Here is a 112,921-nt window from a genome sequence, read left to right as displayed (position 1 = left end):
GCAGGCTGAACACCACCTCGGTGGCGTCGCCGTCGGCGATGGCGCGCAACGGCACGTACACCGTCTCGCCCGACGGCGTCCGCACCTCGTGGTCGAGCACGCCGTACTCGTTGGCAGGGGCGAACGTGAGCCGCGCCCGCCCTTCGGGTGTGTCCACGAACCAGTGGCCGTCGACGGACACGACCGAACCGCCGAGGCCCGGCGCCCAGCGGGTCAGGTTCGCCGGGTCGGCGGCGAAGGCGTAGACCTCCGCCACCGGACGATCGATGTGGACGCTGAGGTGCCGGGTGTCAGTGGCCATACGCCGATGATCACACGGCTGTCGGACGCCTGCGTTACGCTGCCGCCGATTTCCACAGACCCCCCCGGGGAGACGACCACATGGGCATGGTGTTCACCGCACGCCGGCTGTCCGGCGCGGAACTGGCGACGGTGCTGGCCGATCCGGACACGGTCGGCACGCTGTTCCAGGGCGGTCCGGACGAACTCGACCTCGACAAGGCGTGGCACGGGCTGCACTACCTGCTGACCGGCACCACGTACGAGATCCGGGGCGACGCCGGGCCGGCGATCGTCGGCGGCGACCCGATCGGGCCGGATCTCGGCATGGGCCCGGCCCGGCTGCTCATGCCGGATGCGGTCCGCACCGTGGCCGCCGGGCTCGACGCGGTGGACGACGCGACACTGCGGGCCCGCTTCGACCCGGAGGCCATGTCGGAGGCCGAGATCTACCCGCACATCTGGGACGACGGCGACGACGAGTTCGACGGCTACCTGCTGCCCTACTTCACCGCGCTGCGCGACTTCTACCGCGACGCGGCGGCGAGCGGCGACGCCGTGCTGCTCGCCGTCACCTGAGCCGCCGCGAATCGGCGCGCGGGCACCCGAGCGGTCGCGAGCCGGTGCGCGGGCACCTGAGCCGCCGAAACCGGCGCGCGGCGCCGGGGCGGGCGCCGGTAGCGTGCCGGCGTGGGACTCGACGCGTTCGTGTACTGCCGGTGCTGGCAGGACGGCCTCGCCACGCCGTGCCCGATCGGGCCGGTCGGCTACGACGAGGACGGGTGGCTCGCGCTGGTGCAGGCCGACGAGTACGACGGGGCCGCCGACAACACCTTCTACGCGTGGATGACCGGGGACGCCTGCCCGCACCGGCACATGGAACTGGTCAGCGAGCGCGTGTCCAACTGGGCCGGCGTACGCCTGTTCCAGCAGGCGTTGCGCGCGGCCGGCGAGCACCGTTTCCCGACGCTCGCCGCCGCGCTGCCGGACGCCAACGGCGGCTCGCTGCCCGCCGACCGGGCAGCGGTCGTGCTCGCCGAGCTGGACGTGATCGCAGGCACCGACCGGATCACCGACGAGGTGGAGCTGATCGACGAGGCGACCGGCGCGGTCGTGATGCAGTACGTCGAGGCCTACCGCGGGTTGTTCATGTTCGGCCCGGGCTTTCAGGCGGGCGTCGACCCGGACGGCTTCTTCGTCCTCGACCGCGCCGACCCGCCGGTGACGCTGTTCCGGGCCGTCCGGTTCGGCCAGCGGCCGCTGCCCGGCGACCGGGTGGAGTTCACCGCCGGCGGGACGCGGACGACAGTGGCGATGCGGCCGGTGGGCGAGCACGGCGAGCCGCCACCCGAACGGCTCGCGGTGCGGACCCGGAGCCGGTCGGGCGAGGACTTCGCCTACATCGTGGAGCCGCTGCGCCGGCTGTGCGCGGCGTCGGTGGCCACCGGCAACCCGGTCATGTGGTGCTGACGGGCGGCGCTCACCACGGGATCGTGCCCGCGTCCTCGACGTAGCCGCCGGTCGGCCCGTCGTCGGGCAGCGTCGCCAGCCGGATCGCGACCGCCGCGCCCTGCTGTGGGGTCCGCACGCCCCGGAAGCCGTTCAGGTCGGTCGCGGTGAAGCCGGGGCAGCCGGCGTTGACCAGGATGCCCGTGCCGGCGAGCGCCCGCGCGTACTGAATCGTCACCGCGTTGAGCATGCTCTTGGACGGCGCGTACGCGACCGACAGCGGACCGGTCTGGTCCTCGCCGCTGGAGGCGCTCTGCCTGGTCAGCGAGCCGACGCCGCTGGACATGTTGACGATCCGGGGCGAGGCCGAGCGGCGCAGCAACGGCAGCATCGCCTCGGTCACCCGGACCACCCCGATCACGTTCACCTCGACGGCGGCCCTGATGGTCGCGACGTCCACGTCACCGGGGTGCTGCGGCGTGCCACCTGTCACGCCGGCGTTGTTGACGAGCACGTCCAGGCCACCGGCCTCCGTCTCCAGCAGCCGGGCGGCGGCGGCCACGCTCGCGTCGTCGGTCACGTCCAGCGGTACGGCGAACGCGTCCACGCCGCCCGCGCGCAGCTTCGCCACCGCCTCGGCGAGCCGCTGCCCGTCCCGGGCGCCGACGCCCACCCGCCAGCCGAGCGCGCCCAGGCCGGCCGCGATCTCGTACCCGATTCCCTTGTTCGCGCCGGTCACCAGCGCGATCGTCCGTTCACTCATGGTGTCGATCCTGTCCGCGCGGCGGGCGGGCCTCCAACACCACCTCGGTAGCAGGCGATACCCGACGGGTATCAATCCGGCGGTACGGTGGCGGGATGGAGACGCGGGAGCTTCGCTACTTCGTCGCGGTCGCCGAGGAACTGCACTTCGGCCGCGCCGCGCGCCGCCTCGGCATCGCCCAGCCGCCGCTGTCGCGGGCGATCCGCCAGCTCGAACGGCGCCTCGGCGTGACGCTGCTGGAACGGGACAGCCGCCGCGTCGCGCTCACCTCGGCCGGGTCGGTGCTGCTCCGTGAGGGCCGGGCGGCCCTGGACGCCGTGGACGCCGCGGACCGCCGTACCCGCCGCGCCGGTGAGGCCGCGAACGGCGGTGCCGGACTCGTGCTGGCGACGAAGGCGGGTGCGTCGAGCGAGCTGCTGCCGAAACTGCTCGACGCGTACGCCGCCGAGCCGGACGCGGTCCGGGTGGAGGTGCTGCTGTCCGGCATCGGTGAGCAGGAACGGCTGCTGCGCGACGGGCGGGCCGACGTGGCGCTGCTGCACCTGCCGTTCGACTCGACGACCGGACTGGACACCGAGGAACTGGTGACGGAACAGCAGGTGCTGGTCCTGCCGGCGGGGCATCCGCTGGCCGGGCGGGCGCAGCTGCGGATGGCCGACGTCGAGACGCTGCCCGGCCTGCCGCTGCCGCGCTGGCCGCTGCGCGACGGCACCTACCCGGACGGGCCGGGCCCCGAGGTGCGGGACCACTCCCAGTTGCTCCAGCTGGTCGCGCTCGGGCGTACCGCGGTGCTGCTGCCGGAGTCGTGCCGGTCGCTGCTGTGGCCGGACATGGCCGCCGTGCCGGTGCCGGACGCGCCGACGGTGACCACCGTGATCGCCTGGCCGCCTCACAGCCGGTCCCGGGCGCTGGCCGGACTGGTCCGTACCGCCACCCGCCTGTGAGGGCCGGCGTTAGGACAGATCCTTGCGCATCTGCTGGGTGACCACCCGGTAGCCGGACGTCTCGTACAGCTTGCGGGCCGTCTCGTTGGCGCCGAAGACGTTCAGCTCCAGCGCCTGGGCGCCGTGCTCCCGGGCCGCCCGCTCCCCGGCCGCCAGCAGCGCCCGCCCGAGGCCCCGGCCCCGGTGCCCGGCGGCCACCTCGATGTCGTAGAGGAACGCGCAGTCGGCGAGACCGCGCGGGTGGGTCAGGCCGATCCACAGCCGGCCGACCGGTGAGCCGTCGGCCAGCTCGCCGACCAGGAACAGCATGCCGGGCGTGGCCATGCGCTGCGGCAGGAAGCCGGCGGTGGCCTCCCGGGCCCGGTCGAGCGCCTCCTCGGGCGTCCAGTTACCGGCCGTGACGTGCTCCCGCGCGTACCCGGCGGCCAGCTCGTCCTGCCATCTGTCGAACTCGTCCGGGTTCATCGCCCGGACCGTCACCTCGGTCATCGCCACTCCCCCGTCGATGTTGTGACCGCTCAGTCCTCGGCGGCGCGGCGGCGCGCCTCCCGCAGCTTCATGGCGTGCTCCAGCAGCGTGATCAGCACCTCCTTGGCCGACTCCCGCTTGCGCGCGTCGCACAGCACCACCGGCACACCCGGGTCCAGGTCGAGCGCGGCCTGCACCTCGTCCAGACGGAACGTCTTGGCGCCCTCGAAGCAGTTCACCGCCACCACGAAGGGCGTACCGCGCCCCTCGAAGTAGTCGATCGACGGGAAGCAGTCGGCCAGCCGGCGGGTGTCGGCGAGCACCACCGCGCCGAGCGCGCCGAGCGCCAGCTCGTCCCAGACGAACCAGAACCGGTCCTGCCCGGGCGTGCCGAACAGGTAGAGCACCAGGTCGTCGCTGATGGTGATGCGGCCGAAGTCCATCGCCACAGTGGTGGTCGACTTCTCCTCGATACCGGACAGGTCGTCGATGCCGATCCCGGTCTCGGTCAGCACCTCCTCGGTGCGCAGCGGGCGGGTCTCGCTGACCGCGCCGACCATTGTGGTCTTGCCGACGCCGAACCCGCCCGCGATCAGGATCTTGATCGCGGTGGGCAGCGGCGCGGCGCCCGCCGGCCGCTCAGAGCGCCCGTAGTCCATTGATAACCGCCTCGAAAACGTGCTCGTCGGGAAGGCCGGCGGTGGTCGCGCGCGGCTCGCGTACCTGTACCAGGCTGCGGGCGGCCAGGTCTCCGAGGAGGACCCGGACCGTGCCCACCGGCAGGTCGAGATGGGCGGCGATCTCGGCCACGGAGAGGATCCGCTGGCAGAGGCCGACGATCGCCACGTGCTCCGGGCCCAGCCCGGACTCCGACCCGACATCGGTGCGGGTCGAGGTGACCAGCGAGATCAGGTCGAACGTGCCGGTGACCGGGCGGGCCCGGCCTCCGGTCACCGCGTACGGGCGCACCACCGGGCCGGCGTGGTCGTCCACCCACTCCTGCTCCGCGGAGTCCCCCCGGCCGGTCATCGTGCCGCGTTCTCGCCGAGGGGCTGTTCCCGGGTCGGTGACGCGACGAACCGGCCGACCCGGGTGACGAGCATGGCCATCTCGTACGCGATCAGGCCGACGTCCGCGTCCTCCGAGGCCAGCACCGCCAGGCAGGCGTTGCGCCCGGCCGCGGTGACGAACAGGAAGGAGGACTGCATCTCGATGATGGTCTGCTGTACGTGCCCGCCACCGAACCGCTTGCCCGCGCCGCGGGCCAGGCTCTGGATGCCCGCCGCCATCGCGGCCAGGTGCTCGCCGTCGTCCCGGCTCAATCCGCGGGACGAGGCCATCAACAGTCCGTCGGTGGAGAGCGCCACGGCGTGCTCCGCCTGCTTGACCCGGCCGACCAGGTCATCCAGCAGCCACGTCAGATCCGCGCTCGAAGCCGTCTTCTGCGCCACTCGTCGTCCTCATCTTCCCGGCTGGTGTGCCGTCAGCTTCCGGTTTCCGTCGCGTCGACGTCCCGGTCAGGTAACCTGCTCGTCCGCGTCGGCCGGCCCACCGCCGGCCCCCTGCGCTCCGCCGAGCAGGCGCGCGGCATCGGTACGGCCGCGTCGGGTGCCGCTCTGGTAGGAGCTCATCATCCGGCGCACCTGCTCCGGTGCACGCGCCGTGTCGTCGTCGGCGGCGTCGTCGTCCGCCCCGGTCTGGTCGTGCCGCAGCTCCGGCACGAGGCTGGCCTGGCGTACCCGGACCGGCAGTCCCGCGTCGGTGACCGGCGCCGTCTCCGCCTCGGTCTCCGGCTCCGCCGCCGGCGACGCCTCTGCCGCGTCGGTCGTGGCGGCGGGCCGACGCTCCACCACCGCGAGCTCCGTGGTGGGCCCCGCCACCGCGGGCTGCCGCTTACGGGTACGGGCGGGCAGCCCGGAGGGGGTCAGCCGAGGTGCCTGGGTCACCGGCTCCGGCGCCTGCGGGGCGGGCTCGGCCGGCTGGTCCGGTTCGGCGCCGCCGTCCGGGCCGGACGGGATCGCCGGCCCGTCGCCGTCGCCGGCCGGCGTGCTCCGCGCCGGGTCCGGCGCGGGCGCCGCGGGCAGGGCCGTCCCGGGTGCGGGAAGGGCGTCGGCCTCGTCGGCGCCGTCGGCGGTGATCAGTTCACGCGGGATCAGCACCACTGCGGTGGTGCCGCCGTACGCGGACTCCTTGAGCTGCACCTTGACGCCGTGCCGCTCGGTGAGCCGGCTGACCACGAACAGGCCGAGCCGGGCGGCGTCGGCGAGGTTCAGCTCGGACCGGTCGACGATGCGCGCGTTGGCGGCGGCCAGCTCGTCGGCGCTCATGCCGAGGCCGCGGTCCTCGATCTCGATGGCGAAGCCGTTGACCACGAGCTGACCGCGGACCTCCACAGTGGTCTGCGGCGGCGAGAAGGAGAGTCCGTTCTCGATCAGCTCGGCCAGCAGGTGGATCACGTCACCGACGGCGCGGCCGGTGAGCGACACCTCGCCGAGCGGGAACACGGTGACCCGGGTGTAGTCCTCGACCTCGGCGACCGCGCCGCGGACCACGTCGACCATGGGGACGTTGCGCCGCCAGGCCCGGCCCGGCGTCGAGCCGGAGAGCACGATCAGGTTCTCCGCGTTGCGCCGCATCCGGGTGGCCAGGTGGTCGACCCGGAACAGGTCCTCCAGCTCCTCGGCGTCGTGTTCCCGGCGTTCCATCGCGTCCAGCAGCGTCAGCTGCCGGTGCACGAGCGCCTGGGTACGCCGGGCCAGGCTGAGAAACACGTCGCGGACGCTGCGGCGCAGTTCGGCCTGCTCGACGGCGGTCCGGACGGCGGTCTCCTGCACGACGTTGAACGCCTTGCCCACCTGGCCGATCTCGTCGTCGCCGAACTGCAGGGGTGGCGCCTCGCGGGCGACGTCCACCTCCTCGCCGCGGCCCAGTCGCTCCACGACGCTCGGCAGCCGTTCGTGCGCCAGCTTGAAGGCGGCCTCGCGGAGCCGTTCGAGCTGGCGGACGAGCGCCCGCGCCGTGGTGATCGACACGACCACGGAGGCGATGACGGCGATCAGGCCGAGACCGGCGGCGAGCACCAGCCGCACGATGACGCCCACCGCGACCGGCGTGGCCCGGGAGACGATGTCCTCACCGCCGGCGAGGATCACCTCGCGCAGGTCGGCCATCGCCTTCTCGGCGGCGGCCTGCCAGGCCGCGGCGGTCACCGGCGGGCGCACCTCGGCGCCCTTGGCCGCGAGCACCTGGTCCTGGAGCGTGCGGAGCTGCTGGAACGCGTCGCCCTCGACCATCCGCTCGAAGCGGGCACGGTCGCCGGGGGCGAGTTCGCGGGCGGTGCGGTCGGCGAGGAACCACTGCGCGCCGACCAGGCGGGCGAACGCGGTCTGCTCGCCGACGGTGATCCGGTTGGCCGCGATCGCGCCGGTGAGCAGCGCGTCCTGTTGGGACAGCAGCTCCCGGGACCGGTTGAGGTCGATCAGCGCGGCGGTGTCCTCGGCGATCTCGTCGTCGTCGAGGCCGCCGAGGGCGTCGAAGACCGCGAAGATCCCGTCGACCGCCTCGTCGTACGCGATGAGCGTGGTGGTCCGGTCGATGGTCTTGCGGCTGACGTCGGCGCGTACCTGGCCGAGCTGGTCCAGCTCGGCCTTCAGCTCGTCGAGCCGCTGCATCAGCTCCTCGCTGGCCGGGATCTCGGTGCGCCAGTCCCGCACCGAGCGCCACAGCGCGCCGGCGGTCTCGTCGGTACGCGCGCGCTGGGCCTCCAGCTCCTGCAACCGGCTCGGGTCGGACTCGCCGAGGTAGCGCAGCGACAGCCGCCGCTCGGCCTGCAGCTCCAGAAGCAGCGGGTCGCTCGGTTCGAAGACGCGCGCGTTGAGCGTCTGCACGCCGAGCAGGTTGAATCCGTCCCGTACGGTCACCCATGCGGCGAACGCCCAGAGCGCGGTCAGCGACGCCAGCAGCGCGATGATCTTCGTACGGAGATTCGTACTGCGGGAACCCATCACACCGTCCTGGCCCGGTCTTCGGTCGGTCCGAAATCCGATCGACTCCGGCGCACGCTAGCAGCCGTCGGGAACCTCATTCAAGCGATCCTGATCATGGTAGGTGCGGCCCCGGTCCGGGCCGCCCCGGCACGGCCGGAGGCCGCCAGCACCGCGGCGCGCACGATCCGCGTCGGGCGGTAGAGGTCCTTGTCGTGCCATAGTGCCGGTTCACCGTCGCATCCGTCCAGCTCGGACAGTCGGCGACGCCCCCGCGCCAGCGCCGACGTGATCCGGGAGTCGCCGGACCGGCCCGCGTCGGCCAGGGCGAGCACCGCGTACGCGGTCTCCTCGGCGGTGCCGTCCCACCGTCCCCAGGAGCCGTCCGGGCGCTGCGTGTCCAGCAGCCAGGCCACCCCCCGCTCGACCGCGGCGCGCGCCGCGCCGTCCGGCGCGTGGTCGGCGAGCGCCAGCAGCACCCCGTAGGTGGCGTAGTACGGCGAGGCGTGCCAGCGGTCCTCCCACCGCCCGTCCGGCTCCTGCCGGTCCAGCAGCCACTCGGTGACCCGGCGCCGGGCGCCGGTGACGCCGGGTGCGCTCGGTTGCTCGCCGAGCGCGTCGAGCACGTGCGCGTTCGTGGTCAGCGACGCCCCGTCCTCCCCCGGCCAGGTGCAGAAGTGCCGTCCGGTGTCGAACCCGGCCAGCGGCGCGACGCCGGGCGCGCGGCCCAGCCGGGCCAGCGCGTAGAGCGTGACCGCCGTGGTGTCGGCGTCGGCGGGCAGGCCGGGCGCGGTGGCCGCACCGGCCGGTCCGACAGCGGCGCGCAGCTCGGTCAGCACCGGGTCGGGCGCGCCGACCGGCACGCCGGCCCGGACCAGGATGCCGAGCACCCAGGCCCGTTCGAAGACGGTGATCGGGCTCGCGCAGGGCACCGGACCGGGCCGGGCGACAGCGTTCAGGTAGTCCAGTGCCGGCCCGGGCTCCGGACCGCCCAGCCAGGCGGCGGTCGCTGCGGGTGAGGCGCCGACCGCGCCGCTGGCCGAGGGACGCACCCCGGGCGCGCGGTACGCCAGCTCGCCCGCCACCTCCAGCGCGTGCGCCAGCTTCTCCGGTACCGGCCTCCCGGTGGCGAGCAGTCCGCGTACCCGGGTCAGCCGGGCCGGGTCGAGACCGGCCGGCAGCGGCAGACGGGGCCGGCCGGCCCACTCGGCCAGCCCGGGTGGCGGACCGGCCGGCCCGTCGAGATGCCGGTCCACAGCGGTCAGCAGCGCCGGCACGATCAGGTCGGTGGCCGGCAGGTCCGGCGGGGCGCCGGCGCGCAGCGCGCCGGTCAGGTACGCCAGCCCTCGGTGCGCGGCGGCGGCGGGCGCGGCGGCCGGGCCGTCGCGGTGCAGCACGGTCAGCAGCGCCTCGATCGCGCTCAGCGTCGGCACCAGCGCGTACCCGCCGGCACCGCCCCAGCCGCCGTCCGGACGCTGCCGGTCCAGCAGCCAGGCCACGCGCCGGTCGTGGCCGTCGAGCCAGGGCGCGAGCGCGACCAGCCGTCCGGTCTCGTAGACCGACGGCGACGTCTGCCCCTCCGGTTCACCGCCGAGCGCCGTGATCAGGTCGCGCGTGGTCCCGGACCGGGTGGCGGGCACCGATCCGGCGGTGAGCGTCACCGCACGCCCCAGAAGTCGGTGTTCCGGTAGAAGCCGGTGGTGAAGCCGAGCTGCCGGGACAGGAAGTCGGCCTCCCGCGGCACCTCGCCGGCCAGCTTCGCCAGCAGGACGCGGCAGTGGTCGACCTGCTCGGCGAAGCGCCGCTCGACCTCGGCCGGGTCGTCGACCAGCAGCAGCGCGTTGAGGTCGCCGGACTCGGCGTCGCGGCGGTGGGTGCCGAGGTCGTTGACCAGGCGCAGGGCCCGCTGGACCTCGTCGCCGACCTGGATCAGCCGCTCCAGCGTGCCGGCGTCGGACACCGATCCGGTGTGGATCCAGTGCGCCACGTTCACCACTGTGGCGGCGAGGTTGTCGGCGTTGGCCAGATAGTCGTCGAGGGTGGGGCGGCCGGTGCCCCGCCAGTCCCACTCGCGGGCCATCGCGTCGAGCGTGCGTGCCATCGTGTCCCGCCAGTGGCCGCGCAGCGCCGGATAGGCGGGCGCGGCGGCGACGTCGTCCCGCAACTCGGCGAGGAACCGGCCCAGCGGGTCGCCCGAGGCGGCGCCGTCGAGCACGTCCAGGCAGACGCCGGTGATCCGGTCGACCTCGGCCCGGCTGGTGGCCTGGTGGTCGACCAGCCAGTCGACGGCGAAGCCCCAGAGGACCGCGCGGTTGGTCACCGCGAGTTCGTCGGCGGTGTGCCAGGGGGCGCTGAACGCCATCGCCTGCGCGATGCTGCTGAACAGCGTCGCGTCGAACGGGTCGCCCGGGAACAGCTCGGGGTGCGCGGCGGCGGCCCTGCGCAGGCCGCGCTGGCCCTGCGCGGCGAGCGCGCAGACCCGGCCCTGCTCCGCAGCGACCGCAAGCGGATCGGGTGTCGGCCCGTCGGTCATGCCGGCTCCGTCCGCCCGGCGGCGACGAGCGTCAGCTCGACGCGTTCGCGCGGCCGCAGGGCCGCGGCCAGCCGCAGTCCGGGTACGCCGGGGCGGTGCAGCCGGAACCGGTAGCGGCTGAGCATGGTGGCGAGGATGAGCTGGGCCTCCAGGTAGAACAGGTACATGCCGAGGCACTGGTGCGGGCCGCCGCCGAACGGGAAGTGGGCGTACCGGTGCCGGGCCCGGACCCGCTCGGGGCGGAACCGTTCCGGGTCGAACTCGTCCGGACGGTCCCAGAACTGCCGCATCCGCTGGGTGATCAGCGGGCTGACCGCCATCGTGGCGCCGGGCTCGATCGGCACGCCGTCGATGACGTCCTCGGCGACCGCGCGGCGCGGGATGATCCACCCGATCGGGTAGAGCCGCAGCAACTCGTCGAGCACCATCCGGGTGTACGTGAGGCGGCTCAGGTGCTCGCGGCGTACCGGCTCGCCGCCGACCACCTCGTCGATCTCGGCGTAGAGCCGCTCGGCCACCTCGGGGTGCTGGTCCAGGTGCGGCCAGGCCCAGGTCAGCACGTTGATGGTGGTCTCCGTGGTGGCGGCGAACATCGCCACTGTGTCGTTGCGGACCTGCCGCTCGTCGAGCTGCCGCCCGTCGTCGGTGCGGGCCTGCCAGAGCGTCGAGATGACGTCGTCGCCCTGGTCGGCGGACTCGCGCGTCTCGCGGACGATCGGCACCAGCACGTCGTCGACGATGCGGACGGCGCGGGCGAACGTGCGGTCCCCCGGCATCGGCAGGGACAGAGGCGCGAACGGCACGATGATCCGGGGGATGACGGCGGTGGCGATCCGGTCCTGCGCCTCGATCACGCGCATCGCGTCCGGCACCGAGATCCGGTCGGCGAAGAGCACCTTCATGATCGCCCGGCTGACGATCCGCGCCTGCTCCACGCCGATGTCGACCGGCTGACCGGCGCGGGCCGGCTCGTCCAGCTCCTCCACCGCGTCGCGGATCGCGTCGGCCATCCCGTCGACCAGCGCCTCGACCCGCTTGGCGGTGAACATCGGCTGGAGCATCCGGCGGCTGGCCGACCAGATCTGCCCCTCGCCGAGGATCCCCTCGCCGAACAGCCGCTTGACCGGGCGCCAGAACAGCCCGTCACCGGCCCGTTCGTAGTTGTCCGCCCGGTCGCGCAGGACGTGCTGCACGTGCTTGGGGTGGGTGACCAGGTAGGGGCGGAACGAGCCGAGATTGAGCCGGACCAGGTCGCCTTCGGTACGGTTACCGATGTCGATGAGGGCCCGGGCGGGGTCGCGGAGCACCGCCGGCAGGATCTGCCGCAGCGGCACGGTTCGGGGTCGGCCGGTGGGCCTCGGTGTGTCCGTCGGTTCGGGCACCTGAACGCTCCCTCGGTTGACTCAGGGTCGCGACTCCGTATCGACCCGTGACGTTGCTCGCGAGCATGCCATCCTGAGCCGCAGATCAAAAGGCAGGTCGGAGGATATTTCACGTAGCAACAATCTCTTTGTCGAGAATGGAGCCGGTGGGATATGCGTCACTCGCGTACACAGTGGCCGTTGCGGAGAGCGAGCAACGCTCACCTCCGGCGGACGGCGGCAGAACGCGGGCGCGGACCCGTCCGCTGTGCCAAGCTTCGGGCATGGACGACAAGACCATCCTCAGCCGGATCTCGGAACTCGTCGACGAGGAACACCGGCTGCGTGCCGACGCGCAGCAGCACGAGGCCGGCACCAACGACGAGGCGCGGGAGCGGCTGCGCGCGCTGGAGGAGTCCCTGGACCAGTGCTGGGACCTGCTGCGCCGCCGCCGGGCCGCCCGCCAGGCGCACGGCGACCCGGACGCCCAGGGCGAGCGCCCGGTGCCGGAGGTCGAGCGCTACCTCCAGTGACCCGGACCGGACGGGCGTCCCGGGCGGCCTCCCGCCCGGGACGCCCGCCGGTCAGCGGATGCCCGCCTCCCGCAGCAGCGCCTCGGTCAGCGCCATCGGGTCGGTCACCGTCGCGGGCATCCCGCGGGCGGTGAACCAGGCGGCCACCACCCGCACGTCGCGGGCCAGGAAATCGGCCCCCTGCGGGTTGGCCACCACGTCGACCACCTGCGGCAGGTCGATCATCACCAGCCGGCCCGCGTGCACCAGCAGGTTGTACGGCGACAGGTCGCCGTGTGCGTACCCGGCCCGGGCGAGCACAGTCAGCGCCTCCACGAGCTGGTCCCACAGGTCGCGCAGCTCGTCGTCGTCGGGCCGGACCTGGGCCAGCCGCGGCGCGGCCTCCCCCGCCTCGGCGTCGCCGACGAACTCCAGCATCAACTCGGTGCCGAGCAGCTGCACCGGGTAGGGCACGGCGATCCGCCCGGAGGCGGCCCCGATCTCCCAGAGCTGGGACAACGCGGCGAACTCGGCCGCCGCCCACTGCCCGGCGATCATCTGCCGGCCGAACGCGGTGCGCCCGGTCATCGCCCGCATCTCACGGGACCGGCGTACCCGGCGGCCCTCCAGATAACCGGCGTCCCGGTGGAACAGCCGGTGCTGGGCGTCGCGGTACCGCTTGACCGCCAGCAGGCACGCGCGGTCGGTGCCCGGCACGGCGCGGCGGACCAGGTGGACGTCCGCCTCCTTGCCGGTCTTGAGCACCCCGAGCTCGGTGTCCCGGGCGGCCAGTTCGGTGACCAGCCACTCCGGGTGCGGCTCAGGGCCGTGGACGGCCTGGTCCCAGGAGGACCAGGCGTCCTCCGCCTCGGGCTCGGCGTCCGGGTCGGTGAGGGTCGGCGGGGTGTGCCGCCCCCGCTTCAGGAAGTCGGGTTCGTCGTCGTCGAAGCGGCTCTTGCCGCGGCCACGGCGCTGCGGCGCCGGGATGTCGTGATCGCGCACGGGTGGATCTGTCCTTCGATCGAGGCTGGTGGAGGCAGGTGGTACGACCCTGCGAAAACGGCCATGACCGACCCCCTCTCCTCGACCGGGCACACCCGGCTGCGCACTCGCGCGGCACCATGCTCGTGCCCCGCCCGCGGCGGGTCAACGGATTTTCCGCGTGGTGCGCCGCTGTGCCGCCGCGCTGCCTGCCGGCCGCGCCGCTGCCGCCGTCAGCCGGCCAGTACGGCCGCGACGGCCGCGATCAGACCGTCCTCGATCCGGGTGGGCGCGAACCTCGGGTCGGACCAGCGGCGTCCCCGGTGCAGCCAGACGCTGGGCAGGCCCACGGCGGTCGCGCCGCCGATGTCCGCCTCCGGACTGTCGCCGACCACCCACGCGCCGCGCAGCGGCATCCGGGCCCGCTGGGCGGCGAGCGCGAAGATCCTCGGGTTCGGCTTGCTGACGCCCGCCTCCTCGGAGATCACCCAGTCGGCGACGTACCGGTCCAGGCCGGTCTTGCGGATCTTGGCGTCCTGTTGACGGGACGCGCCGTTGGTGACCACCACCGGCACCCAGCCGGCGTCGGCCGCGATCCGCAGCGCGCAGGCCACCAGCGGATCGAGCCGCATGTGGGCCACCACGCCGTCGTGCAGCTCGTCGACCAGGTCGATCGAGGGGATGCGCAGCGCGTACCGGTCGCGGATCGCATCCGCCACGTCCCACCTGTTGGTCAGCCCGTCCGCGTCCACGGACACCAGCCAGTCGAGGTCGGCCCGGGGCGCGCCGATGCCGTCCAGGAAGCGTTCTCCCCAGGCGCGGAACGGCCCGTCGCGGTCCAGCAGGGTGTTGTCCAGATCGAGCAGGAGCAACGGCACCTGGGCACCCTACGGGAACGGCTGGAGCACCGACAGGGCCGAGGGCCCCGCCACGGCGATCAGGCGACGAGGACGGCGCGATCCGCCCCGGCGTCGAGCGGGCGGTCCAGCAGCATCGTGTGCGCCGCGCGGGTGGCGGCCAGCGCGTCCGGGTCGAGCGTGGCCACCAGCACGTCCTCGCCGGTGTCGGCACCCCGGGCCAGCGGCCGGCCCTCCGGGTCGTACACCGCCGCGCCGCCGTTGAACCGCCACGGATCGGTGCCGCCGACCGAGTTGGCGAACACCACGTACATCGTGTTGTCCAGCGCCCGGGCGGCGTAGTAGAGGTCGCGGCGGTGCGCCGAGCCGGCCAGGTAGCCGCTCGGGCAGAGGTAGCCGTGTGCGCCGTCGCCGGCGGCGGCCCGCGCGTGCTCCGGGAAACAGCCGTCGTAGCAGACGCCCAGACCCAGCCGCCACGTGTCGACCTCGATCGTGGCGCCCCGGCGTCCGGCGTCGAACAGCTCCCGCTCGCCGCTCCAGAGCTGCTGCTTGTCGTACGCGGCGGTGACAGTGCCGGCCGGGTCCACGACGAGCGAGGAGATGGTGCGCCGCCGGTCGGGGTGGCGGACGGCAGCGCCGATCACCACTGCCGCGCCCGCGTCGGCGGCGGCGGAGCGCAGCGGGTCCAGCCGGGCGTCGGTCACCCGGCCGTCGGCGTCGGCAGCCACGTCCGTGGCGTCCGGATCGGCGCCGAGCGTCGGCGGGTGGTACGCCGGCAGGAACAGCTCGGGCAGCACCACGACGCGGGCGCCCTCGGCCCGGGCGACGAGGCGGGCGGCGGCACCGGCGTTGCCGGCGACGTCGCCGGGGACCGGCTGGGCCTGGACGGCGGCGACGGTGAGCGGGCGCGCGGGAGGGGCGGTCACCCGCCGATCGTAACCACCGGACGGCGGCAGATGATCAAGCGTCGGAGCATCTCAAGCCGTACGTACGGTTTGCATCGGCCGCTTCCACCTGCGACGATCCGTTCGTGCCCAGAGTAAGTCAGGACCAGCTCGACGCGCGCCGGCAGGAGATCCTCGCGGCGGCGCGGGCGTGTTTCGCCCGGCACGGCTACGAGGGCGCCACCGTGCGGCGGCTGGAGGAGGCCACCGGCCTGTCCCGGGGCGCGATCTTCCACCACTTCCGGGACAAGGACTCCCTCTTCCTCGCCGTGGCCGAGGACGACGCCGCCGCGATGGTGGAGACGGTGGCCCGCAACGGCCTCGTGCAGGTCATGCGCGACCTGCTGGCCCGGGCCGTCTCGCCGGACACCACCGGCTGGCTCGGCAGCCAGCTGGAGGTCTCCCGCCGGCTGCGCACCGACCCCGCCTTCGCCAAGCGCTGGGCGGAGCGTTCCGAGGCCATCGCCGGGGCCACCCGGGAGCGCCTGCTGCGCCAGCGCGAAGCCGGCGTGCTCCGCGACGACGTGCCGATCGACGTGCTGGCCCAGTTCCTGGAGCTGGCCTACGACGGGCTGGTGCTGCACCTGGCGATGGGCCGTCCGGCCGGCGACCTGGCCCGGGTGCTCGACCTGGTCGAGGAGGCCGTCCGCCGGCACTGAACCGGCGCCGGTCTCGGTCCGGTAACTACCCCGCTCCAGGAGATCGACTCTGGCGCGCCTGCTCCACAATGAGCCGCGACCCCTCCGCGCGACAGGAGCAGACGATGACCCCTTCCGACACCTGGGGCATCCCCAGCCCCGTCTTCCTGCGCTGGTACCTGCTGCTCGCCGTCGTCCTGGTGGTCGGCGCGATCGTCTACCGGCGGCGGATGCTGGCGGGCACGGCGGTGACCGCGTACGGCGACCTGGGTCCGCAGCAGGTCGCGTACCTCAACGGTGGTGACCAGCTCGCCGTCTGGGCCGCGCTCGGCGGGCTGCGCCACTCCGGCGCGGTCGGCGTACGACCGGACCGGCGGCTCACCACGGGCGGCCCGCTGCCGGCCGGGGCCACCCCGCTGGACCAGGCGGTCCACCACGCGGCGAGCCGGGGTCTGCGTACCCGGGAGCTGGCCGCCGACGAGTGGGTCCGGCGCGCGCTCGACGACCTGCGCGACGGCCTGGTACGCCGGGGCCTGGCACTGGACCAGGAGCGGCGCCGGACGCTGCGGCGCGGCGCGCTGCTCGTCGGAGCCCTGCTGGCGATCGGCATCGTGCGCGCGGTCTCCGGGCTGCTCAACGACCGGCCCACCGGCTGGCTGCTGCTCAGCCTGTTCCCGCTCGGCCTGGCGTTCGTGCTGCTCAACCGCGTGCCCTGGCGGACCCGGGCGGCCACCGCCGCGCTGAACGACATGCGCCGCCGGCACGCCTGGCTGCGGCCGGCCGCCGGACCCGCGTACTCCACGTACGGCGCGACGGACGTGGCGCTGGGCGTGGCGCTGTTCGGCACCGCCACGCTCTGGACCATGGACCCGGGCTTCGCGGAGCAGGCCGAGATCCAGCGGCAGGCGATGGGCAACGCGGGTGGCGCCAGCTCCGGCACCTCGTGCGGCGGCGGGGCGACCGCCGGCGGCGGCTCCTGCGGGGGCGGCAGCTCGTGCGGCGGGGGTGGTGGCTGCGGCGGGGGCGGCGGGTGCGGCGGATGAGCGGCCCGTCCGGCGTCGGCATCGGCTGGCGCCCCGAGATCGCCGGTTTCGTCGCCGGGCTGCCGGGGCTGCGCTTCGTCGAGGTGGTCGCGGAGGCGGTCGCCCCGGCCGGGCCGCTCCCGGACGGGCTCGCCGAGCTGCGCGGACGCGGCGTCGACGTCGTACCCCACGGGGTGCGGCTGTCCCTCGGCGGCGCGGAGCCGGTCGACCCGGCGCGGGTGGCGCACCTGGCCGGGGTGGCCGCGGCCCTGGACGCGCCGCTGGTGAGCGAGCACATCGCGTTCGTGCGGGCCGGCGGCCTGGAGGCCGGTCACCTGCTGCCGCTGCCGCGCAGCCGCGAGGCGGTCGCCGCGGTGGTGGCGAACGTCCGGCGGACGCAGGCGGAGCTGCCGGTGCCGCTGGCCCTGGAACCGATCGCGGCGCTGTTCGACTGGCCGGACAACGAGCTGGACGAGGCGGACTTCCTCACCGAGATCCTCGACGCCACCGACGCGCTGCTGCTGCTCGACGTGGCGAACGTGCACGCCAACGCCCGCAACCGGGGCGGCGATCCGGCCGCGCTGCTGGACCGGCTGCCGTTGGAACGCATCGCCTACGTGCACGTCGCGGGCGGCGCCGAGCACGGCGGCTTCTACCACGACACGCACACCGATCCGGTGCCCGCCGCCGTGCTGGACCTGGTCCGCGAGCTGTGCGCCCGGCGCCGGCCGCCCGCGCTGCTGCTGGAACGCGACGGGCACTACCCGCCCGCCGCCGAGCTGCGCGGCGAGCTGGACGCGCTGGCCGCCGCCTCCGGCCATCCGGTGGTCACGTGAGCGGCGACCTGGCGGCCCGGCAGGCCGAGCTGGTCGCGGCGCTCGTCGCCGGTGGACCGCTGCCGCCCGGCTTCGCCCCGGCCCCGGTCGAGGCGGCCCGCCGGGCGCTGCTGCGCAAGCGGGCCGGGGACGTGGCCCGGCACTGGCCGCTGGTCGCCGCCGGCCTCGGACCGGACTGGCCGGCCGCGTTCACCACGTGGGCCGACGGCCGTCCCACGAACGGGTCGCTGCGCGACGGCTGGGACCTGGCCCGCGACCTGCGCGACCGGGACGCGCTGCCGCCGCTGGGCACGGAGGAGCTGGCCGTGCGCGAGGCCGCAAGCCGCTACGACGGCCGCCGCCCGCCCCGGCCACGCCGGCTGCCGGCCCTCGCCCGCGTCGGCGGCGCCGTCGCGGTCCAGGTCGCCGGCCGGGTACGCCTGGTGCGGCCCGCCCCGCGCTGACAGGCACCCGCCGGTACGGCAGGATCGGTGCATGGATCTCGGACTCGCCGACCGGGTGTACGTGCTCACCGGCGCCTCCGGCGGCCTCGGCTTCGCCACCGCCGAACACCTCGTCGCCGACGGTGCCCGGGTGGTCATCTCCGCGCGTACCCCGGAACGGGTGGCCGCCGCGATCGAGGCGCTCGGCGACCCGCAGCGGGCGATCGGGCTGACCGCCGACCTCGCCGACCCCGCCACCCCGGAACGGCTCGTCGCCGCCGCCCGCGAACACTTCGGCCGCCTCGACGGCGCGCTGATCTCGGTCGGCGGCCCGCCGCCCGGCACCGCCGCCACCGTCACCGACGAGCAGTGGCGGGAGTCGTTCGAGACGGTCTTCCTGGGCAGCGTCCGGCTCGCCCGCACGGTGGCCGGAGCGCTCACCGACGGCGGCGCGATCGGGCTGGTGCTGTCCACCTCGGTACGCGGACCGCTACCAGGGCTCGGCATCTCCAACGGCCTGCGGCCGGGTCTGGCAGGCGTGGCCAAGGACATGGCCGACGAGTTCGGCCCGCGCGGCGTACGCGTGGTCAGCCTGCTGCCGGGACGGATCATGACCGACCGCAACCGGGAGCTGCTGGCCGGTTCCGGCGATCCCGAGCGGGCCCGCGCGCAGGCCGAGGCGGCGATCCCGCTCGGGCGCATCGGCGACCCGGCGGAGTTCGGCAGGGTGGCCGCGTTCCTGCTCTCCCCCGCCGCCGGGTACGTCACCGGGATCACCGTTCCGGTCGACGGCGGCGCGCTGCGCGGGCTGTGACGGTGGCTGCGGTGGTCGGGCTTCCCGCGGCGGGCCGGTCACCCGGGACGGTGGGCCGGTGAGCGATCGACGGCGGCCGGCCGGTGGGCGGCCCGAGGCCGCGCCCGGACCGGGCACGCCCGCCCGCCGCCACCCCCGGCCCAGCCGCGAGCAGCTCGCTGCGGCGGCCGACCGGCTGCTGCCCGACGTGATCGCGCCCGGCCTCGACGTGCTGTTCGTCGGCATCAACCCGGGCCTGTGGTCGGCGGCCACCGGCTGGCACTTCGCCCGCCCGGGCAACCGGTTCTGGCCCGCCCTGCACCGGGGCGGCTTCACGCCACGCCTGCTGCACCCCAGCGAACAGGACACGCTTCCGGCGCTGGGCCTCGGGATCACCAACATGGTGGCCCGGGCCAGCGCCCGCGCCGACGAACTGACCGCCGACGAACTCGTCGACGGCGCCGCCACGCTCACCGCGAAGGTCGAGCGCTACCGGCCGCGCTGGGTGGCTGTGGTCGGTGTGACCGCGTACCGGATCGGGTTCGCCCGGCCGAAGGCCGGTTTCGGGCCGCAGCCGGAGACGCTCGCGGCGGCCCGGCTCTGGGTGCTGCCCAACCCGAGCGGCCTGAACGCCCACTTCACGCCGGAGACGCTCGGCGCCGCGTTCGCCGAGCTGCGCGCCGCGGTCGCCGCGGGCTAGTTGGCGGCCGCCGGGGGCATGGCCTCGTGGGCGACGTAGGTGCCCATCGGCACCGTGGTCACCACCGGCTCGGGCTGCTCGGCCTCGGTGTGGGGCGCCGGCGAGTCGGTGACCGCGAACTGGGTGCGGTACAGCTCGGCGTACAGGCCGCCGACCGCCACCAGCTCGTCGTGCCGGCCACGCTCCACGATCCGGCCCTCGTCGAGCACGAGGATCTGGTCGGCGTCGCGCACTGTGGAGAGCCGGTGCGCGATCACCAGCGCGGTACGCCCGGTCAGCGCCACGGACAACGCCCGCTGCACCGCGGCCTCGCTCTCCGAGTCCAGGTGGGCGGTGGCCTCGTCGAGGATCACGATCGACGGGGCCTTGAGCAGCAGCCGGGCGATGGCGATGCGCTGCTTCTCGCCGCCGGAGAAGCGGTAGCCCCGCTCGCCGACCGTCGTGTCGAGCCCGTCCGGCAGCGCCCGGACCAGGTCGGCGACCTGCGCGCCGGCCAGCGCCGCCCAGATCTCGTCGTCGGTGGCGTCGGGCTTGGCGTAGCGCAGGTTCTCCCGGATCGTCTCGTGGAACAGGTGCGAGTCCTGGGTGACCACGCCGATCTCGTCGCGCAGCGAGGCGAGCGTCGCGTCCCGCACGTCGACGCCACCGACCAGCACCTGACCGTCGCTGACGTCGTAGATCCGGGAGATCAGCATGGACAGCGTCGACTTGCCCGCCCCGGAGGGGCCGACCAGGGCCACCATCTGCCCCGGCTCGACGGCGAACGAGACGCCCCTGAGCACCGGCTCGTTCACCGTGCGGTCGAGGGTCGAGACCTCCTCCAGGGAGGCTAGCGACACCTCGGCGGCGCTCGGGTAGCGGAAGCGCACGTCGCGGAACTCGACCCGGCCGTTGCCGCGCGGCACCGGCACCGCGTCGGGCTTCTCGGCGATGGACGGGCGCAGGTCGAGCACCTCGAAGACCCGGTCGAAGGAGACGAGCGCGCTCATCACGTCGACCCGGACGTTGGACAGCGCGGTCAGCGGGCCGTAGAGCCGGGTCAGCAGCAACGCGAGCTTGACGACGGTGCCGGCGCTGACCGCCCCGGTGACCGCCAGCCAGCCGCCCACGCCGTACGTCAGCGCCTGGGCCAGCGACGCAACGAGCAGCATCGCGACGAAGAACGTCCGCGAGTACATCGCGGACTGGATGCCGATGTCGCGTACGCGCTCGGCCCGGCGGGCGAACCGGTCGGCCTCCACCTCCGGCGCGCCGAACAGCTTGACCAGGAGCGCGCCCGCGACGCCGAACCGCTCGGTCATCGTGGCGTTCATCTTGGCGTCGAGGTTGTACGACTCGCGGGTGATCTCGGCCAGCCGCCGGCCGACCCGGCGGGCCGGGATGATGAAGATCGGCAGCAGCACCAGCGCCATCACGGTGATCTGCCAGGACAGCACGAGCATCGCCCCGGCGGTGAGCACGAGCTGGATGACGTTGCTGACCACGCCGGACAGCGTCGAGGTGAACGCGCGCTGGGCGCCGAGCACGTCGTTGTTGAGCCGGCTGACCAGGGCGCCGGTCTGGGTGCGGGTGAAGAACTGCAACGGCATCCGCTGGACGTGGTCGTACACCCGGGTGCGCAGGTCGAGGATGATGCCCTCACCGATGCGCGCCGAATACCACCGCTGGACCAGGGAGAACAGCGCGTCGGCCACGGCGAGCGCGGCGATGATCAGGGCGAGCCGGACCACTGTCGAGCGGGCGTCCGGGCCGCCCCCGGCGATCGCGTCGATGACGTCGCCGGCGAGCAGCGGCGTGGCCACGCCGATCACCGCGGCGACGATCACGGTGATCAGGAAGACGACGATGTCGCGCCGGTAGGGCTGGGCGAACGCGACGATCCGCCGGGCGGTGCCGCGCTTGAGCTCGTGGGCGGAGACCTCGTCACGGTTACGCAGCGACCGGAGCATGCTCCAGCCGCCCATGCCGCCGCCGGCCATCGGGTGGGACACTCGTCACCTCCGGGTCGTCGGGGCAGCATGAACCGTCGGAGTCCATTCTCCCGACGCCTGTGACAACCTCGCGAGTAACCCGGATCTTCCCGAACGGTCCTTACGAAATCGCCATACCGGCTATTCGCCCCGCCCGGCCAGGTCCCGGATCCGCCGGGTCTGCGCCTCGCGCTCGGCGCGCTGCTGCTCGGCGTGCGAGCGCACGGCCGCGCCCGCGAGCAGCGCCTTGATCTCGATGATCGCGTCCCGGTTGTTGGCGAGCAGCCCGGCGGAGAGATCACGCACGGCGCCGTCCAGCTCGTCGTTCGGCACCACGAGCGTGGCCAGGCCGATCCGGTCCGCCTCGGCGGCGTCCATCCGCCGGCCGGTGGCGCAGATCTCCAGCGCCCGGGAGTAGCCGACCAGCTCGACCAGGCGGCGCGTGCCGGCCAGGTCGGGAACCAGGCCGAGGGTCACCTCGGCCATCGAGAGCTTCGCGTCGGCGGCGAGCACCCGCATGTCGCAGGCCAGCGCCAGCTGGAAGCCGGCGCCGATGGCGTGGCCCTGAACCGCGGCGATCGACACCACGTCCGGCCGGTGCAGCCAGGTGAAACCGTCCTGATAGCCGGCGATCCGGTCGGCGCACTCCGCCTCCGGCATCGCGGCCAGCTCGGCGAAGGAGCCCGGCCCGGTCGCACCGGCGACCGCCAGGTCCAGGCCCGCGGAGAAGGCGCGCCCCTCTCCGCGTACGACGACGACGCGCACGTCGCCGGGCAGGTCGCGGGAGAAGTCGCTCATCGCGCGCCACATCGCCGGGGTCTGGGCGTTGAGCACGTCGGGCCGGCACAACGTCACCGTCGCGACCGGCCCGTCGCAGTCGAAGCGCACTCCGGTCGTCTCGGCGGTCACCGGACGCCCCGGAACGCGCTGATGGACGACGCTGGGGGGCGGGTCACGCCTTCTTCCGGCGCCGGGCGCCGCCGCGCTGCCGCAGCTGCACCCCGGACTCGGTGAGCACCCGGTGGATGAACCCGTAGGAACGGCCGGTCGAGGCCGCCAGAGCACGGATGCTCTCTCCGCCGGTGTACCGCTTTACCAGGTCTTTGGCGAGCGTCTGACGCTCGGCCCCGACGATCCGGCGACCCTTCTCAGTGCTGGTGGCTGTGCCGGTGGCTGCCATGCTGATTCCTCACGTCCCAGACTGTGCGGTTCGGATACGGTCCCACCTATTAGACCGCCTCGGACGATCATGCGCCAGATATCAACTATTCGCCAACCGACACGCTACGCAATGTCAGCTTCCCGATAGAGTGATCCTTCCGGCCGGCTGATCCGTACCGGCCCGCCGGACGAACCGATCGACACCACTTCCCCGAAGTGGCGGCATCGCCGCGCTCCGGACACCTCCACTTCGGCGAGCTGGTGTGGATCATGCGGATGACGGGTGCGCGGGGGCCGTATCGTGCCCGGGGTGTTCGACGTGATCACGGCCGCGGCGGGTGCGGCCGGCGTGTTCGCCGCCACCAACCTCGACGACATCGTCGTGCTCACCGTGCTGTTCGTGGCGGCCCGGCACAACGGCCGGCCCCGGCCCTGGCAGATCGTCGCCGGGCAGTACGCGGGCATCGGCGCGCTCGTCGCGGTCGCGGTGGTGGCCGCCGCCGGCCTGCTCGTGGTGCCGGATCCGTGGCCCGGCCTGCTCGGGTTGCTGCCGGTCGCGCTCGGCGTCCGCGCGCTGCTGACCCGGCGCGACGACGACGAACCGCCGGCGGTGGTCGGCAGCCTGCTCGGCGTCGCCGGGGTGACGATCGCGAACGGCGCCGACAACATCGCCGTCTACGTGCCGGTGTTCCGCGCCCTCGACCCGGTCACCGGGCTGATCTGGCTGCTGGTGTTCGCCGTGCTGGTGGCCGTGTGGTGCGCGGTCGCCGCCGCGCTCGGCGGGCACCCCCGGGTGGTGGCGCTGGTCGGCCGCGCCGGCCACTGGCTGGTCCCGGCGATCTTCATCGCCATCGGCGCGACCATCCTGCTCACCTCCGGCGTCCTCCCCCACCTGGCCGCCCTCCTGCCCTGACCGCCCGCCCCACCCGCCCACCCACCCCGCCGCCCACCCCGTCGATCATGAAGTTGACGGCGATCTGGATCTCCAGAAGTGCCGTCAACTTCATGATCGACCGACAAAAAAGTGGGGTGGGGGGTCAGGCCAGCTCTACCAGCTCCAGCAGGTCGTCGGACCAGGCGTCCTCGTCGCCGTCGGGCAGCAGGATGGCGCGGTCCGGCTTGAGCGCGGTGACCGCGCCCGGGTCGTGCGTGACCAGCACGATCGCACCCGGGTAGCGGGCGATCGCGTCGAGCACCTGCTCGCGGCTGACCGGGTCGAGGTTGTTCGTCGGCTCGTCCAGCAGCAGCACGTTGGCGCCGGAGCAGACCAGCGTGGCCAGCGCCAGCCGGGTCTTCTCGCCGCCGGAGAGCACACCGGCCGGCTTGTCCACGTCCTCGCCGGAGAACAGGAACGCGCCGAGGATCTTGCGCAGGTCGGTGTCGGTCTGGTCGGACGCGGCGCTGCGCATGTGCTCCAGGATCGTCCGGTCCACGTCGAGCGTCTCGTGCTCCTGGGCGTAGTAGCCCAGCCGCAGCCCGTGCCCGGGGCGTACCTCGCCGGTGTCCGGCTCCAGCAGCCCGCCGAGCATCCGCAGCAGCGTGGTCTTGCCGGCGCCGCTGAGGCCGAGGATGGCCACCCGGGAACCCCGGTCCACAGCCACGTTCACGTCGGTGAAGATCTCCAGCGACCCGTACGACTTCGACAGGCCGTTCGCGGTCAGCGGCGTCTTGCCGCACGGCGCGGGGCTCGGGAACCGTACCTTCGCGACCTTGTCCGCGACGCGGACCTCGTCCAGGCCGGAGAGCAGGCGCTCGGCGCGCCGGGCCATGTTCTGCGCGGCGACGGTCTTGGTGGCCTTGGCCCGCATCTTGTCCGCCTGCGCCATCAGCGCGCCGGCCTTCTTCTCGGCGTTGGCCCGCTCCCGGCGGCGGCGCCGCTCGTCGGTCTCCCGCGCCTCCAGGTACGCCTTCCAGCCCAGGTTGTACGTGTCGACCACGGACCGGGTGGCGTCCAGGAACCAGACCTTGTTGACCACCGCCTCCAGCAGCGAGGCGTCGTGGGAGATCACGATCAGGCCGCCCTTGTGGTTGGCGAGGAAGCCGCGCAGCCAGGTGATCGAGTCGGCGTCGAGGTGGTTCGTGGGCTCGTCGAGCAGCAGGATGCCGCCGCCGTTCTCGCCGGCGTCGCGGAACAGGATCCGGGCCAGCTCGATGCGGCGGCGCTGACCGCCGGAGAGCGTGCCGATGGTCTGCGCCAGGGCGCGGTCGGGCAGGCCGAGGTTGGCGCAGATCCGGGCCGCCTCGGCCTCGGCCGCGTAGCCGCCGAGCGAGGCGAACTGGTCCTCCAGCGCGCCGTAGCGGCGGACCAGCCGCTCGTCGTCGGCGCCCTCGGCGAGCTTGTCCTCCAGCTCCTTCATCTGCGCCATGAGCACGTCCAGGCCACGGGCGGAGAGCACCCGGTCCCGGCCGGTGACGTCCAGGTCACCGGTACGTGGGTCCTGCGGCAGGTAGCCGATGGCGCTGCGCCGGTCGATCTGGCCGCCGTACGGCTGTCCCTCCCCGGCGAGCACCTTGAGCGTGGTGGTCTTGCCGGCGCCGTTGCGGCCGACCAGGCCGATCCGGTCCCCCGGCTGCACCCGCAGGGTGGTGTCGGACAGCAGGATCCGGGAACCGGCGCGCAGTTCCAGGCCGGTGGCAGTGATCATCTCGGAGTACTCGCTCTCGGGTCCGGAAGGGCTGACTCAGGGCACGCGAAAGCGCCGGCGGGTGGTGATTTCCCGTCGGCGCGGGGCCGTTCAGCCTTCGCAGCGCAGCACGGGGGCAAGTGTACCGGGCTCCGCGGGGCCACTCCCCCGGATTACCGTGCAAGATCATCGGGTACGGAAACCGCCGTCCGGACCCGGTCCGGTACCGCAACCACCACATACGGACACATCGGTGATCGGGGTCAACATGGAGCTGAACGAGAACGCGCGGGTCGACACCAGCCAGGTGGACGACCGGCGAGGGTCCGGCGGAGGCGGCGGGATGGGCATTCCGATCCCGATCGGCGGCGGCCGGGGCGGGATCGTGGGCATCATCATCGCCGTGCTCGTCGCCCTGGTGGGCGGCGGGTTCGGCCTCAACGCCGCCACCAACGGCGGCGGTTCCGAGCAGGGCGACAACACCTCGCTGGAGCAGAAGTGCTCGGCGCAGGACGCGCTGAAGCAGCTCGACTGCCGCAACGCGCTCTACGTCAACTCGATCCAGGCGTACTGGCGTACCGCCATGCCGGAGGCGTTCGGCGAGCAGTACCGGCCGTCGAAGACGGTGTTCTTCAGCCAGAACGTGAGCACCGCCTGCGGCGCTGCCGACTCGGGCGTGGGCCCGTTCTACTGCCCGGCCGACGACCTGGTCTACATCGACCTCAGCTTCTACAAGCTGCTCGCCGATCAGCTCGGCGCGGAGGGCGAGTTCGCCCAGCCGTACGTGCTGGCCCACGAGTACGGCCACCACGTGCAGGACCTGCTCGGCACCGAGGCGCAGATGCGCCGCCAGCAGCAGCGCGACCCGCAGAGCGCGAACGCGCTCTCGGTCAAGCTGGAACTCCAGGCCGACTGCTACGCCGGGGCCTGGGCGAAGAACGCCACCGGCACCGCCGACGACAAGGGGCAGAAGATCTTCACCAGCATCACCGAGCAGGACATCTCGCAGGCCATCGACACCGCCGAGAAGATCGGCGACGACGCGATCCAGCAGCGGTCCGGCCGGCCGGTGAACCCGGACGAGTTCACCCACGGCAGCTCGGAGCAGCGCAAGCAGTGGTTCACCAAGGGCTTCACCACCGGCGACCCGAAGTCCTGCGACACCTTCGGTTCGGGGGCCTGAGCCGCTCCGCGCACCGGCCCGCACCGCTGACCAGGTCAGCGGTGCGGGCCGGTGCCGTTGACCGGGCCGGTCAGGCGGGCAGGGTCACCTGACCCGGGGTGGACCGGTTGACAGTCGTCCCGTCGCCCAGCTGGCCACCGCTGTTGTCACCCCAGCACCACAGGCCGCCGTCGGTGCGGATCCCGCAGCCGTGGTCGGTGACCGCGAGGCCGCCGGTCCAGGTGGTGGCCGTGCCGACCTGGGCGGGCGCGGACCGGTGGGTGGTGCTGCCGTCGCCCACCTGTCCGGCCGAGTTCTTGCCCCAGCACCACACGCTGCCGTCCGTACGCGACGCGCAGGACGTATCGCTGCTGGCGGCGATCCGGCTCCACGTGGTGACGGTGCCGATCTGCACCGGCGCGGTACGGTACGTGCCGCTCACGCCGAGCTGCCCGTATCCGTTCTCACCCCAGCACCACAGCGCGCCGGAACGGACCCCGCACGTGTGCGCGTACCCGGCCGCGACGCCGGTCCACCCGGTCGTGGTGCCGACCTGCGCGGGCGCCGTCTGGGGCGCCAGGTTGCCCAGGCCGAGCTGGCCGTCCGAGCTGGACCCCCAGCACCAGAGCGTGCCGCCGGTCCGGATACCGCAGGTGTGCCCGAAGCCGGCCGAGACGCTCACCCAGTCGGTCGCCGTGCCGACCCGCAACGGGGTGTTGGCGACGTACGGCGAGGCGCCGACGCCCAGCTGCGTGGTCCGGTTGAATCCCCAGCACCAGAGCGTGCCGTCGGTGCGGATCCCGCAGGTGTGCGAGGGGCCGGCGTCGACTCTGGCCCAGGTGGTCGCGGTGCCGACCTGCACCGGGGCGCTGCGGCTGGTGGTGGTGCCGTCGCCGAGCTGGCCCCGGAAGTTCGAGCCCCAGCACCACAGCGTCCCGTCCGTGCGGACCGCGCAGGTGTGCCCGGAGCCGGCGTCGACATTCGTCCAGGTGGCGGTGCCGACCCGCGCCGGGGCGCTGCGGTTCGTGGTGGTCCCGTCGCCGAGCTGGCCGCCGTAGTTCGAGCCCCAGCACCACAGTCCCCCGTCGGTGCTGATCGCGCACGTGTGCGCCCCGCCCGCGGTGACGCTGGTGACTGCGGGCGCGGCGAGCGCGGCGCGCTCGACCGGGCCGGCGGCCGCGTTCGCCGTGCCGGCCGTCAGTGTCGCGGTGAGCACGAGGCTTCCGGCGCTCATCGCCGCCGCCGCGACGAGGAGCCTCGTCGCACGGCGCCACCGGGTCCGCAGCCGGCCGTCCTGATATCCGCTCATGAAGTTGTTCTCTCCCAACGATGTCGGCGTGATGGCGGAGGCGAAGCTGGCCCTGCGGGTCGCCCGGAGACCCGCCGCTTCATGACACCGACCTTATGCATCGAGTCGATTCGATGCATCATCGACGAGCGGGATTGCGCCGTCTTGAGGTGATCTTTCCTGTTCAGCGGACCAGGATGTGGACCGCCCGGGCGGCGGCGACTGCCGCCACCAGCACCGCGTGCCGGGGCTCCGGCACGTCGAGCAGGCGCGGCGCGCGCAGTGCCGCGAGCGGGGCCAGCCGCCGGTCGGCCAGCACCGTGTCCACCGCGCGCCGGTCGCCGCCGCACACCAGCGCCGCCAGCGTGCCCGCCTCCGGCAACAGCAGGCGTACGGCCAGCTCGGCCGCGTCGCCCAGGGCGGCCTTCGCCTGGTTGTCGCGCCGCCTGGCGAACCGCTGCTGGGACCAGCCGCCCGCCGCGGTACGCCCCTGCACGTACCGGGTGTCCACCTTGGAGACCACCAGGTCGGTGCCGTCGGCGACGCCGACCGCCACCGCGCCCTTGCGGGCCAGCAACAGGCCGAGCCGGCGGGCCGCCGTGGCCGAGGCGACGAATCCGGGTACGTCCGGCGACGCGCTCGCGCCGGGCGGGGTGTGCAGCTCGGCGGTGGCGCCGTCCGGGGCGGTGAGCAGGAGCCCGTACTCCTGCGCGGTCGTCGTCGGCGGGCCGTGCCGGTCGGTGAAACCCTCGACCCAGCGGGCGACGCGGCCGGGGTCGACCTCGACCCACCGGCCACCCCCGGCGGCGGGTCGGCTGCTCATGGCCCGACGGTACGCCATCCACGGACCCGGGAACGCAACGCGGGAGGACATCGCTGCCGGTGCCCTCCCGCGTCTACCGCGTGGATCAGTGGACGGTGAGGTTGCCGCCCTTCAGCTTGACCTCGGCGGTCGCGCCGCCCGTCCAGTCGGACGACAGGAGCAGGGAGCCGCCCTTCCACAGCGTGACCCCGACGGTGTCGTTCCTACCGGGGGCGCCCCGGTCGGTCACCGTCACGGCCAGGGTCAGGCCGGAGGCCACCAGCTTGCCCTTGTTGTCGTACAGGGCGGCCTGGTAGCGCACCTGGGCGGTCCGGCCCGCCGAGGTGACGCCGAGCGCGTCGACGGTGCCGGCCTTGATCGTGTACGACTTCCCGCCGGAGCGGAACTCGACCTCGGCCCTGCCCGTGGCGGGCTTGTTCGCCTTGCCCGGCTTCGCGTTCAGCTCCACCTCGACCGTGGAGTTCACGTCGGCCGGGTAGGTCCCCGCCGAGCGGGTGGCGGTGAACTCGCCGCCGCCGGTGAGGAACCCGCCGTCGGAGACGGCGACCGTGACCTGGGCGGTGGTGCCGCCCGTGTAGTTGCCGCCCACCGTCGCGGTGACGGTGTGCGTGCCCTTCGGCAGGGTGGCCGTGCACGCCGCGGACGCGGTGGTGGTGGCCGTGCCGAGCAGAGCCGGCACGGCGGTGCACAGCGTCACGCCGTCCCTGGTGAAGGTGACTGTGGCGGTACGGATGTCACCGGCTGTGGTGTCCGTGGCGCCGGGCAGCACCGAGCCGTCCCGGAGCACGGCCCGCAGCAGCGCCTGGCCGGACGCACCGCCGGTCGCGGTGTTCACGAGCGTGTCACCGGCCCAGCTGACCGCCGCGTCCTCGGCGGCGACGGTGACGGTGAACGAGGTGCTGCCGGTCAGCCCGGAGCCGTCGGACACGGTCACGGTGACCGGGTAGTCGCCCGGGGCCGCCGTGGTGGTGCCGGCGACCGTCCAGGTACGCGTACCCGGGCGGGCGTCCGTCGCCGAGGTGCTCGTGACGGCCAGGGACAGGCCGGCGGGCAGCCCGGTGGCGGCGGCGGTCAGGTCCGCGCCGGTGGTGTCGCCGTCGGTCGCGGTGACGGTGACGGCCGGCGAGAGCGCGTCGCTGTACTGCACGCTCACGCCACCGCCGGGGGCGGTGCTGGTGACGACCGGGGCGGACCGGATGGTGAAGTCGGCGTCGTTGACGTCGAAGAAGACGTTTCCGACCGCCTCGATCTTGATCCGGGCCTTCTCGGTCGCCACGTTCGGCAGCGTCACAGTCGCGGTGCCGGTGTTGGCGGTCTGCTCGGCCAGCACATACGGGAAGGTCTGCCCGCCGTCGGCGGACAGCGAGATCTTCACCTGCGCGGCGTTCACCGGCGCCACGTCGGTGCCGGCGACGTCCCACGTCACGGTCCGGGTCGAGCCGCCGTCCAGGACCGCGGCGGTGTCCTGGGAGGTCACCAGGAACGGACCCGCGTCCGGTGCCAGCACCACGGCGACGTCGGCGCTGCCGATGCCGCCGCCACCCAGCCGCCCGTCCCGGGCGGTGAGCTTGAAGTGCAGGGTCCGGTCACCGGCGATGCCGACCCAGTCGCGGGTGGGCAGGAACTCCGAGTAGCAGTCGACCAGCTCGGCCGGCACGTTCGAGGCGCCACCGGTGGCCGGCGGTGCCGGGGCCGCCGGGCAGGTGCCGGTGGCGGCGTTGGTGTTGCCGGCCAGGATCTGCCTCATGTCGGGGAAGACCCGGGTCGAGTCGGTGGTGACCGAGTTCAGACCCGGCGAGTAGTACTTCAGCGTGTCGGTCGGCGACACGATCGCCGCCTCGCCGAACACCCGGAACAGCGGACCGTTGACCTTCGTGTTGTTCGTCAGCGCGGTGCCGGTCGTGGCGCCCCTGTCGTTCTGCTCCCACAGGTACGTGACAGTGTCCCCGTCGGCGTCGGTGGCGCTGCCGGTCAGCGCGAACGGCGTACGCACCGGGATGGTGACGGTGTCCGGGACGGTGACCACCGGGGCGTGGTTGGAGGTCTCCTCGACCAGCCAGCCGCCGTTGTCGACGGCGCCGCCCTTGGCCGTCTCGCCGACGAACCCGGAGGCGCCGGAGGCGTTCGTCAGCTCCAGCGACGCCACGTTCGTGGTCGCCAGCGTGCCACCGAAGGTCACCTGGAAGCCGTTGTCGTTGAGCGTGCCGCTGCCACCGAACGCGGCCACCGTGACCGTCGCGCCGGCCGGCCAGCCGGCGATGCCCTCGACGGCGGCCTTGATGCCGGCGGTGGTGTAGTTGACGCCCCGCACGATCGGCGCCGAGTCGGCGCCCGCGTAGCGGACGGTGAACGAGTCACCGTCGGCGTCGAACCCGTACAGCGAGACGTTCTGCACCTCGTTGATCGCCGGGCGGTTCGAGGTGACGTAGTTGGTGATCTCGGTGTAGCTGCGGTGCGACCAGTACGGGTCGCTGTGCGGCTGGAGGTTGTCCTGCTGGCAGATGCCCGCGTACGCCATGATCGACGAACCGCTGCCCGGCTCGTACGAGTTGGCCGCGCTGCGGTTGCCGCCCGAGCAGTTGTACTGCGTGCCGTTGAAGGTGTGGTTGCCGGCGAACTGGTGACCCATCTCGTGCGAGACGTAGTCGACCGCGTAGAAGTCGCCGACCGGCGTCGGCAGGCCGGTGCAGCCCTGCGCCTTGCCGTTGCCGCCGATCACGCCGAGGCTGGCCACACCGCCGCCGTTGACGCCCAGGCCGACGTGGCCCACGTCGTAGTTGCTCGCGCCGACGAGCTGGCCGAGCACGATCCGGTTACGGCTGAGCGTGCCGCCGCCGCAGGAGGTGAGCTGCGCCGGCGTGAAGCAGGCAGCCGCGCCGCACGGACCGATCGGCTCGGTGGCCAGCGCCGGCGTGTTCAGGTTCGTCTTGTCGGTGTCGTTGATCAGGACGAGCCGGATCGCGGTCTCGTCCTCGTAGATCTGGGTGACCCGGTTCATCAGCGTCACCTTCGCGGCGGTGACGTTCTCCGCGCCGAAGTAGGTGGCCTAGGACGGGTCGGTCACCAGCGCCACCCGGTAGGTGCGCAGCTTCACCAGCGGCCCGGCCGGCACCTCCGCCTCGGCGATCTCCTCGGCCAGCGCGTGCGCCTCCTGCGTGACGTCCTCACGCTCGACGAACTCGCCCTCCGGGTGCTCCAGGTCGCGGGCGAAGTAGCTCGCGTACAGGCTCTGGTCGCGCTGGTAGTACGGGTCGATGTACCAGTTGCCCTCGGCCGAGCGGACCGAGGCGTGGAACCCGAGCGGGGTGAGGTCCGCGCGGATGGTCGCAGTCGGGTCGTCCAGGCCCTTGCCGGCGTACGTGGTGATCTCCGGGTGCTTCGCGGCCAGGCCCGCCTCCATGACCGGCGAGTCGACCAGCTCGAACCGTTGGAACGTGCCGTCCGGAGCGGGCAGCGACACCACCTGCTTCGCCACGCGGGCCACCGCGACGCGCTTCTCGGCCGGAGCCTTGTCCAGCAGGCCCTTCATGCTGCCGCGGTCCAGCTTGTACGCGGTCAGCCGCTTGGCCTTGACGGCGGCCTTGCGGCCCGCCTTGGTGGCGGCCGGCTTGCCGTCCACCTTCTGCCACGGTCCGTGGACAGCGGGTGCGGCGGAGACGGGCGCGGGCGCGGCGAGAACGGGAAGTGTCGCCGCGGCCAGCGCGGCGACGAGGAGGGCAGCGGTCCGTCCGCGCCGAGCCCGGCCGGCGGGTTGCCGGTGGCGCGGCGGACGCCCCAGGGTGATCCTCAAGTCTTCTCCCTGCGGTCGGGTGTGGACTGATGCACGACCGGCGGGGATGACCGGGCGTACGTGAACGGTCCACGGATTGTTCCGTGACCCTAGGACCACTCGCGACCTCGAACATCAACCGGAAAGACGATGCGGTTCTACCTGGACGGTGATCCGCGCCGTCCCGGCCTGCGGGATCCGCGCTTCGCAAGGGCGAGCCGGCCGACCTGACGGCCGAGGACACCTGCGGTCGAACGCCGGGCCGGGAATGGATCTTTCCGCCGCCCGGGACTGCCGGTTCGGCCGATCCCCCGGTAACGGATCGCGAACGGCCCCGTCATCGGCCCGACATGTCGGGCCGTCCCCGTCGGTCAGACGCCGAGCACAGTGGCGACCGCGAGAGCCGCGATGATGACGCTGGACAGCAGCGCGGTGACCCGCCGCCCACGGGGACCGGTGAGGGCCCGGCCGATCAGCGTGCCGCCCCCGGCGATCAGCAACTGCCAGCTCGCCGACGCGAGGAAGACCCCGGCGGTGAAGGCGGCAGCGCCCGCCGGACCGGAGCCGAGCACGTCACCCCGGCCGAGGACGAGCGCCACGAAGTAGACCACAGTGGCCGGGTTGAGCAGGGTCAGCGCGAGAACCGCGGCGAACGCGCGCACCGGCGTGTCCAGCCCACCCCGCGCGCCCGGCTCCTGCGTCGTGCTCGGCGGGTGCGTGGTGGCCGACGGATGCGTGGTGGCCGACGGGCTCGGCGGGTGCGTTGTGGCCGGTGGACGCAGCGCGCGCCGGGCGGTGAGGCCGGCGAGAGCCAGCAGCACCCCCGCGGCGACCAGCCGCAGCGGACCCGCGAACGGCGCGAGCCCGCTCGCCACCGCGGCCCCGCCGAGCGCCGCCAGCGCCGCGTAGAGACCGTCGGCGCTGGCCACGCCGAGTGCCGCCGCCGCACCGACCCGGAACGAGGTACGCGCGCTGAGTCCGAGAATGAGGATCGCGATCGCGCCGACCGGGATGGCGACGCCGTAGCCGGCGACCAGGCCGGCCAGGAACGCCCCGGTCACGACGACGGGTGACGGGTCGAGGCGGCCGAGGGCAGGGTGCGCTGTCGACGCGCGGCGGTGGCCGCACGGACAGGAGCCTGCTTCGGGTACGCCTCGATCACCCGCTCATCCTGCACCCGGCTCCCTCACTCCGCGACCGCTTTTCCCGCGCGCCCGCACGCGCACCCCGCGCCTGGGCTGGGCTGGAGATCTTGGTACGAATCTGCCTCCTCGGGGGGCGGTCTCATACCAAGATCTCGCCGTTCCCGGCCCGACGCCGGCGGCGGTGCCGTCGGCCCACCTTGATCGACACCACTACGCCGATGTGGCGGCATCAGAGCCACTGCGACCACACCACTTCGGCGAAACGGTGTCGATCAAGCCGAAAAGGCGGACCGTTTCCCACAACGAGGGAGCCGGATCCCGGCATGAGGGAGGCAAGGAGGTCTCGGAAGGAAACGGCCACCCAAGGGGCGATTTCGTACCAAGATCTCGCCGTTCCCGGCTCGACGCCGACGGCAGTGCCGTCAGCCCAGCTTGATCGACACCACTACGCCGAGGTGGCGGCATCAGAGCCACTTCGACCACACCATTTCGGCGTAACGGTGTCGATCAAGCCCGCAGACACTACGGGCGCGGCAACCCCTTGGCAGGGGTGCCGCGCCCGTTGACGGTGACCGGGAGAACGGTCAGACGTTGAAGCCGAGCGAGCGGAGCTGGTCGCGCCCCTCGTCGGTGATCTTGTCGGGGCCCCACGGCGGCAGCCAGACCCAGTTGATCCGGATGTCGTTGACCAGGCCGCCGCCGGGACCGGTGGTCAGCGCCTGCCGCGCCTGGTCCTCGATCACGTCGGTCAGCGGGCAGGCCGCCGAGGTCAGCGTCATGTCCAGGGTGGCGACGTTCTCGTCGTCGACGTGGACGCCGTACACCAGGCCGAGGTCGACAACGTTGATGCCCAGCTCGGGGTCGACGACGTCCTTCATCGCCTCCTCGATGTCACCGATCGCGGCCTTGCCGCCGGTCGGCGCCGCCGCACCCGCGGCCGCGCCGTCAGCGACAGCTCCGTTGACGGCCGCGCCACCGGCAACCGTGCCGTCGGTCGCCACCGCGCCGGTCTCCGAGGTCATGTTCTCGTCGCTCATGCCTTCACCTCCGGGCTCACGCCCACCCCGGCGCGTGCCGCGGCGTCCTTGAACGCCATCCACGACAACAGCGCGCACTTCACCCGGGCCGGGTAGCGCGCGACACCCGCGAACGCCACCCCGTCTCCGAGCACGTCCTCGTCCGGCGTGACCTGGCCCCGCCCGGACATCAACTCCACGAACGCCTCGTGCACCACAGCGGCGTCGCTCGCGGCCTTGCCGCGCAGCAGCTCGTGCAGGATGCTCGCCGACGCCTGGCTGATCGAGCAGCCCATCCCGTCGTACGAGATGTCGGTGAACACGCTGCCGTCTGTCGCCACCCGCACGGTGATCTCGTCGCCGCAGGTCGGGTTGACGTGGTGCGCCTCGCCGACCCGGGCGGCCGGATCCGCCGCCTCCCGCAGGCCACGGCCGTGCGGGTGCTTGTAGTGGTCCAGGATGATCTCCTGGTAGAGGGATTCGAGCTGCATCACTGGAACACCTTCCGCACCCGCTCCAGACCCGCCACCAGGGCGTCGATCTCCGCGGTGGTGGTGTAGAGGTAGAACGACGCCCGCGTCGTGGCCGGCACCCCGAAGCGGGTGCACACCGGCTTGGCGCAGTGGTGGCCCACCCGCACCTGCACGCCGAGCGAGTCGAGCACCTGCCCGACGTCGTGCGGGTGCACGTCACCGAGCGCGAACGAGATCGTCCCGCCCCGGCCGACAGGCACCGTCGGGCCGAAGATCCGCAGGCCCGGCACTGTGGCGAGGGCGTCGAGCGCGTACGCCGTCAGTTCCTTCTCGTGCCACTGAACAGCCGGCATGCCGATCGCGGTGAGGTAGTCCACGGCCGCGCCGAGCGCCACCGCCTCGGCGATCGGCGGGGTGCCCGCCTCGAACCGGGCCGGCGGCGCGGCGAACGTCGAGCCCGCCATCGTCACCGTCTCGATCATCGAGCCGCCACCCATCACCGGGGGCATCGCGGCGAGCAGCTCGCCCCGGCCCCAGAGCACGCCGATGCCGGTCGGCCCGCACATCTTGTGCCCCGTGAAGACGATGAAGTCGGCGTCGTAGCCGACCACGTCCATCGGCAGGTGCGGCACCGACTGCGAGCAGTCGAGCAGCAGCAGCGCGCCGACCTCGCGGACCCGCGCGGTGATCCGCGAGGTGGCGTTGACGGTGCCCAGGATGTTCGACATGTGCACCAGCGAGACGATCTTCGTCCGCTCGGTGACCAGGTCGTCCAGGCCGGACTCGTCGAGCCGGCCCTGGTCGGTGACGGGGAACCAGCGCAGCGTCGCGCCGGTACGCTCCGCCAGCAACTGCCACGGGACGATGTTCGAGTGGTGCTCCATCTCGGAGATCACGATCTCGTCGCCGGGGCCGAGCCGGAACCGCGGGTCACCGTCCGCGCGCAGCGAGGCGTTGGAGAACGCGTACGCCACGAGGTTGATCGCCTCGGTGGAGTTCTTGGTGAACACCACCTCGTCAACGCTCGGCGCGTTGATGAACGCGGCGATCTTCGCCCGCGCGCCCTCGTACGCCTCGGTCGCCTCGGTGCCCAGCGTGTGCACCGAGCGCGACACGTTGGCGTTGTGCAGCGCGTAGTGCTCGGCGAGCACGTCGAGCACCTGCCGCGGCTTGTGCGAGGTGTTCGCGCTGTCCAGGTAGACGAGCGGGTGACCGTTGACCTCCCGGTCGAGGATCGGGAAGTCGGCCCGCACCTTCGCCACGTCGAAGCGCGGCACGTCGTCGTACTGCGGCATGCCCGCCGGGATGGCCATCGAGGTCATGTCGAGTCTCAGGCCCGCGCCGCGCCGGCCCCGGCGACGTACCGCTCGTAGCCCTCTTCCTCGAGCTTGTCGGCCAGCTCCCGGCCGCCCTGCTCGACGATCCGGCCGGCCACGAAGACGTGCACGAAGTCCGGCTTGATGTAGCGCAGGATGCGCGTGTAGTGGGTGATCAGCAGCAGGCCGGTGTCGCCGGTGTCGCGCACCCGGTTCACACCCTCGCTGACCACGCGCAGCGCGTCCACGTCCAGACCGGAGTCGGTCTCGTCGAGGATCGCCATCTTCGGCTTGAGCAGCTCCAGCTGCACGATCTCGTGCCGCTTCTTCTCGCCGCCGGAGAAGCCCTCGTTGACGTTGCGCTGGGCGAACGCCGGGTCCATCTGGAGCTTCTCCATGGCGCCGCGCAGCTCGCCGGCCCAGGTGCGCAGCTTCGGCGCCTCGCCGTCGATGGCGGTCTTAGCGGTACGCAGGAAGTTGGCCACCGACACGCCGGGGACCTCGACCGGGTACTGCATGGCCAGGAAGAGGCCGGCGCGGGCCCGCTCGTCGACGGACATGGACAGCACGTCCTCGCCGTCGAGGGTCACCTCGCCGCCGGTGATCTCGTACTTCGGGTGACCGGCGATCGAGTACGCCAGCGTGGACTTGCCGGAGCCGTTCGGGCCCATGATGGCGTGCGTCTCGCCGGAGCGCACGGTCAGGTCGACCCCGTGCAGGATCGGCTTGAGCTCACCCTCGGGCAGCTTGACCGACACCTTCAGGTCGCGGATCTCCAGGGTGCTCATCAGCGGGTCACTCCATTGCTCGGCAGCGGACGGCCGTCGCCGTCCACGGAAAGGTAGATGTCGCCGTCGCGGACTTCGACGGGATAGACGGGTACGGGTTCGGTCGCGGGCAGCCCGGTGGGCTCACCGGTACGCAGGTCGAAACGGGATCCGTGCAGCCAGCATTCCAGCGTGCAGCCCTCGACCTCGCCCTCGGACAGCGCCACGGCGGCGTGCGAGCACTCGTCGTGCACCGCGTAGAACACGTCGTCCTCGCCGTGCACGATCGCGACCTGCACGCCGTCCACGTCGGCGCTGATCACGGTGCCCTTCGGCACGTCCTCGGTGGAGCAGATCTTGAGCATCAGGCGCCCGCCTTGGCCAGCCGCGCCTCGATGGCGTCGCCGAGGCGCTCGCGCAGGTCCTCGACCGGGATCTTGTTGATCAGCTCGGCGAAGAAGCCGCGCACCACCAGGCGCCGCGCCTCGGCCTCCGGGATGCCCCGGGCCATCAGGTAGAACAGCTGCTCGTCGTCGAACCGGCCGGTCGCGCTGGCGTGCCCGGCGCCGGCGATCTCGCCGGTCTCGATCTCCAGGTTGGGTACGGAGTCGGCCCGCGCGCCGTCGGTGAGCAGCAGGTTCCGGTTGATCTCGTACGTGTCGGTACCAGTCGCCTCGGCGCGGATCAGCACGTCGCCGACCCAGACCGTGTGCGCGTCGTCGCCCTGGAGCGCACCCCGGTAGCCGACGTTGCTGCGGCAGTCCGGCACGGTGTGGTCGACCAGCTGCCGGTGCTCCAGGTGCTGGCCGGAGTCGGCGAAGTAGACGCCGTACAGCTCGGCCTCGCCGCCGCGCTGGGTGTACTCCACCGACGTGTACTGCCGGACCAGGTCGCCGCCGAGGCTGACCTGCACGTGCAGGATCCGGGCGTCGCGGCCCAGCCGCACCTTGAGGTGCTGCGCCTGCACCGCGTCGTCGGCCCAGTCGGCGACGGTGACCAGGGTCAGCTTCGCCCCGTCGCCCACAGTCACCTCGACGTTGTCGGCCAGCGTGGCCGAGCCGACGTGCTCGATCACCACTGTGGCCTCGGCGAACCGGTCCACCTCGACGAACGTGTGACCGAAGGCGAGCGCCTCGGCGTTCTCGCCGACCACCCGCAGGCGCACCGGCTGCTCCACCACCGCGTCGCGGTCGACGCGCACCAGCAGCGCGCCGTCGGCCCCGCCGTACGCGAGCGCGCTGACCCGGTCGAACGGGGTGAGCACGCTGCCCACCCGGGGGTCGTCCCGGCCGATCCGGTCGACGGTGACGCCCTCGGGCAGGTCACCGTACTCGTGCCGGACCGCGCCGGTCGCGCCCTGCGCCGACGCGGTCAGGCCGCGCAGGCGCTTGAGCGGGGTGAAGCGCCACTCCTCCTCCAGGCCGGTCAGGGCCGGGAAGTCGGCGACGTCGTACGAGCGGAGCGCCTGCGACTTGGTCGTGGGCGGCGCGGAAGCCTGGGTAGTCATCTCTTCCTTGGTCTGTTCTGCGACGAGGTGTCAGTGAGTCGGAGGGCGGGCGGCCGGCGTCAGCCGACCGCGCCCTCCATCTGCAGCTCGATCAGGCGGTTGAGCTCCAGCGCGTACTCCATCGGGAGCTCCTTGGCGATCGGCTCGATGAAGCCGCGCACGATCATCGCCATCGCCTCGTCCTCGCTCAGGCCCCGGCTCATCAGGTAGAAGAGCTGGTCCTCGCTGACCTTGGAGACGGTCGCCTCGTGCCCCATCGACACGTCGTCCTCGCGGATGTCGACGTACGGGTAGGTGTCGGAGCGGGAGATCGTGTCGACCAGGAGCGCGTCGCACTTGACCGTGCTCTTGCTGCTGGTCGAGCCCTCCAGCACCTGCACCAGACCGCGGTACGAGGTGCGGCCGCCGCCCCGGGCGATCGACTTCGACACGATGGTCGAGGAGGTGTGCGGCGCGGCGTGCACCATCTTGGCGCCGGCGTCCTGGTGCTGGCCCTCGCCGGCCATGGCCACCGAGAGCACCTCGCCCTTGGCGTGCTCGCCGGTCATGTAGACCGCCGGGTACTTCATGGTGACCTTGGAGCCGATGTTGCCGTCGACCCACTCCATGGTCGCGCCCTCGTGGCACACGGCGCGCTTGGTGACCAGGTTGTAGACGTTGTTCGACCAGTTCTGGATGGTCGTGTACCGGCACCGGGCGTTCTTCTTGACGATGATCTCCACGACGGCGCTGTGCAGCGAGTCGGAGGAGTAGATGGGCGCGGTGCAACCCTCGACGTAGTGCACGTACGCGCCCTCGTCGACGATGATCAGCGTCCGCTCGAACTGGCCCATGTTCTCCGTGTTGATCCGGAAGTAGGCCTGCAGCGGGATGTCCACGTGCACGCCCTTCGGCACGTAGATGAACGAGCCACCGGACCAGACGGAGGTGTTCAGCGCGGCGAACTTGTTGTCGCCGACCGGGATCACCGTGCCGAAGTACTCCTTGAACAGGTCCTCGTGCTCCTTGAGCGCGGTGTCCGTGTCCAGGAAGACGACACCCTGCTCCTCCAGGTCCTCACGGATCTGGTGGTAGACCACCTCGGACTCGTACTGCGCCGCGACACCGGCGACCAGGCGCTGCTTCTCCGCCTCCGGGATGCCGAGCTTGTCGTAGGTGTTCTTGATGTCCTCGGGCAGGTCCTCCCAGGAGGTGGCCTGCTTCTCGGTGGACCGCACGAAGTACTTGATGTTGTCGAAGTCGATCCCGGTGAGGTCGGCGCCCCAGTTCGGCATCGGCTTGCGGCCGAACAGCCGCAGGCCCTTGAGCCGCAGGTCGAGCATCCAGGCCGGCTCGTTCTTCTTGGCCGAGATGTCCCGCACCACCGCCTCGCTGAGGCCGCGCTGGGCGGACGCCCCGGCGACGTCGGGGTCGGCCCAGCCGTACTCGTAACGGCCGAGGGCCGCGAGCTGCTCCTCCTGGGTCAGGGGCTGGACGATCTGCTCGGTCATCTATCTGTCCTCACAGTGGTGACGGTGGAACCGGACTGGGCGGGAATGTGCGTGGTGCACACGCCGTCGCCGTGCGCGATGGTGGCCAGGCGCTGTACGTGAGTGCCGACCAGACGGGAGATCACTTCGGTCTCGGCCTCGCACAGCTGAGGGAACTCGGCGGCCACGTGCGCCACCGGGCAGTGGTGCTGGCAGAGCTGGCCGCCGGAGGCGATCGTGGACGCGTTGGCAGCGTAACCCTCGGCGGTCAGCGCGCCGGCGAGCGCCTCCGCCCGCGCGAGCGGGGCATCTCCGGCGTCCTCCATGGCCGACCGGCAGCGGGCCTCCAGCGCGGAGACCTGCTCGGCCGCGAACGCCGCAACCGCCTCGGTGCCGCCGGTGCGGGCGATCCACCGCAGCGCGGCGGTGGCCATGTTGTCGTAGTGGTGGGTGCCGCAGCGACCGCGGCCCGCCTCGGTGAGCGCGAAGACCTTGGCCGGGCGGCCGCGCCCGCGGCTGCCGCGGACGGTCTGGTCGCGGGCGACCACGTCACCGTCGGCGAGCATCGCGTCGAGGTGGCGGCGGATCGCGGCCGGGCTCAGGCCGAGCGCCGAGCCGAGCTGCGCGGCGGTGGTGGGGCCACGCTCCAGCAGCAGCTGGGTGACCCGGTCGCGGGTCGACAGGTCGGCCGGAGCGGTCTCACGCTCGCCGGGCCGTACGCCGCGACGTGCGCGCGAGCCACCGGCGACCGGACCGGTCACCGGCGTTCGGGAGAGCGCCGCCGCGTTTTTCACAACAGCAACGTTACGTAATTCGCCGAGGGCCTGCAAACCCGGGGTCCGGTGATTCCGACCACCGGTGTGCCGGAGTCACCCGATCGGGATCAACTACGGTGCGTAGGATTCGCTTCGTGAAGCGATCCGTCCGGTTTCCGGTCTCCGCCACGCTGCTGCGCCGCCTCGCGCTCGCCTCGATCATCGCGAACGTCGCGATCGTGGTCACCGGCGGGGCCGTCCGGCTCACCGCCTCCGGCCTCGGCTGCCCCACCTGGCCCCGGTGCACCGAGGACTCCTACACCACGACACCCGAGATGGGCGTGTACGGGGTGATCGAGTTCGGCAACCGGCTGCTCACCTTCGCGGTCGGGATCATCGCGCTCGCCGTGGTGCTGGCCGTGCTGGCGCACCGCCCCCGCCGCCGCGGGACGCTGCCGCTGGCCGTGGGCGTGCTGTTCGGCATCCCGGCCCAGGCGATCATCGGTGGCATCACAGTGCTCACCAACCTCAACCCGTGGGTGGTCGGGCTGCACTTCCTCGCCTCGATGGCGGTGATCGCGGTCGCGTACGCGCTCTGGCGGCGCATCAAGGACCCGGACGGGCCGGTGGCGCCGACCGTGCCGGCGCCGCTGCGTACGCTCGCCTGGATCACCACGGCGGCGAGCGCGTCGGTGCTCGTCGTGGGCACCTGGGTGACCGGCAGCGGACCGCACGCCGGCGACCACGGCGCGGCCCGCAACGGCCTGGACCCGGCGGCGATCTCCCAGGTGCACGCCGACGGCGTCTTCCTGCTGATCGGCCTGTCGGTGGCGCTGTACTTCGCGTTCCGGGCGGTCGGCGCTGCGCGGGCGGCCCGGGCCGCCGCGGTGCTGATCGCGGTCGAGCTGGGCCAGGGCGTGATCGGCTTCGTCCAGTACTTCACCCACCTGCCCGCCGTGCTGGTCGGCGCGCACATGCTCGGCTCCTGCCTGGTGCTGCTGGCCACCCTCGGCGTGCTCTGGGCCACCCGGGGGCGGCTGCCGGCCGCCCCGGAGGCCCCGGCCGCGCCCTCCGCGCAACGGGTGGGCGCCGCCGCCTGAGCGCGGGCGTTACCGCGCGGCGGGAGCGGGAAAGCGGCACGGGCCACCGACAGTCGCCCGAGGGGAGCTCCCCGTGTCGCGCAAGAGCCTCTCCACCACCACCCCGCAACGGCTGACCCCGGTCGCCGGCGCGCCGCTGTGGTGCGACGCCCGCGAGCACGGCCTCACCGGCGACGGGGTCACCAACGACCAGCCCGCCCTGGCGGCGCTGGTGGACCGCCTCGGCGCCGGGTACGACGCCGACGGCCGGGCCCGGGTGATCTACTGCCCGCCCGGCCTGTACTCGATCCGCGACGCCGGCACCGTCTGGCGCAGCGGCGTCTCGCTGATCGGCGCCGGACCGGCAGCGACCCGCTTCCTGCTCAGCAACGAGGGCAACCGCAGCGCACCGGTCCCGCTCGCCTTCTGGACCACCGTGCAGCACGGCGCGGACCGGGACCGGCACATCGCCGACTGCTCGTTCGCCGACTTCGAGATCGACGGCTCCGGCGTGGCCCAGACGTCCTACGACTACCTGGCCAAAGGGCTGGGCCTGCAGTACGTGGTGCGCGGCGTGTTCCGCAACCTCTACATCCACCACACCGGGGCGACCGGCCTGGGCTGTGACTTCCTCCAGGACAGCCTGATCGACGGCGTGGTCGTGGTGGGATGCGGCCGGCTGGACAACGGCGACCAGATGGGCGGCGCGGGGATCGGCGTCGGCATCGGCGGCTGGGGCGACGTGGAGCGCCTCACCATCGCCAACTGCACCACCATCGGCAACGGCACCAACGGCATCTTCCTGGAGCTGCAGAAGGACTACTGGACCCCGCCGCGCGGCATCCGGATCGTCGGCTGCCACAGCCAGGCCAACCGGTTCGGCATCTCCGACTGGGGAGCGGACGGGCTGATCGTCTCCGCCTGCACCATGACCAACAACCTGGAGGCCGGCTTCGACGTGTCGGGCAACGGCACCGCCGGGGTCGCCGGGCGCGGCGGCCTGGTCACCGGCTGCGTGATCGACTACAACGTCGGCGACGGCATCAGCATGGGCAACACCCCCGGCCCGTACGCGGTGCAGGCGAACCGGATCAGCCGCAACGGTGGCTTCGGCTACCACGAGCACGACCTGGGCCACGGCTACCGGGGCGCGGCGGCCGACGTGGTGATCCAGGACAACGACATCCGGGAGAATGCGCTGGACGGCATCCGGATCGACCGGCCGATGCTCGACACGTCGATCGTCGGGAACCGGATCCGGGACAACGGCCGCCGCTCCGCCCCGGCCTGCTCCGGCTCCGGCGAGGCGGTGCGGTACGGCCCGCGCGAGGTCGCCGACGGCAACGCCGACTGGCCGGCCGGCGGGCACCGGGGCAAGGTGGTCCGGGTCGGCTCGCGGGACGCGGTGGTGTCCGACAACAGCGCCACCGGGCTCTCCCTGGCCGAGGTACGCCCGGACGGCTCCACCGGCTGGAGCGCGGACACACCGGGGCCCGGCACGGCGTACGAGCTGCCCGACTCGCCACCGGCGTGCGGCGGCATCACGATCGCCGCGCCGTTCGACTCGGCCACCGTGCGCGGCAACCGGATCTGGCACCGGGACGCCGACACCCAGGCATACGGGATCTGGGTCACCGAGGCGGGCAGCTGCGTCTCCTGCGCGTTCGAGGACAACGACCTGGCCGGCACCGAGGCCGCGCTGCGACTGGACACCCCGCCGATCGGTGGTCGCTGGGCACGTAACCACAGCGACCGCGACTGAGCGGGCTGTCGCCGCCTCCGGGCGGTCAGGCGGACGCCTCGGCGGCGAACGCCAGCGCGACGAGCGTTCCGTTGCTGACGGCATGGGCGAGGATCGGCACCCAGAGGTTGCGGTGGCGGTGCAGCAGCCAGGCGAACAGCAGCCCGGCGAAGAGCGCGCTGACGGTGTTGAAGACCCGGGGCAGGTGTACGACGGCGAAGAAGGCCGCCGACAGCACCACGGCGGCCACGGCGGGCAGCCGCGCGGCCAGCCCCTGGTAGAAGACACCCCGGTAGAGGATCTCCTCGTAGAGCGGGGAGACGACGGCGCCGAAGGCGAACGCGAAGGCGAACTGCGCGAGCAGGCTTCCGGCGGGGTAGCCGCCCTCACCACCGCCGCCCTCGACGAGCGCCGCGGGCAGCGCCACCACGAGCACGAGGGTGAGCGCGGCCTTGGCCAGGCCCCAGCCCACCGCGGCGCCCACCTGGCGGCCCGCCGGGCGGACGAGCCGCAGCGGCCGGGCGATCTCGCCGAAGCGGTGGCGCACCACCGCGAGGCCGACAGCGAGCTGGGTGCCGTTGATCAGGGCCCAGGCGATGGTGGACGCCGCCGTCTCCGGCATGCCCAGCCGCGCCGGTCCCCGGGCCAGCAGGTCCGCGACCGCCGAGTTGGCCAGGCCGACGCCGACGGCGAGCACGAGCGCCATGTCGAGGTAGCTGAACCGGCGGGTGTCGCGTGCGGTGTCGGTGAGGGGTGCGGTCATGCCGGGCAACGTTAGGCGGCCGACCTATATCGGTCAAATGACCGACCATCTATGATCACCTCGTGCCCAAGGTTGTGGACCACGAGGAGCGGCGGCGTCATCTCGGCGCGGCGGCCTGCGTCGTACTGGCGCGGGCGGGGTCGGCCGGGATGACGGTGCGGGCCGTCGCCGCCGAGGCCGGCATGCCGCTGGCGACCGCGCAGCACTACCTGCCGGCTCGGGAACTGATGGTCCGGGCGGCAATGGACCACCTGGCCGGACGCGTGGTGGCGCGGGCCCGGACGATCCCCGCCGACCCGGTCACGCCGGAGGTGATCCGGCAGGCGGTGCGCCAACTCGTCCCGCTGGACGCCGAACGCGCCTTCGAGGCCCGCGTCTGGCTGGTCCTCACCGCCGAGGCGCTCGTCGACGAGCAGGTCGCGGCGATCCTGGCGGAGAGCGAGGCGCAGATGCGGGCCAACGTCGAGCGGCTGCTCACGCTCGGCCGGGCCGCGGGTGGCATCGCCGGGCACGTGGACGCGCGGGCCGAGGCCGCCGCGCTGGCGACGCTGCTGGACGGCGTCACGGTACGGATCCTGACCACCGGCCTGGATCCCGCGGACGCACGTGCGGAGATCGACGCCCACCTGGCCCGGCTCACGACGGCCGGCACCTGAGACGGCCGGCATCCGCGACCCGGCTCGACCGGGCCCCGGGGTCAGCGGCGGCGGGCCAGGTGGGTGAGCACCGCGTCGGCGAGCCGGTCCGGGGCACCGTCGGCGTACCCGACGAACAGGCTCGGCTCGGTCAGCTCCAGCTCGACCAGCACGGGCTCGCCGTCCGGGCCGGGGATCAGGTCGACGCGGGCGTAGAGCAGGCGGTCCGGGCCGCCGGGCACCACCGCGAGCACCTTGTCGGCCACCGCGCGCTGCTCCGCCGTGGCGGCGCGGGCGTCGATCCGCTCCTCCTTGTAGAGCGCGGCCTCGCCCAGGTCCGGCCCGGTCAGCATCGGGCCCTTGCGGATCGCGTGGCTGAACGCCAGGCCGCCGGGCCCGGCCAGGAACAGCAGCGCGGTCTCCCCGGCGGTGTCCACCGCGTCGAGGTACGGCTGGACCATGGTGACCCGCCCGGCGTCGGAGAGCCGCCGGACGTGGGCCGGCGCCAGCTCGCGGTGCTCCGGGTCGGTCAGGTCGTAGCGGCCGGTGTCCTGGCTGCCGGCGCTGACGGCCGGCTTGATCACGTACTCGCCCCCGGACGGCGGCGTCCACGCCTGTCCCGGCTTGACCCACTCCGTCGGCACGGTGGGCACCCCGGCGGCGGACAGCTCGGACAGGTAGCGCTTGTCGGTGTTCCAGGCGACCACGTCGGCCGGGTTGACCAGGGCCGGCACGGTACGCGCCCAGGCCACGAACTCGTCCCGCCGCAGGGCGTAGTCCCACGGGGAGCGGAGCACGACCAGGTCGTACCCGGACCAGTCGACTGCCGGGTCGTCCCAGACGGCGATCTCGGCGGTGACGCCGCGGGCGGTGAGCGGGCCGAGCGCGAGCCGGTCGTCCGGGTCGAGGTCGGGCAGCTCGGCGCAGGTGACGAAAGCGACCCGGGGTCTCCCCCGGGTCGACTGGTGGTGGTCGGTCATTCGGGTATATGTCAACGGGCCATCGTGCGCCGGGCCATCGACCGCCACAGGTCGTTGCTCGGACGCATCTGGTCCATCAGTTCACGCTCCCAGGCGTTCTCGACGTCGACCCCGGCCTTGGCGCAGGCCTGGCGTGCGACGTCCGTGCCGTCGGCGAACTGGTCCGCCCATACCCCGTCGGAACCCACGAGGACGATCCGTGCGCCGCGCTTGCCGACGTACTCGATGACCGCCTTCGCGCCGCCGTGTCCGGCGGCGAACGACTTGATGCCCGCGACCAGGCCGTTGGGGGCCTGCTCGGCGGTCTTGTCAGCCGTCAGCGTCGTATCGGAACCATCTGCCATGACGCGAAGCCTAAGCAGAGTTCCACCCGGATGTGCGAGAACCATGAACTGAATGTGATGCCAATTACCCATCGGTTTAAGAAGAACCACAGGTAATTTGCCCGCACATGTCGCTTATATCTGGGCGAAGCGGACGGGCGGGATCGTCACAATGTGTCCGGGTTGAACACGTCCGGGGAAGCCCGAAAAAAATTTCTGATGAACCGCCGGACGGGCGGGTCAGAGCAGCGCGTCGAGCGCGACGGCCGCGAAGAGGATCGTGAGATACGTGGTGGACCAGTGGAACAGCCGCATCGGCTTGACCGCCTCGCCGCGCGTCGCGCGCCGGCACAGCTTGTGCGCCTCGACGAGGAAGATCCCGCCGACCACGAGCGCGGTGACGCCGTAGATCGGGCTCATCCCGAGCGGCCACACCGCCAGCGAGGAGAGCACCGTCAGCCAGGAGAAGCCGATGATCTCCGCGTTCACCCGCCGGACCGAGGCCACCACCGGCAGCATCGGCACACCGGCGCGGGCGTAGTCGGCCTTGTACTTGATGGCCAGCGCGTAGAAGTGCGGCATCTGCCAGAAGAAGACGACAGCGAACAGGCCCCACGCGGCCGGTGCCAGCGTGCCGGTGACAGCGGCCCAGCCGATCAGCACCGGAGCGGCGCCGCAGATGCCGCCCCAGAACGTGTTGGCGGCGGTGGTCCGCTTCAGCCACAGCGTGTAGACCAGGTCGTAGTAGGCGATCGCGGCGACCGTCAGCACCGTCGCCAGCCAGTTCGTCGCCACCGCCATCAGCGCCACCGACACGGCCGCCAGCACCAGGCCGAAGACCAGCGCGCTGCGCGGCGACACGGCGTGCGCGGGCAGCGGGCGGCGCTTGGTGCGCCGCATGAGCTGGTCGATGTCGCGGTCGATGTAGCAGTTGATGACGCTCGCCGCACCGGCCGCGAGCGACCCGCCGACCAGCACCACGGCGACCAGCCACAGCGACGGCATCCCGCCGTGGGCCAGCATCATCGCCGGCACTGTGGTGACCAGAAGCAGCTCGACGATCCGCGGCTTGGTCAGCGTCACGTACGCCGCCACCACGGCGCGTACGTCCCGCCGGCCGCTCGCCGGCGCCTCCGCCACCGCGCCCACCGGCGACTGCCCGGCAGGGTTGCTGACGGGGCGCTCGGTGATCATGCTCACGGATTGCCACCTTCCGGCATCGGCGGGGGAGGTCGTTCGGCCCGGACCGCTGCGGGTCCACACACCGCCCCACACACTACGCGGCGTCGTTTTCGCTGCCCCGTGGACCCGGCAACGGTGCGAGCCGTCACACCTGGGGTTGAACGACCGGACGTCCGCGATCCGTACAGAACAGCATGCTGAGATCCCCGGGCGGACGTTTAGCACCGCTCGATAGGGTCATCAGTGAGGGTTCCGCCCATCTGCCGAGGAGCACAACCATCGTGGCTGCCAACCGACCCGAGCTTCCCGCTCTCAACTGGTCCGACCTCGACCGCAGGGCCGTCGACACGGTCCGCGTGCTGGCCATGGACGCCGTGGAGAAATCCGGCAACGGCCACCCGGGGACGGCGATGAGCCTCGCCCCGGTGGCGTACCTGCTCTTCAACCGGGTCATGCGGCACAACCCCGCCGACCCGAACTGGGCCGGACGCGACCGGTTCGTGCTGTCGGCCGGGCACTCCAGCCTGACTCTCTACATCCAGCTCTTCCTCTCCGGCTACCCGCTGGCGCTGGACGACCTCAAGGCGCTGCGCCAGTGGGGCTCGCTCACCCCGGGCCACCCGGAGCACGGCCACACCCCGGGCGTGGAGACCACCACCGGTCCGCTCGGCCAGGGCCTCGGCAACGCGGTCGGCATGGCGATGGCGGCCCGCCGCGAGCGCGGCCTGTTCGACCCCGAGCCGGACCGCGCCGACTCGCCGTTCCGGCACGACATCTGGTGCATCGCCTCCGACGGTGACATCGAGGAGGGCATCACCCACGAGGCCAGCGCGCTCGCCGGTCACCAGCAGCTCGGCAACCTCTGCGTGATCTACGACGACAACGAGATCTCGATCGAGGACGACACCCGCATCGCCAAGAGCGAGGACGTGGCGGCCCGCTACGAGGCGTACGGCTGGCACGTCCAGACCGTCGACTGGCGCCGCGGCGACGCCGACCAGGGCGACTACCACGAGGACGTGGAGGCGCTGTACGAGGCGCTGCTGGCCGCCAAGGCGGAGACCGGCCGGCCGTCGTTCATCGCGCTGCGCACGATCATCGGCTGGCCCGCGCCGAACAAGAAGAACACCGGCAAGATCCACGGCTCGGCGCTCGGCGCGGACGAGGTGAAGGCCACCAAGGAGATCCTCGGCTTCGACCCGCAGCGCACCTTCGAGGTCGACGAGGAGGTGCTCAAGCACGCCCGTCAGGTGCTGGAGCGCGGCGCGCAGGAGCAGGCCGAGTGGACCACCGGGTTCGACGCCTGGGCGCAGGCCAACCCGGAGCGCAAGGCGCTGTGGGACCGGATGGCCACCCGTACGCTGCCGACCGGCTGGACCGACGCGCTGCCGACCTTCCCGGCGGACGCCAAGGGCGTCGCCACCCGGGCCGCCTCCGGCAAGATCCTGGAGGCCCTGGCGCCGGTGCTGCCCGAGCTGTGGGGCGGCTCGGCCGACCTGGCCGAGAGCAACAACACCACGATGAAGGGCGAGCCGTCGTTCGTCCCGGCCGCGCACGCCACCAAGGACTTCCCGGGTGACGAGTACGGCCGCACGCTGCACTTCGGAATCCGCGAGCACGCCATGGGCGCGATCCTCAACGGCATCGCCCTGCACGGCGGCACCCGCCCGTACGGCGGCACGTTCCTGGTGTTCAGCGACTACATGCGCCCGGCGGTGCGGCTGGCCGCACTGATGAAGCTGCCGGTGACGTACGTCTGGACGCACGACTCGATCGGCCTCGGCGAGGACGGCCCGACGCACCAGCCGATCGAGCACCTGACCGCGCTGCGGGCCATCCCCGGCCTGGACGTGGTCCGCCCGGCCGACGCCAACGAGACGGTCTGGGCGTGGCGGCAGGCGCTGGAGCACACCGACCGGCCGACCGCGCTGGCGCTCAGCCGCCAGGCGCTGCCGACGTTCGACCGCACCGACCTGGCCGGCGCCGAGGGCGTCGCCAAGGGCGGGTACGTGCTGGCCGAGGCGTCGAACGGCAAGCCGCAGGTGATCCTCGTCGGCACCGGCTCGGAGGTGCAGCTCTGCCTCACCGCGCGGGAGCGGCTGGAGGCCGACGGCACCCCCACCCGGGTCGTCTCCATGCCCTGCCAGGAGTGGTTCTTCGCCCAGGACGAGGCGTACCGGGAGTCGGTGCTGCCTCGCGGGGTAAAGGCACGGGTGAGCGTGGAGGCGGGTATCGCCATGTCGTGGCGCGCGATCGTCGGCGACAGCGGCGAGTGCGTGAGCATCGAGCACTACGGCGCCAGCGCGCCGCACACCGTGCTCTTCGAGCAGTTCGGGTTCACCCCCGACCGGATCGTGGCCGCCGCGCACGCGGCGCTGACCCGGGTGGGCGACATCACCGGTTTCACGACCGGCAACTGAGGGGAGCGTGGACGGCATGACGGACAGGCTGAAGGAGCTCCAGGGCGCCGGTGTGGCGATCTGGCTCGACGATCTCTCCCGGGTACGGCTGACCTCCGGCGGGCTGGACAAGCTGCGCCGGGAGAGCCACGTAGCCGGGGTGACCACCAACCCGACGATCTTCGCGAAGGCGTTGAGCGACGCCGACGAGTACGACTGGCAGCTTCGTGACCTCGCCGTACGCGGCGTGGACGTCGAGGAGGCGGTCCGCATGCTCACCACGTACGACGTGCGGTGGGCCTGCGACGTGATGCGCCCGTCGTACGACGTCAGCGGCGGCGTGGACGGCCGGGTGTCGATCGAGGTGGACCCGCGCTCGGCGCACGACGCGGCGAAGACCGTCGCCGAGGCCAAGGCGCTGTGGTGGCTGGTCGACCGGCCGAACCTGTTCATCAAGATCCCGGCCACCGAGGAGGGCCTGCCCGCGATCACCGCGACCCTGGCCGAGGGGATCAGCGTCAACGTCACGCTGATCTTCGGTCTGGATCGGTACTCGCAGGTGATGGACGCCTTCCTGGCCGGCCTGGAGCAGGCGCAGGCCAACGGGCACGACCTGTCGAAGATCGGCTCGGTCGCCTCGTTCTTCGTCTCCCGGGTCGACACCGAGGTGGACAAGCGGCTGGAGAAGATCGGCTCGGACCAGGCCAAGGCGCTGCGCGGCAAGGCCGCGGTCGCCAACGCCCGGCTGGCGTACGAGCGCTACGGCGAGGTGTTCTCCTCGGCGCGCTGGCAGAAGCTGGCCGACGCGGGCGCCCACCCGCAGCGCCCGCTGTGGGCCTCCACCTCGACGAAGAACCCGGACTACCGGGACGTCATCTACGTCGAGGAGCTGATCGCGCCCGGCACCGTCAACACCATGCCGGAGCCGGTCGTCCACGCCTACGCCGAGCACGGCGAGACGAAGGCGGACACCGTCACCGTCGCGTACGACGACGCCCGCAAGGTCTTCGACGACCTGCTGGCGGTGGGCGTGGACCTGTCCGACGTGATCGCCACGCTGGAGCGCGAGGGCGTAGAGAAGTTCGAGGCGAGCTGGGTGGAGCTGCTGGAGGGGGTCAAGAAGTCCCTCGCCGAGGCGGCCAAGGGCTCGGGCAGCCCGCACCGGGCCGCCGGGAAGAACGCGCAGGCGGCGCAGCAGGCCGGCGGCAACGCGTGACCGACGGCGTCCGACGCGTCCCGGGGCCGGGCCCCGGGACGCGTCGCGCCGTACCGTGGACCGGGTGAGGTGGTCTGCCTTGAGCGAGCCGAGGTGGCGCGGTGAGTGACCTGCTGGCCGGGCGGGCGGACATGGCCGCCGGCCTGGCCGTGCGCGGCGCGGACGCTCTCGGCGCGTCCACACGCGCCACGCTCGTCTCCCACGACGTCCCGGCCCGGCTCGCCGCCGCGGACCCGGCCCTCTGGGGGCCCGCCGCCGAGCCGGCGGCCCTCGACCGGCTGGGCTGGCTGCACGCTCACCGGCGCAGCCGGGACCTGCTCCCCCAGCTCGCCGAACTGGCCGCCGAGCTGGGCGACCTGGACCACGTGGTGCTGGCCGGCGCACACGACGACACGCTCGCCGCGCAGGTGCTGGCCGAGTGCCTGGGCCGGCCGCTGACGGTGCTCGACACCGCCGACCCGGGACCGATCCGGGCCGCGCTCGCCGATCGTCCGGCGCGTACCCTCCTGGTGCTCGCCGCCCGGCACGGCCTCGACCCGGCCACCGACGCCCACCTGCGCGCCTACCGGCAGGCGTGGGCGGACGAGGGCCCGGACGCCGCCCGGCACGTCGTGGTGGTCACCGAACCCGGCTCGGAACTCACGGCGCGCGCCGACGAGCTGGGCGCGATGGTGATCCCGGCCGAGCCCGGCGTGTCCGGGCCGTGGGCCGCGCTCACCGCGTCCGGCCTGGTCCCGGCGGCGCTGGCCGGCGCTCCGGTGGCCGAGGTGCTGGACGAGGCCGAGGCGCTCACCGGCGCGCTCGACCGGGACCGGGACAATCCGGCCCTGGCGCTCGGCGCGGCACTGGGCGCGGCGCCCGGCTCCGGCCGGGACACGATCGCGCTGGTTCCCGACGGCACCGGCCTCGACGGTCTGGGCCGCTGGGCCGGCGCGCTGCTCGCCGACGCGACAGGTGGACGGCTGCTGCCCGTGGTCGCGGAGTCCCCCGACTCCCCCGGCGCCACCGGGCCGGGCGTGCTGACGGTCGGTCTCGGTGGCGCCCTCGGCGCCGGTGTCGGACCGGGCGTGTCCGCCGACGTCGCGGTCAACGGACCACTCGGCGCGCACCTGCTCACCTGGGCCTACGCGGCGGCGACCGCCGCGGTGACGCTGCGGACCGACCCGTTCGCGTCGCCCGCCGCCGCAGTGGCCGGCGACGCGCCGGAGAGCGGGCCGCCGTCGTCGGTCGACGGCGCGATCGAGGTGTACGCCCCGAGCGGCGCCCCGGCCGACCTGACCGGCGCGCTGCGCTGGCTGCTCGACGGGCTGGGTGAACGGGAGCACCTCGTGGTGACCGCGTACCTCGACCGGCACGCCGACGCGGCGGTCGCCGGGCTGCGCCCGCTGCTGGCGCGGGCCGCCGGACGGCCGGTCACCTTCGGCTGGGGACCGCGCCGGCCGCAACACACCGACATCCACGGCCGGCACCTCCAGATCACCGGTGCGGTCACCGATGATCTGGAGGTGCCCGGTCGTCCGTACACCTTCGCGCAGCTCCAGGCGGCCCAGGCCGCCGGCGACCGGCGGGCCCTGGCCGGCCGGGAGCGACCGGTGCTGCGACTGCACCTGACCGAGCGGGCGACGGGCGTCGCCCAGCTCCTGGAAACGGCCGGACGGACACGCACGTGACGATCAACGACCTGGAATCAGCGGACCGAGACGCAGGAGGAGGTGGCCCGGTGAACCCGCTGCGCGATCCGCAGGACCGGCGGCTGCCCCGGATCCCCGAGCCGTGTGCCCTGGTGATCTTCGGGGTGACGGGTGACCTGGCCCGCAAGAAGCTGCTGCCGGCGGTCTACGACCTGGCCAACCGAGGGCTCCTGCCGCCCGGCTTCGTGGTCCTGGGCTTCGCCCGCCGCGACTGGGGCGACGGCGACTTCGAGTCGGTGGCGCACGACGCGGCCAAGAAGCACGCCCGCACACCGTGGCGGGAGGAGGTGTGGGCCCGGCTCGCCGGCAACATCAAGTTCGTCGGCGGCTCGTTCGACGACGACGCGGCGTTCGACCATCTCGCCGCCACGCTCGACGAGCTGCGCGGCTCGCACGGCATCCCCGGCAACGCGGCCTTCTACTTCTCCATCCCCCCGGCGGCCTTCCCGGTGGTGCTCAAGCAGCTCGCCCGCACCGGCATGGCGGACAACGCCAAGTCCGGCGGCTGGCGGCGGGTCGTGGTGGAGAAGCCGTTCGGCAACGACCTGCCCTCGGCCAAGGCGCTCAACGACCTGGTCGACGACGTCTTCACCCGCCAGGACGTGTTCCGGATCGACCACTACCTGGGCAAGGAGACGGTCCAGAACATCCTGGCGCTGCGCTTCGCGAACAACCTGTTCGAGCCGCTGTGGAACTCCAAGTACGTCGACTCGGTGCAGATCACCATGGCCGAGGACGTCGGCATCGGCACTCGCGCGGCCTTCTACGACTCGGTCGGCACCGCCCGCGACGTGCTCCAGAACCACCTGCTCCAGTTGCTCGCCCTGGTCGCGATGGAGGAACCGACGAGCTTCGACGCCGACGAGATCCGGGCCGAGAAGCTCAAGGTGCTCAAGGCGATCACCGTGCCGCGGGACGTCTCCGAGGACACCGTGCGCGGCCAGTACCTGCCCGGCTGGGTGGGCGGCGAGCGCGCCAAGGGCTACCTGGAGGAGGAGGGCGTCCCGGAGGGCTCCACCACCGAGACGTACGTGGCGGTGAAGCTGGGCATCCAGAACCGCCGCTGGGCCGGGGTGCCGTTCTACATCCGGGCCGGCAAGCGGCTGCCCCGGCGGGTCACCGAGGTGGCCATCATGTTCAAGAAGGCGCCGCACCTGCCGTTCAACGCCGCCGACATGGAGTCCCTCGGCCCCAACCAGCTCGTCATCCGGGTACAGCCGGACGAGGGCGTGGTGCTGAAGTTCGGCTCCAAGGTGCCGGGCACCACGATGGAGGTCCGCGACATCGCGATGGACTTCCAGTACGGCGAGGCGTTCACCGAGTCCAGCCCCGAGGCGTACGAGCGGCTGGTGCTGGACGTGCTGATCGGCGACCGGACGCTGTTCCCGGACGCCGCCGAGGTGGAGCAGAGCTGGCAGGTCGTCGACCCGCTGGAGCACGCCTGGGAGGGCACGACCCCGGAGCCGTACCGGGCCGGTGAGTGGGGGCCCCGGGCCGCCGACGAGATGCTGGCCCGCGAGGGCCGGGCTTGGAGAAGAGCATGATCGGGCTGTGGGACACCACCGGCAACGAGGTGGTCAAGGCGCTGGCCGCAGAACGGCGCAGCGCGGGCGGGGTGGCCAGTGGCATGGCGCTCACGCTGATCGTGGTGGTGGACGAGAAGCGGGTACGCGAGGCCGAGGCGGCGGCCACCATCGCCGCGGCGGCGCACCCGTGCCGGCTGCTCGTGGTGGTCCGCTCCGACGTGGAACGCGACCGCAACCGGCTGGACGCGGAGATCGTCGTGGGTGGCCGGCTCGGGCCGTGCGAGGCGGTGGTGACCCGGATGTACGGGCGGCTCGCGCTGCACGCCGAGTCGGTGGTGATGCCGCTGCTGGTGCCGGACGTACCGGTGGTGACGTGGTGGCACGGCGAGCCGCCGGAGGAGATCTCCACCGACTTCCTCGGCGTGGTCGCGGACCGGCGGATCACCGACGCGGCGCAGGCGGCCGACCCGATCGCCGAGCTGCGGCAGCGGGCCCACGACTACGCCCCGGGCGACACCGACCTGGCGTGGACCCGGATCACCCCGTGGCGCACGCTCGTGGCGGGCGCGTTCGACACCACCCAGGCCCGGGTCACCGAGGCGAGCGTGGTGGCGCCCCCGTCGGACCCGACGGCGGCACTGATGCGCGGCTGGCTCAAGGCCCGGCTCGGCATCGACCCGGTCCTGACCGCCACCGAGGAGTTCCCGCGGATGCGCCAGGTGCAGCTGCGCTGCGCCAACGGCGACGAGCTGACGCTCACCCGGGACGACAGCGTCGCGGTGTTCCGGCGTACCGGGCAGGAGGACCGCACGCTGCCGCTGGTGCGCCGGCCGCTCGGCGACGAGCTGGCCGAGGAACTGCGCCGCCTCGACGCCGACCAGGTGTACGCGGAGGCGCTAGGCGCTGCGGCCGGGATCACCGGCCTCGACCAGCGTCCGGCCCAGCGGGTGCACGTGTGGAAGGATCCGGCGACCGCCCAGCGGGCCGAGGCCGGCGTGACCGCGCACGCGGGCGCGACCGCGAACGAGTGACCGCCCGGACCGGGTGGTCGGAGGCACAGGTGACCGCCGGTGGGCGGTCGGAACACGAGGGCTCGACGGATGACTGAGGCGAGTGTCGCCGTACACGCCGACCCCGACCTGCTGGCGCAGGCGGTGGCGGCCCGGTTGGTGGTGAAGCTGCTCGACGCGCAGGCCGAGCGCGGCCAGGCGTCGGTGGTGCTGACCGGCGGGCGGATCGCCGCGGCGGTGTACCGGGCGGTCGGGCAGCTGCCCGCCCGGGACGCCGTCGACTGGTCCCGGGTCGACGTGTGGTGGGGCGACGAGCGGTTCCTGCCCGGCGGCGACCCGGAGCGTAACGAGACGCAGGCACGGGCGGCGCTGCTGGACACGGTGCCGCTCGACCCGGCCCGGGTGCACCCGATGCCGGCGTCGGACGGTCCGGCCGGTGACGACCCGGAGGCGGCTGCCGCCGGGTACGCGCGGGAGCTGGCCGCCGCGGCCCGGCCCGGGAACGCGGTGGTGCCGCACTTCGACGTGCTGATGCTCGGCGTCGGCGAGGACGGGCACGTCGCGTCGGTGTTCCCGGAGCACCCGGTGCACCACGACAACCGGCCGGTCAGCGCCGTGCGGGGCAGCCCGAAGCCGCCGCCGGTGCGGACCACGCTGACGCTCCCGACCATCAACACGGCCGAGGAGGTCTGGCTGATCGCCGCCGGGACGGACAAGGCCGGGGCGGTGGGCATGGCGCTGGCCGGGGCCGGGCCGGTGCAGCTGCCTGCCGCCGGGGTGCGGGGCGTCTCCCGTACCCTCTGGCTCCTCGACCGGGCCGCTGCGGCCAGCGTGCCGCCGCGGCTGCGCAGCCTGCGCTGAGCATGTAAGGAAGGGCCCCTTCTTAACGTCTCCGGTAGAGAAGGGGCCCCTCCTTAACACCTCGGGTCAGGCGCGACCGCGGCGACGCCGCAGCGCGTCGAGGGCCTCGGCGAGCAGCGCCTCCCCCTCCTCCGGCGTACGCCGCTCCTGCACGTACGCCAGGTGGGTCTTGTACGGCTCGGCGCGCTGGCGGCCCGGCGGGTCGCCCGGGTCGGGGCCGGCCGGCTCGCCGCAGCGGGGGCACTCCCAGGCGGCGGGCGTCTCCGCCTCGGCGGCGATCAGGAACTCGACGCGGTGCCCGTGGCGGCACCAGTAGACGACCGGCCGGCGCGGCGCGGGCTCGACCCGCTGGTCGAACCGCTCGGGGGCGGACCCGATCCGGGTGCCGCGGATGACGTTGTTGCTGGGCACGGTTGCTCGCTCCCTGTCGTCGGAGGGGACCGCCGCCGGAGGGGGTGGGCGACGGGCGACGTGCGGAGAAACAAAACTGCGCGCGGTCCGTGACGGACCGCGCGCAGATTGTACGCTTCTCAGCGTCGGCTCAGGTGCCGCTGGCCATCTGCAGCCGCAGCCAGAGCCCAAGCCCGACGATGCACGCGAACCAGACGATTCCCACCAGAACGGTGTAGCGGTCGAGGTTCTTCTCGGCCACCGACGAACCGGCCAGGCTGGAGCTGACGCCGCCGCCGAACATGCTCGACAACCCGCCGCCCTTGCCGCGGTGCAGGAGGATCAGCAGGGTGAGCAGGACGCTCGTGATGACCAGCAACACGATCATCGTGTAGGCGAACCAGATCGGCATGGCGGGGGTCAGTCCTCTCGTTGCGATCACTGCCCGGACCTGTCGGGCACGGCGGCACCGACCGGTGGACGGGCAGCGTCAAGGATAGCGAGCGATCAGCGGGTGATGTGCTCCGGGAACCGGCAGATCTGCGCGAACTCCTCCGCGTCCAGGCTGGCGCCCCCGACCAGAGCCCCGTCCACGTCCGGCTGCGCCATGATCGCGGCGACGTTCGACGCCTTGACCGACCCGCCGTACAGGATCCGGACCTGCTCGGCGGTGCCCTCGTCGTAGGTCTCGGCGATGCGCTTGCGCACCGCGCCGCAGACCTCCTGGGCGTCGTCCGGGGTCGCCGTCTTGCCGGTGCCGATCGCCCAGACCGGCTCGTACGCCACGACGACCTTGGTGACCTGCTCGGCGGTGAGCCCCTTCAGCGCGCCGTCGAGCTGGTCGCAGCAGTGCCGTACCTGACCCGACTGCTCCCGGACCTCCAGGCCCTCACCGATGCAGAGGATCGGGGTGAGCCCGTTCGCCAGCGCCGCCGACACCTTCGCGTTGACGAGCGCGTCGTCCTCGTTGTGGTACTGCCGCCGCTCGGAGTGCCCGACCACCACGTAGCCGCAGCCCAGCTTGGCGAGCATCGGCCCGGCGATGTCACCGGTGTACGCGCCGGACGGGTGCGGCGACAGGTCCTGCGCGCCGTAGCCGATCAGCAGCTTGTCGCCGTCCACGGCGGTCTGCACGGTACGCAGGTCGGTGAAGGGCGGCAGCACCACGCACTCGACGTCGGTGAGCTGCTTCTCGTTCAGGCTCGCGGCCAGCTTCTGCACCAGCAGGTTGGCCTCGAGGTGGTTCAGGTTCATCTTCCAGTTGCCGGCCATCAGCGGCCGGCGGGTCGTGCTCGCCATTCAGTTCTCCAGGGCCGCGATGCCGGGGAGGGTCTTGCCCTCCAGGTATTCCAGGGAGGCGCCACCACCGGTGGAGATGTGCCCGAACGAGGACTCGTCCAGGCCCAGCGCGCGCACCGCCGCGGCCGAGTCGCCGCCGCCGACCACGCTGAACGCGTCGGCCTTGGTGATCGCCTCGGCCACGCCGCGGGTGCCGTTGGCGAACGCCGCCATCTCGAACACGCCCATCGGGCCGTTCCAGAAGACGGTCTTCGCCTGCGACAGCGCGGCGGCGAAACCGGCCACCGTCTCCGGGCCGATGTCCAGGCCCAGCCGGTGACTCGGGATGCCGTCGGCGGGCACGGTGTCGTGCGCGGCGTCCGGCGCGAACGCGTCGGCGACCACCACGTCGACCGGGAGCATGATCTTGCCCGGCGCGCGCTCCATCAGGTTGCGGCAGGTCTCGACCATGTCCTTCTCCAGCAGCGACGTGCCCACCTCGTGGCCCTGGGCCTTGAGGAAGGTGAAGCACATCCCGCCGCCGATGAGCAGCCGGTCCACGGTCGGCAGCAGCGCCTCGATCACTGCGAGCTTGTCCGAGACCTTCGAGCCGCCCAGCACCACCACGTACGGCCGCTCCGGCTCGCCGGTGAGGCGGCTGAGCACCTCGACCTCGCGCAGCACCAGCCGGCCCGCGTAATGCGGCAGCCGGGCCGGTACGTCGTGCACGCTGGCGTGCTTGCGGTGCACCGCGCCGAACGCGTCGTCCACGTAGGCGTCGCCGAACGCCGCGAGCTGGTCGGCGAACGCGCCCCGCTCGGCGTCGTCCTTGCTGGTCTCGCCCTTGTTGAAGCGCAGGTTCTCCAGCAGCGCGACCTGGCCGTCGGCCAGGTCGGCCACGGTGGACCGCGCCGAGTCGCCGACGGTGTCCTCGGCGAAGTGCACCGGGGCACCGAGCAGCTCACCGAGCCGCCCGGCGACCGGGCGGAGGCTGAACTGCGGGTCCGGCGCGCCCTTCGGGCGGCCCAGGTGCGAGCAGACGACCACCTTCGCGCCGGCCTGCACCAGCGCGCTCAGCGTCGGCAGGACGGCCCGGATCCGGCCGTCGTCAGTGATGTCCCCGGTCTGCTTGTCGAGCGGGACGTTCAGGTCGGCGCGCACCAGCACGCGCCGACCCGACACCCCCTCGGCGAGCAGGTCGTCGAGGTTGCGGATCGTCACAGAGCTAGCCCTCCGTTCGTGACTGCGGGGCTCGCAAGCTCGCTCCTCGCACTCACAGGGACTGACCGACCAGCTTGACCAGGTCGACCAGGCGGTTCGAGTAGCCCCACTCGTTGTCGTACCAGCCGACGACCTTGACCTGGTTGCCGATCACCTTGGTCAGCGGCGCGTCGAAGATGCACGACGCCGGGTCGGTCACGATGTCGGCGGAGACGATCGGGTCCTCGTTGTAGGTGAGGATGCCCCGCAGCGGGCCCTCGGCGGCGGCCTTGAGCGCGGCGTTCACCTCGTCCACAGTGGTCTCCCGGCCGACCTCGACGGTCAGGTCGGTGGCCGAGCCGGTCGGGATCGGCACGCGCAGCGCGTAGCCGTCCAGCTTGCCCTTGAGCTCCGGCAGGACCAGGCCGATGGCCTTCGCGGCACCGGTCGAAGTCGGCACGATGTTGAGCGCGGCGGCCCGGGCCCGGCGCAGGTCCTTGTGCGGCGCGTCCTGCAGGTTCTGGTCCTGCGTGTACGCGTGGATGGTGGTCATCAGACCCTGCTTGATGCCGAACGTGTCCTGCAGGACCTTCGCCATCGGCGCGAGGCAGTTGGTGGTGCAGGAGGCGTTCGAGATGATGTTGTGCTTGGCCGGGTCGTACTGGTCCTGGTTGACACCCATGACCACTGTGACGTCCTCGTTCTTCGCCGGAGCGGAGATGATGACCTTCTTGGCCCCGCCGTCGAGGTGCGCCTTCGCCTTGGTGCCGTCGGTGAAGAAGCCGGTGGACTCGATGACCACGTCGGCGCCGGCCTCGCCCCACGGCAGCTTCGCCGGGTCCTTCTCGGCGTACGCCTTGATGGTCTTGCCGCCCACGGTGATCTCGTCGGCGGTGGCCTTCACCTCGTGCGGGAGGCGGCCCAGGATGCTGTCGTACTTGACAAGGTGGGCGAGCGTCGCGTTGTCGGTCAGGTCGTTGACCGCCACGACCTCGATGTCAGCGCCGGACGCCAGCACTGCCCGGAAGAAGTTGCGGCCGATCCGGCCGAAGCCGTTGATGCCAACCCGGATGGTCACAGGTCCCATCTCCTCGCGTTCTGGTCCGCCGGCGCCAGACCGCTGCCGGCGGAGGTGTGTGCGCCGACCGTTGGAGCCGGCCGTCGACATGTCATCTCGGCCACCCCGCCGCGGTCACGGAGACCTGACCGCCCGAGGCGGTGAGCACGGCGAGGAGCGCCTGTTCCGGCCCCCTTGCCGTACGCAGCGACCATATCCGAGCGCGCGGCGTCGCGCTGCGGCGGGTGGTGATCCCGCTCGCGGTGCACTGCCGCCCGAGTCCTATCAGACCACGAGCATGTCCGGCGTGACTGCCGCTTCCGTATCCGGGATGCCCAGGTCACGGGCACGCTTGTCGGCCAGCGCGAGCAGCCGGCGGATCCGGCCGGCGATGGCGTCCTTGGTCAGCGGCGGCTCGGCGAGCGCGCCCAGTTCCTCCAGCGAGGCCTGACGGTGCTCCAGGCGCAGCCGTCCGGCCGAGGTCAGGTGGTTCGGCGCGTCGTCGGCGAGGATCTCCAGCGCGCGGGTCACCCGGGCGGCGGCGGCCACCGCGGCACGGGCGGAACGGCGCAGGTTGGCGTCGTCGAAGTTGGCCAGCCGGTTCGCGGTGGCGCGCACCTCCCGGCGTACCCTCCGCTCCTCCCAGGCCAGCACGCTGGAGTGCGCGCCTATGCGGGTGAGCAGCGCGGCGATCGCGTCACCGTCCTTGACCACCACCCGGTCCACGCCGCGCACCTCGCGGTTCTTGGCGGTGATGCCGATCCGGCGGGCGGCGCCGACGAGCGCCAGCGCCGACTCCGGACCGGGGCAGGTGATCTCCAGTGCGCTGGAGCGGCCCGGCTCCGTGAGCGAGCCGTGCGCCATGAACGCGCCCCGCCACGCCGACACGGCACAGCAGACGTTCGCGGCCACCACGTGCGGCGGCAGGCCGCGCACCGGGCGGCCCCGCACGTCGAGCAGGCCGGTCTGCCGGGCGAGCGCCTCGCCGTCCTTGACCACCCGCACGATGAAGTGGCTGCCCTTGCGCAGCCCGCCGGAGGCGAGCACGTGGATCTCGCTGGAGTAGCCGTACACCTCGGCGATCTCCCGCCGCAGCCGGCGCGCGACCGCGCCGGTGTCCAGCTCCGCCTCGACCACCACGCGGCCCGACACGATGTGCAGGCCGCCGGCGAAACGCAGCAGGGCGGCCATCTCCGCCCGCCGACAGCAGGGCTTGGGCACGTCGACCCGACTCAGCTCGTCCTTGACCGCAGCCGTCATCGCCATAGTGCGCCCCCTCACGGACCGGTTCCGGCGTGTCGCCGGTGATTACGTACGTGTCTAACGATCGGCGCGCAGGACAGGCACCAGCGCGGCGCCCAGGGCGGCTGGATCATGACGGGGCGTGCCGTCCAGGACGGCGACGGGAGCGAGGACCAGCCGGGCACCCAGCGATTCTGCCGCACGTTCGACCGCCGCGGGATCACCCACCGCCGTGGAGTCGGCGAGCACCCGGTCCACCTTCAACTCGGGCAGATAGCGCCGCAGTGTGTCCAGATGGTCGGGCAGGGAGAGCCCCGAGGTCTCCTTCTCGGCCACCAGGTTGAGCGTCACCAGCCGCCGCGCCGGGCTGGACACGATCGCGTCGGCCAGCCCCGGCACCAGCAGGTGCGGCAGCACACTCGTGTACCAGCTGCCCGGCCCGAAGATCAGCCAGTCCGCGGCGCGTACCGCTGTCACCGCCTCGGCGCACGCGGCCGGCGCCGACGGGTTGAGCCGCAGCGACTCGACGGTGCCCGGGGTGACCGCGACCTGGTGCTGGCCGCGCACCGTGGACACCTCGTCCGGGTGCTCCGGGTCGGCGCCGCGGACCCGGGCCTCGATGCCCACCGGCTGGCGGGACATCGGCAGCACCCGCCCCACCGCGCCGAGCATCGCCCCGGCGTGGTCGAGCGCGGCCACCGGGTCGCCGAGCAGCTCGGTGAGCCCGTGCAGCAGCAGGTTGCCGACCGCGTGGCCGGCGAGCGAGTCGCCGACCGCGACCGGCACCGGCGCGGCCGGCGTCGGCGCCTGCGGCACGGCGGCGGCGAAGCGGTGCTGGAACAACGCCGCGCTGCGCCGGGTGGCCGGATGGTCACCGGCCAGCGCGACGAGCGCCTGCCGCAGGTCGCCCGGCGGCAGGCCGCCGCGCTCGGCGCGCAACCGGCCGCTGGAGCCGCCGTCGTCACCGACGGTGACCACCGCGGTGATGTCCAGGTCCAGTTCGGGTACGCAGTGACGCAGCGCCCGCAGCGACGCCGAGAGCCCGTGCCCGCCGCCGAAGGCGACCACCCTGGTCAGGGTCACTCCCGCCCCAGGTCCCGGTGCTGGGCGTTGGCGGCGATGCCGGAGTGGCGCAGCCGGGAGGCCAGCTCCTCGGCGATGGCCACGCTGCGGTGCTTGCCGCCGGTGCAGCCGACCGCCACGGTCAGGTAGCGCTTGCCCTCCCGCTCGAACCCGGCGGTGGTGGCGTTGACCAGGTCGGCGTACCCGGCCACGAACGCGTCGGCGCCCTCCTGGCCCAGCACGTACGCGCTGACCGCCTCCTCGCGGCCGGTGTGCTCGCGCAGCTCCGGCACCCAGTACGGGTTCGGCAGGAACCGGGCGTCCATCACGAAGTCGGCGTCCGGCGGCAGGCCGTACTTGAAGCCGAACGAGATCACGGTGATCCGCAGCCGGCGGGCGTCCTCGCCGCCGAACAGCTCCTCGACCCGGCGGCGCAACTGGTTCACGTTCAGGTGGCTGGTGTCGATGATCACGTCGGCCTGCTCGCGGGCCTCCTCCAGCAGCGCCCGCTCGACAGCGATGCCGTCGGCCAGCCGCCCGTCGCCCTGCAACGGGTGCGAGCGGCGCACGCTCTCGAACCGCCGGATCAGCACCTCGTCGTCGGCGTCGACGAAGACCACCCGGGGCTGGAAGCCGCGCTCACGCAGCTCACGGATCGCCCCGGCCAGGTCGGTGGAGAACGCGCGCGAGCGCACGTCCAGCACCATCGCCGTACGCCGGGCCGCGCCACCGGCCTTGAACGCCAGCTCGGCCATGTCCAGCAGCAGCGCCTGCGGCAGGTTGTCGACCACGTAGTAGCCGACGTTCTCCAGCGCCCGCGCCACGGTGCTGCGCCCGCCGCCGGACAGGCCGGTCACCACCACCAGGGAGGTGTCCGACTCGGCCGGCGCCGGTCGCACCGGCGTCGTCTCCGCCTCGGTCGGCCCCAGGTCACCCGCTGTACGCGCCTCGCTCACCCGCTACCCCCAGCCGTGGCGCCGCGGCCCGGTCGGCCGCGCATGGTCAATCAGCGACTCTAACGGCTGCGACCCGGCCCGGGATTCCACGGGGTGACGACCGGAACAAGTCGCCGCGCTCGTGACGGCTCGCCGGGACGGTCGGTGTCGGGGGACGCTCGTAGACTGCGCGGATGGTCTCCCCCACCGACGAGCGGACCACCTCCCCACCGGCCGGCGACGCGCTCGACGTGTTGCGCCGGGTCTTCGGGTACGACGCCTTCCGCGGCTTCCAGCAGGAGGTCGTCGAGCACGTGGTGACAGGCGGCGACGCGCTGGTGCTCATGCCCACCGGTGGCGGCAAGTCGCTGTGCTACCAGATCCCCGCGCTGGTCCGCGACGGTGTGGCGGTGGTCGTCTCCCCCCTTATCGCGCTCATGCAGGACCAGGTCGACGCCCTGACGGCGGTCGGCGTCCGGGCCGGGTTCCTCAACTCGACCCAGGATCCCGCGCAGCGGCGCCGGGTCGAGGCGGCCTACCTCGCCGGCGAGCTGGACCTGCTCTACCTCGCCCCGGAAGGGCTCGCGGTGCGGTCCACGCTCGGCCTGCTGGAACGCGGCCGGATCGCGTTGTTCGCGATCGACGAGGCGCACTGCGTCTCGCAGTGGGGGCACGACTTCCGCCCCGACTACCTCAACCTGTCGATGCTGCACGAACGCTGGCCGGACGTGCCGCGGATCGCGCTGACCGCCACCGCGACGCAGGCGACCCGCACCGAGATCGCCACCCGGCTGCGGCTCACCGAGGCCCGGCACTTCGTGGCCAGCTTCGACCGGCCCAACATCCAGTACCGCATCGTGCCCAAGCGGGAGCCGCGCCGCCAGCTGCTCAGCCTGCTGCGCGACGAGCACTCCGGCGACGCCGGCATCGTCTACTGCCTGTCCCGCGCCTCGGTGGAGAAGACCGCCGAGTTCCTGGTCGCCAACGGCATCCCCGCGCTGCCGTACCACGCCGGGCTGGACGCCTCGACCCGCGCCGCCAACCAGCAGCGTTTCCTGCGCGAGGACGGTCTGGTCATGGTCGCCACCATCGCGTTCGGCATGGGCATCGACAAGCCCGACGTGCGCTTCGTCGCCCACCTGGACCTGCCGAAGTCGGTGGAGGGCTACTACCAGGAGACCGGCCGCGCCGGGCGCGACGGGCTGCCGTCCACGGCCTGGCTGGCGTACGGGCTCCAGGACGTCGTGCAGCAGCGCAAGATGATCGAGACGTCGGAGGGCGACCTGGCGCACCGGCGCAACCTCGCCGCCCACCTGGACGCCATGCTGGCGCTCTGCGAGACGGTCCGCTGCCGCCGCGCCCAACTGCTCGAATACTTCGGCGAGACCGGCGTGGCCGACTGCGGCAACTGCGACACCTGCCTCGAACCACCGGAGTCCTGGGACGGCACCGTCGCCGCGCAGAAGCTGCTGTCCACCGTCTTCCGGCTCGACCGCGAGCGCAACCAGCGGTTCGGCGCCGGGCACAGCATCGACATCCTGCTCGGCAAGCACACCGACAAGATCGACCAGTACGGCCACGACGCGCTCAGCACGTTCGGCATCGGCACCGAGCTGCGCGAGGCCGAGTGGCGTGGGGTGGTGCGGCAACTGCTGGCCGAGGGTCTGCTCGCGGTCGAGGGCGACTACGGCACGCTGGCGCTGACCGAGGCCAGCGCGGACGTGCTCGGCCGCCGCCGTACCGTCACGCTGCGCAAGGAGCCCGAGCGCCCGGCCGCCGGCCGGTCCGCCAAACCCCGGGGCGCTGCCACCGTCGTCGCCGACCTGTCCCCCGCCGCCGCGCCGGTCTTTGAGCGGCTCCGCGCGTGGCGCGCGGCCACCGCCAAGGAGCAGGGCGTCCCAGCGTACGTCATCTTCCACGACGCGACCCTGCGGCAGATCGCCGCCGAGCCGCCCACCTCCCTCGCCGAGTTGTCCCGGTTCAACGGGGTCGGCGAGAACAAGCTCGCCAAGTACGGCGAGGCGATCCTGGCCGTCCTCGCCGAGTCCTGACGCACGCACGGAAGGGCCCGACCCCGTGGTGGGGGTCGGGCCCTTCCGGTGTGCTGTGGCCTCGCTGGGGTTCACGCGGTGGTGCTCTGGTCCGTGAGGTCGTGCTGGCCGCGTTGGCTGCGTTTTCTTGCTCTGCAGCCATCGGCGCGGCGGTGTTGCTTAGCTGGTGCTGTAGCCGCGGGTGGCGATCCAGTCGGCGAGGTTGTCGATGTTCATGCGGTAGGTGGCGGTGGTGGGGTCGGCGCTGTCGGCGATGGTGACGGTGTTGCCGTTGTCGCGGTAGCCGATGACGCTGATGTAGTGGCCGCCTTCGAATGAGTGGGTGGTGCCGTCGGTGTCGGTGGCGGTGCCGGCGATGTTGGCGACCACGGCCCGGCCGGCGTCGACGGTCTTGACGATGTCGGCGCGCAGGGTGTCGGTCTGCTTGTCGTCGGCCTTGGGGGTGCTGATCTCGACCGACTTGTAGGCGTCCTTGGTGCCGGTCTCCTTGTTCAGTACGGGGGTGATGTCGTTGATGCTGTTGGTGCCGGCCTCGGTGGTGCCCATCTCCTTGGCCATGGTGTGTACGTCGATGTTCTTGCCCTGCACGCTCAGGGCGTTGCGGGCGGCGGCGGGGCCGCAGAAGTAGAAGTTGGGCTGGGCTTCGTAGCGGACGTCGAGTTCCCGCTCGCCGTGGCCCTTGCGGTCCGCCACCACGCTGGTGCTGGTGGTGGGGGCGGCGTGGGCGGCGATCGCGGGGCCGGCGATGCCTCCGGCGGTGGCGGCGATACCGGCAGCGGTCAGAACGGTCTTGCGCAGCAGAGTGGTAGCCATGATGGTTGCCTCCCTGAAGTGGGGGATGACGCGGCGGGGGATGCCGCGAAAGGGGGGAAAGTCTTGGGGGGCCCGTCGAAACCGGGCTGGCGCGCGGGCGACCCTGGGGGCCTGCTCCGCGGCTCGGGGATGTAACGACGACCGGGCCGGGCCGATTCCCTGACCTGGCGATCCGCTCCCGGGTGCCGGGCGGGCCGGTGTCCGGCGCTCGACCCGGTTCCTCGGCGGTCAGCCATGTACAACGCCCCGCGCCGCCCACCGATTCCACGCTGACGATGGCACCGACCACAGCCCCGACCATCGCAGCGAACCGGACACCGCCTACCAAACCCACCAGCCGGGGAGGGGATCCGCGAGATCACGGGCCCCAGCAACAAGATCCACCCCTGCCGCGCGCGATCTTGCACTTTGGTGCCGGACATGCCTCGCGAAACGGGCATCCCACGGGCCCAAAGTGCAAGATCGCGGAGGAAGGCGGGGCCGGGGCCGGAACGGGGGCGGAGGGCGGGGGGCGGGGGGCGGGGGGTCACCCGCCCTCGCGTGGCGACACAACCCGCACCGAACCACCTACGGAACCCTCCCAGGAAGCGGGACGATGCTTCCGCCCATCGGGACCAGCACCGTCGGTGGAACGTCATGGGTGTCAAATGCGGGCGGAGACACCCATGGTGTTCCACTCGGGCGTTGCCGGCGGGCCGGACAACGGGCGCGAGCAGGAACGGGCAGGAGCGGGGAACGGGTCAGGGGCGGGGGGCGGCTTCGGTGGTGGTGGTGGTGGAGCCGTCCAGCGCGGCCAGGATCGCCTCGGCCGTACGCCGGCCCACCCCGGGCACCTCGGTGATCTCCTCCACGGTGGCGGACGACAGCCGCTTCAGTGAGCCGAAGTGCCGCAGCAGCGCCTTGCGGCGTACCTCGCCGAGGCCGGGGACGTTGTCCAGCGCCGACTCGGTCATCCGCTTGGAGCGCCGCTGCCTGTGGAACGTGATGGCGAAGCGGTGGGCCTCGTCGCGGACCCGTTGCAGCAGGTAGAGCGCCTCGGAGGTGCGCGGCAGGATCACCGGGAACTCGTCGTCGGGCAGCCAGACCTCCTCCAGCCGCTTCGCCAGCCCGCACAGCGCCACGTCGTCGATGCCCAGCTCGGCGAGCGCCTTCGCGGCGGCGGCGACCTGGGGCGGACCACCGTCGACCACGACGAGCTGCGGTGGGTACGCGAACTTGCGCGGCCGCCCGGTGGTCGGGTCGATGCCGGGCCGGTCGGGGTCGGAGGCGGTCTCCTCGCCCAGCTCACCGGTCTCGGCGCGAGCGTCGAGGTAGCGGGCGAAGCGCCGCCGCAGCACCCCGGACATGGCCGACAGGTCGTCGGTGGCGCCGCGCACGATGAACCGGCGGTATTCGCTCTTGCGGGGCAGCCCGTCCTCGAACACGACCATGCTGGCGACCACGTCGGTGCCCTGGATCTGGGACACGTCGAAGCACTCGATGCGCAGCGGTGAGGTGTTCATGGCGAGCGCGTCGGCGATCTCGTCGAGCGCCTGGCTGCGGGTCGTCAGGTCACCGGCCCGCTTGAGCTTGTGCCGGGCCAGCGCGTCCCTGGCGTTGCGCTCGACGGTCTCCAGCAGCGACCGCTTGTCGCCGCGCTGCGGCACCCGCAGCGACACCCGGCTGCCCCGGCGGGCGGTGAGCCAGTCGGCGAGCGCGTCGGCGTCGCCCGGTAGCTCGGGGACGAGCAGCTCGCGGGGCACGTCGGCCTCGCCCTGCTCGCCGCCGTACACCTGGGTGCAGAAGTGGTGCACGAGGTCGCCGGTGGTCAGCTCCTCGGTCTTCTCCACCACCCAGCCGCGCTGGCCGCGCACCCGGCCGCCGCGGACGTGGAAGACCTGCACGGCGGCTTCGAGCGGGTCGTCGGCGAACGCGACCACGTCGGCGTCGGTGCCGTCGCCGAGCACCACCGTCTGCTTCTCCATCGCCCGGCGCAGCGCCGCGACGTCGTCGCGCAGCCGGGCGGCCCGCTCGAACTCCAGCTGCTCGCTGGCGTCGAGCATCTCCTTCTCCAGCCGCCGGACCATGCTGTCGGTGCGGCCGGCCATGAAGTCGCAGAAGCCGTCGACGATCTCCCGGTGCTGTTCTGCGGTGACGCTGCCGACGCACGGCGCCGAGCACTTGCCGATGTAGCCGAGCAGGCAGGGCCGGCCGACCTGGCCGGCCCGCTTGAACACCCCGGACGAGCAGGTCCGCGCCGGGAAGACCCGCAGCAGCAGGTCGAGCGTCTCGCGGATGGCCCAGGCGTGGGAGTACGGCCCGAAGTAGCGCACACCCTTGCGCTTCACGCCGCGCATCACCTGCAACCGGGGGTATTCCTCGTCGAGCGTGACCGCGAGGTAGGGGTACGACTTGTCGTCGCGGTAGCGGACGTTGAACCGGGGGTCGTACTGCTTGATCCAGGTGTATTCCTGCTGGAGCGCCTCGACCTCGGTGGCGACGGTGATCCAGTCGACCGACTCGGCGGTGAACACCATCTGCCGGGTGCGCTGGTGCAGGCCGACCGGGTCGGCGAAGTAGGAGTTGAGCCGGCTGCGCAGGTTGCGCGCCTTGCCGACGTAGATCACCCGGCCGGTGCCGTCGCGGAAGCGGTAGACCCCTGGCGACTCCGGGATGGTGCCGGGCGCGGGACGGTAGGTCGAGGGGTCAGCCACGGCGTCAAGCCTAGTCCGCACCCCTGACACGCGACCGTCACCGCGCCCCCGCCGACGACCGGCCGGCGGGGGCGCGGAACGGGTCAGGCCAGCGTGATCTGGTCGCCGTCGACCTTGATCTCCTTCGCCGCGAGCGGCTTGGTGGCCGGGCCGCCCTTGACCGAGCCGTCGACGATCGAGAACCGGCTGTTGTGGCACGTGCAGTTGATCGTGCCGCCGTCGACGTTCGACACCGGGCAGCGCTGGTGCGTGCAGATCGGGTCGAACGCCTTGAACTGGCCGGCCTCGGGCTGGGTGATCACCACGCCCTGGCTGGCGAAGACGGCGCCGCCGCCCACCGGGATGTCCGAGGTGCGCGCCAGCGCGCTGCCGCCGTCCCGGTCGCCGCCGCCGGCGTCGCCGGTCGCGGTGGCACCGGGCGGGCCGCCGCTGGTCGGTGCGAGGCCCGGGGACGCGTCGTCGTCGCTGCCGCAGCCCGCGAGCACCACGGCCGCGCCGATCGCTCCGGCTCCGGTGAGCAGGGTACGGCGGCTCTGGGTGACCGGTCGGGTCAGCGCCTGATCATCACTCATATCCGGCCTTTCTCTCGGCTTACTGCGGAAACACGCACCAGCGTGGGGCACGGTTCATACTGGCGCGTCACAGACCGGGCACCGACGGCCCGGCCTGCGAAAACGCGTACCGGATGGGTCAGCGCGCCCCGGCGGGGACCTTGCGGGTCCGCGTCTTGGCGCTGCCGTTGGCCTTGGCCGCCCGGGTGGTGGCCGCCTTGGCGCCCTTGGCCTCGCCGTCGAGCTTGAGGATCGGCCGCAGGAACTGCCCGGTGTGGCTCTCCGGCACCTCGGCGACCTCCTCCGGCGTGCCGGTGGCGAGCACGGTGCCGCCCCGGTGGCCGCCCTCGGGGCCCATGTCGATGAGCCAGTCGGCCGTCTTGATCACGTCGAGGTTGTGCTCGATGGTGATGACCGTGTTGCCCTTGTCGACCAGGCCCTCCAGCACCATCAGCAGCTTGCGGATGTCCTCGAAGTGCAGGCCGGTGGTGGGCTCGTCGAGCACGTAGACGGTGCGGCCGGTGGAGCGCTTCTGGAGTTCGGAGGCGAGCTTGACGCGCTGCGCCTCACCGCCGGACAGCGTCGGAGCGGGCTGGCCGAGGCGGACGTAGCCGAGGCCGACGTCGACGAGCGTCCTGAGGTGCCGGTGGATGGCCGGGATGGCGGAGAAGAACTCGGCCGCCTCCTCGATCGGCATGTCCAGCACCTCGGCGACCGTCTTGCCCTTGTAGTGCACCTCGAGCGTCTCGCGGTTGTAGCGCGCGCCCTTGCACACCTCGCAGGGGACGTAGACGTCCGGCAGGAAGTTCATCTCGATCTTGATCGTGCCGTCACCGGAGCACGCCTCGCAGCGCCCGCCCTTGACATTGAACGAGAACCGGCCCGGGCCGTACCCCCGGACCTTGGCCTCGGTGGTCTCGGCGAACAGCTTGCGGATGTGGTCCCAGACACCGGTGTACGTGGCGGGGTTGGAGCGCGGCGTCCGCCCGATCGGCGACTGGTCCACGCCGACGACCTTGTCCACGTTCTCCAGGCCGGTGATCCGGGTGTGCCGGCCGGGCACCAGCCGGGCGCCGTTGATCTGGTTGGCGAGCACGGTGTAGAGGATGTCGTTGACGAGCGTCGACTTGCCCGAGCCGCTGACGCCGGTGACCGCGATGAGCTGGCCGAGCGGGAAGCTCACGGTGAGGTTGCGCAGGTTGTGCTCGCGCGCGCCGTGCACCACCAGCTCGCGCCCCGGGGTCTGCGGCCGGCGGGCGGCCGGCGTCGGGATGGCCTTCCGCCCGGCCAGGTACGCCCCGGTGACCGACTCGGTGTTGTCCAGCAGCGCCGGCACCGACCCGCTGTGCACGATCTTGCCGCCGTGCTCGCCCGCGCCCGGGCCGATGTCGACGATCCAGTCCGCCACCCGGATGGTGTCCTCGTCGTGCTCGACCACGATCAGCGTGTTGCCCAGGCCGCGCAGCCGCAGCAGCGTCTCGATGAGCCGGTGGTTGTCGCGCTGGTGCAGGCCGATCGACGGCTCGTCGAGCACGTAGAGCACGCCGACCAGGCCGGAGCCGATCTGGGTGGCCAGCCGGATGCGCTGGGCCTCACCGCCGGAGAGCGTGCCGGCCGGGCGGTCCAGCGAGAGGTAGTCCAGACCGACGTCGAGCAGGAACTTCAGCCGGGCGTTGATCTCCTTGAGGACCCGCTCGGCGATCATCTTCTGCCGGTCGGTCAGCTCGATGCCGGCGAGCAGGTCGGCCGCCTCGCCGACGGAGAGGTTGCAGACCTCGGCGATGCTCTTGCCCGCCAGGGTGACCGCGAGCACCTCCGGCTTGAGCCGGGTGCCGCCGCAGGCCGCGCAGGGCACGTCCCGCATGTAGCCCTCGTACTTGTCCCGGGACCACTCCGACTCGGTGTCGGTGTGCCGCCGCTCGATCCACTGCACCACGCCCTCGAAGCCGGTGTAGTAGGAGCGCTCGCGGCCGTACTTGTTGCGGTAGCGCACGTGCACCTGGTCGTCGGAGCCGTGCAGGATCGTCTTCTGCGCCCGCGACGGCAGCGCCCGCCACGGGGTGTCGATGTCGAAGTGCTCGGCCTCGCCGAGCGCCTCCAGCAGCCGCAGGAAGTATTCGAGGTTGTGGCCGGTGGCCCAGGGCTGGATCGCGCCCTCGCGCAGCGTGCGCTCCGGGTCGGGGATGACCAGCTCGGGGTCCACCTCCTTCTTGGTGCCGAGGCCGGTGCACTCCGGGCAGGCGCCGTACGGGGCGTTGAAGGAGAAGACGCGGGGTTCCAGATCCTCGATCGCGAGGGGGTGGTCGTTCGGGCAGGCCAGGTGCTCGGAGTAGCGGCGCTCCCGGGCCGGGTCGTCCTCCGGCAGGTCGACGAAGTCGAGCAGCACCAGGCCGCCGGACAGGCCGAGCGCGGCCTCGACCGAGTCGGTCAGCCGTTGCTTGGCACTCGGCTTGACGCTGAGCCGGTCGATCACCACCTCGATGGTGTGCTTCTCCTGCTTCTTGAGCTTCGGCGGCTCGGTCAGCGGGTGCACCACGCCGTCGACCCGGGCGCGGGCGTAGCCCTTGGCCTGGAGTTCGGCGAACAGGTCGACGTACTCGCCCTTGCGGCCGCGCACCACCGGCGCGAGCACCAGGAACCGGGTGCCCTCGGCCATGGCCAGGACGCGGTCGACGATCTGCTGCGGGCTCTGCTTGGAGATCCGCTCGCCGCAGATCGGGCAGTGCGGCTCGCCGATGCGGGCGAACAGCAGGCGGAGGTAGTCGTAGACCTCGGTGATCGTGCCGACGGTGGAGCGCGGGTTGCGCGAGGTGGACTTCTGGTCGATGGAGACGGCGGGACTGAGGCCCTCGATGAAGTCGACGTCGGGCTTGTCCATCTGGCCGAGGAACTGCCGGGCGTACGACGACAGCGACTCGACGTAGCGGCGCTGGCCCTCGGCGAAGATGGTGTCGAACGCCAGGCTCGACTTGCCCGAACCGGAGAGCCCGGTGAAGACGATCAGGGCGTCCCGGGGCAGGTCGAGACTGACGTCACGCAGGTTGTGCTCGCGCGCGCCACGGATGATCAGTCGGTCGGCCACGGTGCGTGTGCTCCCGGAAGAAGAATATGAGGCGGATCTGTGCACCAGACGCCGGGTCTGGGTGGTTTTCACAGGTTGTCGGGCGCAGAAAAGACGCCTCGGCAACTCTAGCCCCGACGTATGACAACTTCCGTCGCGCGAACATTCCCCCAGCTCAGGCCGGTCGGGCGGGAACCACGCAGGTCCACCCGACCGGCCCGGGCCGGCTCAGAATGCCCCTGGTGCGGGCGGGGTCGCCGGACGTCCGGTGCGTCGCCGCCCGCCCCGCCATCCGCCCCGCCGTTCGGCCGCCAGCCGGGCCGCGCGGCGACCGCCCTCGTGCTCGATCTCCCGCTGCAACCGGCGCCAGCTCTCCCAGCGGCGCACCGGCAGCTCGCCGTCGTCCATCGCGGCCCGCACCGCGCAGCCCGGCTCGGCGTCGTGGGCGCAGTCGGCGTACCGGCAGCCGGCCGCCAGCTCGGTGATGTCGGCGAACGCCCGGTCCAGGCCGGCCGCGCCGTCGAGCAGGCCGACCGCCCGTACGCCCGGGGTGTCCACCACCGCTCCCCCACCCGGCAGCGGCACCAGCGACCGCCAGGTGGTGGTGTGCCGGCCCTTGCCGTCGACCCGGCGGATCGCCTGGGTGCGCATCACGTCCGCCCCGGCCAGCGCGTTGACCAGGCTCGACTTGCCGGCGCCGGAAGGGCCGAGCAGGCCGAGCGTGCGCCCCGGGGCGACGTGCCTGCGCAGCGGCGCCAGGCCGGTGCCCCGCTCCGCGCTGACCGGCAGCACCGGCACCCCCGGCGCGAGGTCGGCCAGTTGCCGGGCCACCGCCGCCGGGTCGGCGGCCAGGTCGGCCTTGGTGAGCACGACGAGCGGCTCCGCCCCGGATTCGTGCACCAGGGAGAGCAGCCGTTCGATCCGCGCGGCGTCCGGTTCCGGGTGCACCGGCTCGACCACCGCGGCGGCGTCGAGGTTGGCGGCCAGCACCTGGCCGCTGGCGTCCTTGCCCGCGGTACGCCGCACCAGCGCGGTACGCCGCGGCAGCACCGCCTCCACCGTGACCGGGCCGTCCGGCCAGGTGGACAGCAGCACCCAGTCACCCGCGCAGGGCAGCGCGGTCAGGTCGCGGGCGGCGGCGGACAGCACGCCGCCGCCGAGGCTGGCCCGCACCGGCCCCTGCGGGCACAGCACGGTGCAGACGCCCCGGTCCACCCGGGCGACCCGCCCGGGACGGTGGCCGGCGCGCCGGTCGAGACGGGCCGCCCAGCCGGCGTCCCAGCCGAGGGCGGTCAGATCGAGAGTCATGGTGTCCTCATCGGTGTCGAGGGGAGGTACGGCGGAACACACGCGCTGCGACCGGCATGCGCACCACCTCCCCTCCGACTCCCGGTGCCGCGTACTCGACGACGTGGAGCCCGGCGCGTCCGGCGCCGGCCCTATGTCGTCGGCCCCGACGGTAGGTGGCACGCCGACGCGCCGAAAGCGATTTCCCCCCGGGCACGGCCCGGTCCGGCCCGCTAGGGTCGGACGGGTGAGAACGCGATGACCGCCGACCCCCTGCTGCTGACCGGCCCGCTGGCCGAGGCGAACGACCGGCTGCTGCGTACCGTGTCCGGTCTGACCGCCGCGGACGTCGCGGCGCCCTCGCTGCTGCCGGGCTGGACCCGCGCGCACGTGCTCACCCACCTGGCCCGCAACGCCGACGGGTTCGTCAACCTGCTCACCTCGGCACGCACCGGCGAGGAGATCCCGATGTACGCCTCGGCGCAGGCCCGCGCCGACGCCATCGACGCCGGCGCCGACCGCGGCCCGGCCGACCTGCTGGACGACGTACGCCGCAGCGGCCAGCGCTTCGACGCGGCGGTCGCGGCGATGCCCGTGGACGCCTGGGGCGCCACGGTGCAGACCCGGCGCGGCCCGTGGCCGGCGGCGATGCTGGTCTGGGGGCGGCTGCGCGAGGTCGAGGTGCACCACGTCGACCTGGCGGCCGGTTACCGGCCCGCGGACTGGCCGGAGGCGTTCGCCCAGCGGCTGCTGCACGAGGTGGTGACCGGGCTGGCCGGCAACCCGGCCGCACCGGCCATGGTGCTGCGTTTCGACGGCGCGGCGTCCGAACTCGTCGTGGGTGACCCGGAGGGGGCGCCCACGGTCACCGGCCCCGCGCCGGAACTCGCCGCCTGGCTGACCGGCCGGGGCGCGGGCGAGCTGCTCACCGTCGAACCCGACGGCCCCCTGCCGAACCCACCGGAATGGATCTGAACATCGTCATGACCTACACCGGAGACGTCACGCCCGGCGGTCCGCCGGCCGTGCGCGAGCTCGACCGGCTCACCGTCACCAAGCTGTCGGTGGGCCCGATGGACAACAACGCCTATCTGCTGCGCTGCAACGCCACCGGCGAGCAGGTGCTGATCGACGCCGCGAACGAGGCGCCGCGCCTGCTGGAGCTGGTCGGCGACGGCGGGCTGGCCGCCGTGGTGACCACCCACCAGCACATGGACCACTGGGTCGCGCTGGAGGAGGTGGTGGCCAAGACCGGGGCGCGCGCGCTGGTGCACGCCGACGACGCCGAGGGCCTGCCCATCGAGGCCGAGCGGCTCGCCGACGGCGACACGGTGCCGGTCGGTGACTGCGGGCTGGAGGTCATCCACCTGCGCGGGCACACACCGGGCTCGATCGCGCTGCTCTACCGCGACCCGGCCGGCACCCCGCATCTCTTCACCGGGGACTCCCTCTTCCCGGGTGGCGTGGGAAACACGGACCAGGATCCGGAGCGCTTCGGCCGGCTCATCGACGACGTCGAGGCCAAGCTGTTCGGCCGGCTGCCGGACGACACCTGGTTCTACCCGGGCCACGGCAAGGACAGCACGATCGGCGCCGAGCGGCCCGCGTTGCCGCAGTGGCGCGCCCGCGGCTGGTGAGGACGCCCGGCCCGGCCTCCCCCGTGACGGCCGGGCCGGGCGCGGTCAGGCGGTGAGCGCCCGCAGCCGGCGCCGGGTGGCGAGCAGCACCGGGCCGGCCAGCAGCAGCCCGACCGCCATGGTCAGCACCGTGGGGTTGAGCGCCCCGGGGAGCAGGCCGGTCAGCGCCCGCGCGGCGAGCCCCAGCGCCACGTAGAGCCCGGCCCACGCGGTCGCCCCGGCCGCCGCGCAGACCAGGAACCGCCGGTACGACATCCGCAGCCCGCCCGCGGCCAGCGGCAGCAACGCGTTGAACACCGGCAGGAACGGCGCCACCAGCACGATCCGTCCTCCGCCGCGGTGCAGCAGCGTCTCGGCTGCGGCCCAGCGGGACTCGCCGATCCAGCCGCCCACCCGGCTGTCCCGCAGCCGCCCGCCCCAGCGCCGGCCGGCGAAGAAACTCAGCGACCAGCCGGCCAGGCAGCCCGCGACCACCGCCGCGACGGTGAGCGCCCCACCGGCCGGACGACCCGCGCCGACCGCGGCCAGGACCGCGGCGTCGCCGGGCACCAGCACCCCGATCAGGGGTACGGCGTCGGCGAGCATGACCACGCCGAGCAGCCCCATCAACAGGGTGGTGGGCAGCTCACCGGCGGCGGCCACGAGTTCGTTCATGAGCTGCACGCTATGCGGCGGCGGCACGCGGGCACATCGGGCATGATCCCCCAGTGGTCCCCGACACCTGGCCGGGCAGACCCCTAGGGTCAGCCGGGCTCATCGGGGCCGGAGCACCTGCACCCGGCGTACCGGGGAGTCGACCGAGGGTTCGGTGGTCGGCACCGGGTAGCTCGCCACCAGTTCCAGCCCGTCCGGCGGCAGGTGGCCCCGGTCCGGGTCACCGACCAGCACCTGCACGCCGTGCGCGGCGCAGCGCCGCAGGTAGGGCAGGACCCGGGCGGCCAGGCCCGCGTCGTAGAGCGCGTCCCCTGCTACCAGCAGGTCGGCGCCGGTCACCCCGTCGAGCAGGTCGGCGCCGTCGGCTGTCACCCGGACCCGGTTGGCCCGGGCGTTGACGGTGACCGCCGCCACCGCGTACGGGTCGATGTCGTTGGCGATGACCTGGTCGGCCCCGGCGAGCGCGGCGGCGATGGCGACCAGCCCCGAGCCGGCGCCCAGGTCGAGCACCCGCCGCCCGGCGGCCAGCTCCGGGTGGTCCAGCAGGTGCCGGGCGAGCGCCTGGCCACCGGCCCAGACCGACGCCCAGTACGGCGGCGGCAGCGACCGCCCGGCGGCGGCCTCCATCCGGGCCCACCACAGGATGGCGTCCTCGGCCAGGTACAGGCGCACCTCCGGCACGAACGGCGTACCGACCAGGCGCAGGCGGTCCGGGCCCCCGCCGGGCGCCGCGATCTCCTGCTCCAGGTCGGCCAGAGCCGTCTGCCTGCTCATCGGGGCAAGCATGCCGTGCCCGGCCCGACGGCGGGGTCTTTTTCCGGTCGCGCACGTATTCACGGGCGCGCCGCGCGCTTCCGGCAGCGGATTCCGGTCCGGACGGTTACTGTCAGGGTGGTACAGGGCGATCACCGGCCGCGGAGCCGGTGCTCGCTCGCATTGAACAGGGAGAGACGCATGGCAACCGGCACGGTCAAGTGGTTCAACTCGGAAAAGGGCTTCGGCTTCATCGAGCAGGACGGCGGAGGCCCGGACGTGTTCGTCCACTACTCGGCCATCCAGAGCAGTGGCTACCGCGAGCTGAACGAGGGCCAGAAGGTCGAGTTCGAGGTGACCCAGGGGCAGAAGGGCCCGCAGGCGGACAACGTTCGTCCGATGTAGCGCGTGCCGGTGGCGGCGGTCGGGCTCCGACCGCCGCCGCAGTGCATCCTCACAACGGCGCGGCCGGCAGGTCGCGCCGTTTCCGTAGTGGCCCGGCCAGCAGGATCAGCGGGGTCAGCGCCAGCCAGGCGGTCATCACCCGGATCGCGCCGCCCGGCCCCCACGCCGCGCCCAGCGCCCCGGCGAGCAGGGCGGCCAGCGGAATCGTCCCGTAGTTGAGCAGCTGCATGCTCACCGTGACGCGGCCGAGCAGCCGGTACGGCGTGTACGTCTGCCGGAAACTGCCCTTGACCACGTTGCCGACGGCGACGCCGAGGCTCACCAGGATCCCGCCGAGCACCAGCCAGCCGGTGCGCGCGCCGGGCCCGGCGAGCGGGATCAGCAGCGCGGGCGGGCCGGTGAGGGCACCGGCGACCAGCAGCGTCCGGGCGCTGCCGAGCCGCCGGGACAGGCGCGCGGCCAGCGCGGCGCCGATCACGCCGCCGAGGCTGGCGAGTCCGATCAGGAGGCCGACCAGCCCGGCGGGCAGCTCGGCCGAGCGGACCAGGAACACCACGAGCACGGCCTGGTAGCCGGTGAGCCCGATGTTGCTGGCCGCCCCGAAGACCGTCAGCACCCGCAGGTACGGGTCGCGGACGACGAACCGCAGCCCGGCGGCGACCTCGCGGCGCAGCGACGTCGTCCCGGCGGGACGGTGCGGCCGGGGTTCGGCCGCGCGGATGCGGCGCAGGCACAGCGCGGAGAGCAGGAAGCTCAGCGCATCCAGCGCCACCGCGGCCACCGCGCCGACGAGCTGGGCGACCAGGCCGGCCAGCCCGGGCCCGACCAGGTAGCTCGCGGTCTGGGTGGCGTGCAGGCGGGCGTTGGCCTCGGGCACCTGCCCGGGACGCAGCAGCGTGGGCAGGTGGACCTGGTCGGCGGTCTCGAAGAAGACCCGGGCCAGTCCGGCGCCCAGAGCCACGACCAGCAGGTGGCCGACGGTGAGCAGGCCGAGCAGGGCGGCCACCGGCACGCTCGCGAACAGCGCGGCGGCGGCCATGTCGGCGGCGATCATCACGGGCCGGCGGCGGACGCGGTCGACCCACGCGCCGACCGGCAGCCCGGCGAGCAGCCACGGCAGCCACGCCGCCGCGGTGAGCACCGCCACCTGGAACGTGGTCGCGTCGAGCACCGCGACCGCGACCAGCGGCAGCGCCACGACGGTCATGTTGTTGCCCACGGCGCTGACCGTGTGGGCGGTCCAGAGCAGCCGGAAGTCGCGGTGCCGGAACAAGCCGCCGGGCGGCGCGTCGACCGGGCCGGACGTCCGCGCGGTGGCGGTCACGGCCGGCCCGGGACGCCGTGGGCGAACACGAAGACCGGTTCGCGGCGGCGCCCGTCGTCGGGCACCGTCCGGTCGGCCCACCGGGCCAGCAGCTCGATCACCTCGCGGCTGAGTTCGGCCAGCTCGTCCGGGGTCAGGTGCAGCCACTTGTCGGTGCTGAACGGCCCTTCGCCCCACGCGGCGTGCGCCTCGTCGGGCGCCGCCTGCCAGGCGCGGACCAGCTCGGCGTGCCGCTCCAGGTTGAGTGAGCTGGCCGCGTCGGCCACCACCCGGGCCGCCGGGTCGTCGTCGAAGTCGCTGTTGGACCAGCGCACCCCCCGGTCGCGCAGCCGCCACCAGCGTTCCCGGCGGTCGCGGGCCAGCTCGGGCGCCTCGACCAGCAGGTCCGCGGCGGCGAGCACCTTGAGGTGGTGGCTCACGTTCGCCGGCGCCTGGCCGGTGTGCTCGGCGAGCATGCCGACTGTGCACGGGCCGTACACCTTGAGCACGTCCATGAGCCGGCGGCGCAGTGGGTGGGCGAGCGCGGCGAGCACCCGCGAGTCGGTGACCTGCCGGACGGTGGGCTGTTCCATCCGGCGAGTCTGACATTCGCAAGAGCTGTTGCGCAATATCTCTTGCCGAATGGGCCGGACCGGGGCGCCGCGACACGAGGGTCGCGGCGCCGGACGGTCAGGCGGTCAGCCGGCGGGACAGTTCGTCGGCCACGTCCCGGGCGATCTGCGGCGGGATGGCCTCGGCGATCTTCTCCGGCGGCAGCCCGGCCAGCACCCCGGAGACGATCTGCTGCTCGTCGGTGAAGTCCTTGCCGGACAACTCGTTCACCTGCGCCACGAGTGCCGGCCAGGCGCGCAGCATCGCCAGCATCTGCTGCAACGGCGAGTTCGCCATGGGCGGGTTGACCAGCCCGGTGGTGTTCGCCGGCGAGATGAGCCAGTTGCGCAGGTTCTGCAGGTCGGCCAGGACGTCGCCGACCGTACGGCTCTTCGAGCCGGTGTTCCCGATGAGCTTGTCGGTCTGTTCCATGTCGTCCTCCGGTTTCACGACGGCGATCATCCCGATCGCGGTGAGGTAGCGGCGGAACAGCGGGGTCTGGTCCCGCCCCGCCTTTGTGGCGTCGCGGAAGAAGCTGAAGTGGGTGTGGAACAGGTGGCTGCTGTCGCCGCCGGTCCGCCGTCCCAGCCGGTCCCAGCGGCGCACCGTCCGCCCGTCCGGGGAGTAGATGATCTCCCGGATGTCCCGGGTGTCGGCCGCGTTCGCGGCGCACTGCGCCACCATCCAGGCGGAGAAGGTCCGCAGGTTGTGCGTGCCGCCGCCGGAGCGGACCGAGAACGTGCCGACGTCCAGCGCTGACGCGTACAACGTGAGCCCGGACCGGTCCCGGCTGGACTCCACCACCGAGTAGTCGTTCGTGACGACCCGGTCGGAGCCGCAGTGGTAGCCGCCGCGGTGGTTCACGTCACCGACGATGCCGACCTCCGCCGGCTCCAGGTCGTCGGCGCGTACGGCGTTCTTGTCGACGTTGAGATAGGTGAGTAACAGGTTCCGGACGGCCAGCAGGTTCGCCGGGGCCGACGTCATGGCAGCTCCCCTTCCGATCGATGACCGGCGAGGGCACGACAATCACACCGCGTGATGACATGCGATCCGCGGACGCGCCCCGCCGGATAACTGCACGGCACTGGGCACTTGCTCCGAGCTTAACCACGCTTAGGCAGAAGTGCCCAGCTCAGGGGCACTTTTTTGAACTATCATCCCGCTGTGGACGGTGCCGGCACGAGCGGCAGCACCAACACCGAGGGATGCTCACGATCGTGGAGGATCTCCCGCCAGCCAGCACGGAGGGTCACAGCGGTGCCGAGCGGCTCACCGGTGCCGGGGTTGCGCGCGTAGCGGGGGTGGGCGCCACCGGAGACCTGCACCCGCAGCCGGTGCCCGGACGCGAAGCGGTACGCCGTCGGCCAGAGCGTCACCGGCACGGTGACCACTCCGGACGGATCGCGCGGGAACCGCCCGGGCTCGACGCGGACCAGGCCGTCGCAGACGTTCCAGGAGCGCCCGCGCCGGTCCACGTCGCACAGACGCACGAACACGTCCAGGTACGACAGTTCGCTGCGCAGGTGGATCTCGGCGCGTACCGGCCCGGCCACCTCGACCGGGTCGCGCAGCGGCTCGCTGGTGTAGGTGAGCACGTCCGGGCGCGCCTCGACCGGCCGGTTGTCCACCGCGCCGGCCCGCTGGGCCACCAGCAGCGGGCCACCGAGCGACGGGGTGGGGTCGGCCGGGTCGTACCAGATCCGGTCCGGTGCGCCGTGCTCCTGCGGTTCCGGGGCCAGCCCGCCGGCGGATCGCAGGTGCCATCGCGCGGGTGTGGCCGGTGGCGGCCAGTCCGGCAGGTCGCGCCAGCCGCCGCCGTCGCCGCCGACGTGCACCCGTACCGGCGCGCGTTCCGGCCCGGGTCGCCCGGCCAGGTGGGTGTCGAGCCAGTCCAGGCCCTCCCGCAGCGACGCCAGGAGCAGCCCCGGGCTGCCGTGCGTCCACGGCCCGACGACCAGGCGGGTCCGCGTCCCGGCGGCCCGCAGACGGGCGTAGTCGTCGAGCTGGGCCGGCAGGAAGATGTCCTGCCAGCCGCTGACCATCGCCACCGGGGCCCGGACCTCGGTGATCCGGTCGCCGAAGACCCGGGTACGCCAGTAGTCGGCGTCGGGCGTGTGGTGACGCAGCCACTCCTGGAAGAACGGCACCGTCACGCCGGTGGCGACCCGGTCCGCCTCGGCCAGCGGCAGGTGCGCCAGGGCGCGGGCGAGCCGGGGCTGGCCGCGTTTGAGCTCCCACTGCCGGGCCAGCCAGGGCACCGTCTGCGCCTGGAGCAGCTCGGCCCAGGTGAGCACCGTGTCCAGCGCGAACGACTCCCCCGCGTACGTGGAGTCGCGGGTGGCCGACGCGGTCACCACGGCGACCATCGCGCGCAGTTCGTCGCCCGCCTCGGCGGCGAGCGCCCACTGCACGAAGCCCTGGTAGCTGGCGCCGAACATGCCGAACGCGCCGGTCCACCACCGCTGGCGGCGCAGCCAGTCCAGCGTGTCCAGACCGTCGTCGCGCTCGTGCACGAGCGGCGCGAACTCGCCGCCGGAGCCGAACGTGCCGCGGCACGACTGGATCACCACGTGGAAACCCCGCTCGGCGATCAGGCGACCCAGCAGCCGGATCGGCCCGCCCCGCCCGTACGGGGTGCGGATCAGCACGCACGGCGCGGCGGGCAGACCGGGCGCGTAATGGTCGGTGCGCAGCGTCACCCCGTCGCGTACCCGGACCGGGATGTCCCGGGTGACGGTGACCCGCCCGGTGCGGGCGGCGGGCAGTCGCAGCGCCGCGGTGGCGGCCCGGGTGACCAGCCGCATGATCAGTCGGCCGGGCCGGAGGCGTCGCCGCGACGGGGAGCGGCGCGGATCTCGTCCCGGTGGGTACGCATGGAGTGCACCATCTCGGCCATGAACCGGTGCACCACGGCCAGCTCGTCGTCGCTGAAGCGGTCCATCACCTCGTCGGTACGGCGACCCAGCGGCCCGAAGAAGCTCTGCGCCAGCGTCGCGCCGCGGTCGGCGTAGTGCAGGAGGATCTTGCGACGGTCGGCGGTGTCCCGGTCGCGCCGGATGTGGCCGCCGCGTTCCAGCCGGTCGACCAGCGCGGTCACCGAGCCGGAGGAGAGGTTGAGCGCCTCGCCGAGCCGGCCGGGGGTGATCGGGTCGCCCACCAGCTCGGCCTCCATGACCGCGATCAGGGCGTACAGGTCGGTGGCGTTGAGCCCGTGCAGCCCGGCGAACGCGTGCCCGATGTGCTGCGCGTCGACCGAGTAACGACGCAGGTCGTTGGTGATGTCGGCCACCATGCGCCCGCGTGGGTCGTCACGTCGCCGGTACATCCTGTGCGCCGCCACCGCTTGCCGCCACCCCCTGTCGAACAGTTCCGGTTGCAGCATAGAACCACCGCGGATAATCTCGCTCATCAAGATACTCGTTAAGAGAGAATCCCCCGCGACCAATATGTGAGGGCATCAGATGTCTCTGTTCACCCGCGTCGTCCGGGGCCGGCTGGCCGCCTGGCTCACGCTGGCCGCCGCACTCGTCGTCGGCGTGGTCGCCTTCGGGCTACCGAAGCCGGACAATCCGGCGCCCGTCTCCGACACCGGCCTGTCCGTGGAGTGGCAGTCGACGCAGGTCGAGCGGCTCCAGGAGCAGTTGCCCTCCAAGGACGCCCAGACCGCCCTGGTGGTGGTCAGCCGCGCCGACCGGGCCCCGTTGAGCGGGGCCGACCGCAGCGTGCTCGACGGCCTCGGCGGCGAGTTGAGCTCGCTCGCCGCCGGCGGGCGGGTCTCCCCCGCCCAGGTCTCCCCGGACGGCACTGTGGCGCTGGTCGCGGTGCCGCTGTCCACCGAGGGCGGCCCGTCGGCGGTGGTCGACGAGGTGGAGAAGCTCCGCGAGGCCGTCGGTGACCTGCCCGGCGAGCTGACCGTCGAGGTCACCGGCGGGCCCGCGTTCACCGCCGACCTGGGCAAGGTGTTCCAGGGCGCGGACACCACCCTGCTGCTGGTCACCGCCGCCGTGGTGGCGGTACTGCTGCTCGTCACCTACCGCAGCCCGTTCCTGTGGCTGGTACCGCTGCTGGTGGTGGGCGCCACCGAGCAGATCACGCTGCGCGTGGTGGAGTCCCTCGTCCCCGCCTTCGGCATCTACCTGCCCAGCGGGCAGGTGACGGGCATCGCCAGCGTGCTGGTGTTCGGCGCCGCCACCAACTACGCGCTGCTGCTCATCGCCCGCTACCGGGAGGAACTGCGCCGCGAGGAGGACCGGTTCGCCGCCATGCGGTCGGCGCTGCGCCGCACCGCCGAGCCGATCCTGGCCAGCGGCAGCACCGTCGTCCTCGGCGTGCTCACGCTGCTGCTGTCCGAGCAGGAGACCAACCGGGCGCTCGCCCTGGCCTGCGCCACCGGTGTGATCCTCGCCATGCTCTCCGCCCTGTTCGTGCTCCCCGCCGCGCTGCTGCTGTTCGGCCGGGGCCTGTTCTGGCCGTTCGTCCCCCGCGTCGGCAGCGCCGCCCGCGAGGGCCGGATCTGGGGCCGCCTCGGCGAGCTGGTGGTCCGCCGGCCGCTGCCGGTCGCCGCGCTCGCAGTCCTGCTGCTCGCCGGCCTCGCCCTCGGCGGCCTGGGCATCCGCACCGGGCTGTCCGAGACCGAGCAGTTCAGCGAGAAGCCCGAGGCGGTCGCCGGAGCCGAGACGCTCGCCCGGGCGTTCCCGGCCGGCAGCACCCAGCCGGTCGCGGTGCTCACCACCCCGCAGGCCGCCCAGGCGGTCCTCGCCGCGGCGAGCGGCGTCGACGGGGTCGCCTCGGCGCGGCCCGGCGCCGCCGGGGACCGGGTCGCCCAGATCGACGTGGTGCTCACCGCCGAGCCGGGCAGCGCCGCCTCCGACCGGGCCGTGGTGGCGCTGCGCGACGCCGTGTCCGCCGTACCGGACTCGGCACCGCCCGCCGTGGAGGGCGCGGACGCCCCCGACGGTGCCCTGGTCGGTGGCTCGGTCGCTGCCACCTACGACTCGAACGAGGCCAACACCAAGGACCTCCAGCTGATCCTGCCGCTCATCCTGCTGCTGGTCGGCGCAGTGCTGGTGCTGCTGCTGCGCGGGCTCCTGGCGCCGCTGCTGCTGGTGCTCACAGTCATCGGCTCGTTCTTCGCCAGCCTCGGCGCGGCCTGGTTGCTCTTCGACCACGTGCTGGACTTCCCGGCGCTGGACAGCGGGGTGCTGCTGCTCGCGTTCGTGTTCCTGGTGGCGCTCGGCGTCGACTACAACATCTTCCTGGTCACCCGGGCCCGGGAGGACGCGCGCCGCACCGGCACCCGCGACGGCATGCTGTCGGCGCTGCGGGTCACCGGCGGCGTGATCACCAGCGCCGGCATCCTGCTGGCCGCGGTGTTCGCGGTGCTCGGCGTGCTGCCGCTGATCACGCTCACCCAGATCGGCATCATCGTCTGCATCGGCGTGCTGCTGGACACGCTGCTGGTCCGTACCGTCCTGGTGCCGGCGCTGGCGTTCCTGCTCGGTGACCGGTTCTGGTGGCCCGGGCGGATCACCCGGGACGCCGACGCGCCCGCCGCGACGCCGGCCGAGCCGGTCACCGCACGGGACTGACGACACGGGCGGGGGCCGGCGCGTACGCCGGCCCCCGCCCGTCCGTCCGGTCGCTCAGAAGCTCAGGCACTCGCACTCGGTCATCAGCGCCCGCACGTTGCGCACGTACTGCGGGTTGGGGATGGTCAGCGGCTGATCCTCCCGCGCGACCGCGCCGTGCCCGTAGTTGTAGGCAGCGATCACGGCGTTGAGCAGGCAGGAGTTCAGCTCGGCGGTGCACAGCGAGGCGTCGAGCCGGTAGTCGGACTCGAAGTACATGTCGCCGATGTACTTGGTCAGCCAGGCCAGGTAGGTGCCGCCCAGATAGGCGTTGTCCCGGTAGGCGTCGATGTCGTACGACTGGCCGAAGCGCTGGTTCATCCACTCCGCCGTGGCCGGCATGACCTGCATCAGCCCGACCCCGCCGTCACAGGCGATGATGTTGGACTGCCACCCGCTCTCCTGCCAGGCGGTGGCCTTCAGCAGCGCCGACGGGATGCGGATGTCCGGCGCCGACGTCGGCCAGTACGTCCGCGCCGCCGCGTCGGCGAGCGCCGCCTTCACCTGACTCTGGCCGGCCTTGGTGCCCCGGTAGCTCGGCTTGCAGCCGTCGTCCGCCGGCTTCGGCGGCGCCGGTGGCACCTGGGTCTCGGTCGGCGGCTTCGGCCGGGCCAGCGGCGCCGTGGTCGTGCGCGACGGCTTCGCCCGCGGCTTCGGTTTCGCCGACGCGCTCGGGCTGGGCCGGCCGCCCATCGCCGCGACCGCCGGCGGCTCCTCGCTCGGCGCGTCGGCGGGCGCCTCCTGCGGTTGCTCCGCCGGGGCCGCCGTGGGCAGGTCCGCAGCGACCTCCCGGACCGGCCGTTCCTCCTCGCCGCACGCCGCCAGCGTGGCCGCCGCGAGCAGCGCCACCACTGTCACGGCCCATCGGCCGAGTCCTCGCCGCATCGGACCTCCCCGTAGTCCCCCGTCGGCGCACCCTAGCAAGGATCGACGGGTCCGGGGGGTACCCGCGACGCGGACCGGCGGCGCCGGGGCCGGGGCGGCGACTCCCCCGCCACCGCGTCGGCCGGCCGTTCGCCGCGGTCCGCGCCGGCCGGTCGCTCGTCCCGGTCGGCCAGCCGGTCCCGGGTCGCCCACGCCACCACGAAGACGGTCGTCCACGCGAGGCCCAGCAGCACCGCCGTGACGGTGCCGCTCGCCGTACTGAAGCCCAGGTAGAGCCGCGCGCCGGTGACAGTGACCACCCCCGCCGACGCGGCCGTCCACACCGCCGCGCCCACCGGCCAGCGGGCCCCCCGCGACAGCAGCCAGGCGAGCGTGCCGAAGCTCGCGGTCACCACCGCGTTCTGGGTCGGGAACAGGTCACCGGGGCGGTCCGGGCCACCCGGGCCGGTCAGGTCCGCGACGACGACGAGCAGGACCAGCGGCACGGCGGCGCCGACAGTACCCAGCACCCCGAGCGGGTCGGCCCGCCACGACCGGCCCCGCCGCGCCACCACCGCGGCGACCAGGGCGACCGCGGCGATCAGCACCCAGCCGCGCAGTACCGACACCGCCAGCAGCGCCGTGTCGACCACCCCGGGGGTACGCCGGGCGGCGAACCAGTCGGCGACCAGCCCGTCGAGGACACCCAGCCCGCTGTGCGCGACGACCGCCTCCAGCAGGACCGCCACGGCCAGCCCGGCGACGAACAGCAACGCCAGCCCCAGCGCCAGGTTGATCAGCAGCGTCCAGGCCGGGCCGACCCGCATGGCGACCAGGAAGAACAGCACCCCGTACCGGGCCCGCACCCAGCGCAGCGGCGGCAACGCGGCGGCCCGCGCCGTGAGCGCGCGTACCGGGTCCGGGTTGCGCCCCAGCCAGCGGCCCGCGAGGACCACGGCGAGCAGGCACAGCAGCAGGGCCAGCACCGCGCCGGTGGCCCGGCCGAGCAGCTTCGACACCCGCTCGTACGACTCACCGGCCAGGTAGCCGGCCAGCACCGAGGCGCCGACCCAGCTCGCGACCCCGGCGAGGTTCCACGGCGCGAACCGCCGGTACGGCATCCCCGCCGACCCGGCCAGCCGGGGCGCCAGCGTGCGGGCGAACGCGATCCAGCGGGCCGCGAGCACGCCCCGGCCGCCGAGGCGCTCCAGCAGCGAGTCGGCCCGCCGCCACCGGTGCGCGCCGATCCGGGCACCCACGCCCGAGGCGCGCAGACGGGGGCCGTACCGGCGGCCCGCCCGCCACGCGAGTGTGTCTCCGATCACGGCGGCGGCGGTCATGGCCACCAGCACGGGCGCGAGGCGCAGCGTCCCCGCGTACGCTAGGAAGCCGACCAGAAGCAGGGTCGCCTCGCCGGGCATCAGCAGCCCGACGATCACCGCGGTCTCCGCCGCGACGATCGCCGCGGCGGCCACGTAGATCAGCAGGGGCGGCAGCTCCTGCAGCCAGCTCAGCAGGTCAGGCATCGGACACCCCGCACGGGTGTCAGCATGCCAGTCGCTGGAACGGTCGGCACAGCACTTTCGACGCAGATCCGGGTTGTCTCGGGGTGACCCCGAGGCGTGCCCCGGCAACCGCAGACAGGAGTATGGAGGGTATGCAGCTACGCACCGACCTCCGCAACGTCGCCATCATCGCCCACGTCGACCACGGCAAGACAACCCTGGTCGACGCCATGTTGCGGCAGGCCGGCGCCTACGGCGCCCGTGGTGAGACCACCGAGCGGGTCATGGACTCGATGGACCTCGAGCGCGAGAAGGGCATCACCATCCTCGCCAAGAACACCGGCGTGCGGTACCTGCCGGCGGACGGCTCGGAGGCCGTCACCATCAACATCATCGACACCCCCGGTCACGCCGACTTCGGCGGCGAGGTCGAGCGCGGCCTGACCATGGTCGACGGTGTCGTGCTGCTCGTCGACGCCAGCGAGGGTCCGCTCCCGCAGACCCGGTTCGTGCTCCGCAAGGCGCTGCGCGCCCGGCTGCCGATCATCCTGGTGATCAACAAGGTGGACCGTCCGGACGCCCGGATCAAGGAGGTCGTGGACGACACCTACGAGCTGTTCCTCGACCTGGACGCCGACGAGGAGCAGATCGACTTCCCGATCGTCTACGCCTGCGCCCGCGACGGCATCGCCTCGCTGACCCAGCCCGCCGACGGCGCGGTCCCGGATGACAGCAGCAGCCTGGAGCCGCTGTTCCGCACCCTGCTGGACACCATTCCCGCGCCCGCGTACGACGAGGGCGCGCCGCTGCAGGCGCACGTCACCAACCTCGACGCCTCGCCGTTCCTGGGCCGGCTCGCGCTGTGCCGGGTCCGCCAGGGCACGATCAGCAAGGGCCAGACCGTGGCCTGGTGCCGCACCGACGGCAGCACCCAGCGGGTACGCATCTCCGAGCTGCTGATGACCGAGGGCCTGGAGCGTAAGCCGGCCGAGTCCGCCGGGCCGGGCGACATCATCGCCGTCGCCGGCATCCCGGAGATCATGATCGGTGAGACGCTCGCCGACGCCGAGAACCCGGTGCCGCTGCCGCTGATCACCGTGGACGAGCCGGCCATCTCGATGACCATCGGCACCAACACCTCGCCGCTGGTCGGCCGGGTCAAGGGCGCCAAGGTCACCGCCCGGATGGTCAAGGACCGGCTCGACAAGGAGCTGATCGGCAACGTGTCGCTGCGGGTGCTGCCCACCGAGCGGCCGGACGCCTGGGAGGTGCAGGGCCGCGGCGAGCTGGCCCTGGCGATCCTGGTCGAGCAGATGCGCCGCGAGTCCTTCGAGCTGACCGTCGGCAAGCCGCAGGTCGTCACCAAGGAGATCGACGGCAAGACCTGCGAGCCGGTCGAGCGGCTGACCATCGACTCCCCGGAGGAGTACCTGGGTGCCATCACCCAGCTCCTGGCCACCCGCAAGGGCCGGATGGAGCAGCTGGTCAACCACGGCACCGGCTGGATCCGGATGGAGTGGCTGGTCCCGGCGCGCGGCCTGATCGGCTTCCGGACCGAGTTCCTCACCGAGACCCGCGGCACCGGCATCCTGCACCACGTCTTCGAGTCGTACGAGCCGTGGTTCGGCGAGCTGCGCACCCGCAACAACGGGTCGCTGGTCGCCGACCGGGCCGGGGCGGTCACCGCGTTCGCGATGACCAACCTCCAGGAGCGCGGCCAGCTCTTCGTCGAGCCGGGCACCGAGGTGTACGAGGGCATGATCGTCGGCGAGAACTCCCGCTCCGACGACATGGACGTCAACATCACCAAGGAGAAGAAGCTCACCAACATGCGCTCGTCGACGGCCGACGAGACCGAGAAGCTGATCCCGCCGCGCAAGCTGTCCCTGGAGCAGGCGCTGGAGTTCTGCCGCGAGGACGAGTGCGTCGAGGTCACCCCGGCCGCGGTGCGCATCCGCAAGGTGGTGCTGGACCAGACCCAGCGCGGCCGGATGGCCGCCCGCCGCAAGCACGCCGGCTGACCCACCAGCTCACCAGCCCCACCCGGAGCCCGGCCCGCCCTAGGCGGACCGGGCTCCCCCCTTCCCCCGTCCCCACCGTCCCCACCGACGGGGTGGGCGCGAGGCGGCGGTGCGGCGGGGGGGGTGGGGTCAGTGGGGTTTGGTGGCCTCCAGGGCCAGGACGTCGGGGATCGGGCCGGAGCCGGACTCGACCACCCGGGTCAGCCGCAGGCCGGCGGCCGCCACGGCGTCCAGCAGGCCGGCCAGGGGCAGATGCCACGCGCCCACCCGCGCCCGCACCCCGGTCGCGTTCCACGAGCGGACCGTGCGGTCCCGCGAGGCGTACCCGCCGTCGATCACGATCCGCTCCGGCTCGGACCGGTCGGCGAACGCGCCCACGAAGCACGGGTGCACCCCGACGTGCAGCAGCCGGCCGCCGGGCGCCAGCACCCGCGCCGCCTCGGCGACCGCCGCCGGATAGTCCGGCATGTCGGTGTGCGCGAGCACGCAGACCACCGCCGGTACGGCGCCGGTGGCGAGCGGCAACGCGGTCGCGTCGGCGCGGGCCACCGGCAGCCGGGCGCGGGCGTGGCGTAGCTGCCCGCCGGACAGGTCCACTCCCACCGGTGTCCACCCGAGACGCCGCAGCTCGGCCGCGTGCGCCCCGGTGCCGCAGCACAGGTCCACGCACCGCCCCGGGCCGTCACCGAGCAGGTCGGCCAGCACCGACCGGACCCGGTCCATGTAGACCGACGAGGTCTCGCTGGCGTACTCCTCGTACCAGTCGGCGATGTCGTCGTACAACGGGGTCGTCATCTCCGCACGCTAGCCCCGCCCCCGTGGTCGCCGCTGCCCCGCGTACGCCCCGAAGATCGGCTACGGTGCGCACATGATCTGGGAGGACCTCGACGCGCACCTGGACCGGGTGCCCGGCACCGTCTCCGCGTACGTGGGCCGTCCCGGCGCGCGGCCCACGTGGACGCGGCGGGCCGACGCCACCCACTACGCGGCGAGCACGATGAAGCTCGCCGTGCTGGTGGCGCTGTTCCGCGCCGCCGAGGCCGGCCGGCTCGACCTGGACGCGCCGGTGCCGGTGCGCAACTCGTTCGACTCCGCGCTGCCGGGCGTGCCCCGGTTCGCCAACGACCGCGACTACGACAACGACGAGGCGGTCTGGGACCGCGTCGGCGGCGAGGCGCCACTGCGCTGGCTCGCCGAACGGATGATCATCCGGTCCAGCAACCTCGCCACGAACATCTGCATCGGCCAGGTGGGGCTGCCCGCGGTGGCGCAGGCGTGGGCGCTCGCCGGGGCGCGGCACAGCGTCACCGGCCGCGGCATCGAGGACTTCGCCGCCCGCGACTCCGGCATCGACAACCTGGTCACCGCCGCCGACCTGGCCGCCGTGCTCGGTGAGCTGGCGCTCGGCGCGACCCGGCCCGGCCGGCTCGCCTCGCCGGCCGGCTGCGCCGCCATGCTCGACGTGCTCGTCGCGCAGGAACACCGCGAGGACCTGGCCGCCGGGCTGCCCGACGGCACCCGGATCGCGCACAAGAACGGCTGGGTACGCGGCGTACGCCACGGCGCGGGAGTGGTGTTCCCGGACGACGCGCCGCCGTACACGATCGTCGTCTGCACCACCACCGACCTGGCCGACGGCGGCGCGGACGGTGATGAGGTCTCCGACGACGCCTGCCGGCTGATCGCGCACGTCTCCGAGCGGGTCTGGGCCGCCCGGCACGACCTGGCCGGCTGACCCGGCTACTCCAGCAGCCGCTCGCGCAGCGCGGCGCGGTCCGCGTCGGTCACCCCCAGACCGTCCCGCAGGTACGCGTCGAACGAGCCGTGCGCGCGGCGCACCTCGTCGTAGGCGGCGTCCAGGTATTCCGGGCGCACCTCCAGCAGCGGCCGGGCCACCGCCGGGTCCAGGTCCGGCCGGCGCTGGATCATCGCCGACAGCAGCACCTCGCGCAGGCTCTCGGTCAGCTCGTTGTGCACCAGGTAGTCGGCGCGGATCGCCTCATCCTCCACGCCCAGCGCGGTCAGCAGCACCACCGACAGCCAGCCGGTGCGGTCCTTGCCGGCCGAGCAGTGGAACAGCAGCGGCAGGTTCGCGCCTTCGGAGGCCAGCCGCACCGCCGCACCGAACCCGGCCCGCGCCGACTCCCCGGTGACGAACCAGCGGTAGATCGCGGTCATCGCCCCCGGCATGCCCTCGCGGGCCAGCGCCGCGTACGCGTCCAGGTCGTGGCCCTGCAACACTGCCGAGACGTACGTGAACACCGGGTGCGCCGCGTCGTAGACCGGCAGGTGCACGGTGCGGGGCTCCCCGACCAGCCGGTCCGGCGGGGCCACCGCCTGCTCGTGGACGTCACGCAGGTCCACCACGCACGCCGGTCCCAGCTTGCCCAGCACCGGCAGGTCCTCGTCGGTGAGCCGGCCCAGCGCGGGCGTGCGGATGAGCCGCCCCGCCCGTACCCGCCGCCCGTCGGTCGTCGGCAGTCCACCCAGGTCACGCGCGTTCGGCGCGCCCACCAGCTCCCATTCCCGCCCGGCCATCGGCCCTCCCCTGCTCGCCGCCAGTTGGCTATAGGGTGCCCCACATGACGATCGCCGCGGTACGCACCCACCGTCTGTCGGCCCCCTTACACACCCCGTTCGTCACCGCGCTGCGCCGCACCACCACCGTGGACACCCTGGTCGTGGAGGTGGTCGACGGCGACGGCCGGTCCGGCTTCGGGGAGGCGCCGCAGGTCTGGCAGGTCACCGGCGCGTCGGTGGCGGGCGCCGAGGCGTGCGTACGCGAACTGCTCGCGCCGCTGCTGATCGGCCGCGACGCCGACGACCTCCAGGCCGCCTGTGCCCTGGTGCACCGCGCCGTGGTGGGCAACGAGTCGGCGAAGGCGGCGCTCGACGTGGCGCTGCACGACCTGGCCGCGCGGCGGCTCGGCGTACCCCTGGTGCGTCTGCTCGGTGGCACGGCGCTGCGCGTGCCGACCGACGTCACGCTGGCCGCCGGTGACGCGGTCGACCTGGCCGCGACGGCGGCGCGGCGCGGCGCCGAGGGGTTCACGGTGCTCAAGCTCAAGGTCGGCACGGACGCCCGCGGCGACCTGGACCGGGTCCGCGCGGTGCGCGCCGCGGTCGGCCCGGACGTACGGATCCGGCTGGACGCCAACCAGGGCTGGACGCCCCGGGAGGCGGTGCGGGTGATCCGCGCGATCGAGGACGCGGGGCTCGACGTGGAGCTGGTCGAGCAGCCGGTGCACCGCCGCGACCTGGACGGGCTGGCCTGGGTCAGCGACCGGGTGGACCTGCCGATCCTGGCCGACGAGTCCGTCTTCGACGTGCGCGACCTGGTCGAGGTGATCCGGCGGCGGGCCGCCGACATGGTCAACGTGAAGCTGGCCAAGTGCGGCGGCCTGCAACCGGCCCGCACGCTGCTCGACCTGGCCGCCGCGCACGGCATGGGCACCATCGTCGGCTCGATGATGGAGGGCCCGGTGGGGGTCGGCGCCGCGGCCAGCCTGGTCGCCGCCTACGGCACCACTGCCGTGTCGGACCTCGACGCCGCCTGGTGGCTGGCCTGGTCGCCGGTCAGCGGCGGCATCCGGTACGAGGGCGCGAGCGTGCTGCTGCCGGACGCGCCGGGCCTGGGAGTCACCGGACTGCGTGAAGCTAAAATTCAGACACATGCTTGAGCAACGTCAGAATTTTTCATATGGTCGCCCCGACGACCACCGCAGAGAGGGGTACGCGTGGCGCCTCAGCCCGGCCGCCGGGCCGTCGTACGGGTACCGGTGGCGACCCTCTGGACCGCGCCCGAGGCGGTACGTCCGATCGACTGCCCCGCCCTCGCCGGCTCCCCCGACGTGGCCGCCTGGATCGCGGGCATGGACCGCGACCAGCTCGTCGGCGACTGCGTCCTGACCCAGCTGCTGCTCGGCGAGCCGGTGCGCGTCACCGAGACCCGGCCGGACGGCTGGGTGCGGGTGGTGGCGCTGGGCCAGCCCGCGGCGAAGCTCGGCGCCGACGGCTACCCGGGGTGGCTGCGGGCCGCCCACCTGGCCGATCCGGCCGACGCCGACCCGTCCTCCCCTGATCCGACCGACCTCGACCCGGCCGGCCCCGCTCTGTCCGGACCCGCTTCGCCCGCACCGGCACCGGTCGGTACCGGCCCGGCCGGTCCTGGTCCGGCCGGTTCCGGTCCGGCCGGTTCTGGTCCGGCCGGTTCCGGCTCGGCCGCCGACGCCCCGCTGACTGTCGACGTCGCCCACACCGCGTTGCGCGCCGAGCCGGACGGCGACGCGGCGCTCACCGGCGTGGTCCTCGGCACCCGGCTCACCCCCGCCGGCCCGCCGGTGGACGGCAGACGCCCGGTCCGCGTACCCGGGCGGGCCGACCCGCTCTGGGCCACGGAGGACGACCTGGTGCCGCTGCCCGCCGAGCGTCCCGAGGCCGAGAAGGTGCTCGCGGTCGCCGAGCGGCTGCGCGACCTGGTCTACGTCTGGGGCGGCATGTCCACCGACGGCATCGACTGCTCCGGGCTGGTGCACCTGGCCTGGCGGCGGTACGGGATCACGCTGCCGCGCGACGCCGACGACCAGGCGGCGGCGACCTCGCGGGTGCCGCTGGACGCCGAACGCCCCGGCGACCTCTACTTCTTCGCCCGGCCCGGCCGGCGCATCCACCACGTCGGGATCGTGTCGGCCGAGCCGCGCGGCGGCCGGCGCCGGATGCTGCACGCCTGCTATCTGACCCGCCGGGTGGTCGAGGAGGAACTGCCGGCCGACCGGACCGCCACCCTCGTCGGCGCCTACCGCGTCTGACCCCTGACACGCCGCGGGGCGCCCCCGGGGATGGGAGCGCCCCTACGGTACGGGTGGGTCAGCGGCGGGCCTGGGCCAGTTCCCGGCGCCGGTCCCGGGACGACTTCGCCAGGCTGGCAGCGGTGGCCACGGCCAGGGTGCCGAGGATGACCGTGAGCGAGAGCCAGATCGGGATGTGCGGGGCCCACGCCACGTGCTCGCCGCCGTTGATGAACGGCAGGTTGTTCTCGGCCAGCGCCTCCAGCACCAGCTTCACGCCGATGAAGCCGAGCACCACCGCCAGGCCGTAGCTGAGGTAGATGAGCCGGTCCAGCAGGCCGCCGAGCAGGAAGTAGAGCTGCCGCAGTCCCATCAGCGCGAACACGTTGGCGGTGAAGACCAGGTACGGCTCCTGGGTGATGCCGAAGATCGCCGGGATCGAGTCCAGCGCGAAGATCAGGTCGGTGGTGCCGATCGCGATCATCACGATCAGCATCGGGGTGAACAGGCGCCGCCCGTGCTCGTGGGTGGTCATCCGCGCCCCGTCGTAGTCCCGGGACAGCGGGAGCGCCTTGCGGCTCCACCGGATCAGCAGGTTCTCGCTGAACTCGTCCTCGTCCGGCTCGCCCTGCCGGGCCAGGTTCACCGCGGTGTAGATGAGGAACGCGCCGAAGATGTAGAACACCCAGGAGAACTGGGAGATCAGCGCCGCGCCGGCCGCGATGAAACCACCACGCATGATCAGCGCCAGGATGATGCCGACGAGCAGCACCTTCTGCTGGTACTGCCGGGGCACCCCGAACCGGGCCATGATGATCACGAAGACGAAGAGGTTGTCCACCGAGAGGCTGTACTCGGTGAGCCAGCCCGTGTAGAACTCGCCTGCGACGCGGCCACCCGCGGTCAGCCAGAGCACCACGCCGAAGAGCAGCGCCAGGCCGACGTAGAAGCCCACCCACAGGCTGGACTCGCGGACGCTCGGCTCGTGCGGCCGCCGGCCGATGATGAACAGGTCGGCGAGCAGGACCGCGATCATCGCGATCAGCGTTACCGCCCACACCAATGCGGACACGTTCAAATCCATCCTCCGGCAGACACGCTGCGTCGGGCACACCGTACGCCGGGTGTTGGTGCCGGGGTGCGTCGACGCTGACAGGGGTGACTGTCGGAGGTCTCTTCCGCCGGAACCCGGGTGCCGGGTTCCGACCGGCGGAGCCGGGTCGGGCCACCGGGGGTGCCGGCGCTCTTCCGTGCTGACGACTCCGTCGCGGGGGAATACTCCCCTCCTCGGCCGCCATTGTTCACCATCGCACCCAGGTGGCGCATCTCCGGGCCACCCGTCGATCTCTCGACGTGCTGCGGCTCACGTCGCGCGGCGCGTCCTAGGAGGCTAGCCATCCCTTGTGGGCGGCGCGCCGGGACGTTACCCGGGACGTACCGGCGGCGGGCTGGCATGGCAGGCTGCCTGCATGGTTCTTGAGGTCGCGCTGATCGATGTCACGCCCGGACACGAGGACGAGCTCGCCGCCGCCTACGCGCAGGCGCGGCCGATCCTCGCCGGCGCCGAAGGCTGCCGCTCCGTTCGGATGACCCGGGGCGTGGAGTCGCCCACCCGGTTCGTGCTGCTCGTCGAGTGGGACTCGGTCGAGGCGCACGACGTGAACTTCCGCCAGACCGAGCGGTTCGCGCAGTGGCGCGGGCTGATCGGCCCGCACTTCGCCGGCCCGCCGCTGGTCGAGCACTTCATCGACGTTCCGGCCTGAACTGTCGTACCCCTGCCGTAGCCTGCGCGCTGCGCGGCCACCGGTCCCGACGGGCATCGGGGGCGCCGGGCCCGGTGGTCGCGCCTCACCGGCGGCGGGCCGTGCGGCTCACTCCAGCTCGTGCGGATCGCGCGGCCGGGGCACCGGCGCCGCACCGAGCCGCCGGGCCACCAGCTCGGCGGAGGCGTCCGCCGGCAGCGCCGCCGCCAGCAGCCGCTCGATGACCCGCTCGTAGTGGGCCACATCCGCCTCGGCGACCAGCCGCAGGTCGGTGGTGAGCGTCTCCACCAGCACCGTGCGCGGGTCCTCCGGATCCGGGTAGGCGTAGTACGAGAACGGCGCCAGCGGGTGCGGCCCGCCGCCGCTCGACGCCGCGGACCGCAGCACCCGGACGGTGACGCGTGGCCGTTCGGCGAGCGCGAGCAGATGCCGCATCTGGTCGCGCCACACGTCCGCGGGCAGGCCGTCCGGGTCGCAGACACGCTCGTCCAACAGTGCGGTGTAGTGCGGCGGGTCCGGCCGGATCAGCAGTTCCTGGCGTGCCACCCGGGCGCGCACGTCGGCCTCCACGTCCACCTCCCCGCCGAGTGCCGCACCGGCCGACACGCGCAGGCGGGCGTACGCCGGGGTCTGGAGCAGGCCGGGCACCAGCACGCACTGGTACTCCACGATGCGCTCCGCGCCCGCCTCCAGCTCGGCGTACGCCCGCTGGCGCTCCCCCATCTCGCCGAGCGCCTTCGACCAGCCCCGGCCGGTGGCGGCGTCGCGGGCGATGACGATCAGCTCGTCGCGCTGCGGTGACGGCACCTCGTAGACGTCGAGCAGGTCGAGCACGTCGGCCAGGTCGGGCCGGCTCTGCCCCAGCTCGATGCGGGACAGCTTCGACGTGGACGCCCAGCCCAGCCGGGCGCAGACCTGTTCGAGCGTGAGCGACTCGCGACGACGCAGCCGGCGCAGCTCCACGCCGAGCCTCGCCCTCCGGACCACAGGACTTGCTGACAACGGCATGCACGCCTCCCGGGAGGGAGCGTACGCATCACCGTCACGCTCGGCAATACCTCGCCCACACAGCGCAACCGTACGGGCTGAGCGCTCAGGGGCGGTAGGTGCCGAACGACCACACCAGCCCGGCCAGGTCGCGGGCGGCGTAGTCACGGGAGCCGTAGTCGGTGTCGAACGGCGCCCGGACGATCTCCGCCCCGGCCGCCCGGGCCCGCTCGTGATGCGCGTCCACGTCGTCGAGCGCCACGTAGACGCGGTAGTCGTCGTCGGCGGGCCGGGACCGCGGCGCCGGGCCTGGGCCGAGCATCACCAGGTCGTCGCCGTACGCCAGCTCGGCGTGGCCGATCGTGCCGTCGGGGAGTTCGTGGGCCTCGCGCACCGTGAAGCCGAACGCGGAACAGAGGAAGTCGGCGGCGGCTCGCACGTCGGGATACCGCAGGACCGGATAGATGCTTCGCATGAACGTCAGTCTGCCGCCGGGGCGGTCAGGCCGGATTGGACGAATGCGATCCGGGTGCGGTCAGCGCGGCCGGAGTGGCGCCGGCGAACTCGCGGAACTCCCGGATCAGGTGCGACTGGTCGTAGTAGCCCCACCGGGCGGCCCGCTCCGCCCACCCGGAGTCGTCCGGCACGGCGGCGTCCGCGGTGAGCAGCGTCCGGCCCAGGCTCGCGTACGCCCGCTCGAAGCGCAGCAGGCGGGCGACGGTCTTCGGCGGCAGGCCGAACTCCCGCCGGAACCGGACCGACAGGTGGCGGCGGGACCAGCCCAGTTCCCCGGCGAGCGTGGTCACGCCGACCGCTCCCCCGCTGCCGTCCAGACGCCGCCAGGCCGCCGCCAGGTGCGGGTCCAGCGGCGCGGTCGCCGCCAGCCGTGCGGCCAGGGCGGCGTCGAGCCGGGCGAAGCGCTCCGGCCAGCCCGGCTCGCCGGCCAGCTCGTCGCGCAGCCGGGCCAGCCAGCCCGCCACCGCGTCGAGAGGCACCGCCCGGTTGGTCAGCTCGGCCAGGGGCAGCCCGAGCAGGCGGCGTGCCGCCGGGGCGGTGAGCAGCACCTGCACCCCGGTGCCGGTTCCGGCCGTCCGGGTGGCGCACCAGCCGTCGAACGGGCCGGCCAGGAAGGCGTTGGCGGCGTACGCGCCCTCACCGGGGGCACGCGGGTCGGTCACGTCGAGGGGGTCGCCCCAGCCGAGGATCAGCACCACGAACGCGCCCGCCACCTCCCGGCGTACGAGCGGGACGGGCGCGTCCTCGCGGTAGCCGAGGTAGCGGTCCACCCACTGGCGCAGCCGCGGGTCGGGCCGCCCGATGACGGCCTCGGTCAGCATCGCGCCGCCTCGGCCGTCACGCCGGTCACCGGACCCCTGCGGCGTCCATCCCGCGCAGCTCCTTCTTGAGGTCGGCCACCTCGTCGCGGATCCGCGCGGCCAGCTCGAACTGCAGCTCGCGCGCGGCGGCGAGCATCTGGTCGTTGAGCTCCTGGATGAGGTTGGCCAGGTCGGCCCGGGCCATCCCCTCCCGCGACGGGGTGGCCGCGGCGCCCCGGCGGCTGCGGGTCTCCTTGACCGGCGCCTTGCCCCGCGACAACTGCCGCACGGCCCCGCCGACGTTGCTGTTATCGGTGTCCTCCGCCTCGCGATAGATGTCGTCGAGGATGTCGTGGATCTTCTTGCGCAGCGGCTCCGGCTTGATGCCGTTCGCCTCGTTGTGCGCGATCTGCTTGGCCCGGCGCCGGTTGGTCTCGTCGATCGCGTCCGCCATCGACGGCGTGATCTTGTCGGCGTACATGTGGACCTGGCCGGAGACGTTACGGGCCGCGCGACCGATGGTCTGGATCAGCGACCGGCCGCTGCGCAGGAAGCCCTCCTTGTCGGCGTCGAGGATCGCCACGAGCGAGACCTCGGGCAGGTCGAGACCCTCCCGGAGCAGGTTGATGCCGACCAGCACGTCGTAGTCGCCCTTGCGCAGCTCGCGCAGCAGCTCGACACGGCGCAGGGTGTCGACCTCGGAGTGCAGGTAGCGCACCCGGATGCCGTTCTCCAGCAGGTAGTCGGAGAGGTCCTCGGCCATCTTCTTGGTGAGCGTGGTGACGAGCACCCGCTCGTCCCGCTCGGTACGCAGCTTGATCTCGTGCATGAGGTCGTCGATCTGCCCCTTGGTCGGCTTGACCACCACCTCGGGGTCGATCAGGCCGGTGGGCCGGATCACCTGCTCGACGAACTCGCCCTGCGCCTGCTCCAGCTCCCACGGGCCGGGGGTGGCGGAGAGGAAGACCATCTGGCCCACCCGCTCCAGGAACTCGTCGAAGCGCAGCGGCCGGTTGTCGGCGGCGCTGGGGAGCCGGAAGCCGTGGTCGATGAGCATCCGCTTGCGGGAGGCGTCGCCCTCGTACATGCCGCCGATCTGCGGGATGGTCACGTGCGACTCGTCGACCACCGTGAGGAAGTCGTCGGGGAAGTAGTCGAGCAGGCAGTGCGGCGGGCTGCCCGGCAGCCGGCCGTCGATGTGCATGGAGTAGTTCTCGATGCCGGAGCAGAAGCCCACCTGGCGCATCATCTCGATGTCGTAGGTGGTGCGCATGCGCAGCCGCTGGGCCTCCAGCAGCTTGCCCTGCCGTTCCAACTCGGCCAGCCGCTCGCCCAGCTCGGCCTCGATGTCGCGGATCGCCCGTTCCATCCGCTCGGGACCGGCGGCGTAGTGCGTGGCCGGGAAGATCATCAGGCTGTCGACCTCGCGGACCACGTCACCGGTCAGCGGGTTGAGGTAGTAGAGCTTCTCGATCTCGTCACCGAACAGCTCGATCCGGACCGCCAGCTCCTCGTACGCCGGGATGATCTCCAGCGTGTCGCCGCGGACCCGGAAGGTGCCGCGCTGGAAGGCCATGTCGTTGCGCGCGTATTGAATGTCGACCAGCCGGCGCAGCAGCTGGTCACGGTCCAGCTCCTGCCCGACCTTGACCCGCACGGCCCGGTCGAGGTATTCCTCCGGCGTGCCCAGGCCGTAGATCGCCGAGACGGTGGCGACCACGATGACGTCCCGCCGGGTGAGCAGCGACATCGTGGCCGAGTGCCGCAGCCGCTCGACCTCCTCGTTGATCGAGGAGTCCTTCTCGATGTAGGTGTCGGTCTGCGGGATGTAGGCCTCGGGCTGGTAGTAGTCGTAGTAGGAGACGAAGTATTCGACCGCGTTGTGCGGCATCAGCTCGCCGAACTCCTTCGCGAGCTGGGCGGCGAGGGTCTTGTTGGGGGCGAGCACCAGGGTCGGCCGCTGGAGCCGCTCGACCAGCCACGCCGTGGTGGCGCTCTTGCCCGTGCCGGTCGCGCCGAGCAGCACCGTGTTGCGGTCGCCGCGCCGCACGCGACGCTCAAGCTCGTCGATGGCAGCCGGCTGGTCACCGGCCGGCTGGAACTCACTGACGACCTGGAAGCGGCCGTCGAGCCGGGGAATGTCGAGCGCCATGACACCAACCGTACGCCCGCGGTCCGACACTTCCGGCCACGACCACCGACCGTCCCTGATCGGCTTCGATATTCCCATTGTGTGGCTCATCTCACCGGTCTACCCTCGTACCGTAGGCCGCTCGCGGCGGCCGACCGGGCCGGTGATCGCCCCTCGCGGGCCGGTCGCCCCCGGCGCCAGGGCCGCAGCACCCGGGACGACCGGCGTGCGCGCCGACGGTGGTCGCGCGCAGCGCTGACCGGCCGCCGCGAGCGCCCCTGCTCGTCACCGAAACCCCGCTCTCGCGTTCTCCACTCGTGGGGACCTCTCCCGACCGCCGGCCGCGACGCGAGCCCGGCACGCCCCCGCCCGCCGACAAGCCGGGCCGCCAGCGCGGCGTGAGCCGCCCGCACCGGCTCTCCGCACGTGGCGACGGCGACCAGGCCGTACCCCGGGAACCGGGTCGCGGCCACCGCCGCGGCCGCACCGGCGCACCGACCCGGCCCGCCACCGTGGCCGGCCGGCGCCGCCGCGCCGACCCGCTCGCCGGCCGCCGTCCCACACTCACCACCCGGCCGGGCGGCGACCCGGAACTGGACGGCGCCGACGACCCGCCGGACGGGCCGGACCGGCGCCGGATCGCGCTCGCCGCGCTCGTAGCGGCAGCCGCGCTCTCCGCCGCGACGCTCGTCGCCGGGCTGCTGACCTGGGTACCCGGCCGCGGCGACGACACCGGGACGGCACGCCCGCTCACCGCCGCCGAGGCCGACCGGGTGGCCGCGCTGCGGGTCACCAACCTGCGCGACGTACGCGCCGGCGTCCGGGTCACGGTCGGCGCCGGCGGCGCCCGTACCGAACTGGTCGGCTGGGTCGACTGGGCCCGCCCCCTGGTCTATCTGGACGTCGGCGGCCCGGGCGCGGGCGACGACCGGAGCCTGGTCCAGGCCACCGCGTCCGCGCTGCTGGTGCGGCCCGACCCCGGCGCGCTGCCCACCCCGGCCCGGCCCCCGCTGGTGCCGCCGGCGGACCGGTGGCGGATGCGGTCCCCGGCCGGCGGGCACGGCCTCGGCGCGGTACGCGACCTGCTGATCGGGCTCGGCGCCGACCGGGTCGACAGGCCCGCCGCCGACGGCCGGTGGCTACGCGCCGACCGGGTCGGCGGCATCCCGGTGGACGTGCTCCAGGCATCCCTCGCACCGCCTGGTGACCCGCGGCCGACGCTGTGGGTGGACGCCGACGCCCGGCTGCACCGGCTCACCGGCCGGCTGGCGGACGGGACACCCGTCACCGTCGACCTGACCCGCGCCGACCGGCCCACACTGCATCCGGTGGACGCCCTCGGCGGCCGGCCCGGGCAGCCCCGGGCGCTCAGCGACGACGAAGTCGCCCGGCTGGCCGCGCTGCCCGCCCGGCTCCGGGCACTGCGCGGCGCGGCGGTGACGGTGTCCGCTCCGCTCGCCCCGTCGGCGAACCTGCGGGCCACCGGCACGGTGGACTGGACGAGCCCGTCGGCGTACCTCGCGGTGACCGAGGAGGGCAGCGGCAGGCGTACCCTCCGGTGGGTCCTGCCGGGACGGGTGGCCGAGGTGCAGCGATCCCCCGACGGGCCCGCCACTCCCCCGGCACCGGTGCCGGCCGCGCTGCTCGCGGCCGCCGCGCGCCCGCCCGGCGACGACCTGGACCGGCTGCTCGACGCGGCGCTGCGGGCGGCCCGGCGCGCGCCCGCCGGTGACACCGTCCGGGTCCGGGAGGACCGGCTGGGCGACCGGACGGTCGACGTGTTCGAGGTGCCGGGCGGCAGACGCCTGTGGCTGGACCGGGGCGGTGTGCCGCAGCGGATGGAACTGCGGACCGGGCCGGGCGTGTGGATCCGGCTGGACCTCACGCCGGGCCGTGCGGCGGGCAGCGGCGGATCGTCGGCCTCGACGTCGCGCTGAACCGGCGCGGCCTCCGCGGTCCGCCGAACCGGCGCCGCCGGGACGGCCCGGTCAGGGCCGCCAGCCGGTCTGCGCGGCCCACTCCTCGGCACGCAGGTGCTCCTCGTCGAACCAGGGATCGGTCACCGTGCCCCAAGCGGCGTGCTCCGGCGCGGCGGCCGCCAGCTCCCGCTTCACCTGGAGGTAGTCGGCCCGCCGCGCCGGGTCGGCACGCAGGTGGTCGCGCATCAGCAGCGCGTACCGCCAGCCGGGCGAACCGGCCTCCCGCAGGTGCAGGCGCACCGGACGCGCCGGGTCCGCGCCGCCGTGCAGCCGCTTGGCCCAGCGCACCGGCTCCGGCTGTCGCGGGGCGTCCCACCACTCGCCCGGCAGCCGCGGGAAACCCGCCTCGGCCAGCCGCTGCGCGAGCGGCCCGTCCGCCTCGTTCAGCGAGGACACAGTCACCTGGATGTCGATCACGTCCGGCGCGGCGAGTCCCGGCACGGCGGTGGAGCCGACGTGGTCGACCCGGATCTCACCGCCGGCCGCGTGGCGGATCCGGGCGGCCAGCCGGGCGTACTGCTCGGGCCAGGTCGGGTCCGGTCCGGCGAGCGCCGCCGGGTCGGGCGGGACGGCGCGGCGTTCGCGGACGTTGCGCTCGTAGGGCGACAGGCGGTCCCGCCAGAGGGCGTCCACGGCGGCGTGCAGGTCGGTGAGCGTGCCGTCGTTGGTCAGGAGCACGTCGGCGATCGCACGGCGGGTGGCGTCGTCGGCCTGCGCGGCGATGCGCCGCTCGGCCTCCGCCGGGGCCATGCCCCGGTCGCGGGTCAGCCGGGCCATCCGGGTCGGCACGGCCGTCTGCACCACGACCACCAGGTGGTACGTCGGCGCGAGTCCCACCTCGGCCAGCAGCGGTACGTCGTTCACCACGATCGCGTCGGCGGGGGCGGCGGCGGCCAGCTCGGCGCTGCGCGCGCGTACCCGGGGGTGGGTGATCCCTTCGAGCGTGCGGCGGGCCGCCTCGTCGCCGAAGACCAGCGCGCCGAGGGCGGCCCGGTCCAGCGCCCCGTCGGCGTCCAGGACCTTCTCGGAGAAGGCGGCGACGACCTCGGCCAGCCCGTCGGTGCCGGGCGCGACGATCTCGCGGGCGATGCGGTCCGAGTCGACGATCACCGCGCCCAGCGTGGCGAGCCGGCTCGCCACCGCGCTCTTGCCCGATCCGATTCCGCCGGTCAGCCCCACCTTCAGCACCCGGACAGTCAACCGGATCTGCCGTCCGCATGCCAAACCCTTCCGGCGTACGACGTGGGCCCCGCCCCCGGCGCTCCGCTGGTGCAGAACGCGGGGACGGGGCCCGTCGTCAGAGGCAGTCGCCGGCTCGTCCGGTGGGACGAACAGGCGTCAGCGTCCGGTCACTTGCCGCCGGCGAGCTTCTCCCGCAGCGCGGCGAGCGCCTCGTCGGTCGCGAGCGTGCCGGCCGGCTCCTCGGCCTGACGGCTCGGGGCCGAGGTCGAGGTGGTGGTGCCGGTGGTGGCCGGAGCCGGGTTGGCGGCGGCCTCGGCGTCGGCGGCGCGGGAGGTCTGCACCTGCTTGGTGTGGGCCTCCCAGCGCTGACGCGCCTCGGCGTACTGCTGCTCCCAGGTCTCGCGCTGCTTGTCGTAGCCCTCGAGCCACTCGCCCGTCTCCGGGTCGAAGCCCTCCGGGTAGATGTAGTTGCCCTGGTCGTCGTACGTCGCGGCCATGCCGTAGAGGGTCGGGTCGAAGTGCTCCTCGCCCTCGACGAAGCCCTCGTTGGCCTGCTTGAGCGACAGCGAGATCCGGCGGCGCTCCAGGTCGATGTCGATGACCTTGACCATGACCTCGGAGCCGACCTGCACGACCTGCTCCGGGATCTCCACGTGGCGCTCGGCCAGCTCGGAGATGTGGACCAGGCCCTCGATGCCGTCGTCCACGCGGACGAACGCACCGAACGGCACCAGCTTGGTGACCTTACCCGGCACGATCTGCTGGATCGCGTGGGTGCGGGCGAACTGACGCCACGGGTCCTCCTGCGTCGCCTTCAGCGACAGCGAGACCCGCTCGCGGTCCAGGTCGACGTCCAGGACCTCGACCTCGACCTCCTGGCCCACCTCGACGACCTCGGACGGGTGGTCGATGTGCTTCCAGGACAGCTCGGAGACGTGCACGAGGCCGTCCACGCCGCCCAGGTCGACGAACGCGCCGAAGTTGACGATCGAGGAGACGACGCCCTTGCGGACCTGCCCCTTCTGGAGCTTGTTGAGGAACTCGGTGCGCACCTCGGACTGCGTCTGCTCCAGCCAGGCACGGCGGGACAGGACCACGTTGTTGCGGTTCTTGTCCAGCTCGATGATCTTGGCTTCGAGCTCGCGGCCGACGTACGGCTGCAGGTCACGCACACGCCGCATCTCGACGAGCGACGCGGGCAGGAAGCCACGCAGGCCGATGTCGAGGATGAGACCACCCTTGACGACCTCGATGACCGAACCGCGGACGACGCCGTCCTCGTCCTTGATCTTCTCGATCGTGCCCCAGGCCCGCTCGTACTGCGCCCGCTTCTTGGAGAGGATCAGCCGACCCTCCTTGTCCTCCTTCTGGAGGACGAGGGCCTCGATGTGGTCACCCACCGAAACGACCTCGGCCGGGTCCACGTCGTGCTTGATCGACAACTCCCGAGAGGGGATGACACCCTCGGTCTTGTAGCCGATGTCGAGCAGGACCTCGTCCCGATCGACCTTGACGACGGTGCCTTCGACAATGTCGCCGTCGTTGAAGTACTTGATGGTCTCGTCGATCGCGGCGAGGAAAGCTTCCTCAGAGCCGAGGTCGTCGTGGGTGACCTTGTTGGCGCTCGAGGTGGCCTCGATGCTGCTCGTCATGTGGGCGGTTGCTCCGGTCGGATGGGTTGTCACAGCGGGCATGGGTGTCGCGGTGACTCTGCCGCGCCAACGGATCCGTCGCCGGGCACACCGAACGATCGACGCGAGAAGATCATTAGTGGCTCCGGTGACCGCGCACCTGCTCCCTGCCGAGGCACACGATCCGCGAGCGCATCGTCTAGCCTACCCGCTGCATTACCACAGCGTGCAAGCCCTCCCGGGTCCGCGCGAACTCATCCGCTGCGAAAGCGGAGATTTTGCGCGGTAAGGTGCCACAGCTGTCTCGTCCGTCACATCCGCCCCAGCCACCACCCCACCGCACCGGGTCCGGGCCGCCGGACCTAGCGTGAACCCGTGGACGACGACAGGGTGACCCGCCGACGGGTCGACGCCGGGGAGATCCGCCGCGCGAACCGCGGATGGTGGGACACCGACGCCGACGCGTACCAGGCCGAGCACGGCGCGTTCCTCGGCGACGCCGACTTCGTCTGGTGCCCGGAAGGGCTGCGAGAGGCCGACGCCCGGCTGCTCGGCGACGTCGCCGGGCGGCGGATCCTCGAACTCGGCGCCGGGGCGGCCGCCGCCGCACGCTGGCTCGCCGCCCAGGGCGCCCGGCCGGTCGCGCTGGACCTGTCCGCAGGCATGTTGCGGCACGCCGCCGAGGCCGCCGGGCGCACCGGGGTACGCGTGCCGCTGGTGCAGGCCGACGCGCTCGCCCTGCCGTTCGCCGACGCCGCGTTCGACACCGTCTGCACCGCGTTCGGCGCGATCCCGTTCGTGGACGACTCGGCGGCGGCGATGCGCGAGGTGGCCCGGGTGCTGCGCCCCGGCGGCCGGTGGGTCTTCTCGGTCACCCACCCGATGCGCTGGATCTTCCTGGACGACCCGGGCGAGGGCGGGCTGACCGCCGTGCACTCGTACTTCGACCGCTCCCCCTACGTCGAGCAGGACGAGCACGGGGTGGCCACGTACGTCGAGCAGCACCGCACCCTGGGCGACCGGATCCGGGAGCTGGTCGGCGCCGGGTTCCGCCTGCTGGACCTGGTGGAGCCGGAGTGGCCGGCCGGGCACGAGGGGATCTGGGGGCAGTGGAGCCCGTTGCGCGGGCGGCTGTTCCCCGGCACGGCGATCTTCGTCGCGGAGAAGCCGGCGGACTGAGCGCGTCGCACGTCCGGTGCGACACGGGCTCCGGCACCCGGCGGTACGCTCGCCGCATGAGCGCCGAGCCCATCCCGACATCACCTGGCCCCTGGTGTCCGGACCCGATGCGGCAGCAGCGTGCGGACTACACGCTGGAGGATCTGCTCACCCTGCCGGACGACGCCCCCCGCGTCGAACTCGTCGACGGAGTCTTCCAGGTGACACCCTCCCCCACCCTGGGCCACCAGACAATCTCCAGCCTGCTGTGGCTCTGGCTTCGATCGCACGCACCGGTTCACCTGCGGGCGTCCCAAGCCGTCGGGGTCGGGCTCAGCCCCAACACCAGCCGCCAACCGGACGTCCTGCTCCACCACGCCGAGCTGCCGAGCGACAGGTCCCTCCTGCGACCGGCGGACGTCGTCCTGGCCGTCGAGATCGTCTCCCCCGGCACCCGGCGGGTCGACCGGTTCGCCAAGCCGGGCGAGTACGCCGCCGCGGGGATCCCCTTCTACTGGCGGATCGAGCAGGATCCGGTGCACCTCTACGCGTACCGGCTCGGTGACCGGATCGGCCCCGGCGGCGAGCGGCAGTACGAGCTGGTGGACGACAGCAGCGAGGTGATCGAGCTGTCCGAGCCCTTCGCGATCAAGCTGCCGATCGCGGAGAGCCGGCCCTGACCACGCCGTTACTCGGTACCCGCCGCGGGTAACCGGGCGGCATGGCCGAGAACGAGTTCCGCGCCAGCGACCACGTCTCCTGGGCCAGCCACAGCGGCCGGGCGTACGGCGTCGTCAAGGAGAAGCTGACCGAGCGCACCCACGTCCGCGGGCACACCGTGAACGCCTCGCCCGAGCAACCGCAGTACCGGATCACCAACGACGACTCGGGCCGCGACGTGGCCCACCGCCCGGAGGTGCTTCGCCATGAGTCGCGCTGAGGATCCGCAGCAGACGTACCGGGAGTTCACCGACGCGGTGAACATGAAGCCGGGCGAGCTGTCCCGCTGGCTGGAGAGCGAGGAGTCCAAGCACGTCGGCTGGCACAAGAAGGGCACCCAGGGCGGCGAGTCGGTCGGCCACGACTCCGGCCGGCGCATCGTCGACCTGCTGCGCCGCAAGCGCGCCGACCTCACCGCCGCCGACTACAAGCACATGCGCAAGGTGATCGGGTACGTCCACCGCCACCTGGCGCAGCGGCCCGCAGGCGACGTCCGGGACACCAGGTGGCGCTGGTCGCTGATGAACTGGGGTCACGACCCGCTCAAGGGCTGAGCCGCCCGGTCCGTTAGCCGCGCGTTGGTACCGTGCCGGCGATGACGACAGACGTCCCGACCGCCGGCCGTCATCCCCGCGCCGGGCGGGTGGTCCTCGTGGCGGGCCTCGGGCTCGTCGCCGTCGCGGCGCTCCTCCTGGTGGTGACCGGGAACACCGGCATCCGGTACAGCGCCGACCACGACGGCACCGTACCGATGTGGAGCCGGTGGATACCGGCACTGGCCGGGATCGCGCTGATCCGGCTGATCCCGCCCGCACCCGACCCGAGGTGGCCGGACCCGGTCGCGCCCTACCGCGAGGCGGTGCCGCTGCTGCTGGCCGGGATCGCGTTCGCCGCCGTCATGCCGCTGCTGGGCGGCGAACCCGCGTACACCGTGTTGAAGCTGGCGCTGCTGCTCGGCGTACCCACCGTGGTGTTCCTGGCCGCGCGCCGGTGGCCGCCGCGGTGGCGGCCGGGCCCGGCCCCGGCGGACGCCGCCCACCGGTGGGGTCCGGCGCTGCCGGTGGCGGTGTGGCTGGTGCTCAGCTACGCGACGCCGCTGGCCGTGCCGGCGAGCGACTGGGGGCGGACCGTCACGCCGGTCGAGCTGGCCGTCACGCTGCTGGTGGCCTTCGCGGTGAACGCGCTGCTGGAGGAGGTCTTCTACCGGCGGTGGCTGCAGACCCGGTGGGAGTCGCTGCTGGGACGCTGGCCGGCGATCGTGCTCGCGTCGCTGGTGTGGGCGGCCTGGCACGTGGCCATCCAGGGCAGCGGCCGGCCCGCCGTCGACCTGGCGTCGGTGATCGTGAACCAGGGGGTCGCCGGGCTGTTCCTCGGCTACCTGTGGTCGCGGTACCGCCGGATGTGGCCGCTGCTCGTGGTGCACGGCGCGGTCAACGCGATGCCGGTCCTGCTCGGTCTCTGACCGGCCGCTTGACCCTGCCGCAGGCGGCAGGGTCGGACGATGCCGGCATGGAACGCCGCACGCCACGCGTCGCCGTGGTCACCGGTGCGGGGACCGGCATCGGCCGGGCCACCGCACGATCCCTCGCCACCTCCGGGTACGCAGTGGTCGCGGTCGGCCGGCGCGCCGCGCCGCTGGCGGAGACCGCCGCCGGCCGGCCGGGTATCGCCCCGCTGACGGCCGACGTCACCGCTCCCGACGGGCCGGACCGGGTCGTCGGCGCCGCGCTCGACCGGTACGGCCGCCTGGACGTCCTGGTCAACAACGCGGGCGTGGCCGGCGGCGGGCCGCTGGCGGAGCTGGACGAGGACGCCGCCCGGCGGCAGCTGGAGACGAACCTGCTCGCGCCGATCCGGCTGGCGCACGCCGCCGTCGAGGCGCTCGCCGCGACCCGTGGCGTGATCGTCAACGTCACCACGTCGGTCGGCCTGCGCGCCTGGCCGGGCAGTTCGGTGTACGCGGCGGGCAAGGCCGCGCTGGACTCGCTGACCCGCAGCTGGGCGGTGGAACTCGCGCCGCTCGGCGTCCGGGTGGTGGCGGTGGCGCCCGGCGCGGTCGACACTCCCATCGGCGAGCACAGTGGCCTCTCCCCCGAGCGGCGCGCGGCGGTACGGGACTGGCAGCTCGCACACACCCCGGCGGGCCGGATCGGCCGCCCGGAGGACGTAGCCTGGGCGATCCGGCGGCTGTGCGAGCCGGAGGCGGACTTCGTCACCGGTGTGGTGCTGCCGGTGGACGGGGGCGCGGTGGTCGCGTGAGAGGACGGTGGCGGCGGTGCGGATCGGCGCGGTGGCGAAGGCGACGGGCTGCACGCCGCGTGCCCTGCGGCACTACGAGGAACACGGGCTCATCGCCTCGGCCCGGGCCGCGAACGGTTATCGCGAGTACGACGCCGCGGTCGTCACCCGGGTCCGCAACATCCGTCACCTGCTCGACGCCGGGCTGACGCTGGACGACGTGCGGGTCTTCCTGCCCTGCCTGGACGGGGACGTGGCGTCGGCGCCGCCGTCCCCGGCGGGGCTGCGGGTCGGCCGGGAGCGGCTGGCCGTGCTGGACGCCCGGATCGCGGCCCAGGTGGCCGTCCGGGACCGCCTGGCCGCCGCCCTCCAGGCCGCCGCCCCTGCGCCCTCGCCCCTGCTCCCGCCTCCTTCGCCGCCTCCTCTTGTGCGGTGATCAAGGAGTTTGTGTCCCCGAACGGGCTCGGGCGTGACACAAACTCCTTGATCACCGCCGGGGCGGGTGGGTGGGCGGTGGCCGGCGCGGGTGGGGCGGCGGTGGGGTCAGTGGTCGGCGCTGTTCCAGTCGCGGCCGTCGCCCACCGAGACCTCCAGCGGCACCGACAGCGGGTACGCCTCGCCCATCTGCTTGCGCACCAGCGCCTCCAGCGTCTCCCGCTCGCCCGGGGCGACCTCGAAGACCAGCTCGTCGTGCACCTGCAGCAGCATCCGCGACCGCAGCCCGGCGTCGCGCAGCGCGCTGTCGACGTGCAGCATCGCGACCTTGATGATGTCGGCCGCCGAACCCTGGATCGGGGCGTTGAGCGCCATCCGCTCGGCCATCTCGCGGCGCTGCCGGTTGTCGCTGACCAGGTCTGGCAGGTAGCGGCGGCGGCCCAGGATGGTGGAGGTGTAGCCGTCCTGGCGGGCGCGGGCCACCACCTCCTGGAGGTAGTCGCGGACCCCGCCGAACCCGGCGAAGTAGTTCTCCATCAGCCCGCGCGCCTCCTCGGCGCTGATGCCGAGCTGCTGGGACAGGCCGAACGCGCTGAGCCCGTACGCCAGGCCGTAGTTCATGGCCTTGATCTTGCGGCGCTGGTCGGCGGTCACGTCGCCGACCTCGACAGTGAAGACCGATGACGCGGTGGCGGCGTGGAAGTCGTGCCCGGAGTTGAACGCCTCGATCAGCGCGTCGTCCGAGGACAGATGCGCCATGATCCGCATCTCGATCTGGCTGTAGTCGGCGGTGAGCAGGCACTCGTAGCCCTCGCCGACCACGAACGCGCGCCGGATCCGCCGCCCCTCCTCGGTGCGGATCGGGATGTTCTGCAGGTTCGGCTCGGTGGAGGACAGCCGCCCGGTCGCCGCCACGGTCTGGTTGAACGTGGTGTGGATGCGGCCGTCGTCGGAGACGGACTTGAGCAGCCCGTCGACAGTCGACTTGAGCTTCGCGACGTCACGGTGCCGCAGCAGGTGGTGCAGAAGCGGGTGCTCGGTCTGCGCGAACAGCCACTGGAGCGCGTCGGCGTCGGTGGTGTAGCCGGTCTTGATCCGCTTGGTCTTGGGCAGGCCCAGCTCGGTGAAGAGGATCTCCTGCAACTGCTTCGGCGACCCGAGGTTGAACTCCCGGCCGACCACCTCGTACGCGCCCTGGGCGGCGGCCTTCACCTCGGCGGCGAAGTGCGCCTCCAGCTCGGAGAGGTAGTCGGTGTCGGCGGCGATGCCGGTGCGCTCCATGGTGGCGAGCACCCGCATCAGCGGCAGCTCCACGCCGGCCATCAGCCGGGCCGACTGCTCGCCGTCGCGGGACAGCTCGGCGTCGATCGCGTCGGCCAGGTCGAGCGTGGCGCGGGCCTGGAGCATGAGGTTCTGCTCGGCCACGCCCTCGTCGCCGAGCCCGTCGAGAGTGAGCTGACCGGTCTCCGGCGCGTCGACGCGCAGCTCCCGGTGCAGGTAGCGCAGCGCCAGGTCGGTCAGGTCGTAGGAGCGCTGGTCGGGGCGGGCCAGGTAGGCGGCGATCTGGGTGTCGCGGGCGATGCCGTGCAGCTCCCAGCCGTGCGCGGCGAACGCCAGCACCGCCGGCTTGCTGTCGTGCAGCACCTTCGGGCGCTCCGCGTCGGCCAGCCACCCGGCCAGCGCGGCCTCGTCGCCGGCGTCCAGCCGGCTCGGGTCGAACCAGGCGCCCGCGCCGGCGGCGGTGGCCAGCGCCATCGCGGTCACGGTGGCGGTGTGCCGGCGGTTGGGGCCGGTGTCGAGCGTGACCGCCAGGCCTACCGGTGCGCCCGCCGGGGCGTGCGTGCCGAGCCAGCCCGCGAGCGCGCCCGGCTCGGTGAGCACCTCGCCTGCGAGATCGAAGCCCGCCTCGGCCTCCGGCTCGACCGCTTCCAGGTATTGGTAGAGCCGGTCACGCAGGATGCGGAACTGGAGCGTGTCGAAGACCTGGTGCACCGCTTCGCGGTCCCAGCCCTGCCAGCGGGCGTCCTCGGGACGGACCGGCAGCTCCAGGTCGGAGACCAGGCAGTTGATCTCGTAGTTGCGGATCACGTCGGCCAGCCGCTCGCGCAGGCTGTCGCCGGCCTTGCCCTTGATCTCGTCGGCGCGGGCCACCACGCCCTCGACGCCGCCGTACAGGTTGATCCACTTGGCGGCGGTCTTCGGGCCGACGCCGGGCACGCCCGGCAGGTTGTCGCTGGTCTCGCCGACCAGCGCGGCCAGGTCGCGGTAGCGGTCCGGGGTGACGCCGTACTTCGCCTCGACCGCGGCCGGGTCCATCCGGGCCAGGTCGGAGACGCCCTTGCGCGGGTAGAGCACCGTCACCCGCTCGCCGACGAGCTGGAACGCGTCCCGGTCGCCGGTGGTGATCAGCACATCCATGCCCTGGTCGCGGGCCTGGCAGGCGAGCGTGGCGATGACGTCGTCGGCCTCGTAGCCCTCCTTCTCGACCACCGGCACGCGCAGCGCGGCGAGGACCTCCTTGACCAGGCTGACCTGGCCCTTGAAGTCGGTCGGGGTCTCGCTGCGGCCGGCCTTGTACTCCGCGTACCTGTCGGTGCGGAAGGAGCGGCGGGAGACGTCGAACGCCACGACGATGTGCGTCGGCTGCTCGTCGCGCAGCACGTTGATCAGCATCGAGGTGAAGCCGTAGACGGCGTTGGTCGGCTGCCCCGTGGTGGTGGAGAAGTTCTCCACAGGCAGGGCGAAGAACGCCCGGTATGCCAGGGAATGTCCGTCGACGAGGAGCAGGCGCGGCGTCGTAGCTGTCACGGCTGCGACTCTAGTCCGTACGCCCGACAACCTCGTGCAGCACGGCTGGTAGAGAGCCTGAGCAGGTCATCCAGTCTCACCACCGACCGCGCTTGCCTCCACAACCGCAGGTGCGCACTACTTCAAAGGGACGAGCTCAGAACCACCAAATGAGCGAATGACTTCCGCCAGCAATTATCACCGATAAGCAGATATGTCAATGCTTGATAATATTCAATGCGCAAATTAGCTTAACGTTCATGAAGGTCAAGATTGCGGCCACAGCGGCCGCTGCAGCGCTCGCAGCTACCGGCCTGATGGGTGTCACTACTGAAAGCGCGTCCGCCGATCCGGGACATTGTTGGGTGTCAGGGGCGATCGCAGATGCCAACCCATACACCCTTTACCAGATCCGGAACAAGTGCGGAAGCTCCATCAGAGTCCGAATCGTCTGGCAGTACGAGACCACAGGAGCTACACGAAAGGGCTCCTGCAAAACGATTCCGGCCTATGGTGACGCATGGTGGAGCGACACCTGGGCCTTCCGGTACTTCTGGGCAGAAAACTGCTAACTAGTACTCCAGCCGGGGATTGTGATCACGGCTCGGTGAGGGCTTGTCGGGTGTAGTGGCTGGTCATGGCTTGGGCTTGGTGGCGTCGTCGGCGG

The 112,921-nt window shown here is 73.0% G+C and carries 105 protein-coding genes and 2 pseudogenes (1 of these 107 cut by a window edge); 40 read left to right on the top strand and 67 right to left on the bottom strand.

The window, feature by feature from the left end:
* Positions 1-301 carry the 5' portion of an SRPBCC family protein gene (locus FB454_RS26205; RefSeq protein ID WP_013475915.1) on the bottom strand. Its footprint begins 104 nt before the window's first position, so 301 of the gene's 405 nt are visible here — the first part of the coding sequence; it begins with the start codon at positions 299-301; the stop codon falls past the left edge of the window.
* Positions 302-381: 80 nt separating this feature from the next.
* Here FB454_RS26205 and FB454_RS26200 point away from each other — a divergent pair, with 80 nt between their 5' ends.
* A complete protein-coding gene (locus FB454_RS26200; RefSeq protein WP_145823694.1) occupies positions 382-858 on the top strand; it encodes a YfbM family protein in 477 nt (158 codons plus the stop codon).
* Positions 859-969: 111 nt separating this feature from the next.
* Positions 970-1,749, top strand: coding sequence for a hypothetical protein (locus FB454_RS26195; protein ID WP_145823693.1), 780 nt, complete (start codon positions 970-972; stop codon positions 1,747-1,749).
* A gap of 10 nt (positions 1,750-1,759) precedes the next feature.
* Here FB454_RS26195 and FB454_RS26190 read toward each other — a convergent pair whose 3' ends face one another.
* Entirely contained in the window at positions 1,760-2,491 is a 732-nt protein-coding gene (locus FB454_RS26190) for an SDR family NAD(P)-dependent oxidoreductase (RefSeq protein WP_145823692.1), read from the bottom strand.
* Positions 2,492-2,586: 95 nt separating this feature from the next.
* Here FB454_RS26190 and FB454_RS26185 point away from each other — a divergent pair, with 95 nt between their 5' ends.
* Positions 2,587-3,435, top strand: coding sequence for a LysR family transcriptional regulator (locus tag FB454_RS26185; RefSeq protein WP_145823691.1), 849 nt, complete (start codon positions 2,587-2,589; stop codon positions 3,433-3,435).
* A 9-nt stretch (positions 3,436-3,444) separates the two neighbouring features.
* On the opposite strand, the gene FB454_RS26180 is transcribed toward FB454_RS26185, so the two are convergent.
* From FB454_RS26180 to FB454_RS26145, 8 genes are all read right to left on the bottom strand, one after another.
* Positions 3,445-3,924 (bottom strand): GNAT family N-acetyltransferase, encoded by a 480-nt coding sequence (locus tag FB454_RS26180; RefSeq protein ID WP_145823690.1) that lies wholly within the window; start codon positions 3,922-3,924, stop codon positions 3,445-3,447.
* A gap of 29 nt (positions 3,925-3,953) precedes the next feature.
* Positions 3,954-4,562: a GTP-binding protein gene (locus FB454_RS26175; RefSeq protein WP_013287415.1), complete on the bottom strand. Its 609-nt coding sequence runs from the start codon at positions 4,560-4,562 to the stop codon at positions 3,954-3,956.
* On the bottom strand, positions 4,543-4,932 hold the full coding sequence (locus FB454_RS26170) for a DUF742 domain-containing protein (RefSeq protein ID WP_013287416.1): 390 nt from the start codon (positions 4,930-4,932) through the stop codon (positions 4,543-4,545). The genes FB454_RS26175 and FB454_RS26170 overlap by 20 nt, the downstream gene beginning before the upstream one ends.
* Positions 4,929-5,354 (bottom strand): roadblock/LC7 domain-containing protein, encoded by a 426-nt coding sequence (locus FB454_RS26165; protein WP_013287417.1) that lies wholly within the window; start codon positions 5,352-5,354, stop codon positions 4,929-4,931. Before FB454_RS26165 ends, FB454_RS26170 begins: the two co-directional genes overlap by 4 nt.
* Before the next feature lie 66 nt (positions 5,355-5,420).
* The gene (locus tag FB454_RS26160; RefSeq protein WP_145823689.1) at positions 5,421-7,907 is read right to left on the bottom strand and encodes a sensor histidine kinase; all 2,487 of its coding nucleotides are present in this window, start codon (positions 7,905-7,907) and stop codon (positions 5,421-5,423) included.
* Positions 7,908-7,987: 80 nt separating this feature from the next.
* Positions 7,988-9,547, bottom strand: coding sequence for a prenyltransferase/squalene oxidase repeat-containing protein (locus FB454_RS26155; RefSeq protein ID WP_145823688.1), 1,560 nt, complete (start codon positions 9,545-9,547; stop codon positions 7,988-7,990).
* A complete protein-coding gene (locus FB454_RS26150) occupies positions 9,544-10,419 on the bottom strand; it encodes a terpene synthase family protein (RefSeq protein WP_145823687.1) in 876 nt (291 codons plus the stop codon). The genes FB454_RS26155 and FB454_RS26150 overlap by 4 nt, the downstream gene beginning before the upstream one ends.
* On the bottom strand, positions 10,416-11,753 hold the full coding sequence (locus FB454_RS26145; protein ID WP_030274215.1) for a cytochrome P450: 1,338 nt from the start codon (positions 11,751-11,753) through the stop codon (positions 10,416-10,418). The genes FB454_RS26150 and FB454_RS26145 overlap by 4 nt, the downstream gene beginning before the upstream one ends.
* Before the next feature lie 311 nt (positions 11,754-12,064).
* Between FB454_RS26145 and FB454_RS26140 the strand changes: the two genes are divergently transcribed.
* Positions 12,065-12,313, top strand: a complete 249-nt coding sequence (locus FB454_RS26140) for a DUF2630 family protein (RefSeq protein ID WP_145823686.1) — start codon at positions 12,065-12,067, stop codon at positions 12,311-12,313.
* A 51-nt stretch (positions 12,314-12,364) separates the two neighbouring features.
* Here FB454_RS26140 and FB454_RS26135 read toward each other — a convergent pair whose 3' ends face one another.
* The 3 genes from FB454_RS26135 to FB454_RS26125 all read right to left on the bottom strand — a co-directional run bounded on the left by FB454_RS26135 (position 12,365) and on the right by FB454_RS26125 (position 15,056).
* Positions 12,365-13,294: a serine protein kinase RIO gene (locus tag FB454_RS26135; protein WP_013287423.1), complete on the bottom strand. Its 930-nt coding sequence runs from the start codon at positions 13,292-13,294 to the stop codon at positions 12,365-12,367.
* A 212-nt stretch (positions 13,295-13,506) separates the two neighbouring features.
* Positions 13,507-14,151 carry an HAD family hydrolase gene (locus tag FB454_RS26130; protein WP_013287424.1) on the bottom strand — a complete coding sequence of 215 codons (645 nt, stop codon included), beginning with the start codon at positions 14,149-14,151 and terminating at the stop codon, positions 13,507-13,509.
* A gap of 59 nt (positions 14,152-14,210) precedes the next feature.
* Complete coding sequence (locus FB454_RS26125) at positions 14,211-15,056, bottom strand: carbon-nitrogen hydrolase family protein (protein ID WP_030274210.1); 846 nt, start codon at positions 15,054-15,056, stop codon at positions 14,211-14,213.
* Positions 15,057-15,160: 104 nt separating this feature from the next.
* On the opposite strand from FB454_RS26125, the gene FB454_RS26120 reads away from it, so the two are divergent.
* The 6 genes from FB454_RS26120 (at position 15,161) to mug (ending at position 19,485) form a co-directional block, all read left to right on the top strand.
* Complete coding sequence (locus FB454_RS26120; RefSeq protein ID WP_013287426.1) at positions 15,161-15,733, top strand: TetR/AcrR family transcriptional regulator; 573 nt, start codon at positions 15,161-15,163, stop codon at positions 15,731-15,733.
* Positions 15,734-15,837: 104 nt separating this feature from the next.
* Positions 15,838-16,755: a TIGR04222 domain-containing membrane protein gene (locus FB454_RS26115; protein WP_145823685.1), complete on the top strand. Its 918-nt coding sequence runs from the start codon at positions 15,838-15,840 to the stop codon at positions 16,753-16,755.
* Positions 16,752-17,570, top strand: coding sequence for an MbnB/TglH/ChrH family RiPP precursor modification enzyme (locus FB454_RS26110; protein ID WP_145823684.1), 819 nt, complete (start codon positions 16,752-16,754; stop codon positions 17,568-17,570). Before FB454_RS26115 ends, FB454_RS26110 begins: the two co-directional genes overlap by 4 nt.
* Complete coding sequence (locus tag FB454_RS26105) at positions 17,567-18,013, top strand: SCO6045 C-terminal-like domain-containing protein (protein WP_013287429.1); 447 nt, start codon at positions 17,567-17,569, stop codon at positions 18,011-18,013. The genes FB454_RS26110 and FB454_RS26105 overlap by 4 nt, the downstream gene beginning before the upstream one ends.
* Before the next feature lie 31 nt (positions 18,014-18,044).
* Positions 18,045-18,806: an SDR family oxidoreductase gene (locus FB454_RS26100; protein WP_030274204.1), complete on the top strand. Its 762-nt coding sequence runs from the start codon at positions 18,045-18,047 to the stop codon at positions 18,804-18,806.
* 58 nt (positions 18,807-18,864) lie between these two features.
* The gene (mug, locus tag FB454_RS26095; protein WP_013287431.1) at positions 18,865-19,485 is read left to right on the top strand and encodes a G/U mismatch-specific DNA glycosylase; all 621 of its coding nucleotides are present in this window, start codon (positions 18,865-18,867) and stop codon (positions 19,483-19,485) included.
* On the opposite strand, the gene FB454_RS26090 is transcribed toward mug, so the two are convergent.
* The 3 genes from FB454_RS26090 to FB454_RS26080 all read right to left on the bottom strand — a co-directional run bounded on the left by FB454_RS26090 (position 19,482) and on the right by FB454_RS26080 (position 22,635).
* A complete protein-coding gene (locus tag FB454_RS26090; RefSeq protein WP_114920967.1) occupies positions 19,482-21,464 on the bottom strand; it encodes an ABC transporter ATP-binding protein in 1,983 nt (660 codons plus the stop codon). The genes mug and FB454_RS26090 overlap by 4 nt on opposite strands.
* A 132-nt stretch (positions 21,465-21,596) precedes the next feature.
* Complete coding sequence (locus tag FB454_RS26085) at positions 21,597-22,364, bottom strand: enoyl-CoA hydratase/isomerase family protein (protein ID WP_013287433.1); 768 nt, start codon at positions 22,362-22,364, stop codon at positions 21,597-21,599.
* A 43-nt stretch (positions 22,365-22,407) separates the two neighbouring features.
* The gene (locus tag FB454_RS26080) at positions 22,408-22,635 is read right to left on the bottom strand and encodes a helix-turn-helix domain-containing protein (protein ID WP_007072022.1); all 228 of its coding nucleotides are present in this window, start codon (positions 22,633-22,635) and stop codon (positions 22,408-22,410) included.
* A gap of 291 nt (positions 22,636-22,926) precedes the next feature.
* On the opposite strand from FB454_RS26080, the gene FB454_RS26075 reads away from it, so the two are divergent.
* The gene (locus FB454_RS26075; protein ID WP_230650820.1) at positions 22,927-23,529 is read left to right on the top strand and encodes a cadmium resistance transporter; all 603 of its coding nucleotides are present in this window, start codon (positions 22,927-22,929) and stop codon (positions 23,527-23,529) included.
* Between the two features lie 124 nt (positions 23,530-23,653).
* On the opposite strand, the gene FB454_RS26070 is transcribed toward FB454_RS26075, so the two are convergent.
* Entirely contained in the window at positions 23,654-25,261 is a 1,608-nt protein-coding gene (locus FB454_RS26070) for an ABC-F family ATP-binding cassette domain-containing protein (RefSeq protein ID WP_145823683.1), read from the bottom strand.
* Positions 25,262-25,508: 247 nt separating this feature from the next.
* On the opposite strand from FB454_RS26070, the gene ypfJ reads away from it, so the two are divergent.
* Complete coding sequence (gene ypfJ, locus FB454_RS26065) at positions 25,509-26,423, top strand: KPN_02809 family neutral zinc metallopeptidase (protein WP_013287436.1); 915 nt, start codon at positions 25,509-25,511, stop codon at positions 26,421-26,423.
* 70 nt (positions 26,424-26,493) lie between these two features.
* On the opposite strand, the gene FB454_RS26060 is transcribed toward ypfJ, so the two are convergent.
* From FB454_RS26060 to FB454_RS26005, 14 genes and pseudogenes are all read right to left on the bottom strand, one after another.
* Complete coding sequence (locus tag FB454_RS26060; protein ID WP_145823682.1) at positions 26,494-27,711, bottom strand: RCC1 domain-containing protein; 1,218 nt, start codon at positions 27,709-27,711, stop codon at positions 26,494-26,496.
* 163 nt (positions 27,712-27,874) lie between these two features.
* Complete coding sequence (locus FB454_RS26055; protein WP_186461660.1) at positions 27,875-28,513, bottom strand: acVLRF1 family peptidyl-tRNA hydrolase; 639 nt, start codon at positions 28,511-28,513, stop codon at positions 27,875-27,877.
* An 85-nt stretch (positions 28,514-28,598) separates the two neighbouring features.
* The gene (locus FB454_RS35535; RefSeq protein ID WP_486485459.1) at positions 28,599-30,260 is read right to left on the bottom strand and encodes a putative Ig domain-containing protein; all 1,662 of its coding nucleotides are present in this window, start codon (positions 30,258-30,260) and stop codon (positions 28,599-28,601) included.
* A 732-nt stretch (positions 30,261-30,992) separates the two neighbouring features.
* A pseudogene (locus FB454_RS35530) lies at positions 30,993-31,538 on the bottom strand (reprolysin-like metallopeptidase); the annotation flags it as partial.
* A 21-nt stretch (positions 31,539-31,559) separates the two neighbouring features.
* The gene (locus FB454_RS35525) at positions 31,560-32,303 is read right to left on the bottom strand and encodes a hypothetical protein (protein WP_486485457.1); all 744 of its coding nucleotides are present in this window, start codon (positions 32,301-32,303) and stop codon (positions 31,560-31,562) included.
* 350 nt (positions 32,304-32,653) lie between these two features.
* Positions 32,654-33,343, bottom strand: a complete 690-nt coding sequence (locus FB454_RS26045) for a LysE family transporter (RefSeq protein WP_071098400.1) — start codon at positions 33,341-33,343, stop codon at positions 32,654-32,656.
* A 668-nt stretch (positions 33,344-34,011) separates the two neighbouring features.
* A complete protein-coding gene (locus tag FB454_RS26040; RefSeq protein ID WP_013475891.1) occupies positions 34,012-34,464 on the bottom strand; it encodes a metal-sulfur cluster assembly factor in 453 nt (150 codons plus the stop codon).
* Positions 34,461-34,934 (bottom strand): Fe-S cluster assembly sulfur transfer protein SufU, encoded by a 474-nt coding sequence (gene sufU / locus FB454_RS26035; RefSeq protein ID WP_013287442.1) that lies wholly within the window; start codon positions 34,932-34,934, stop codon positions 34,461-34,463. Before sufU ends, FB454_RS26040 begins: the two co-directional genes overlap by 4 nt.
* Positions 34,934-36,238, bottom strand: coding sequence for a cysteine desulfurase (locus tag FB454_RS26030; protein ID WP_145823680.1), 1,305 nt, complete (start codon positions 36,236-36,238; stop codon positions 34,934-34,936). Before FB454_RS26030 ends, sufU begins: the two co-directional genes overlap by 1 nt.
* 8 nt (positions 36,239-36,246) lie before the next feature.
* Positions 36,247-37,020, bottom strand: a complete 774-nt coding sequence (gene sufC, locus FB454_RS26025) for a Fe-S cluster assembly ATPase SufC (protein ID WP_013287444.1) — start codon at positions 37,018-37,020, stop codon at positions 36,247-36,249.
* A complete protein-coding gene (locus FB454_RS26020) occupies positions 37,020-37,364 on the bottom strand; it encodes a non-heme iron oxygenase ferredoxin subunit (RefSeq protein WP_013287445.1) in 345 nt (114 codons plus the stop codon). The genes sufC and FB454_RS26020 overlap by 1 nt, the downstream gene beginning before the upstream one ends.
* A complete protein-coding gene (gene sufD / locus FB454_RS26015) occupies positions 37,364-38,506 on the bottom strand; it encodes a Fe-S cluster assembly protein SufD (protein ID WP_013287446.1) in 1,143 nt (380 codons plus the stop codon). Before sufD ends, FB454_RS26020 begins: the two co-directional genes overlap by 1 nt.
* A gap of 59 nt (positions 38,507-38,565) precedes the next feature.
* The gene (gene sufB / locus FB454_RS26010) at positions 38,566-39,996 is read right to left on the bottom strand and encodes a Fe-S cluster assembly protein SufB (protein ID WP_013287447.1); all 1,431 of its coding nucleotides are present in this window, start codon (positions 39,994-39,996) and stop codon (positions 38,566-38,568) included.
* Entirely contained in the window at positions 39,993-40,769 is a 777-nt protein-coding gene (locus tag FB454_RS26005; RefSeq protein WP_013287448.1) for a helix-turn-helix transcriptional regulator, read from the bottom strand. Before FB454_RS26005 ends, sufB begins: the two co-directional genes overlap by 4 nt.
* 98 nt (positions 40,770-40,867) lie before the next feature.
* Here FB454_RS26005 and FB454_RS26000 point away from each other — a divergent pair, with 98 nt between their 5' ends.
* Positions 40,868-41,830: a COX15/CtaA family protein gene (locus FB454_RS26000; protein ID WP_030274176.1), complete on the top strand. Its 963-nt coding sequence runs from the start codon at positions 40,868-40,870 to the stop codon at positions 41,828-41,830.
* Between the two features lie 73 nt (positions 41,831-41,903).
* Complete coding sequence (locus FB454_RS25995; RefSeq protein ID WP_030274174.1) at positions 41,904-43,571, top strand: right-handed parallel beta-helix repeat-containing protein; 1,668 nt, start codon at positions 41,904-41,906, stop codon at positions 43,569-43,571.
* Positions 43,572-43,596: 25 nt separating this feature from the next.
* On the opposite strand, the gene FB454_RS25990 is transcribed toward FB454_RS25995, so the two are convergent.
* The gene (locus FB454_RS25990) at positions 43,597-44,313 is read right to left on the bottom strand and encodes a CPBP family intramembrane glutamic endopeptidase (protein WP_013287451.1); all 717 of its coding nucleotides are present in this window, start codon (positions 44,311-44,313) and stop codon (positions 43,597-43,599) included.
* Positions 44,314-44,375: 62 nt separating this feature from the next.
* On the opposite strand from FB454_RS25990, the gene FB454_RS25985 reads away from it, so the two are divergent.
* Complete coding sequence (locus FB454_RS25985) at positions 44,376-44,969, top strand: TetR/AcrR family transcriptional regulator (RefSeq protein WP_013475885.1); 594 nt, start codon at positions 44,376-44,378, stop codon at positions 44,967-44,969.
* A gap of 41 nt (positions 44,970-45,010) precedes the next feature.
* Here FB454_RS25985 and FB454_RS25980 read toward each other — a convergent pair whose 3' ends face one another.
* From FB454_RS25980 to FB454_RS25970, 3 genes are all read right to left on the bottom strand, one after another.
* On the bottom strand, positions 45,011-45,928 hold the full coding sequence (locus tag FB454_RS25980) for a hypothetical protein (protein ID WP_145823706.1): 918 nt from the start codon (positions 45,926-45,928) through the stop codon (positions 45,011-45,013).
* An 11-nt stretch (positions 45,929-45,939) separates the two neighbouring features.
* Positions 45,940-46,272, bottom strand: coding sequence for a hypothetical protein (locus tag FB454_RS25975; protein WP_013287454.1), 333 nt, complete (start codon positions 46,270-46,272; stop codon positions 45,940-45,942).
* A gap of 219 nt (positions 46,273-46,491) precedes the next feature.
* The gene (locus FB454_RS25970; RefSeq protein ID WP_145823679.1) at positions 46,492-47,451 is read right to left on the bottom strand and encodes a heme o synthase; all 960 of its coding nucleotides are present in this window, start codon (positions 47,449-47,451) and stop codon (positions 46,492-46,494) included.
* Between the two features lie 263 nt (positions 47,452-47,714).
* Between FB454_RS25970 and tkt the strand changes: the two genes are divergently transcribed.
* From tkt to pgl, 6 genes are all read left to right on the top strand, one after another.
* Positions 47,715-49,853, top strand: coding sequence for a transketolase (gene tkt, locus FB454_RS25965; protein ID WP_013475882.1), 2,139 nt, complete (start codon positions 47,715-47,717; stop codon positions 49,851-49,853).
* Positions 49,854-49,869: 16 nt separating this feature from the next.
* Complete coding sequence (gene tal / locus FB454_RS25960) at positions 49,870-51,048, top strand: transaldolase (protein ID WP_123111180.1); 1,179 nt, start codon at positions 49,870-49,872, stop codon at positions 51,046-51,048.
* A gap of 101 nt (positions 51,049-51,149) precedes the next feature.
* The gene (locus FB454_RS25955; RefSeq protein ID WP_145823678.1) at positions 51,150-52,718 is read left to right on the top strand and encodes a glucose-6-phosphate isomerase; all 1,569 of its coding nucleotides are present in this window, start codon (positions 51,150-51,152) and stop codon (positions 52,716-52,718) included.
* A 50-nt stretch (positions 52,719-52,768) separates the two neighbouring features.
* Positions 52,769-54,283, top strand: coding sequence for a glucose-6-phosphate dehydrogenase (gene zwf / locus FB454_RS25950; protein WP_013287459.1), 1,515 nt, complete (start codon positions 52,769-52,771; stop codon positions 54,281-54,283).
* Positions 54,280-55,296 (top strand): glucose-6-phosphate dehydrogenase assembly protein OpcA, encoded by a 1,017-nt coding sequence (locus FB454_RS25945; RefSeq protein WP_013287460.1) that lies wholly within the window; start codon positions 54,280-54,282, stop codon positions 55,294-55,296. Before zwf ends, FB454_RS25945 begins: the two co-directional genes overlap by 4 nt.
* A gap of 69 nt (positions 55,297-55,365) precedes the next feature.
* Positions 55,366-56,136 (top strand): 6-phosphogluconolactonase, encoded by a 771-nt coding sequence (gene pgl / locus FB454_RS25940; protein WP_145823677.1) that lies wholly within the window; start codon positions 55,366-55,368, stop codon positions 56,134-56,136.
* A 66-nt stretch (positions 56,137-56,202) separates the two neighbouring features.
* Here the strand turns inward: pgl and FB454_RS25935 are convergent, their stop codons facing one another.
* The 8 genes from FB454_RS25935 to rapZ form a co-directional block, all read right to left on the bottom strand.
* A complete protein-coding gene (locus FB454_RS25935; protein WP_013287462.1) occupies positions 56,203-56,547 on the bottom strand; it encodes an RNA polymerase-binding protein RbpA in 345 nt (114 codons plus the stop codon).
* A gap of 130 nt (positions 56,548-56,677) precedes the next feature.
* Positions 56,678-56,938 (bottom strand): preprotein translocase subunit SecG, encoded by a 261-nt coding sequence (gene secG / locus FB454_RS25930; RefSeq protein ID WP_013287463.1) that lies wholly within the window; start codon positions 56,936-56,938, stop codon positions 56,678-56,680.
* A 95-nt stretch (positions 56,939-57,033) separates the two neighbouring features.
* Positions 57,034-57,825 carry a triose-phosphate isomerase gene (gene tpiA, locus FB454_RS25925; protein ID WP_013287464.1) on the bottom strand — a complete coding sequence of 264 codons (792 nt, stop codon included), beginning with the start codon at positions 57,823-57,825 and terminating at the stop codon, positions 57,034-57,036.
* Positions 57,826-59,025: a phosphoglycerate kinase gene (locus FB454_RS25920; RefSeq protein ID WP_071098394.1), complete on the bottom strand. Its 1,200-nt coding sequence runs from the start codon at positions 59,023-59,025 to the stop codon at positions 57,826-57,828.
* Between the two features lie 52 nt (positions 59,026-59,077).
* Positions 59,078-60,082, bottom strand: coding sequence for a type I glyceraldehyde-3-phosphate dehydrogenase (gap, locus tag FB454_RS25915; RefSeq protein WP_071098392.1), 1,005 nt, complete (start codon positions 60,080-60,082; stop codon positions 59,078-59,080).
* A gap of 264 nt (positions 60,083-60,346) precedes the next feature.
* Positions 60,347-61,327 (bottom strand): DNA-binding protein WhiA, encoded by a 981-nt coding sequence (gene whiA, locus FB454_RS25910; RefSeq protein WP_013287467.1) that lies wholly within the window; start codon positions 61,325-61,327, stop codon positions 60,347-60,349.
* A 54-nt stretch (positions 61,328-61,381) separates the two neighbouring features.
* A complete protein-coding gene (locus tag FB454_RS25905; protein ID WP_013287468.1) occupies positions 61,382-62,386 on the bottom strand; it encodes a gluconeogenesis factor YvcK family protein in 1,005 nt (334 codons plus the stop codon).
* A complete protein-coding gene (gene rapZ, locus FB454_RS25900) occupies positions 62,383-63,294 on the bottom strand; it encodes an RNase adapter RapZ (RefSeq protein WP_221488539.1) in 912 nt (303 codons plus the stop codon). Before rapZ ends, FB454_RS25905 begins: the two co-directional genes overlap by 4 nt.
* Before the next feature lie 200 nt (positions 63,295-63,494).
* On the opposite strand from rapZ, the gene recQ reads away from it, so the two are divergent.
* A complete protein-coding gene (gene recQ, locus FB454_RS25895; protein ID WP_123111159.1) occupies positions 63,495-65,351 on the top strand; it encodes a DNA helicase RecQ in 1,857 nt (618 codons plus the stop codon).
* Between the two features lie 159 nt (positions 65,352-65,510).
* Here the strand turns inward: recQ and FB454_RS25890 are convergent, their stop codons facing one another.
* From FB454_RS25890 to rsgA, 5 genes are all read right to left on the bottom strand, one after another.
* Positions 65,511-66,164, bottom strand: coding sequence for a C39 family peptidase (locus FB454_RS25890; RefSeq protein ID WP_145823676.1), 654 nt, complete (start codon positions 66,162-66,164; stop codon positions 65,511-65,513).
* 740 nt (positions 66,165-66,904) lie between these two features.
* Positions 66,905-68,857, bottom strand: a complete 1,953-nt coding sequence (uvrC, locus tag FB454_RS25885; RefSeq protein ID WP_145823675.1) for an excinuclease ABC subunit UvrC — start codon at positions 68,855-68,857, stop codon at positions 66,905-66,907.
* A gap of 83 nt (positions 68,858-68,940) precedes the next feature.
* Positions 68,941-69,429, bottom strand: coding sequence for a Rieske (2Fe-2S) protein (locus FB454_RS25880; protein WP_013287473.1), 489 nt, complete (start codon positions 69,427-69,429; stop codon positions 68,941-68,943).
* Between the two features lie 118 nt (positions 69,430-69,547).
* Entirely contained in the window at positions 69,548-72,490 is a 2,943-nt protein-coding gene (gene uvrA / locus FB454_RS25875) for an excinuclease ABC subunit UvrA (RefSeq protein ID WP_145823674.1), read from the bottom strand.
* Between the two features lie 207 nt (positions 72,491-72,697).
* On the bottom strand, positions 72,698-73,777 hold the full coding sequence (gene rsgA / locus FB454_RS25870; RefSeq protein ID WP_145823673.1) for a ribosome small subunit-dependent GTPase A: 1,080 nt from the start codon (positions 73,775-73,777) through the stop codon (positions 72,698-72,700).
* Between the two features lie 237 nt (positions 73,778-74,014).
* Here rsgA and FB454_RS25865 point away from each other — a divergent pair, with 237 nt between their 5' ends.
* The gene (locus tag FB454_RS25865) at positions 74,015-74,731 is read left to right on the top strand and encodes a maleylpyruvate isomerase family mycothiol-dependent enzyme (RefSeq protein WP_013475870.1); all 717 of its coding nucleotides are present in this window, start codon (positions 74,015-74,017) and stop codon (positions 74,729-74,731) included.
* 8 nt (positions 74,732-74,739) lie between these two features.
* Entirely contained in the window at positions 74,740-75,393 is a 654-nt protein-coding gene (locus tag FB454_RS25860; protein WP_145823672.1) for an MBL fold metallo-hydrolase, read from the top strand.
* A 45-nt stretch (positions 75,394-75,438) separates the two neighbouring features.
* On the opposite strand, the gene FB454_RS25855 is transcribed toward FB454_RS25860, so the two are convergent.
* Both FB454_RS25855 and FB454_RS25850 read right to left on the bottom strand, forming a co-directional pair.
* Positions 75,439-76,047, bottom strand: coding sequence for a DedA family protein (locus FB454_RS25855; RefSeq protein WP_036311610.1), 609 nt, complete (start codon positions 76,045-76,047; stop codon positions 75,439-75,441).
* A 99-nt stretch (positions 76,048-76,146) separates the two neighbouring features.
* Positions 76,147-76,821, bottom strand: a complete 675-nt coding sequence (locus FB454_RS25850; protein WP_013475868.1) for a class I SAM-dependent methyltransferase — start codon at positions 76,819-76,821, stop codon at positions 76,147-76,149.
* Positions 76,822-77,001: 180 nt separating this feature from the next.
* Between FB454_RS25850 and FB454_RS25845 the strand changes: the two genes are divergently transcribed.
* The gene (locus tag FB454_RS25845; RefSeq protein ID WP_013287480.1) at positions 77,002-77,205 is read left to right on the top strand and encodes a cold-shock protein; all 204 of its coding nucleotides are present in this window, start codon (positions 77,002-77,004) and stop codon (positions 77,203-77,205) included.
* A gap of 49 nt (positions 77,206-77,254) precedes the next feature.
* Here FB454_RS25845 and FB454_RS25840 read toward each other — a convergent pair whose 3' ends face one another.
* The 5 genes from FB454_RS25840 to FB454_RS25820 all read right to left on the bottom strand — a co-directional run bounded on the left by FB454_RS25840 (position 77,255) and on the right by FB454_RS25820 (position 82,448).
* Complete coding sequence (locus tag FB454_RS25840; RefSeq protein WP_030274145.1) at positions 77,255-78,529, bottom strand: MFS transporter; 1,275 nt, start codon at positions 78,527-78,529, stop codon at positions 77,255-77,257.
* Positions 78,526-79,101 carry an ArsR/SmtB family transcription factor gene (locus tag FB454_RS25835; protein ID WP_030274144.1) on the bottom strand — a complete coding sequence of 192 codons (576 nt, stop codon included), beginning with the start codon at positions 79,099-79,101 and terminating at the stop codon, positions 78,526-78,528. Before FB454_RS25835 ends, FB454_RS25840 begins: the two co-directional genes overlap by 4 nt.
* A gap of 97 nt (positions 79,102-79,198) precedes the next feature.
* A complete protein-coding gene (locus FB454_RS25830) occupies positions 79,199-80,107 on the bottom strand; it encodes a hypothetical protein (protein WP_030274143.1) in 909 nt (302 codons plus the stop codon).
* A 170-nt stretch (positions 80,108-80,277) separates the two neighbouring features.
* Entirely contained in the window at positions 80,278-81,927 is a 1,650-nt protein-coding gene (locus FB454_RS25825; RefSeq protein WP_145823671.1) for a CocE/NonD family hydrolase, read from the bottom strand.
* A 2-nt stretch (positions 81,928-81,929) separates the two neighbouring features.
* Complete coding sequence (locus FB454_RS25820; RefSeq protein ID WP_030274141.1) at positions 81,930-82,448, bottom strand: MarR family winged helix-turn-helix transcriptional regulator; 519 nt, start codon at positions 82,446-82,448, stop codon at positions 81,930-81,932.
* 136 nt (positions 82,449-82,584) lie between these two features.
* Between FB454_RS25820 and FB454_RS25815 the strand changes: the two genes are divergently transcribed.
* Positions 82,585-84,711, top strand: a complete 2,127-nt coding sequence (locus tag FB454_RS25815; protein ID WP_030274140.1) for an MMPL family transporter — start codon at positions 82,585-82,587, stop codon at positions 84,709-84,711.
* A gap of 54 nt (positions 84,712-84,765) precedes the next feature.
* Here FB454_RS25815 and FB454_RS25810 read toward each other — a convergent pair whose 3' ends face one another.
* Positions 84,766-85,635, bottom strand: a complete 870-nt coding sequence (locus FB454_RS25810; protein WP_145751928.1) for a transglycosylase SLT domain-containing protein — start codon at positions 85,633-85,635, stop codon at positions 84,766-84,768.
* Positions 85,636-85,667: 32 nt separating this feature from the next.
* Entirely contained in the window at positions 85,668-87,140 is a 1,473-nt protein-coding gene (locus FB454_RS25805; RefSeq protein WP_013287488.1) for a DedA family protein, read from the bottom strand.
* Between the two features lie 131 nt (positions 87,141-87,271).
* On the opposite strand from FB454_RS25805, the gene typA reads away from it, so the two are divergent.
* Entirely contained in the window at positions 87,272-89,140 is a 1,869-nt protein-coding gene (gene typA, locus FB454_RS25800) for a translational GTPase TypA (RefSeq protein WP_013287489.1), read from the top strand.
* Between the two features lie 129 nt (positions 89,141-89,269).
* Here the strand turns inward: typA and FB454_RS25795 are convergent, their stop codons facing one another.
* Positions 89,270-89,935 carry a class I SAM-dependent methyltransferase gene (locus FB454_RS25795; RefSeq protein WP_013287490.1) on the bottom strand — a complete coding sequence of 222 codons (666 nt, stop codon included), beginning with the start codon at positions 89,933-89,935 and terminating at the stop codon, positions 89,270-89,272.
* A 73-nt stretch (positions 89,936-90,008) separates the two neighbouring features.
* On the opposite strand from FB454_RS25795, the gene FB454_RS25790 reads away from it, so the two are divergent.
* Positions 90,009-90,875, top strand: a complete 867-nt coding sequence (locus tag FB454_RS25790; protein ID WP_030274137.1) for a serine hydrolase — start codon at positions 90,009-90,011, stop codon at positions 90,873-90,875.
* Positions 90,876-90,880: 5 nt separating this feature from the next.
* Here FB454_RS25790 and FB454_RS25785 read toward each other — a convergent pair whose 3' ends face one another.
* Positions 90,881-91,678, bottom strand: coding sequence for a tyrosine-protein phosphatase (locus FB454_RS25785; protein WP_030274136.1), 798 nt, complete (start codon positions 91,676-91,678; stop codon positions 90,881-90,883).
* A 44-nt stretch (positions 91,679-91,722) separates the two neighbouring features.
* Between FB454_RS25785 and FB454_RS25780 the strand changes: the two genes are divergently transcribed.
* Both FB454_RS25780 and FB454_RS25775 read left to right on the top strand, forming a co-directional pair.
* Entirely contained in the window at positions 91,723-92,820 is a 1,098-nt protein-coding gene (locus FB454_RS25780) for a mandelate racemase/muconate lactonizing enzyme family protein (protein ID WP_013287493.1), read from the top strand.
* Positions 92,821-92,877: 57 nt separating this feature from the next.
* On the top strand, positions 92,878-93,948 hold the full coding sequence (locus tag FB454_RS25775) for an NlpC/P60 family protein (RefSeq protein WP_145751926.1): 1,071 nt from the start codon (positions 92,878-92,880) through the stop codon (positions 93,946-93,948).
* A 58-nt stretch (positions 93,949-94,006) separates the two neighbouring features.
* Here the strand turns inward: FB454_RS25775 and FB454_RS25770 are convergent, their stop codons facing one another.
* The gene (locus tag FB454_RS25770; protein ID WP_013287495.1) at positions 94,007-95,005 is read right to left on the bottom strand and encodes a TerC family protein; all 999 of its coding nucleotides are present in this window, start codon (positions 95,003-95,005) and stop codon (positions 94,007-94,009) included.
* A gap of 391 nt (positions 95,006-95,396) precedes the next feature.
* Between FB454_RS25770 and FB454_RS25765 the strand changes: the two genes are divergently transcribed.
* Positions 95,397-95,690, top strand: coding sequence for an antibiotic biosynthesis monooxygenase family protein (locus FB454_RS25765; RefSeq protein ID WP_145751924.1), 294 nt, complete (start codon positions 95,397-95,399; stop codon positions 95,688-95,690).
* A gap of 108 nt (positions 95,691-95,798) precedes the next feature.
* Here FB454_RS25765 and FB454_RS25760 read toward each other — a convergent pair whose 3' ends face one another.
* The 4 genes from FB454_RS25760 to uvrB all read right to left on the bottom strand — a co-directional run bounded on the left by FB454_RS25760 (position 95,799) and on the right by uvrB (position 100,145).
* Positions 95,799-96,698: a DUF5753 domain-containing protein gene (locus FB454_RS25760; protein WP_013475858.1), complete on the bottom strand. Its 900-nt coding sequence runs from the start codon at positions 96,696-96,698 to the stop codon at positions 95,799-95,801.
* A gap of 85 nt (positions 96,699-96,783) precedes the next feature.
* Positions 96,784-97,152, bottom strand: coding sequence for a VOC family protein (locus tag FB454_RS25755; protein ID WP_013287498.1), 369 nt, complete (start codon positions 97,150-97,152; stop codon positions 96,784-96,786).
* 25 nt (positions 97,153-97,177) lie between these two features.
* Positions 97,178-98,014 (bottom strand): helix-turn-helix domain-containing protein, encoded by an 837-nt coding sequence (locus tag FB454_RS25750; protein WP_091331164.1) that lies wholly within the window; start codon positions 98,012-98,014, stop codon positions 97,178-97,180.
* Between the two features lie 25 nt (positions 98,015-98,039).
* Complete coding sequence (gene uvrB / locus FB454_RS25745) at positions 98,040-100,145, bottom strand: excinuclease ABC subunit UvrB (RefSeq protein WP_145751922.1); 2,106 nt, start codon at positions 100,143-100,145, stop codon at positions 98,040-98,042.
* A 296-nt stretch (positions 100,146-100,441) separates the two neighbouring features.
* On the opposite strand from uvrB, the gene FB454_RS25740 reads away from it, so the two are divergent.
* A complete protein-coding gene (locus FB454_RS25740) occupies positions 100,442-102,061 on the top strand; it encodes a hypothetical protein (protein ID WP_486481485.1) in 1,620 nt (539 codons plus the stop codon).
* A gap of 51 nt (positions 102,062-102,112) precedes the next feature.
* Here FB454_RS25740 and coaE read toward each other — a convergent pair whose 3' ends face one another.
* A complete protein-coding gene (gene coaE, locus FB454_RS25735; RefSeq protein WP_030274131.1) occupies positions 102,113-103,291 on the bottom strand; it encodes a dephospho-CoA kinase in 1,179 nt (392 codons plus the stop codon).
* Between the two features lie 161 nt (positions 103,292-103,452).
* Positions 103,453-104,979: a 30S ribosomal protein S1 gene (gene rpsA / locus FB454_RS25730; RefSeq protein ID WP_047893869.1), complete on the bottom strand. Its 1,527-nt coding sequence runs from the start codon at positions 104,977-104,979 to the stop codon at positions 103,453-103,455.
* Between the two features lie 312 nt (positions 104,980-105,291).
* On the opposite strand from rpsA, the gene FB454_RS25725 reads away from it, so the two are divergent.
* The 7 genes and pseudogenes from FB454_RS25725 (at position 105,292) to FB454_RS25695 (ending at position 109,468) form a co-directional block, all read left to right on the top strand.
* Positions 105,292-106,095, top strand: coding sequence for a class I SAM-dependent methyltransferase (locus tag FB454_RS25725; RefSeq protein ID WP_145751920.1), 804 nt, complete (start codon positions 105,292-105,294; stop codon positions 106,093-106,095).
* 107 nt (positions 106,096-106,202) lie between these two features.
* The gene (locus tag FB454_RS25720) at positions 106,203-106,754 is read left to right on the top strand and encodes a Uma2 family endonuclease (protein WP_145751917.1); all 552 of its coding nucleotides are present in this window, start codon (positions 106,203-106,205) and stop codon (positions 106,752-106,754) included.
* Positions 106,755-106,795: 41 nt separating this feature from the next.
* Entirely contained in the window at positions 106,796-107,014 is a 219-nt protein-coding gene (locus tag FB454_RS25715) for a hypervirulence associated TUDOR domain-containing protein (RefSeq protein ID WP_145751915.1), read from the top strand.
* A pseudogene (locus tag FB454_RS25710) lies at positions 107,001-107,345 on the top strand (DUF3140 domain-containing protein); the annotation flags it as partial. The gene FB454_RS25715 and the pseudogene FB454_RS25710, both read left to right, overlap by 14 nt.
* 44 nt (positions 107,346-107,389) lie before the next feature.
* Complete coding sequence (locus tag FB454_RS25705) at positions 107,390-108,256, top strand: CPBP family intramembrane glutamic endopeptidase (protein WP_145751913.1); 867 nt, start codon at positions 107,390-107,392, stop codon at positions 108,254-108,256.
* Between the two features lie 47 nt (positions 108,257-108,303).
* Entirely contained in the window at positions 108,304-109,053 is a 750-nt protein-coding gene (locus FB454_RS25700) for an SDR family NAD(P)-dependent oxidoreductase (protein WP_145751911.1), read from the top strand.
* Between the two features lie 16 nt (positions 109,054-109,069).
* Positions 109,070-109,468, top strand: coding sequence for a MerR family transcriptional regulator (locus FB454_RS25695; RefSeq protein WP_047893874.1), 399 nt, complete (start codon positions 109,070-109,072; stop codon positions 109,466-109,468).
* Positions 109,469-109,575: 107 nt separating this feature from the next.
* Here FB454_RS25695 and polA read toward each other — a convergent pair whose 3' ends face one another.
* Complete coding sequence (gene polA, locus FB454_RS25690) at positions 109,576-112,275, bottom strand: DNA polymerase I (protein ID WP_145751909.1); 2,700 nt, start codon at positions 112,273-112,275, stop codon at positions 109,576-109,578.
* A 239-nt stretch (positions 112,276-112,514) separates the two neighbouring features.
* Here polA and FB454_RS35200 point away from each other — a divergent pair, with 239 nt between their 5' ends.
* Entirely contained in the window at positions 112,515-112,826 is a 312-nt protein-coding gene (locus FB454_RS35200; RefSeq protein ID WP_222433942.1) for a hypothetical protein, read from the top strand.
* The last annotated feature ends 95 nt before the right edge of the window (positions 112,827-112,921 follow it).

This window comes from Micromonospora sp. CNZ297, assembly GCF_007827625.1.
This window is presented reverse-complemented; position numbering and strand designations above follow the sequence as displayed.

What these genes read in the sequence shown, in the direction of transcription:
- FB454_RS26200 (WP_145823694.1), top strand. Translation starts at nt 382, where the DNA reads ATGGGCATGGTGTTCACCGCACGCCGGCTGTCCGGCGCGGAACTGGCG.
- FB454_RS26190 (WP_145823692.1), bottom strand. Translation starts at nt 2,491, where the DNA reads ATGAGTGAACGGACGATCGCGCTGGTGACCGGCGCGAACAAGGGAATC.
- FB454_RS26185 (WP_145823691.1), top strand. Translation starts at nt 2,587, where the DNA reads ATGGAGACGCGGGAGCTTCGCTACTTCGTCGCGGTCGCCGAGGAACTG.
- FB454_RS26180 (WP_145823690.1), bottom strand. Translation starts at nt 3,924, where the DNA reads ATGACCGAGGTGACGGTCCGGGCGATGAACCCGGACGAGTTCGACAGA.
- FB454_RS26175 (WP_013287415.1), bottom strand. Translation starts at nt 4,562, where the DNA reads ATGGACTACGGGCGCTCTGAGCGGCCGGCGGGCGCCGCGCCGCTGCCC.
- FB454_RS26170 (WP_013287416.1), bottom strand. Translation starts at nt 4,932, where the DNA reads ATGACCGGCCGGGGGGACTCCGCGGAGCAGGAGTGGGTGGACGACCAC.
- FB454_RS26160 (WP_145823689.1), bottom strand. Translation starts at nt 7,907, where the DNA reads ATGGGTTCCCGCAGTACGAATCTCCGTACGAAGATCATCGCGCTGCTG.
- FB454_RS26150 (WP_145823687.1), bottom strand. Translation starts at nt 10,419, where the DNA reads ATGACCGACGGGCCGACACCCGATCCGCTTGCGGTCGCTGCGGAGCAG.
- FB454_RS26140 (WP_145823686.1), top strand. Translation starts at nt 12,065, where the DNA reads ATGGACGACAAGACCATCCTCAGCCGGATCTCGGAACTCGTCGACGAG.
- FB454_RS26115 (WP_145823685.1), top strand. Translation starts at nt 15,838, where the DNA reads ATGACCCCTTCCGACACCTGGGGCATCCCCAGCCCCGTCTTCCTGCGC.
- FB454_RS26110 (WP_145823684.1), top strand. Translation starts at nt 16,752, where the DNA reads ATGAGCGGCCCGTCCGGCGTCGGCATCGGCTGGCGCCCCGAGATCGCC.
- FB454_RS26100 (WP_030274204.1), top strand. Translation starts at nt 18,045, where the DNA reads ATGGATCTCGGACTCGCCGACCGGGTGTACGTGCTCACCGGCGCCTCC.
- FB454_RS26090 (WP_114920967.1), bottom strand. Translation starts at nt 21,464, where the DNA reads ATGGCCGGCGGCGGCATGGGCGGCTGGAGCATGCTCCGGTCGCTGCGT.
- FB454_RS26080 (WP_007072022.1), bottom strand. Translation starts at nt 22,635, where the DNA reads ATGGCAGCCACCGGCACAGCCACCAGCACTGAGAAGGGTCGCCGGATC.
- FB454_RS26070 (WP_145823683.1), bottom strand. Translation starts at nt 25,261, where the DNA reads ATGATCACTGCCACCGGCCTGGAACTGCGCGCCGGTTCCCGGATCCTG.
- ypfJ (WP_013287436.1), top strand. Translation starts at nt 25,509, where the DNA reads ATGGAGCTGAACGAGAACGCGCGGGTCGACACCAGCCAGGTGGACGAC.
- FB454_RS26060 (WP_145823682.1), bottom strand. Translation starts at nt 27,711, where the DNA reads ATGAGCGGATATCAGGACGGCCGGCTGCGGACCCGGTGGCGCCGTGCG.
- FB454_RS26055 (WP_186461660.1), bottom strand. Translation starts at nt 28,513, where the DNA reads ATGAGCAGCCGACCCGCCGCCGGGGGTGGCCGGTGGGTCGAGGTCGAC.
- FB454_RS35535 (WP_486485459.1), bottom strand. Translation starts at nt 30,260, where the DNA reads ATGAGGCAGATCCTGGCCGGCAACACCAACGCCGCCACCGGCACCTGC.
- FB454_RS26040 (WP_013475891.1), bottom strand. Translation starts at nt 34,464, where the DNA reads ATGAGCGACGAGAACATGACCTCGGAGACCGGCGCGGTGGCGACCGAC.
- sufU (WP_013287442.1), bottom strand. Translation starts at nt 34,934, where the DNA reads ATGCAGCTCGAATCCCTCTACCAGGAGATCATCCTGGACCACTACAAG.
- FB454_RS26030 (WP_145823680.1), bottom strand. Translation starts at nt 36,238, where the DNA reads ATGACCTCGATGGCCATCCCGGCGGGCATGCCGCAGTACGACGACGTG.
- sufC (WP_013287444.1), bottom strand. Translation starts at nt 37,020, where the DNA reads ATGAGCACCCTGGAGATCCGCGACCTGAAGGTGTCGGTCAAGCTGCCC.
- FB454_RS26020 (WP_013287445.1), bottom strand. Translation starts at nt 37,364, where the DNA reads ATGCTCAAGATCTGCTCCACCGAGGACGTGCCGAAGGGCACCGTGATC.
- sufD (WP_013287446.1), bottom strand. Translation starts at nt 38,506, where the DNA reads ATGACTACCCAGGCTTCCGCGCCGCCCACGACCAAGTCGCAGGCGCTC.
- sufB (WP_013287447.1), bottom strand. Translation starts at nt 39,996, where the DNA reads ATGACCGAGCAGATCGTCCAGCCCCTGACCCAGGAGGAGCAGCTCGCG.
- FB454_RS25990 (WP_013287451.1), bottom strand. Translation starts at nt 44,313, where the DNA reads ATGACCGCACCCCTCACCGACACCGCACGCGACACCCGCCGGTTCAGC.
- FB454_RS25980 (WP_145823706.1), bottom strand. Translation starts at nt 45,928, where the DNA reads ATGACCGACCACCACCAGTCGACCCGGGGGAGACCCCGGGTCGCTTTC.
- FB454_RS25975 (WP_013287454.1), bottom strand. Translation starts at nt 46,272, where the DNA reads ATGGCAGATGGTTCCGATACGACGCTGACGGCTGACAAGACCGCCGAG.
- tal (WP_123111180.1), top strand. Translation starts at nt 49,870, where the DNA reads ATGACGGACAGGCTGAAGGAGCTCCAGGGCGCCGGTGTGGCGATCTGG.
- FB454_RS25945 (WP_013287460.1), top strand. Translation starts at nt 54,280, where the DNA reads ATGATCGGGCTGTGGGACACCACCGGCAACGAGGTGGTCAAGGCGCTG.
- pgl (WP_145823677.1), top strand. Translation starts at nt 55,366, where the DNA reads ATGACTGAGGCGAGTGTCGCCGTACACGCCGACCCCGACCTGCTGGCG.
- secG (WP_013287463.1), bottom strand. Translation starts at nt 56,938, where the DNA reads ATGCCGATCTGGTTCGCCTACACGATGATCGTGTTGCTGGTCATCACG.
- tpiA (WP_013287464.1), bottom strand. Translation starts at nt 57,825, where the DNA reads ATGGCGAGCACGACCCGCCGGCCGCTGATGGCCGGCAACTGGAAGATG.
- whiA (WP_013287467.1), bottom strand. Translation starts at nt 61,327, where the DNA reads ATGGCGATGACGGCTGCGGTCAAGGACGAGCTGAGTCGGGTCGACGTG.
- recQ (WP_123111159.1), top strand. Translation starts at nt 63,495, where the DNA reads ATGGTCTCCCCCACCGACGAGCGGACCACCTCCCCACCGGCCGGCGAC.
- FB454_RS25890 (WP_145823676.1), bottom strand. Translation starts at nt 66,164, where the DNA reads ATGGCTACCACTCTGCTGCGCAAGACCGTTCTGACCGCTGCCGGTATC.
- FB454_RS25880 (WP_013287473.1), bottom strand. Translation starts at nt 69,429, where the DNA reads ATGAGTGATGATCAGGCGCTGACCCGACCGGTCACCCAGAGCCGCCGT.
- rsgA (WP_145823673.1), bottom strand. Translation starts at nt 73,777, where the DNA reads ATGACTCTCGATCTGACCGCCCTCGGCTGGGACGCCGGCTGGGCGGCC.
- FB454_RS25865 (WP_013475870.1), top strand. Translation starts at nt 74,015, where the DNA reads ATGACCGCCGACCCCCTGCTGCTGACCGGCCCGCTGGCCGAGGCGAAC.
- FB454_RS25860 (WP_145823672.1), top strand. Translation starts at nt 74,740, where the DNA reads ATGACCTACACCGGAGACGTCACGCCCGGCGGTCCGCCGGCCGTGCGC.
- FB454_RS25855 (WP_036311610.1), bottom strand. Translation starts at nt 76,047, where the DNA reads ATGAACGAACTCGTGGCCGCCGCCGGTGAGCTGCCCACCACCCTGTTG.
- FB454_RS25850 (WP_013475868.1), bottom strand. Translation starts at nt 76,821, where the DNA reads ATGAGCAGGCAGACGGCTCTGGCCGACCTGGAGCAGGAGATCGCGGCG.
- FB454_RS25845 (WP_013287480.1), top strand. Translation starts at nt 77,002, where the DNA reads ATGGCAACCGGCACGGTCAAGTGGTTCAACTCGGAAAAGGGCTTCGGC.
- FB454_RS25835 (WP_030274144.1), bottom strand. Translation starts at nt 79,101, where the DNA reads ATGGAACAGCCCACCGTCCGGCAGGTCACCGACTCGCGGGTGCTCGCC.
- FB454_RS25830 (WP_030274143.1), bottom strand. Translation starts at nt 80,107, where the DNA reads ATGACGTCGGCCCCGGCGAACCTGCTGGCCGTCCGGAACCTGTTACTC.
- FB454_RS25825 (WP_145823671.1), bottom strand. Translation starts at nt 81,927, where the DNA reads ATGCGGCTGGTCACCCGGGCCGCCACCGCGGCGCTGCGACTGCCCGCC.
- FB454_RS25820 (WP_030274141.1), bottom strand. Translation starts at nt 82,448, where the DNA reads ATGTACCGGCGACGTGACGACCCACGCGGGCGCATGGTGGCCGACATC.
- FB454_RS25815 (WP_030274140.1), top strand. Translation starts at nt 82,585, where the DNA reads ATGTCTCTGTTCACCCGCGTCGTCCGGGGCCGGCTGGCCGCCTGGCTC.
- FB454_RS25810 (WP_145751928.1), bottom strand. Translation starts at nt 85,635, where the DNA reads ATGCGGCGAGGACTCGGCCGATGGGCCGTGACAGTGGTGGCGCTGCTC.
- FB454_RS25805 (WP_013287488.1), bottom strand. Translation starts at nt 87,140, where the DNA reads ATGCCTGACCTGCTGAGCTGGCTGCAGGAGCTGCCGCCCCTGCTGATC.
- typA (WP_013287489.1), top strand. Translation starts at nt 87,272, where the DNA reads ATGCAGCTACGCACCGACCTCCGCAACGTCGCCATCATCGCCCACGTC.
- FB454_RS25795 (WP_013287490.1), bottom strand. Translation starts at nt 89,935, where the DNA reads ATGACGACCCCGTTGTACGACGACATCGCCGACTGGTACGAGGAGTAC.
- FB454_RS25790 (WP_030274137.1), top strand. Translation starts at nt 90,009, where the DNA reads ATGATCTGGGAGGACCTCGACGCGCACCTGGACCGGGTGCCCGGCACC.
- FB454_RS25785 (WP_030274136.1), bottom strand. Translation starts at nt 91,678, where the DNA reads ATGGCCGGGCGGGAATGGGAGCTGGTGGGCGCGCCGAACGCGCGTGAC.
- FB454_RS25780 (WP_013287493.1), top strand. Translation starts at nt 91,723, where the DNA reads ATGACGATCGCCGCGGTACGCACCCACCGTCTGTCGGCCCCCTTACAC.
- FB454_RS25765 (WP_145751924.1), top strand. Translation starts at nt 95,397, where the DNA reads ATGGTTCTTGAGGTCGCGCTGATCGATGTCACGCCCGGACACGAGGAC.
- FB454_RS25760 (WP_013475858.1), bottom strand. Translation starts at nt 96,698, where the DNA reads ATGCCGTTGTCAGCAAGTCCTGTGGTCCGGAGGGCGAGGCTCGGCGTG.
- FB454_RS25755 (WP_013287498.1), bottom strand. Translation starts at nt 97,152, where the DNA reads ATGCGAAGCATCTATCCGGTCCTGCGGTATCCCGACGTGCGAGCCGCC.
- FB454_RS25750 (WP_091331164.1), bottom strand. Translation starts at nt 98,014, where the DNA reads ATGCTGACCGAGGCCGTCATCGGGCGGCCCGACCCGCGGCTGCGCCAG.
- uvrB (WP_145751922.1), bottom strand. Translation starts at nt 100,145, where the DNA reads ATGGCGCTCGACATTCCCCGGCTCGACGGCCGCTTCCAGGTCGTCAGT.
- rpsA (WP_047893869.1), bottom strand. Translation starts at nt 104,979, where the DNA reads ATGCCCGCTGTGACAACCCATCCGACCGGAGCAACCGCCCACATGACG.
- FB454_RS25720 (WP_145751917.1), top strand. Translation starts at nt 106,203, where the DNA reads ATGCGGCAGCAGCGTGCGGACTACACGCTGGAGGATCTGCTCACCCTG.
- FB454_RS25715 (WP_145751915.1), top strand. Translation starts at nt 106,796, where the DNA reads ATGGCCGAGAACGAGTTCCGCGCCAGCGACCACGTCTCCTGGGCCAGC.
- FB454_RS25705 (WP_145751913.1), top strand. Translation starts at nt 107,390, where the DNA reads ATGACGACAGACGTCCCGACCGCCGGCCGTCATCCCCGCGCCGGGCGG.
- FB454_RS25700 (WP_145751911.1), top strand. Translation starts at nt 108,304, where the DNA reads ATGGAACGCCGCACGCCACGCGTCGCCGTGGTCACCGGTGCGGGGACC.
- FB454_RS35200 (WP_222433942.1), top strand. Translation starts at nt 112,515, where the DNA reads ATGAAGGTCAAGATTGCGGCCACAGCGGCCGCTGCAGCGCTCGCAGCT.